The sequence below is a fragment of the Sulfitobacter sp. S190 genome, from assembly GCF_025141935.1.
In the GTDB taxonomy this organism is placed as follows: domain Bacteria; phylum Pseudomonadota; class Alphaproteobacteria; order Rhodobacterales; family Rhodobacteraceae; genus Sulfitobacter.
Window position 1 is genome coordinate 1 of sequence record NZ_CP081121.1, and the last position, 113,677, is coordinate 113,677.

At 60.0% G+C, this 113,677-nt stretch carries 109 protein-coding genes and 3 pseudogenes (1 of these 112 cut by a window edge); 38 read left to right on the forward strand and 74 right to left on the reverse strand.

Annotated elements, in window-relative coordinates:
- Window positions 1-34 precede the first annotated feature (34 nt).
- From K3756_RS17515 to K3756_RS17530, 4 genes and pseudogenes are all read right to left on the reverse strand, one after another.
- On the reverse strand, window positions 35-220 hold the full coding sequence (locus tag K3756_RS17515) for a twin-arginine translocation pathway signal protein (protein ID WP_259993688.1): 186 nt from the start codon (window positions 218-220) through the stop codon (window positions 35-37).
- A gap of 59 nt (window positions 221-279) precedes the next feature.
- Window positions 280-881 (reverse strand): annotated as a pseudogene (locus K3756_RS17520) (molecular chaperone).
- Window positions 878-1,477, reverse strand: coding sequence for a DUF3306 domain-containing protein (locus K3756_RS17525; protein ID WP_259993689.1), 600 nt, complete (start codon window positions 1,475-1,477; stop codon window positions 878-880). Before K3756_RS17525 ends, K3756_RS17520 begins: the two are co-directional and overlap by 4 nt.
- Complete coding sequence (locus tag K3756_RS17530) at window positions 1,474-1,998, reverse strand: DUF3305 domain-containing protein (protein ID WP_259994001.1); 525 nt, start codon at window positions 1,996-1,998, stop codon at window positions 1,474-1,476. The genes K3756_RS17525 and K3756_RS17530 overlap by 4 nt, the downstream gene beginning before the upstream one ends.
- Before the next feature lie 368 nt (window positions 1,999-2,366).
- Between K3756_RS17530 and K3756_RS17535 the strand changes: the two are divergent.
- A pseudogene (locus tag K3756_RS17535) lies at window positions 2,367-4,311 on the forward strand (4Fe-4S binding protein).
- On the opposite strand, the gene K3756_RS17540 reads toward K3756_RS17535, so the two are convergent.
- A complete protein-coding gene (locus K3756_RS17540) occupies window positions 4,305-5,006 on the reverse strand; it encodes a c-type cytochrome (protein ID WP_259993690.1) in 702 nt (233 codons plus the stop codon). The pseudogene K3756_RS17535 and the gene K3756_RS17540 sit on opposite strands and share 7 nt — an antisense overlap.
- A 91-nt stretch (window positions 5,007-5,097) precedes the next feature.
- Between K3756_RS17540 and K3756_RS17545 the strand changes: the two genes are divergently transcribed.
- The 5 genes and pseudogenes from K3756_RS17545 (at window position 5,098) to K3756_RS17565 (ending at window position 7,561) form a co-directional block, all read left to right on the forward strand.
- Window positions 5,098-5,289, forward strand: coding sequence for a DUF6494 family protein (locus tag K3756_RS17545; protein WP_259993691.1), 192 nt, complete (start codon window positions 5,098-5,100; stop codon window positions 5,287-5,289).
- A gap of 3 nt (window positions 5,290-5,292) precedes the next feature.
- A pseudogene (locus K3756_RS17550) lies at window positions 5,293-6,361 on the forward strand (P-loop NTPase).
- Window positions 6,358-6,789, forward strand: coding sequence for a biotin/lipoate--protein ligase family protein (locus tag K3756_RS17555; RefSeq protein ID WP_259993692.1), 432 nt, complete (start codon window positions 6,358-6,360; stop codon window positions 6,787-6,789). Before K3756_RS17550 ends, K3756_RS17555 begins: the two are co-directional and overlap by 4 nt.
- A gap of 29 nt (window positions 6,790-6,818) precedes the next feature.
- The gene (locus K3756_RS17560) at window positions 6,819-7,070 is read left to right on the forward strand and encodes a DUF4444 domain-containing protein (RefSeq protein WP_259993693.1); all 252 of its coding nucleotides are present in this window, start codon (window positions 6,819-6,821) and stop codon (window positions 7,068-7,070) included.
- Window positions 7,067-7,561 (forward strand): DUF6505 family protein, encoded by a 495-nt coding sequence (locus K3756_RS17565; protein WP_259993694.1) that lies wholly within the window; start codon window positions 7,067-7,069, stop codon window positions 7,559-7,561. The genes K3756_RS17560 and K3756_RS17565 overlap by 4 nt, the downstream gene beginning before the upstream one ends.
- An 18-nt stretch (window positions 7,562-7,579) precedes the next feature.
- Here K3756_RS17565 and K3756_RS17570 read toward each other — a convergent pair whose 3' ends face one another.
- The 6 genes from K3756_RS17570 to K3756_RS17595 all read right to left on the reverse strand — a co-directional run bounded on the left by K3756_RS17570 (window position 7,580) and on the right by K3756_RS17595 (window position 12,756).
- On the reverse strand, window positions 7,580-8,389 hold the full coding sequence (locus tag K3756_RS17570) for a substrate-binding domain-containing protein (RefSeq protein WP_259993695.1): 810 nt from the start codon (window positions 8,387-8,389) through the stop codon (window positions 7,580-7,582).
- A complete protein-coding gene (locus K3756_RS17575) occupies window positions 8,386-9,099 on the reverse strand; it encodes an ATP-binding cassette domain-containing protein (protein ID WP_259993697.1) in 714 nt (237 codons plus the stop codon). Before K3756_RS17575 ends, K3756_RS17570 begins: the two co-directional genes overlap by 4 nt.
- On the reverse strand, window positions 9,096-9,800 hold the full coding sequence (locus K3756_RS17580; RefSeq protein WP_259993704.1) for an ABC transporter permease: 705 nt from the start codon (window positions 9,798-9,800) through the stop codon (window positions 9,096-9,098). Before K3756_RS17580 ends, K3756_RS17575 begins: the two co-directional genes overlap by 4 nt.
- Window positions 9,801-9,957: 157 nt before the next feature.
- The gene (locus K3756_RS17585; protein WP_259993714.1) at window positions 9,958-10,950 is read right to left on the reverse strand and encodes an SDR family NAD(P)-dependent oxidoreductase; all 993 of its coding nucleotides are present in this window, start codon (window positions 10,948-10,950) and stop codon (window positions 9,958-9,960) included.
- A gap of 166 nt (window positions 10,951-11,116) precedes the next feature.
- Entirely contained in the window at window positions 11,117-11,950 is an 834-nt protein-coding gene (locus tag K3756_RS17590) for a tryptophan 2,3-dioxygenase (RefSeq protein WP_259993716.1), read from the reverse strand.
- Window positions 11,947-12,756: an alpha/beta hydrolase gene (locus tag K3756_RS17595; protein ID WP_259993719.1), complete on the reverse strand. Its 810-nt coding sequence runs from the start codon at window positions 12,754-12,756 to the stop codon at window positions 11,947-11,949. The genes K3756_RS17590 and K3756_RS17595 overlap by 4 nt, the downstream gene beginning before the upstream one ends.
- Before the next feature lie 189 nt (window positions 12,757-12,945).
- On the opposite strand from K3756_RS17595, the gene K3756_RS17600 reads away from it, so the two are divergent.
- A complete protein-coding gene (locus tag K3756_RS17600; RefSeq protein WP_259993722.1) occupies window positions 12,946-13,776 on the forward strand; it encodes a B12-binding domain-containing protein in 831 nt (276 codons plus the stop codon).
- A gap of 52 nt (window positions 13,777-13,828) precedes the next feature.
- Here K3756_RS17600 and K3756_RS17605 read toward each other — a convergent pair whose 3' ends face one another.
- Window positions 13,829-14,287, reverse strand: a complete 459-nt coding sequence (locus K3756_RS17605; RefSeq protein WP_259993723.1) for a cytochrome c family protein — start codon at window positions 14,285-14,287, stop codon at window positions 13,829-13,831.
- 179 nt (window positions 14,288-14,466) lie between these two features.
- On the opposite strand from K3756_RS17605, the gene chlG reads away from it, so the two are divergent.
- From chlG to idi, 4 genes are read left to right on the forward strand one after another with little or no spacing between them, the layout of a single operon-like run.
- A complete protein-coding gene (chlG, locus tag K3756_RS17610; RefSeq protein WP_259993725.1) occupies window positions 14,467-15,369 on the forward strand; it encodes a chlorophyll synthase ChlG in 903 nt (300 codons plus the stop codon).
- Window positions 15,366-16,652 (forward strand): BCD family MFS transporter, encoded by a 1,287-nt coding sequence (locus K3756_RS17615; protein WP_259993727.1) that lies wholly within the window; start codon window positions 15,366-15,368, stop codon window positions 16,650-16,652. The genes chlG and K3756_RS17615 overlap by 4 nt, the downstream gene beginning before the upstream one ends.
- Before the next feature lies 1 nt (window position 16,653).
- A complete protein-coding gene (locus K3756_RS17620) occupies window positions 16,654-17,847 on the forward strand; it encodes a geranylgeranyl diphosphate reductase (protein ID WP_259993729.1) in 1,194 nt (397 codons plus the stop codon).
- 22 nt (window positions 17,848-17,869) lie between these two features.
- Entirely contained in the window at window positions 17,870-18,400 is a 531-nt protein-coding gene (idi, locus tag K3756_RS17625) for an isopentenyl-diphosphate Delta-isomerase (protein WP_259993734.1), read from the forward strand.
- A 3-nt stretch (window positions 18,401-18,403) separates the two neighbouring features.
- Here idi and dxs read toward each other — a convergent pair whose 3' ends face one another.
- From dxs to K3756_RS17695, 14 genes are all read right to left on the reverse strand, one after another.
- Window positions 18,404-20,308, reverse strand: coding sequence for a 1-deoxy-D-xylulose-5-phosphate synthase (dxs, locus tag K3756_RS17630; RefSeq protein WP_259993744.1), 1,905 nt, complete (start codon window positions 20,306-20,308; stop codon window positions 18,404-18,406).
- 219 nt (window positions 20,309-20,527) lie between these two features.
- The gene (gene pufX / locus K3756_RS17635; RefSeq protein ID WP_259993746.1) at window positions 20,528-20,767 is read right to left on the reverse strand and encodes an RC-LH1 core complex protein PufX; all 240 of its coding nucleotides are present in this window, start codon (window positions 20,765-20,767) and stop codon (window positions 20,528-20,530) included.
- A 12-nt stretch (window positions 20,768-20,779) separates the two neighbouring features.
- Entirely contained in the window at window positions 20,780-21,706 is a 927-nt protein-coding gene (gene pufM, locus K3756_RS17640; protein ID WP_259993748.1) for a photosynthetic reaction center subunit M, read from the reverse strand.
- Between the two features lie 14 nt (window positions 21,707-21,720).
- The gene (gene pufL / locus K3756_RS17645; RefSeq protein ID WP_259993761.1) at window positions 21,721-22,551 is read right to left on the reverse strand and encodes a photosynthetic reaction center subunit L; all 831 of its coding nucleotides are present in this window, start codon (window positions 22,549-22,551) and stop codon (window positions 21,721-21,723) included.
- A 129-nt stretch (window positions 22,552-22,680) separates the two neighbouring features.
- Window positions 22,681-22,848, reverse strand: coding sequence for a light-harvesting antenna LH1, alpha subunit (gene pufA / locus K3756_RS17650; protein WP_259993763.1), 168 nt, complete (start codon window positions 22,846-22,848; stop codon window positions 22,681-22,683).
- Between the two features lie 18 nt (window positions 22,849-22,866).
- A complete protein-coding gene (gene pufB / locus K3756_RS17655; RefSeq protein ID WP_259993765.1) occupies window positions 22,867-23,022 on the reverse strand; it encodes a light-harvesting antenna LH1, beta subunit in 156 nt (51 codons plus the stop codon).
- 145 nt (window positions 23,023-23,167) lie between these two features.
- A complete protein-coding gene (pufQ, locus tag K3756_RS17660) occupies window positions 23,168-23,395 on the reverse strand; it encodes a cytochrome PufQ (RefSeq protein WP_259993770.1) in 228 nt (75 codons plus the stop codon).
- Window positions 23,392-24,855, reverse strand: a complete 1,464-nt coding sequence (gene bchZ, locus K3756_RS17665; RefSeq protein ID WP_259993780.1) for a chlorophyllide a reductase subunit Z — start codon at window positions 24,853-24,855, stop codon at window positions 23,392-23,394. The genes pufQ and bchZ overlap by 4 nt, the downstream gene beginning before the upstream one ends.
- A gap of 112 nt (window positions 24,856-24,967) precedes the next feature.
- The gene (gene bchY / locus K3756_RS17670) at window positions 24,968-26,503 is read right to left on the reverse strand and encodes a chlorophyllide a reductase subunit Y (protein ID WP_259993960.1); all 1,536 of its coding nucleotides are present in this window, start codon (window positions 26,501-26,503) and stop codon (window positions 24,968-24,970) included.
- Window positions 26,500-26,691 carry a hypothetical protein gene (locus K3756_RS17675; RefSeq protein ID WP_259993782.1) on the reverse strand — a complete coding sequence of 64 codons (192 nt, stop codon included), beginning with the start codon at window positions 26,689-26,691 and terminating at the stop codon, window positions 26,500-26,502. The genes bchY and K3756_RS17675 overlap by 4 nt, the downstream gene beginning before the upstream one ends.
- The gene (locus K3756_RS17680) at window positions 26,678-27,697 is read right to left on the reverse strand and encodes a chlorophyllide a reductase iron protein subunit X (RefSeq protein ID WP_259993792.1); all 1,020 of its coding nucleotides are present in this window, start codon (window positions 27,695-27,697) and stop codon (window positions 26,678-26,680) included. The genes K3756_RS17675 and K3756_RS17680 overlap by 14 nt, the downstream gene beginning before the upstream one ends.
- Entirely contained in the window at window positions 27,694-28,635 is a 942-nt protein-coding gene (gene bchC, locus K3756_RS17685) for a chlorophyll synthesis pathway protein BchC (protein WP_259993803.1), read from the reverse strand. The genes K3756_RS17680 and bchC overlap by 4 nt, the downstream gene beginning before the upstream one ends.
- A gap of 130 nt (window positions 28,636-28,765) precedes the next feature.
- Window positions 28,766-29,890, reverse strand: a complete 1,125-nt coding sequence (locus tag K3756_RS17690; RefSeq protein WP_259993805.1) for an acetylserotonin O-methyltransferase — start codon at window positions 29,888-29,890, stop codon at window positions 28,766-28,768.
- Window positions 29,891-30,778 (reverse strand): polyprenyl synthetase family protein, encoded by an 888-nt coding sequence (locus K3756_RS17695; protein ID WP_259993808.1) that lies wholly within the window; start codon window positions 30,776-30,778, stop codon window positions 29,891-29,893.
- A 106-nt stretch (window positions 30,779-30,884) separates the two neighbouring features.
- On the opposite strand from K3756_RS17695, the gene crtD reads away from it, so the two are divergent.
- Together crtD and crtC are read left to right on the forward strand one after the other, a co-directional pair.
- Window positions 30,885-32,441 carry a 1-hydroxycarotenoid 3,4-desaturase CrtD gene (gene crtD, locus K3756_RS17700; protein WP_311201714.1) on the forward strand — a complete coding sequence of 519 codons (1,557 nt, stop codon included), beginning with the start codon at window positions 30,885-30,887 and terminating at the stop codon, window positions 32,439-32,441.
- Window positions 32,384-33,307: a carotenoid 1,2-hydratase gene (gene crtC, locus K3756_RS17705; protein ID WP_259993810.1), complete on the forward strand. Its 924-nt coding sequence runs from the start codon at window positions 32,384-32,386 to the stop codon at window positions 33,305-33,307. Before crtD ends, crtC begins: the two co-directional genes overlap by 58 nt.
- A gap of 23 nt (window positions 33,308-33,330) precedes the next feature.
- On the opposite strand, the gene tspO is transcribed toward crtC, so the two are convergent.
- From tspO to K3756_RS17720, 3 genes are read right to left on the reverse strand one after another with little or no spacing between them, the layout of a single operon-like run.
- Window positions 33,331-33,810 (reverse strand): tryptophan-rich sensory protein TspO, encoded by a 480-nt coding sequence (gene tspO / locus K3756_RS17710; RefSeq protein ID WP_259993813.1) that lies wholly within the window; start codon window positions 33,808-33,810, stop codon window positions 33,331-33,333.
- A 21-nt stretch (window positions 33,811-33,831) separates the two neighbouring features.
- Window positions 33,832-34,857, reverse strand: a complete 1,026-nt coding sequence (gene crtB, locus K3756_RS17715; RefSeq protein WP_259993816.1) for a 15-cis-phytoene synthase — start codon at window positions 34,855-34,857, stop codon at window positions 33,832-33,834.
- On the reverse strand, window positions 34,854-36,404 hold the full coding sequence (locus tag K3756_RS17720; protein WP_259993819.1) for a phytoene desaturase: 1,551 nt from the start codon (window positions 36,402-36,404) through the stop codon (window positions 34,854-34,856). Before K3756_RS17720 ends, crtB begins: the two co-directional genes overlap by 4 nt.
- A gap of 106 nt (window positions 36,405-36,510) precedes the next feature.
- Here K3756_RS17720 and crtA point away from each other — a divergent pair, with 106 nt between their 5' ends.
- Genes crtA through bchO form a run of 4 tightly spaced genes read left to right on the forward strand, consistent with a single transcriptional unit; the run spans window position 36,511 to window position 40,698 of the window.
- A complete protein-coding gene (crtA, locus tag K3756_RS17725; RefSeq protein ID WP_259993821.1) occupies window positions 36,511-37,218 on the forward strand; it encodes a spheroidene monooxygenase in 708 nt (235 codons plus the stop codon).
- Window positions 37,215-38,225, forward strand: a complete 1,011-nt coding sequence (gene bchI, locus K3756_RS17730; RefSeq protein ID WP_259993830.1) for a magnesium chelatase ATPase subunit I — start codon at window positions 37,215-37,217, stop codon at window positions 38,223-38,225. The genes crtA and bchI overlap by 4 nt, the downstream gene beginning before the upstream one ends.
- The gene (locus K3756_RS17735) at window positions 38,222-39,841 is read left to right on the forward strand and encodes a magnesium chelatase subunit D (protein WP_259993832.1); all 1,620 of its coding nucleotides are present in this window, start codon (window positions 38,222-38,224) and stop codon (window positions 39,839-39,841) included. Before bchI ends, K3756_RS17735 begins: the two co-directional genes overlap by 4 nt.
- Window positions 39,841-40,698: an alpha/beta fold hydrolase BchO gene (gene bchO / locus K3756_RS17740; protein WP_259993834.1), complete on the forward strand. Its 858-nt coding sequence runs from the start codon at window positions 39,841-39,843 to the stop codon at window positions 40,696-40,698. Before K3756_RS17735 ends, bchO begins: the two co-directional genes overlap by 1 nt.
- Before the next feature lie 72 nt (window positions 40,699-40,770).
- Here bchO and K3756_RS17745 read toward each other — a convergent pair whose 3' ends face one another.
- Window positions 40,771-41,832 (reverse strand): ParB N-terminal domain-containing protein, encoded by a 1,062-nt coding sequence (locus K3756_RS17745; RefSeq protein WP_259993838.1) that lies wholly within the window; start codon window positions 41,830-41,832, stop codon window positions 40,771-40,773.
- Complete coding sequence (locus tag K3756_RS17750; protein WP_259993840.1) at window positions 41,829-43,139, reverse strand: AAA family ATPase; 1,311 nt, start codon at window positions 43,137-43,139, stop codon at window positions 41,829-41,831. The genes K3756_RS17745 and K3756_RS17750 overlap by 4 nt, the downstream gene beginning before the upstream one ends.
- A gap of 442 nt (window positions 43,140-43,581) precedes the next feature.
- On the opposite strand from K3756_RS17750, the gene K3756_RS17755 reads away from it, so the two are divergent.
- A complete protein-coding gene (locus K3756_RS17755) occupies window positions 43,582-44,220 on the forward strand; it encodes a hypothetical protein (protein ID WP_259993842.1) in 639 nt (212 codons plus the stop codon).
- On the opposite strand, the gene hemE is transcribed toward K3756_RS17755, so the two are convergent.
- Window positions 44,217-45,251, reverse strand: coding sequence for a uroporphyrinogen decarboxylase (gene hemE / locus K3756_RS17760; RefSeq protein ID WP_259993843.1), 1,035 nt, complete (start codon window positions 45,249-45,251; stop codon window positions 44,217-44,219). The genes K3756_RS17755 and hemE overlap by 4 nt on opposite strands.
- Before the next feature lie 100 nt (window positions 45,252-45,351).
- Between hemE and hemC the strand changes: the two genes are divergently transcribed.
- Window positions 45,352-46,299 (forward strand): hydroxymethylbilane synthase, encoded by a 948-nt coding sequence (gene hemC / locus K3756_RS17765; protein WP_259993860.1) that lies wholly within the window; start codon window positions 45,352-45,354, stop codon window positions 46,297-46,299.
- Between the two features lie 88 nt (window positions 46,300-46,387).
- Here hemC and hemA read toward each other — a convergent pair whose 3' ends face one another.
- The 14 genes from hemA to bchF all read right to left on the reverse strand — a co-directional run bounded on the left by hemA (window position 46,388) and on the right by bchF (window position 61,826).
- Complete coding sequence (hemA, locus tag K3756_RS17770) at window positions 46,388-47,602, reverse strand: 5-aminolevulinate synthase (RefSeq protein ID WP_259993871.1); 1,215 nt, start codon at window positions 47,600-47,602, stop codon at window positions 46,388-46,390.
- Window positions 47,592-48,392 (reverse strand): putative photosynthetic complex assembly protein PuhE, encoded by an 801-nt coding sequence (puhE, locus tag K3756_RS17775; RefSeq protein ID WP_259993882.1) that lies wholly within the window; start codon window positions 48,390-48,392, stop codon window positions 47,592-47,594. The genes hemA and puhE overlap by 11 nt, the downstream gene beginning before the upstream one ends.
- Window positions 48,392-49,522: a magnesium-protoporphyrin IX monomethyl ester (oxidative) cyclase gene (gene acsF / locus K3756_RS17780; protein WP_259993891.1), complete on the reverse strand. Its 1,131-nt coding sequence runs from the start codon at window positions 49,520-49,522 to the stop codon at window positions 48,392-48,394. Before acsF ends, puhE begins: the two co-directional genes overlap by 1 nt.
- The gene (locus tag K3756_RS17785) at window positions 49,519-49,815 is read right to left on the reverse strand and encodes a hypothetical protein (protein WP_259993893.1); all 297 of its coding nucleotides are present in this window, start codon (window positions 49,813-49,815) and stop codon (window positions 49,519-49,521) included. The genes acsF and K3756_RS17785 overlap by 4 nt, the downstream gene beginning before the upstream one ends.
- Before the next feature lies 1 nt (window position 49,816).
- On the reverse strand, window positions 49,817-50,302 hold the full coding sequence (puhC, locus tag K3756_RS17790; protein ID WP_259993897.1) for a photosynthetic complex assembly protein PuhC: 486 nt from the start codon (window positions 50,300-50,302) through the stop codon (window positions 49,817-49,819).
- 5 nt (window positions 50,303-50,307) lie between these two features.
- Window positions 50,308-50,952: a photosynthetic complex putative assembly protein PuhB gene (puhB, locus tag K3756_RS17795; protein WP_259993908.1), complete on the reverse strand. Its 645-nt coding sequence runs from the start codon at window positions 50,950-50,952 to the stop codon at window positions 50,308-50,310.
- 64 nt (window positions 50,953-51,016) lie between these two features.
- The gene (gene puhA / locus K3756_RS17800; RefSeq protein WP_259993910.1) at window positions 51,017-51,790 is read right to left on the reverse strand and encodes a photosynthetic reaction center subunit H; all 774 of its coding nucleotides are present in this window, start codon (window positions 51,788-51,790) and stop codon (window positions 51,017-51,019) included.
- 25 nt (window positions 51,791-51,815) lie between these two features.
- Window positions 51,816-53,243 carry a PucC family protein gene (locus K3756_RS17805; protein ID WP_259993912.1) on the reverse strand — a complete coding sequence of 476 codons (1,428 nt, stop codon included), beginning with the start codon at window positions 53,241-53,243 and terminating at the stop codon, window positions 51,816-51,818.
- Window positions 53,240-53,950, reverse strand: coding sequence for a magnesium protoporphyrin IX methyltransferase (gene bchM / locus K3756_RS17810; protein WP_259993922.1), 711 nt, complete (start codon window positions 53,948-53,950; stop codon window positions 53,240-53,242). Before bchM ends, K3756_RS17805 begins: the two co-directional genes overlap by 4 nt.
- Entirely contained in the window at window positions 53,950-54,849 is a 900-nt protein-coding gene (gene bchL / locus K3756_RS17815; protein ID WP_259993923.1) for a ferredoxin:protochlorophyllide reductase (ATP-dependent) iron-sulfur ATP-binding protein, read from the reverse strand. Before bchL ends, bchM begins: the two co-directional genes overlap by 1 nt.
- Window positions 54,850-54,868: 19 nt before the next feature.
- The gene (locus K3756_RS17820; protein WP_259993928.1) at window positions 54,869-58,393 is read right to left on the reverse strand and encodes a cobaltochelatase subunit CobN; all 3,525 of its coding nucleotides are present in this window, start codon (window positions 58,391-58,393) and stop codon (window positions 54,869-54,871) included.
- 4 nt (window positions 58,394-58,397) lie between these two features.
- Entirely contained in the window at window positions 58,398-59,966 is a 1,569-nt protein-coding gene (gene bchB / locus K3756_RS17825; protein ID WP_259993932.1) for a ferredoxin:protochlorophyllide reductase (ATP-dependent) subunit B, read from the reverse strand.
- Between the two features lie 82 nt (window positions 59,967-60,048).
- Window positions 60,049-61,329: a ferredoxin:protochlorophyllide reductase (ATP-dependent) subunit N gene (locus K3756_RS17830; RefSeq protein ID WP_259993934.1), complete on the reverse strand. Its 1,281-nt coding sequence runs from the start codon at window positions 61,327-61,329 to the stop codon at window positions 60,049-60,051.
- Window positions 61,326-61,826, reverse strand: a complete 501-nt coding sequence (gene bchF, locus K3756_RS17835) for a 2-vinyl bacteriochlorophyllide hydratase (RefSeq protein WP_259993936.1) — start codon at window positions 61,824-61,826, stop codon at window positions 61,326-61,328. The genes K3756_RS17830 and bchF overlap by 4 nt, the downstream gene beginning before the upstream one ends.
- Before the next feature lie 245 nt (window positions 61,827-62,071).
- Between bchF and K3756_RS17840 the strand changes: the two genes are divergently transcribed.
- Together K3756_RS17840 and ppsR are read left to right on the forward strand one after the other, a co-directional pair.
- Entirely contained in the window at window positions 62,072-62,830 is a 759-nt protein-coding gene (locus K3756_RS17840) for a B12-binding domain-containing protein (RefSeq protein WP_259993938.1), read from the forward strand.
- The gene (gene ppsR, locus K3756_RS17845; RefSeq protein WP_259993940.1) at window positions 62,827-64,248 is read left to right on the forward strand and encodes a transcriptional regulator PpsR; all 1,422 of its coding nucleotides are present in this window, start codon (window positions 62,827-62,829) and stop codon (window positions 64,246-64,248) included. The genes K3756_RS17840 and ppsR overlap by 4 nt, the downstream gene beginning before the upstream one ends.
- Here ppsR and K3756_RS17850 read toward each other — a convergent pair whose 3' ends face one another.
- From K3756_RS17850 to K3756_RS17870, 5 genes are all read right to left on the reverse strand, one after another.
- Window positions 64,249-64,950 carry an ABC transporter ATP-binding protein gene (locus K3756_RS17850; RefSeq protein WP_259993941.1) on the reverse strand — a complete coding sequence of 234 codons (702 nt, stop codon included), beginning with the start codon at window positions 64,948-64,950 and terminating at the stop codon, window positions 64,249-64,251. It abuts the gene before it with no gap.
- A complete protein-coding gene (locus K3756_RS17855) occupies window positions 64,943-65,716 on the reverse strand; it encodes an ABC transporter ATP-binding protein (protein ID WP_259993942.1) in 774 nt (257 codons plus the stop codon). The genes K3756_RS17850 and K3756_RS17855 overlap by 8 nt, the downstream gene beginning before the upstream one ends.
- A complete protein-coding gene (locus tag K3756_RS17860; RefSeq protein ID WP_259993943.1) occupies window positions 65,713-67,572 on the reverse strand; it encodes an ABC transporter permease in 1,860 nt (619 codons plus the stop codon). The genes K3756_RS17855 and K3756_RS17860 overlap by 4 nt, the downstream gene beginning before the upstream one ends.
- 68 nt (window positions 67,573-67,640) lie before the next feature.
- Window positions 67,641-68,846: an ABC transporter substrate-binding protein gene (locus K3756_RS17865; protein ID WP_259993944.1), complete on the reverse strand. Its 1,206-nt coding sequence runs from the start codon at window positions 68,844-68,846 to the stop codon at window positions 67,641-67,643.
- A gap of 66 nt (window positions 68,847-68,912) precedes the next feature.
- Window positions 68,913-69,983, reverse strand: coding sequence for an aromatic ring-hydroxylating dioxygenase subunit alpha (locus tag K3756_RS17870; RefSeq protein WP_259993945.1), 1,071 nt, complete (start codon window positions 69,981-69,983; stop codon window positions 68,913-68,915).
- A gap of 175 nt (window positions 69,984-70,158) precedes the next feature.
- On the opposite strand from K3756_RS17870, the gene K3756_RS17875 reads away from it, so the two are divergent.
- Window positions 70,159-71,322, forward strand: a complete 1,164-nt coding sequence (locus tag K3756_RS17875) for an amidohydrolase family protein (protein WP_259993952.1) — start codon at window positions 70,159-70,161, stop codon at window positions 71,320-71,322.
- Here the strand turns inward: K3756_RS17875 and K3756_RS17880 are convergent.
- From K3756_RS17880 to K3756_RS17915, 8 genes are all read right to left on the reverse strand, one after another.
- Window positions 71,317-71,769 carry a MarR family winged helix-turn-helix transcriptional regulator gene (locus K3756_RS17880; protein ID WP_259993954.1) on the reverse strand — a complete coding sequence of 151 codons (453 nt, stop codon included), beginning with the start codon at window positions 71,767-71,769 and terminating at the stop codon, window positions 71,317-71,319. The two genes, K3756_RS17875 and K3756_RS17880, sit on opposite strands and share 6 nt — an antisense overlap.
- Window positions 71,756-72,340, reverse strand: a complete 585-nt coding sequence (locus tag K3756_RS17885; RefSeq protein ID WP_259993955.1) for an amino acid synthesis family protein — start codon at window positions 72,338-72,340, stop codon at window positions 71,756-71,758. The genes K3756_RS17880 and K3756_RS17885 overlap by 14 nt, the downstream gene beginning before the upstream one ends.
- On the reverse strand, window positions 72,337-72,918 hold the full coding sequence (locus K3756_RS17890) for an amino acid synthesis family protein (RefSeq protein ID WP_259993956.1): 582 nt from the start codon (window positions 72,916-72,918) through the stop codon (window positions 72,337-72,339). Before K3756_RS17890 ends, K3756_RS17885 begins: the two co-directional genes overlap by 4 nt.
- Window positions 72,911-73,777 carry a UPF0280 family protein gene (locus K3756_RS17895; protein WP_311201711.1) on the reverse strand — a complete coding sequence of 289 codons (867 nt, stop codon included), beginning with the start codon at window positions 73,775-73,777 and terminating at the stop codon, window positions 72,911-72,913. Before K3756_RS17895 ends, K3756_RS17890 begins: the two co-directional genes overlap by 8 nt.
- The gene (locus K3756_RS17900) at window positions 73,774-75,264 is read right to left on the reverse strand and encodes a 6-hydroxynicotinate reductase (protein WP_259993618.1); all 1,491 of its coding nucleotides are present in this window, start codon (window positions 75,262-75,264) and stop codon (window positions 73,774-73,776) included. Before K3756_RS17900 ends, K3756_RS17895 begins: the two co-directional genes overlap by 4 nt.
- Window positions 75,261-77,999 (reverse strand): molybdopterin-dependent oxidoreductase, encoded by a 2,739-nt coding sequence (locus K3756_RS17905; protein ID WP_259993619.1) that lies wholly within the window; start codon window positions 77,997-77,999, stop codon window positions 75,261-75,263. Before K3756_RS17905 ends, K3756_RS17900 begins: the two co-directional genes overlap by 4 nt.
- Window positions 77,992-78,825 (reverse strand): xanthine dehydrogenase family protein subunit M, encoded by an 834-nt coding sequence (locus K3756_RS17910; protein ID WP_259993620.1) that lies wholly within the window; start codon window positions 78,823-78,825, stop codon window positions 77,992-77,994. Before K3756_RS17910 ends, K3756_RS17905 begins: the two co-directional genes overlap by 8 nt.
- Before the next feature lie 96 nt (window positions 78,826-78,921).
- Window positions 78,922-79,980: an alpha/beta fold hydrolase gene (locus tag K3756_RS17915; protein ID WP_259993621.1), complete on the reverse strand. Its 1,059-nt coding sequence runs from the start codon at window positions 79,978-79,980 to the stop codon at window positions 78,922-78,924.
- A gap of 144 nt (window positions 79,981-80,124) precedes the next feature.
- Between K3756_RS17915 and K3756_RS17920 the strand changes: the two genes are divergently transcribed.
- Window positions 80,125-81,120: an AraC family transcriptional regulator gene (locus tag K3756_RS17920; protein ID WP_259993622.1), complete on the forward strand. Its 996-nt coding sequence runs from the start codon at window positions 80,125-80,127 to the stop codon at window positions 81,118-81,120.
- 34 nt (window positions 81,121-81,154) lie between these two features.
- On the opposite strand, the gene K3756_RS17925 is transcribed toward K3756_RS17920, so the two are convergent.
- The 7 genes from K3756_RS17925 to K3756_RS17955 all read right to left on the reverse strand — a co-directional run bounded on the left by K3756_RS17925 (window position 81,155) and on the right by K3756_RS17955 (window position 88,841).
- On the reverse strand, window positions 81,155-81,616 hold the full coding sequence (locus K3756_RS17925; protein ID WP_259993623.1) for an adenylyltransferase/cytidyltransferase family protein: 462 nt from the start codon (window positions 81,614-81,616) through the stop codon (window positions 81,155-81,157).
- 97 nt (window positions 81,617-81,713) lie between these two features.
- On the reverse strand, window positions 81,714-83,081 hold the full coding sequence (locus K3756_RS17930) for an FAD-dependent oxidoreductase (protein WP_259993624.1): 1,368 nt from the start codon (window positions 83,079-83,081) through the stop codon (window positions 81,714-81,716).
- Complete coding sequence (locus K3756_RS17935; RefSeq protein WP_259993626.1) at window positions 83,068-83,928, reverse strand: oxaloacetate decarboxylase; 861 nt, start codon at window positions 83,926-83,928, stop codon at window positions 83,068-83,070. The genes K3756_RS17930 and K3756_RS17935 overlap by 14 nt, the downstream gene beginning before the upstream one ends.
- Window positions 83,925-84,527 (reverse strand): cysteine hydrolase family protein, encoded by a 603-nt coding sequence (locus K3756_RS17940; RefSeq protein WP_259993627.1) that lies wholly within the window; start codon window positions 84,525-84,527, stop codon window positions 83,925-83,927. Before K3756_RS17940 ends, K3756_RS17935 begins: the two co-directional genes overlap by 4 nt.
- Entirely contained in the window at window positions 84,524-86,584 is a 2,061-nt protein-coding gene (locus K3756_RS17945) for a hydantoinase/oxoprolinase family protein (RefSeq protein ID WP_259993628.1), read from the reverse strand. Before K3756_RS17945 ends, K3756_RS17940 begins: the two co-directional genes overlap by 4 nt.
- Window positions 86,581-88,278 carry a hydantoinase B/oxoprolinase family protein gene (locus tag K3756_RS17950; protein ID WP_259993629.1) on the reverse strand — a complete coding sequence of 566 codons (1,698 nt, stop codon included), beginning with the start codon at window positions 88,276-88,278 and terminating at the stop codon, window positions 86,581-86,583. Before K3756_RS17950 ends, K3756_RS17945 begins: the two co-directional genes overlap by 4 nt.
- Window positions 88,275-88,841: a tautomerase family protein gene (locus K3756_RS17955; RefSeq protein WP_259993630.1), complete on the reverse strand. Its 567-nt coding sequence runs from the start codon at window positions 88,839-88,841 to the stop codon at window positions 88,275-88,277. Before K3756_RS17955 ends, K3756_RS17950 begins: the two co-directional genes overlap by 4 nt.
- A 141-nt stretch (window positions 88,842-88,982) precedes the next feature.
- Here K3756_RS17955 and K3756_RS17960 point away from each other — a divergent pair, with 141 nt between their 5' ends.
- The 7 genes from K3756_RS17960 (at window position 88,983) to K3756_RS17990 (ending at window position 95,548) form a co-directional block, all read left to right on the forward strand.
- Window positions 88,983-89,798 (forward strand): GntR family transcriptional regulator, encoded by an 816-nt coding sequence (locus tag K3756_RS17960; RefSeq protein ID WP_409202447.1) that lies wholly within the window; start codon window positions 88,983-88,985, stop codon window positions 89,796-89,798.
- Entirely contained in the window at window positions 89,795-91,183 is a 1,389-nt protein-coding gene (gene leuC, locus K3756_RS17965; RefSeq protein ID WP_259993632.1) for a 3-isopropylmalate dehydratase large subunit, read from the forward strand. Before K3756_RS17960 ends, leuC begins: the two co-directional genes overlap by 4 nt.
- Window positions 91,180-91,797 carry a 3-isopropylmalate dehydratase small subunit gene (gene leuD, locus K3756_RS17970; RefSeq protein ID WP_259993634.1) on the forward strand — a complete coding sequence of 206 codons (618 nt, stop codon included), beginning with the start codon at window positions 91,180-91,182 and terminating at the stop codon, window positions 91,795-91,797. Before leuC ends, leuD begins: the two co-directional genes overlap by 4 nt.
- 20 nt (window positions 91,798-91,817) lie before the next feature.
- Window positions 91,818-92,816, forward strand: coding sequence for a TRAP transporter substrate-binding protein DctP (gene dctP / locus K3756_RS17975; protein WP_259993636.1), 999 nt, complete (start codon window positions 91,818-91,820; stop codon window positions 92,814-92,816).
- Window positions 92,817-92,871: 55 nt separating this feature from the next.
- On the forward strand, window positions 92,872-93,378 hold the full coding sequence (locus tag K3756_RS17980; protein WP_259993638.1) for a TRAP transporter small permease: 507 nt from the start codon (window positions 92,872-92,874) through the stop codon (window positions 93,376-93,378).
- Window positions 93,378-94,685 (forward strand): TRAP transporter large permease subunit, encoded by a 1,308-nt coding sequence (locus tag K3756_RS17985; RefSeq protein WP_259993640.1) that lies wholly within the window; start codon window positions 93,378-93,380, stop codon window positions 94,683-94,685. Before K3756_RS17980 ends, K3756_RS17985 begins: the two co-directional genes overlap by 1 nt.
- Window positions 94,686-94,780: 95 nt before the next feature.
- Window positions 94,781-95,548, forward strand: coding sequence for a MipA/OmpV family protein (locus K3756_RS17990; protein ID WP_259993641.1), 768 nt, complete (start codon window positions 94,781-94,783; stop codon window positions 95,546-95,548).
- A gap of 12 nt (window positions 95,549-95,560) precedes the next feature.
- Here the strand turns inward: K3756_RS17990 and K3756_RS17995 are convergent, their stop codons facing one another.
- From K3756_RS17995 to K3756_RS18010, 4 genes are all read right to left on the reverse strand, one after another.
- On the reverse strand, window positions 95,561-96,496 hold the full coding sequence (locus K3756_RS17995) for a spore coat U domain-containing protein (RefSeq protein ID WP_311201712.1): 936 nt from the start codon (window positions 96,494-96,496) through the stop codon (window positions 95,561-95,563).
- Window positions 96,487-98,436, reverse strand: a complete 1,950-nt coding sequence (locus K3756_RS18000; protein ID WP_259993642.1) for a fimbria/pilus outer membrane usher protein — start codon at window positions 98,434-98,436, stop codon at window positions 96,487-96,489. The genes K3756_RS17995 and K3756_RS18000 overlap by 10 nt, the downstream gene beginning before the upstream one ends.
- A 363-nt stretch (window positions 98,437-98,799) precedes the next feature.
- Window positions 98,800-99,234, reverse strand: a complete 435-nt coding sequence (locus tag K3756_RS18005) for a molecular chaperone (protein WP_259993643.1) — start codon at window positions 99,232-99,234, stop codon at window positions 98,800-98,802.
- Window positions 99,235-99,245: 11 nt separating this feature from the next.
- Complete coding sequence (locus K3756_RS18010; protein ID WP_259993644.1) at window positions 99,246-99,743, reverse strand: spore coat U domain-containing protein; 498 nt, start codon at window positions 99,741-99,743, stop codon at window positions 99,246-99,248.
- A gap of 249 nt (window positions 99,744-99,992) precedes the next feature.
- Between K3756_RS18010 and K3756_RS18015 the strand changes: the two genes are divergently transcribed.
- Window positions 99,993-103,199 (forward strand): Hint domain-containing protein, encoded by a 3,207-nt coding sequence (locus K3756_RS18015; protein ID WP_259993645.1) that lies wholly within the window; start codon window positions 99,993-99,995, stop codon window positions 103,197-103,199.
- Between the two features lie 466 nt (window positions 103,200-103,665).
- Here K3756_RS18015 and K3756_RS18020 read toward each other — a convergent pair whose 3' ends face one another.
- The 3 genes from K3756_RS18020 to K3756_RS18030 all read right to left on the reverse strand — a co-directional run bounded on the left by K3756_RS18020 (window position 103,666) and on the right by K3756_RS18030 (window position 106,853).
- Window positions 103,666-104,079, reverse strand: a complete 414-nt coding sequence (locus tag K3756_RS18020) for an aconitase X swivel domain-containing protein (protein WP_259993646.1) — start codon at window positions 104,077-104,079, stop codon at window positions 103,666-103,668.
- Window positions 104,079-105,311: an aconitase X catalytic domain-containing protein gene (locus K3756_RS18025; RefSeq protein ID WP_259993647.1), complete on the reverse strand. Its 1,233-nt coding sequence runs from the start codon at window positions 105,309-105,311 to the stop codon at window positions 104,079-104,081. Before K3756_RS18025 ends, K3756_RS18020 begins: the two co-directional genes overlap by 1 nt.
- Before the next feature lie 105 nt (window positions 105,312-105,416).
- Complete coding sequence (locus K3756_RS18030; RefSeq protein WP_259993648.1) at window positions 105,417-106,853, reverse strand: FAD-binding oxidoreductase; 1,437 nt, start codon at window positions 106,851-106,853, stop codon at window positions 105,417-105,419.
- A 185-nt stretch (window positions 106,854-107,038) separates the two neighbouring features.
- Between K3756_RS18030 and K3756_RS18035 the strand changes: the two genes are divergently transcribed.
- The 6 genes from K3756_RS18035 to K3756_RS18060 are packed head-to-tail and all read left to right on the forward strand — an operon-like array spanning window position 107,039 to window position 111,835.
- The gene (locus tag K3756_RS18035; protein ID WP_259993649.1) at window positions 107,039-107,761 is read left to right on the forward strand and encodes a succinate dehydrogenase/fumarate reductase iron-sulfur subunit; all 723 of its coding nucleotides are present in this window, start codon (window positions 107,039-107,041) and stop codon (window positions 107,759-107,761) included.
- Window positions 107,761-108,108, forward strand: a complete 348-nt coding sequence (locus tag K3756_RS18040; RefSeq protein WP_259993650.1) for a succinate dehydrogenase — start codon at window positions 107,761-107,763, stop codon at window positions 108,106-108,108. The genes K3756_RS18035 and K3756_RS18040 overlap by 1 nt, the downstream gene beginning before the upstream one ends.
- Window positions 108,105-108,458: a succinate dehydrogenase, cytochrome b556 subunit gene (sdhC, locus tag K3756_RS18045; protein ID WP_259993653.1), complete on the forward strand. Its 354-nt coding sequence runs from the start codon at window positions 108,105-108,107 to the stop codon at window positions 108,456-108,458. The genes K3756_RS18040 and sdhC overlap by 4 nt, the downstream gene beginning before the upstream one ends.
- Before the next feature lies 1 nt (window position 108,459).
- Window positions 108,460-110,217: an L-aspartate oxidase gene (locus tag K3756_RS18050; RefSeq protein ID WP_259993654.1), complete on the forward strand. Its 1,758-nt coding sequence runs from the start codon at window positions 108,460-108,462 to the stop codon at window positions 110,215-110,217.
- The gene (locus tag K3756_RS18055; protein ID WP_259993655.1) at window positions 110,214-111,170 is read left to right on the forward strand and encodes a fumarate hydratase; all 957 of its coding nucleotides are present in this window, start codon (window positions 110,214-110,216) and stop codon (window positions 111,168-111,170) included. Before K3756_RS18050 ends, K3756_RS18055 begins: the two co-directional genes overlap by 4 nt.
- Window positions 111,167-111,835, forward strand: coding sequence for a fumarate hydratase C-terminal domain-containing protein (locus K3756_RS18060; protein WP_259993656.1), 669 nt, complete (start codon window positions 111,167-111,169; stop codon window positions 111,833-111,835). Before K3756_RS18055 ends, K3756_RS18060 begins: the two co-directional genes overlap by 4 nt.
- A gap of 43 nt (window positions 111,836-111,878) precedes the next feature.
- Here the strand turns inward: K3756_RS18060 and K3756_RS18065 are convergent, their stop codons facing one another.
- Window positions 111,879-112,754, reverse strand: a complete 876-nt coding sequence (locus K3756_RS18065) for a LysR family transcriptional regulator (protein ID WP_259993657.1) — start codon at window positions 112,752-112,754, stop codon at window positions 111,879-111,881.
- A 133-nt stretch (window positions 112,755-112,887) separates the two neighbouring features.
- On the opposite strand from K3756_RS18065, the gene K3756_RS18070 reads away from it, so the two are divergent.
- On the forward strand, window positions 112,888-113,677 hold the 5' portion of the coding sequence (locus K3756_RS18070) for a tripartite tricarboxylate transporter substrate binding protein (protein ID WP_259993659.1). 185 nt of this gene lie beyond the right edge of the window; 790 of the gene's 975 nt are visible here — the first part of the coding sequence; its start codon is at window positions 112,888-112,890; the stop codon falls past the right edge of the window.

The following is a 113,677-nucleotide window of genomic DNA, read 5'->3' on the forward strand; positions in this document are numbered from 1 at the left end:
CGCGGGGGCCACGCAGATGCGCGGCCTTTGGTCCTCAGAACCGCGTGCTTTCAAGATACGCGCGCGTATGCAGGGTGTCCTGCATCTTGTCCGATGACAGGTCCGGCTCGGCGGCCTCGACTGCCGTGCCTGTGGCCACCGCCGCCGCCGCCAAGGGCGCCGATGTCGCGGCCACTTTCAGAAAGTCGCGTCGGCTGCTGCCGTGCGTCTTGTCCGTCATGCCAAAGTCCTCCTCTGGCTGTTCCGACGCCGGTGAAAGCGCCGCTCGTTGTGCAGGCCTCAGCCCGCGCTCATCCGAAACGCTTCGACTTCGATATCCATGAACGTCCGGCCGACCGTGCCGACCGACGCATAGAAAACCGAATTCTTGGCTTCGAGATCCGAATAGAAATGCGCCGCCCAAGGGGCGATATGCGCATTGAAAAATGTCTTTGCTGTTCCACGGTCGCGGGCGGCCCAAATCGACCCACAATCATCGCGGCCATCATCTCCATCAGGCTGGCGATATTGTCCTCAGGCTCGAACACGTTGTCGGCGCGGCTCAGGCCGCGGGCCGTCATGTCGTCGCGCAGACGGGCAAGTGGTTTTTCATTCAGGAAACCGGTCAGGTAATAGCTGGCGTAGGGTAGCAATTCGCCACGGCCCAACCCGATGAACAAAGCTTCATACTCTCTTTTGACGGCTTTTTCCTTCGACAGCCTGGCTACCTTTGCCAGTGTCGCGACCGCCTGCCCCAGCTGGCTGTCATCACCACCCAGACCAGCCGTCTGGCTCAGCAGCATCTCGTCCGCAGGGCGGGCCAGAAGCGCGCCCAGAAAATTGTAGAGATCCGCACGCAGGCGGTCTTCTTCGGCGATCTGTGTTTGCAAGGCGGCGGTCATCCCTGTTGGTCCTCGAATTGAAATTGCATACGGTGCAACGGCGCTGCGGCCATGACGGGGCCGTCCTCTTCATCCGCCGCAGGTCGCACATAAACGGCGGTGGCTGCGGGCGTAGTCTCGGCCACGAGGACATCTTCTTCTATCACGGGCACGTCGTCTTCCAGATCTTCATCCGGCTCGACCGCCTGCGGCTCCTGAGCGTCGGCTTCGGCTTTGCGCGCGAGCTCCTTGATATGCTCCAGCATGCCCTTGCCCACCTGATAGGTTGTCTGCAGATTTTCGACGACCGTCGCGGCATCCGTGAAATCCTCGCCGTAATCCACCAGACCGTCGACATTCGCCAGCACAGGGTTCAATCGCCACAGCTTTCGCAGCGCGCGCGTCTTGATCCGGTTCGGCACAACGTCGGACATGAACACACTGAAATCGTCGCCCGCTTCCAGCGTATCCGGGTCAGGCAGTTTGAGATCTGCCAATATCTCCGCGTCGGTCTGCTCTGCTTCCTGGCGCGCAAGCGTTTCGGCATGCGCCTCCTGGGCATCGGCCTCGGCCTCCGCGGCGACGGCCGCGCGGCGCTTGTCCCAGAACCCGCTCATTGCATCCGCTCCTTGCGGGCCGGGGCCCGATAGACATCGGCGACCTGACGAATGCGCGCATCGCCAATGCCGTCTTCGCGCAGATCGACGCGCTTTTTATCACGCCGCCGCTTGATGAATACCTCGTCCTCGTGGAACTCCTCGACAAATCCGCGGACCCACGCCACGAGACCGGGCGGCATCGGCACCTTCTCCACGATCTCTTCGCCGCTGTCTGTATAATCTTGCGCCTCATACGGCGACGCGGTCACCAAAAGCACATCGAGCGCGCGTGCGGCAGGGCGCATGATGACATAGATCGAAGGCACCTTTGCGGTGAGCCCATGCAGATACGCTTCGGTTTCCGCCCCGTGCAGTTCAAGCGTGCAGGTGGCCGCGTGGTATTCGATCGCTTCGCCCTCGCGGCGCAGCTCGCGCCAATCCGCGTCCCCCGCTCCGGGCAGAACGGCACTGGCCGTCCAGGCGTGCTGCACCCAACGGGTCACTCCCGGCGTACGCCGCAGCACCACGCCAAGCGGCATCGCCTGATACATCTTCGGGTTATGGATCAAAACTGGAACTCCCTACGTCAACTCTGCGCCAACTCGCGCCATCGACAAAGCGAAATCTTGTAGACCGTGGCATACCGTCAGATCAGGGACAAATCGGGACAGCCCGTCACAGCCGGCGCCGCGTCGCGGACAAAATGTCTAATCCGAGCATAACGGTAGGTTTTTAAGCGGCCACAGGTGTACCGAATCATCGTGGCCAAAAGCGTTCGTCGACAGCGCTGAAGCCCCGCCGCGCCAGCCACGAAACCGCTTGTGAAGCGGTTTCATTCATGTCTACCTGCGGCGCGACCAGTGGTTTTTTCGTGCGCGGAAACCATCGCCGAGGGAGGGTGGATTATTTGTCTAAGCGATTGATAACATGTAGCTGTCTCGACACTCAGCGCATTGACGCACCGCGGTTGGCTGCCAGCACCGGACTGGAGGTCGCGGCCCCCTGCAACGCCTTGTGCACCACCAGATCGAAAGCGCAGTGGAGGCTCTTACCGACGGCGACGCAATATTTTGCTGCACCCAGGAAGCGGCCCGATTCGAAGCACTCGCAGCCGAGCTTGATCTGCCGGCACCACCGACGCTGGACCTGAGAGACCGGGCAGGCTGGACCGATGACACAGGGGATATACTACCCAAAATGTCCGCACTTGCCGCGGAGGCCTTGTTGCCCGCGGCCCCGCCAAAACCCTCGATGTGATTTCGGAAGGATTGTGTTTGATCGTGGGGCCTGCCGATGTCGCACTTGCCGCGGCAGAAACGCTGCATCCCCACCTTGGCGTGACCGTCCTGCTCGATGAATTTCCGGATGGGCATACGGTGCGGAGCTACGACATCGTTGTCGGAAAACTCCGCAAGGCGCAGGGCGCACTCGGACAATTCAACGGACCATCGATCGGTTACAGCTGGTCGAACCGGGTGGTCGTGGGGCATTCACGCTCACCGACCCGCGTGATGGGGGTGTGAGCCAGTGCGATATCCTGCTTGACCTGACCGGAGGAACGCCGCTTTTTCCTGCGCCCGACAAGCGCGAGGGTTATCTGAGGGCCGATCCGTCGTATCAGCCTGCGGTCGCGGCAGCGGTGATGGCCGCGTCGCATCTGGTCGGCACGTTTGAGCAACCACTCTACATCGCCACCGAGCCATTGTTGTGCGCGCACAGCCGCGCCGAGCAAACGGGTTGTACGCGCTGTCTTGATCTGTGCCCGACAGGTGCCATCACGCCCACAGGCGATCACGTGACGATTGATCCGATGGTATGTGCCGGTTGCGGCGCGTGCTGCCGCCCTGCCCCTCGGGCGCAATCAGCTATGACGCCCCCCCCGTTGATTTGACGTTCCGCAGGGTTCAGACCCTTGCCAAGGCCTTTCTGGATGCGGGTGGCGTGGCACCCCGGCTGCTGGTGACCGACGATCACGGTTCCGAAATGATCCGTCTTGCCGCGCGGTACGGTCGCGGATTGCCTGTGGATGTGATCCCGCTGGAGATGGCGGCGCTCAACGCGTTTGGCCATGCAGAGATCGTGGCCGCGCTCGCGGCTGGCTTTGTCGGTGTAAACATCCTTCCCGGCCAGCACACGGACCGTGATGCGCTCGCGGCCCAAATGGCTTTGGCCGAGGCGATAGCAGGACCGTCCAGAGTGTCGCTAATCGATACGTCCGATCCGGACGCGATGGCCGACGCTCTTTACGCCGCGGACCCCGTGGAAGGGATAAAAAATCCGGTGCGCCCGATGGGAACACGGCGCCAGATCACCCGGCAGGCTGCCCGCGCGCTGCATCCCGGGACCGATCACCTGCCTCTGCCCGGTGGCGCGCCCTATGGTGCGGTGGTCGTCGATCAAGACAGCTGTACCCTGTGTCTGTCGTGCGTCTCGCTCTGTCCCTCCGGCGCGCTTGGGGACAATTCCGACCGGCCGCAATTGCGCTTTCAGGAGGATGCCTGCCTGCAATGCGGCATCTGCGCCACCGTATGCCCGGAAGATGCGATTACCTATGAGCCGCGTCTTGATCTGACGGATGCAGCACTGCGCCAGAATGTCGTGCACGAAGAAGAGCCCTTTGCCTGTGTCGAATGCGGATCCCTGTTCGGCGTCAAATCAACCATCGACCGGATAACCGAAAAATTGACGGGTCACACGATGTTTGCCGACGAGGCCAAGCTGCGGATGATCCAGATGTGTGACGATTGCCGCGTGAACGCACAGTTCCATTCAGACGATAATCCGTTCGCGGGCAAGGAACGGCCCGGCCCCGCACGAGCGACGATTACCTTTCAAAGCGGCGCGATCACTGATGTTGCAAAGGCGCACCCAGATCGGCAGGAGCCATCTCCGCGACAAAGGCCATCATCGCCTCCAGATCGTCCAGCGTCATCTCAACGGGCACGATCGCGGGCGGCAGATCTTCGGCGAACGGGTCGGTTACATCCGCCACTTGCGTGAAGGCTGGATGCGGATTGAGGAAATAAAAACCAGCAAATCGTTGTTCCCAATCGGAAAACGCGCGCAGGACAAAGAAGCTGGGTGTCGATCCGATGTCATTCTTGCGCCCCGCCTCGTCAACCGCGTGACAGCGCCCGCATTTGGCCTGCGCGATTGCATAACCCGCGATAGCATCACCGTCGTAGCTGACCTGCGCCGCAGCCTTGGCGATCTTCTGAGGTGCGGTAAAGAGCGGTACACCCTCGGGCGCGAACGCCAAAATCGTACGCTGACCCACTTCGCCCGTCAGCCAATCGGCAAGCCGGTCTACGTCGGTGTCACCCACCGTCCGGATGTCCATATGCCACAGCTGTGCCGGTCCTTGGAACAATGGGGTCCCTTGCGCGCCCAGAAGGATATCGGCATCCGCGGGCGGAACCAGCGCCACGCTGATCTGGGTCTTGAGGGAAAATCGCGGCAGGGCATATTTCAGAACCCCAGTGTCCTGCAACTCCTGCGGCGCGTGCAAAGCGACGCGTTTGCCCTCGGCCAAAGCCGCTTGCGGCAAAGCCCGATCATCAGAATAAGAACGAAACGCACCATGCCTTTAGCCTAGTCCGGCACGAAGGCGCACGTCAAACCCCACACAGGAGCCCCTCATGAGCGACGAATTCAACATGTCCATGCGCAAGTTTCTCAAACAGGTCGGAGTAACCTCGCAACAAGCGATTGAAGACTCGATGCGCGACGCCGACACCGCCGGGAAAACTTTTACCGCGCGTGCGACGATCACGATTGACGGGCTTGATATGACGCATGAAGTGACCGGCGAAATAAAGGGTCAGGATTAAGCGGTGGCAAGCAGGGAAGACATTCAGGCGATCCTGAAATCGATCGCGGATCCGGTCAGCGACAGCGATATCATGGCGGCAGGCGTGGTGCGGGCGTTGAACGTGGACGATTCCGGCACGGTGCGCTTGTGATGGAAATCGCGCCGTCGGCGGCAGCCGCCTATGAGGCGGTGAAGACAGAGGCTGAGGCGCGGATCGGTGCGCTTGACGGCGTGGAAAAGGTCGCAATCGTGCTTACGGGCCATTCCGCCCAACCTGCACCGCCGCAACTGACCCCGCAAAAGAAAGCGGAACCGACCGGACCGCAGAAAATTCCGGGCATAGACCACATCATTGCCATCGCATCCGGCAAGGGCGGCGTGGGCAAATCGACCGTGTCGGCCAATCTGGCTTGCGCGCTTGCCGCGCAGGGCCGCCGGGTGGGGCTGCTGGATGCAGATGTCTACGGCCCGTCGCAGCCCCGCATGCTGGGTGTTTCCGGCCGCCCCTCCAGTCCGGATGGCAAGACAATCCTGCCGATGCGAAACCACGGTGTCACAATGATGTCGATTGGCCTGATGACCAATGAGGATCAGGCTGTCGTTGGCGCGGTCCGATGCTGATGGGCGCATTGCAGCAGATGATGACACAGGTCCAATGGGGCGCCTTGGATGTCCTGTTGGTCGATCTGCCGCCCGGCACGGGCGATGTTCAGATGACGCTTTCGCAAAAGGCGCAGGTCGACGGGTGCGATTGTCGTCTCTACGCCGCAGGATGTCGCCCTGCTCGACGCCCGCAAGGGGATCGACATGTTTCAAGCAGTTGCAGGTCCCAATCCTGGGCATGATCGAGAACATGAGCACCCACATCTGTTCCAGCTGTGGCCACGAGGAACATTGTTTCGGACACGGCGGTTGTCGCCGCAGAGGCCAAGAAAATAGGTGTGCCGCTGTTGGCCGAAGTGCCGCTGCATCTTGATATCCGGCTGGCCGCTGACGGGGGCGCGCCGATTGTGGTCAGCCAACCCGACAGCGCGCAGGCACAGGCTTTCCATGAAGTGGCCAAGGCGCTCGTGACGCAGGGTGTGGCATGACTGGACCGCTGGTCTTTCCGCCCTTGTTTCATGGCGAGCCGGTCAGCGAAGATGCGATGACGCAGGCCTGCATGAGAGCGACGCAAGGATGCGACGCGGGTCTTGTGGTCTATGCCCTCGGTGCCAATACCCTCGAGGCCGCCATTGTCTTCGCACCCGAAGTGCCGCTCTCCAAAGCGATTGCGATGCTGCCGATTTGCGGGATCGGCTTTCAAAACGCGCTCGGCGCTCTGGCGCCTGCCGGGAAGTGGCCGTGCACCTGCAATGGGACGGCACCGATACGGATCAACGGCGCGCGCTGTGGCAGACTGACCGCCGCCGCGGCACAGGCGACGCCCGACGCAGTGCCCGACTGGCTGGTGATTGGGCTTTATCTGCCCCTTTGGCCGACTGACAGCCGCGATGCGGCGGCGCCACACCCGATCTGACCACGCTTTATGCTGAAGGCTGCGTCGATGTGGCGGCCCCCACCCTGACAGAAGCCTACGTCAGACACACTCTCAACTGGCTGAACCGGTGGGAGGACGAAGGCGCCAAACCCGTTCACGATGAATGGCGCGGCTTGGCCCATGGCGTCGGTGAGCAGGCGTCACAAGGCGGCAAGACAGGGACATTCATGGGCATCGACGAAGACTTTGGCATGCTGTTGCGCACGCAGGAGGGCACGACGCTCGTGCCTTTGACCACACTTCTGGAGGACCCGTCATGAAACTGGCCCGTGCAATCCATTTTGACGAGAGCGATCAGCGTATTTTCCATATACCCGCGCGCACCGGTGAATGGTGTGTGTCGGGCGGGTTCGAATTCTCCAACTGGACAGAAGGCGACCTGACCGGCAAAGCGCGACAGGCCTTTGCCAACGGCTGGTTCGGGCTCGAAACTGGCGGGCGGGTCACTTTTGTGGCCGTGACGCAGATAGAGCCCGGCGAAGTCGAAACACTGACATCGATGCTGGCCCAGCACTTTGTGACCTATTACGGCGCACCAACGGTGGAGGCGGCAACGCCCGTCGCGCAGGAAGAAGTTCAGCAGATGCTTGATCTGTGCGATGACCATGACGCCAACACGCTGCTGACCGTCGCGCGTGAGCTATCGGATGCTGGCGTGCGCGAAGCCTACCGTACAATCCAGCCGCAAGATGCAGGCATCGATCAATTCGCCGTCCACGGCTCCCTCGACGATGAGCCGCACCACCATTGATGTCGCATCGGCCCGCGCCTATTCCGGCTGCGCGTTGAAGGTGAAAAGCTGCTCGCCATCGATGGTGTAGCCGTCGATAAGGGCACCGGCACCGGGTGATGTCAGCCAGTTCTCGACCTGTCGTGCCAGATCGGCCTTTACGTGGGGATGACGCTGCGCATCTACGGGCAAATAGGCGTATTGGTTGAAGAGGATCGGATCGCCTTCGAACAGCACCGTCAACCCGCCCTTATTCCCGAAATTGAGCCAGCTTGCCCGATCGGACATGATATAAGCGTCCAGACCTGCCGCGGTATTCAGTGCAGCCCCCATTCCGGCACCAACCGCTTTGTACCAGCTTCCGAAGGTGGCAGGATCCTGCGACGCGGCTTGCCACAGGCTAAGCTCCTTTTTGTGCGTGCCACTGTCATCACCCCGGCTGACAAACGGCGCGCCCGCAGAAGCGACCGCCGTAAGCGCGGCTGCGGCACTATCGGTCTGTGCAATGCCAGCGGGATCGCCCTCAGGGCCGACCAGCACGAAATCATTGTACATGATTTCCCGGCGGTGGGGGCCATACCCTTCGGCCACGAACGCCTCTTCCGCGCTCCGGCTGTGCACGAGGATCGCATCGACATCGCCCGCACGGCCCAACCTCAGCGCCTGACCGGTACCAACGACAAGCAGATTAACGTCAATGCCCAGATTCTCGCGGATTTGAGGCACCAGCACATCGGCAAGCCCGGAATTGTGAAACGATGTTGTCACGGCCATGCGCATGACGCTTTCTGCCCACGCGCCCGTTGCCGTGATACACGCCAAGAAGAGGGCCATGATCGATTGTCTCATTCCAAGATATCTCCCTTGAGAAACGCTGCGGCCTGCGCAGGTTCAGGCCTTTCGAAAAAGTCGGACGCCGGCGCGAAAGCCTGTACGCGCCCGTGCAGGATAAACACGATTTCATCGGCCAGTCTGCGCGCCTGACCCATATCGTGCGTGGCAAAGATCAGTTTCATCCCACGTGCCTTTGCGTCCTGAAGCACTCCTTCGATGGCGCGGGTCGCGCGACCGTCAAGATTTGCACAAGGCTCATCGAGAAACAGGACCTGTGGCTCCGTGATCATTGCGCGGGCCAGCGCGAGCTTTTGCTGCTCGCCGCCTGAAAGCACCGTGGCAGAGCGCGATAGCATCGGCGTCAGATCCAGCCGGTCTGCCCAGATCTCTGCACGCGCGCGCGCGTCGGATTTCGGTGTCCCGCGAATGGTCAACGGATAGACGAGGTTTTCCAGCACGCTGCGGCGCAACATGACGGGGCGTTGAAACACAAAGGCCTGATGGTGCCGCGCCTCCTGCGTCCCGCAGGCCCAAGTGATCGAGCCGGAAGTAAGCCGCGCAGTTCCGTGCAGGAGCCGCAAAAGGGTCGTCTTGCCGGATCCGTTGGGACCGATCACAACCGTGGCCCCCGTGCCGTCCAACTGCAAATCAACCGGCCCGACCAGACGTTTGCCACGTCGGCTGGTTTCGGCGGCGGCCACGCGAAGGAGGAACAGCGCACTCACCAGCGGCCCCCCTGCTCTGTTCTGCTCAACCAATGGATCGCGAGGTTCACGGCAATCGCCAATCCGATCAATACAATGCCCAGCCCCAGTGCGAGCGCAAAGTCACCTTTTCCGGTTTCGAGCGCGATGGCCGTGGTCAGCACGCGGGTGGCGTTGTCGATATTCCCGCCGACAATCATGATGGCGCCGACTTCGCCGATCGCGCGACCGAAGCCTGCCAGTGATGCGGTTAACAAGGCGCGGCGCGCGTCCCACAGCAGGGTGCGCATTTTTTGCATCTGGGTGACATTCATGGAAATAAGCAGATCGTGATATTCGCTCCACAGGTCGCGCAGGGACTGGTGCGCGATGCTGGCGATCAGGGGCACGATAATGATCACCTGCGCAATCACCATCGCGGTCGGCGTAAACAAGAGCCCCAGCACGCCCAGCGGCCCCGAACGTGACAGCAGAATGTAGACGATCAGACCTACGACGACGGGGGGCAAACCCATCAATGCGTTGAGCACCGCAATCACCCCGCGCCGCCATCGGAACCGCCGCACGGCCAGCAGTGCCGCCAGTGGCAATGCAATGGCTGAACCGATGACAAGCGCACTGAGGGTCACCTGCAGCGACCGCAACGTGATATCGAGAAGCTGCGGATCAAGTGTCACCACCATCCAGAAGGCGCGGGTCAAACCGGCCCAAAGATCAACCACCTGCCTGCCCCCTCTTGTGACGTATCAGCGCGCCGACGCTAGCGGTTTGTGCATGCCAACAGAAGCGGGAAAGCGACACATTCCATGGTCTTTTCCCAATTTGGGGCACAGGCGTCAGTCGTCCCGATGCGCGGTGGCCAGATTGTCCCACCGGGCGTCATGCGATGGCATAGTGATCTTTGTACCAGGCGATAAAGGCGGCCACACCATCCTCAACACTGGTGCGCGGCCGGTACCCTGTCAGGTCATGCAGAAGACCGGTATCCGCCCAGGTTTCGCGAACATCGCCCGCCTGCATCGGATGAAACGTCTTTTGCGCCTCAATGCCCAATGCGTTCTCCAATGCTGCGACAAATTCCATCAGCGGGACCGGCGCCGCATTGCCGATGTTGACCAACCGGTAAGGCGCCACGGGTGATGCCCCTTCGGTCTGCGGTTCGGGCGGCTTGTCCTGCAAAAGACGGATCGCTTCAACCAGATCGTCAATATAGGTGAAGTCCCGCGCCATCTGTCCGTTGTTATAGATGTCGATCGGCCGCCCTTCGAGCATCGCACGTGTGAACTTGAACAGCGCCATATCCGGCCTGCCCCAGGGGCCGTAAACCGTGAAGAACCGGAAAACCGTCGTCGGAATATTGTAGAGATGGGCATAGGAGTGGGCCATCGCCTCTCCGGCCTTTTTCGTGGCGGCATAGAACGACATCTGCATGTCAGCCTTCGCCGTCTCGACATAGGGCATTTGGGTGTTTGCGCCAAAGACGGAACTGCTTGAGGCGAGCATCAGGTGCGCGCACGGGTTGGCCCTCACCGCTTCGAGCAGATTGAACGTACCGATCAGGTTCGAATCCACGTATGACCGCGGGTGGTCGATCGAATACCGTACGCCCGCTTGCGCCGCCAGATGCACCACCACGTCTGCCTGTGCCTCGCGCAGGGCGGTATCGAGCGCACCTTCCTCTTCGAGCCGCGCGTTCACGGCCTTGAAGGCAGGCGACTTCTGCAGAATTGATTGCCGCGCCTGTTTGAGCGACACATCATAATAATCGGTCAAACCGTCAAAACCGACAACGTCGTATCCATCCGCCAACAGGCGTCTGGAAAGATGATAGCCGACAAATCCTGCCGATCCCGTGACCAAGGCCGTGGGCATAGGTGTCTCCTTCGGTGACTGCCGCGTTATGTGTGGAAGATTGCCGACCGATGCAAGCGCTCAGGCGCGATACACGAGAAAATGAGGCAGGTGTCAGTCGATACAAGCGGTCGGCCAGATGACCGCGCAGCATAGATGAGTGACACCGGGTCTCCGCACGTACCCGTCAAAGCCCGCTGCGCAAGTGCCAGAGTTCGGGAAACAGCTCGACCTCCAGCATGCGGCGCAGGTATTTCACCCCTGACGTCCCACCCGTGCCCCGCTTAAACCCGATGATACGTTCCACTGTCGTCACATGATTAAAGCGCCAGCGGCGGAAGTAATCTTCGAGATCAACAAGTTTTTCTGCCAGTTCGTACAACTGCCAATGAGTTTCAGGCGATTTATAGACCCTCGTCCAGGCCTCGATGATTGCGTCCGAAGCGATATGCGGGCCATCCTGCACGAATGCCTGCGCCGGAAGCGTGATAGAAAGCGCGTCCTCCAAAGCGCGCAACGCCACATGATAGAGCGACGGACGATCAAGTTCCTGCACCAGCTTGGCGTGCAGTTCCGGTCGATGCTCATGCACCTTCAACATTGCCGTATTACGGTTGCCGACCAGAAATTCGATCAACCGGTACTGATGTGACTGGAACCCCGATGAAGCGCCCAGATCCTCGCGGAAGGTCGTGTAATCACTGGGCGTCATCGTGCGCAAGACATCCCAGGCATTGTTCAACTGTTCGAATATCCGCGCAACGCGCGTTATCATCTTGAAGGCTTCACCAAAGCGCGCGGCGGCGATGTGACCGCGCGCGGCATCCAGTTCGTGCAACGCCAGCCGCATCCAGAGCTCTGACGTCTGATGCTGGATAATGAACAGCATCTCATCATGCGCGTCAGAAAGCGGGCCCTGAGCACCCAAAAGATCATTCAGACCGAGGTAGTCCCCATAGCTCATCGCGTCGCGGTACGACATTTTTGCGCCCTCGCCCGCCGGATCATAGCCTTTGCTCATCTCAGTATTTCCTTCATCAAGGCGCTTTGCGGATCGGCGAGTGCATCTATGACCGAAAAATGGTTTTCACCGGTATCGTAGGTTTCGCTCACATCGACACGCTGTGCCGCCGCATATTCCGCACCCATGCGGTTCTGGCGCAGGAATTCTGGACGTTCTCCCGCACCGACCCAGAAACTGATCGGGATGTCGGAATTGAACTCTTGAAAAACGGTACTTTCGGCGCGGGCCTCTGCCTGATCGAGCATGAGCGTTTCGTTCATACGGGTGTGCAGCAGCGGCTCCAGATGGTGGACACCGCTGATCGAGGTGATGCGATGGATACGGGCCTGCACATCGGGCGTCAACACCGCCGGGTCTGCCATCCGTGCCACCAGATGCCCGCCCGCGGAATGACCGGCAAGCGCGATCGGCCCCGACTGCTTTGACGCAACCCGGGTGACTGCCTGTGCAATCGCGCCCGTGATCTCGTGAACACGGGCGTCAGGTGCGAGCGGGTAGCTGGGGATGGCGACGCTCCACCCATGGGCCAGCGCGCCCTGCGACATATTGCTCCACCACGACTTGTCGAAGAGGTGCCAGTACCCCCCGTGCACAAAGATCAGGCATCCTCGCGGGGGACCCTCGGGCCTGAAAAAATCGAAAACCTGCCGCGCCCCTTCGCCGTAAGCAAGGTCGCGTTCCGCACGACCCTCATCGTCCATGCGGTGGCGAAAATCCGCTGCCTGCTTGGCCCAAACGTCCGCAAGACGCCCTGCCCCCTCCACGTATCCGGAGTTGTCGAACGCGTCATTCCAATCAATCATGCGTAGCTCCCGGACACGCGATCACCATATGTGGTTTCCGTTGCTTTGGGCTTAAAATTTCAGCCCTAAAACATTAGTTTGCCCACCCTTTCGGGGCAACGGGAAACTGTCCGATTTGCTTGAAAAAATACAACCTTTGGCTATGCTCCTTTCAATGCCGTATTAGCCATGCGGCGTTTAGGGGGACTCATGACAGATCGTGAAGACGATCCGTCTTTGTTTCATCATGGCCTCTACGAGAGAGCCAGGGACGAGATAGGGACGCTTCGAGCGAAACTTCCCGAGGACGCGTTCGCGTCACTCGCGAGAGAAGTGATCCGACGTGTGTCGGACAACCCGGTTGCTGCGCGCCCACAGTTTGATGCGCCGCAGCGGGCCAGAATTGATGCGCTGGCGCGTGCCCTTCTCGACAAGGGTCCGCAAGCCGGAATTGAATTCATCCAATCTGTCCGGGCGCAGGGCGCATCGGTGGAAACAGTCTATCTGGGGTATCTTGCCGAAGCGGCCCGCGCGCTGGGAAACTGGTGGGAACAGGACAGGATAAGTTTTGTCGATGTGACAATCGCCACCGGTAATATCTACGCGGTCATGCGCGGGCTGAAACCGCTCTTCCGAACCGTATCCGCAACGCCTGCGACCAGGTCCGCGCTGTTTGCCAGTGTTCCGGGCGAAACACACACGCTCGGCATTGAGATGGCGGCCGACTTGTTCACTAAAAAAGGGTGGGACATCACGCTCAAGCGTCAGATGGACCACGATGAATTTATCGAGCAGGCAAGCCTTATTGGCCCGCCCCTCATCGGCTTGTCCGCTGCAGGCGAACACGCGATCGTACCCTTGGCGCGGATGATCGTGGCCCTGCGCATCAGCAATCCGAAAGCCGCGATCATGGTGGGCGGAAACGTCGTAAACGTCGCGTCCGACCTAATCGAGACAATGGGTGTGGAGGCAATGGCAGACGATTTCGATGCCGCCTATGCCGCCGCAAACCGGCTCTGGGAACAGCAACAGGCCGAATAGAGAAAAGGGCGGCCCGATGGACCGCCCGTTTTTGGTTCATTTGATGCCGTGATCAGCTGCCGCTGTCAGCTTCGGCTTCGACTTCGGGGCCGACAGACACAAGATACGCCCATACGTCGGCTGCATCTTCGTCACCGCGCAGCTTGAACGACATTTTCGAGCGCGCTTTTTTGTCGTCGAGGTATTCAGCGAGGTATTTCTTGGGGTCCGCGACATAGGCGACGAACTCTTCCTCGTTCCATTCCAGACCCGCTTCGCCGGCTTCAACCAGAGAATCGCCGTAGCGGAAATCTTCGGTACCCGCGACGCGTGTGTAGAGACCGTACAGGTTAGGGCCGTTGCGCCCACCTTTGACGATGGCTTCGCCGTCTGCGTCTACGATCGAGTGGCAGGCCTTGCACTTGTTAAAGACCTTTTCGCCTGCTTCGGCGTCACCGGTCGCATGGCCGTCCGCAAAAGCCGGTGCGCCGAGAAGCGCGAGACCCAGAGCGGTCGCTGCAAAATGTTTCATGATAGTCCTCCATTCGTTTGCCGAAGATAAACTAGAGGGCAGTCGCACAAGGTCCAGTCCTTAGTTGGGACATAACGTCTTCGTGCGACAACGGGTCCGCACGCGGGCGCCTCATGTCTTCATATGTAAACTATACATTACACTTGCCCAATGACTAGTGTCATCTTATCGTGACACTTATGAGCATAGCCACCTCAGCCCCGATCCGCCGCCTGCCTGATCCAGCCGCGGCGTTGCAACTGGTCAAACCGATTACATGGTTTCCACCGATGTGGGCCTACCTGTGCGGCGTCGTGTCCTCCGGTACCGCACCTGCGGGCAACTGGCACCTTGTCGTGCTCGGCGTCGTGCTGGCCGGTCCCATCGTGTGCGGCATGAGCCAGGCCGCCAATGACTGGTGCGACCGCCATGTCGATGCCATCAATGAACCAAACCGCCCGATCCCGTCAGGCCGCATTCCCGGCCGTTGGGGTCTGTGGATCGCGCTGTCTATGTCCGCCGTCTCGCTCGTGGTGGGCTGGCAACTCGGCCCTTGGGGGTTCGGCGCGACTGTGCTTGGCGTCGCCGCCGCATGGGCATATTCCGCCGAACCTGTCCGGCTCAAACGCTCTGGCTGGTGGGGCCCCGGACTGGTCGGGCTTTGCTACGAAGGGCTGCCCTGGTTCACGGGTGCTGCCGTTCTGAGTGCTGGCGCACCGGCGTGGCCCGTCATCATCATTGCCGCACTTTACGCGCTTGGCGCACACGGCATCATGACGCTCAATGACTTCAAGGCGCTCGAAGGCGATCGCCAGACGGGAGTGAACTCTCTGCCCGTGACGCTAGGGCCCGAAAAGGCGGCGCTGCTGGCCTGTGCCATCATGGCGGTACCACAGGCCGTTGTCGTCGCGCTTTTGATGTTCTGGAATGCACCGTGGCACGCGGTCGCGATTCTGGGCCTGCTTGCCCTGCAATTCGCCGCGATGCGGGTCCTGCTGCGCGATCCGAAGGGCCGCGCGCCGTGGTACAACGCAACCGGTGTCACATTGTACGTCGCAGGCATGATGGTCGCGGCATTTGCACTGCGAGGTGTGACCGGATGACACTTGGCTGGACACAAATCATGCGTTTGGGTCTGGTGCAGATGGCACTTGGCGCGATTGTTGTGCTGACAACATCAACGATGAACCGCTTGATGGTGGTCGAATTCGCTCTCCCCGCTGTCTTGCCCGGTCTGTTGGTCGCGCTGCACTACGGCATTCAGCTCAGCCGCCCGCGGTGGGGTTTCACATCGGACACCGGCGGCAACCGAACGGTCTGGATTATCGGGGGGATGGCGGCGCTCGCGCTGGGGGGATTCGGCGCCGCAGTCGGTGTGACGTTGTTTGAACAAAGCTACGGCCTGGCCCTCGCCGTTTCGGTCATCGCCTACGCATTGATCGGTCTTGGCGTGGGGGCATCGGGGACGTCACTCTTGGCGTTGCTGGCCACGACGACGGCTCCCCACCGGCGCGCCGCGGCTGCCACAATCACATGGTTGATGATGATTTTCGGCATCGCCCTGACCGCCGGGCTCGCAGGGCACTTTCTGGACCCCTACTCCCCAACCCGCCTGCTTGCAGTTGTCGCGGTGGTCGTCGGTGCTGCCTTTGTGCTGACCTGTCTGGCGACCGGGCGGATCGAACGCGGCCTGCAGGTCACCCGCCAGCCCGATCCGGCCCCTTTTCTGGACGGTCTGCGCGAAATCTGGGCCGAACGCCGTGCCCGTAATTTCACGCTTTTCGTCTTTCTGTCGATGAACGCCTATTTCATGCAAGAGCTGATCCTCGAGCCGTTTGCGGGTCTGGTGTTCGGCTTCACTCCGGGCCAGTCGACGAGCCTGTCGGGCGCGCAGAATGGCGGCGTCTTTATCGGCATGCTGCTCGTGGGCATCGCAGGCACCGGACTGAAGGTCGGCAGCCTCCGGTCATGGGTGGTCGCCGGTTGTATTGGTTCGGCAGGAATGCTTGGCCTCATCGCGCTTGCGGGCACGGGCGGGCTGACAGCGCCTTTGACCCCATTGGTTGCCGGGCTTGGCTTTTTCAACGGCATGTTCGCGGTCGCCGCCATCGGATCGATGATGGCTCTGGCCTCTGAAGGGCGATCGTCACGCGAAGGAACGCGCATGGGCCTTTGGGGCGCGGCACAGGCAATTGCCGCAGGCTTCGGAGGCCTGTGCGGAGCTGCCGCTGTAGACGTTATGCGCGGGTTTTCCGCAGACGGCCCGGCGTTTGCAGCCGTATTTTCAGTTGAAGCGATACTCTTTGTGGCGGCCGCGCTGATGGCGCGCCACATCCTTGATCCGGTACCCGCCTCGGCGACCGGTACGCTCGTTGCAGGAGAATGACATGACAGATCAAATCTATGACGTTGTGGTGGTCGGGGGCGGCCCGTCGGGTGCCACAGCCGCGGCTGATCTGGCCCTCTCCGGCCACCGTGTTGCGCTGCTGGACCGTGATGGCAGGATCAAACCCTGCGGTGGCGCGATCCCGCCACGCCTGATCCACGATTTCCATATACCCGACGAACAGATTGTCGCGCGCATTCAGACGGCCCGAATGATTTCCCCCACACAGCGTCAGGTCGATATCCCGATCGAGAACGGATATGTGGGCATGGTCGACCGGGAAAGCTTCGACGAATTCCTGCGTGTCCGCGCACAGGCGGCGGGTGCCGAACGGATCACGGGCACCTTCACCCGGATTACCCGGGACGCGGACGGCACAATTGTCACCTTCCGCCACAAAGGAACGGGCGAGACGCGCGAACTCAGGACAAAGCTGGTGATCGGCGCTGACGGCGCACGCTCCAACGTCGCAAAAGCCGAAGTACCCGGCGGCGATAAAATCCCATACGTCATCGCGTATCACGAAATCATCGAAGCGCCGGACACGGCAACGGAAGGGTACGATCCGAAACGCTGCGATGTGGTCTATGACGGTGCAATCAGCCCTGACTTCTATGGCTGGGTGTTCCCGCACGGGCGGCAGGCCAGTGTCGGCATGGGCACCGGCATCGACGGAGTTGACCTTAAAAAGGCAACCGCAGATTTACGGGCGGCATCCGGATTGGGAGAGTGCAAAACCATCCGCCGTGAAGGTGCCCCTATCCCGCTAAAACCGATGGACCGGTGGGACAACGGGCGCGATGTCGTTTTGGCGGGCGACGCTGCAGGTGTTGTCGCACCATCCTCGGGTGAGGGCATCTACTACGCCATGATGGGCGGGCGGGTCGCCGCAACCGCCGCATCGGCATGTCTTGTCACAGGGCGCAGCCGGGATCTGCAACTGGCACGCAAACTGTTCATGCGCGAACACAAACAGGTCTTCCGCGTGCTCGGCGCGATGCAGAATGCGTATTATCGCTCTGATGCGCGACGGGAGCGCTTCGTGTCTCTCTGCCACGACATCGACGTGCAGCGGCTGACCTTCGAGGCATACATGAACAAGAAACTGGTCAAGGCACGCCCCTTGGCGCACCTCAAGATCGGCGTTAAGAACCTCGCACATCTGACGGGTCTGATTTCCGAAACCCGCGTCTGACCCCATGCACGACGGAGCCCGCATGACCACCGACATCATGATCCCTGCCTGGATCGACGGTCAACTTCAGCCGGTCGAAAAGCTCGACGCGCATCTGCGCGGCTTGCGCCACAAGGCGGTGTCGGTTTTTTTGATGGCAGGGGAGCAAACGCTCATCCAGCGGCGGGCGATGGGAAAGTATCACACGCCCGGCCTATGGGCGAATACCTGCTGCACGCATCCTGAGTGGGACGAAAGCGATCTGGACTGTGCCAACCGCCGACTGGCGGAGGAATTGGGCATTCGCGGCGTTGCACCGCACCACCGCGGACAGGTCGAGTATCGGGCCGACGTCGGGAGCGGGCTGATCGAACACGAGCTGGTCGAGGTATTTGTGGTGCACGCCGATGTTCATCTGCCCATGCAGTTGAACCCAGACGAGGTCATGGACGCGGCATGGATCTCGATGCCTGCCCTCATGGACGAACTCGTCGCCACGCCCGAGAAATTCACACCCTGGCTGCGGATCTACATGACGCAGCATGCGGGCCTTATCTTTGGCGACGCGGCCTAGGTCCTACGGCGCGTCAACCTTTGTGACTTGCGCCGCCTGAAGCGCGACTGCCGCGATATCGGTCGCGGTCATGCCTGCATCGGCGTACATCGCATCGGGGGCTGCCTGATCAATGAAACGGTCGGGCAGGGTAACGGTTCGGACGGCCAAAGACCCGTCAAGCCACCCTTCGTTCGCGAGAAAATGCAGAACCATCGCTCCGAACCCGCCACGGGCGCCCTGTTCGACTGTCACCAGAACCTTGTGCCGGCGGGCCAGTTTTTCGATCAACGCTTGGTCAAGCGGTTTGGCAAACCGCGCGTCGGCAACGGTGACCGTCATGCCCTGCGCTTCGATCAGATCGGCAGCCTTGCTGCTTTCACCCAAATGAGCCCCGAACGACAGGATCGCGACGTCAAATCCTTGCCGGATAATCCGGCCCTTACCGATCGCAAGCGGTGTCCCGTGTTCGGTAAGGCTCACACCCTCTCCCTCTCCGCGGGGGTATCTGAACGCAATCGGGCCCGTATCATGAGCAGCGGCGGTGGCAACCATATGGACCAACTCTGCCTCATCGGCGGCTGCCATCACGGTCATATTGGGCAGCGCAGCGAGATATCCGATATCGAACGCGCCTGCATGGGTTGCCCCGTCCGCCCCCACCAGCCCGGCACGGTCGATTGCGAAACGAACCGGCAAATTCTGGAGCGCAACATCGTGCACGATCTGGTCGTATCCGCGCTGCAGGAATGTCGAATAGATCGCACAAAACGGCTTGAGCCCTCCTGCCGCCATGCCCGCGGCAAAGGTCACACCGTGCTGTTCGGCGATGCCGACATCGAAGGTGCGCTTGGGGTAATGCTTGCCGAAAATATCGAGCCCGGTACCCGACGGCATTGCTGCAGTGACCGCAACGATCTTCGGATCGCGGCTTGCTTCATCGCTCAGCGCCTCGCCGAACACCACGGTGTAGCTGGGGGCATTCGGCCTTTTCTTGGCCTGAGTTCCTGTGGAGGGGTCAAATTTTCCAACACCGTGATAACAGTCGGCGGCTTCCTCGGCCGGTGCGTATCCTTTGCCCTTTGTCGTGCAGCAATGGATCAGAACCGGGCCGGTGGCGCGTGTCCGGGCCGCCCGCAGCACCGACAAAAGCTGGGGCAGATCATGGCCGTCAATGGGGCCAACATACTGAAACCCCAATTGCTCGAACAAGGTTGCGTCATTGCCCATCGCACCGGTCACCATCTGCCGTGCGCGCCGCGCGTGATCACGCATCGGTCCTGGCAGCGCAGCCTCGAACCCTTCGGCCATCTCGCGCAGCCCGCCAAGAGGTGAGGCATACAGACCGCTGAGGTATTTGCTCATCGCGCCAACGGGCGGCGCGATCGACATTTCGTTGTCATTGAGAATGACGAACATCCGGCGTCCTTCCGCGCCCGCATTGTTGAGCGCTTCGTACGCCATGCCCGCGCTGATCGATCCGTCACCGATCACCGCAACCGCATCGCCGGTGGGCTCGCCCATGTCGCGCGCGATGGTAAACCCGAGCGCCGCCGAAATCGACGTCGACGAATGCGCGGCACCGAAGGGGTCAAACCGGCTTTCGCTGCGCTTGGTAAATCCTGATAGGCCACCTTCCTGACGCAACGTGTGCATTCTGTCGCGTCGGCCTGTCAGTACTTTGTGCGGATAGCATTGATGCCCGACATCCCAGATCAACTTGTCGCGTGGCGTGTCGAAAACCGCATGCAGGGCAACCGTCAGCTCCACCACACCAAGCGATGATCCTAGGTGTCCGCCCGTGCTCGCCACGCTTTCGATCACTTCCCCGCGCAGCTCGCCGGCCAGCTGCGCCAGTTCGGTATCGGTGAGCGCCTTGAGGTCGGAGGGCGCGGAAATACGGTCAAGCTGTGGCGTAGGGCGGGGCATGGCGGGGCCTTCCTCAAAATGCGCTCGACCGGAGGGGAGTTGGATATCCTGTTGGCCCGGTAACAGAGGGTGACACACGCGTATGCGTGGCACCCTCTGTCTCCCGTAGCCAACAGGAGGCGTCGGGGGGTCGAGGCCCCCGACAGTACCAGACAGCCCTAGGGACAGAACTGTCTGATCTCGGTAGAGGCGGGCGACTGACTGCCGCCCTGCCCCGAATTAACCCAGTCGTGACGACTGGTGCGTCACGACCGACGAAAACGGTGTCGGATCAGGTGCTTCCTTGGATTCGGGCGGCAGAAACCCACCGACCCAGATCGTGATGGCTATGAAGAACCCCACCACCAGGCAAAAGATCGCGGCATAACCTGCGCCCTTAAGCATCAGCGCCAGAACATCGGCCCGCAGACGGAACGTCTGGTTGTCGGCGGTTTTGAGATAGTCGTGATTGTCACTCATCTTGGATGCTCCTTAATCCAGCGGCGCGTAGCCGTGTTCCTGTGCCCAGACAAACCAGTTGTCGACGACTGTGCCGGTCAGCAGGATACCGATGCCCCCTGTCAGGGTCGTCAGCACCGCAAACCACCAGGCCCAGCGGTGAATCCCTTCCATCGTGGCGTTGAACCCCATGGTCCAGCGCCAGAAAAGGGCGGCGCGTTCGGATGCGGTACCGCGGTCCACGATCTGTTCGATCTCGCGCTCGCCACCGTAGCGGCTGACGGCAAGGATCGTTGCGCCGTGCATCGCGAACAACAGAGCGGACCCGTAAAGGAAGACGATGCTGAGGGCGTGGAAAGGATTATAGAACAGGTTGCCATAGGTCAGCGAAAACAGGTTCGTCCAGTCAAGGTGCGGGAAGATGCCGTAGGGTACAGCCTCGGACCACGACCCCATCAGGATGGGTCGAAACAGACCCAGAACGAGAAACAGCCAGATCGCGGAGGCAAAAGCCCAGCTGACGTGCTTGCCCATGCCAAGTTCTTCGGCCCGCAGATAGGTGCGGATCCACCAGCTGATGACACTCACCAGCAAGAAAAAGCTTGAGATGATCCACCAACCACCCTCGTTCAAGGGTGCAAAGCCCAGACCGTACTCTTCGGCCGGCGGCTCCAGCGCAAGCCAGAAAAGATCGCGGAAGAACAGGCCCGGCGAGTAGTCTACCTGCGCCCAGAACGACATCCCGACGATAAAGAACCACGCAAAACCGGTGGCGAGGGAGACCAGCCCGAAGGGGCCAAGGTATATCGGCCCGAGCTGTGCGTTGCCGATCAAGCCTGCCAACGTGTTGAAGCTGGCTCCCTTTGTGCGTTCCCGGCCGAGTTTGTCGTTCGGGTCGACGCCCATTTCAGGCGGTCCTTGGACCTGAACCTGGGTGAAGATATTTTGATATTCAACCATGTCTGAGATCCTCCTTACAGGTCCGCCCACCAGGGCAATTCAGCGTACCAGTCCCACCATGCCGACCACTGGTCGAACCAGATGGTTCCCGAAATGACGATACAGATCGCACTCCACAAACCGGCGTTCAGCGCCAGCAGCAGGCCGAGGCGGTGAATGCCCAAGGGCCCGATGGAGTATCCGATCAAATCACGGAAATACGTGTCCTCGTGATCCGGCGTGCCGATCGTCTTGCCCTTGCCGGGATTGACCGCCGACAACACCAGCGAACCGTGCAGCGCGAGCGCCAGACAGGTGGTGAAGAAGAAGGTAATCGCCACCATATGCGCGGGATTGTAGTGGAAGTTCCCGTAGGCATAGCCGACGTTGTTCACCCAATCGAGATGGCTGAAGATACCGTAGGGAAAGCCGTGGCCCCATGCGCCCATCAGCAATGGCCGGATGATGACCAGAGTGACGTAGGCGAGGATCGCCATGCCGAAGGCCCACGGCACATGGTACCCCATGCCCAGCTTGCGGCAGATCTCAACCTCGCGCAGCGCCCAGCTGATAAAGGCAAATGTCGCGCAGATCGTGACCACCTGCCAGATCCCGCCCTCGGCCAGTGGTGCGACACCAAGGCCCACATCGAGCTGCGGCGGATCGATCGAGATCAGCCAGGGGTTCCAGGTGTCGCCAAGCGCGGCACCGTAAAAAATCATGATCGTTCCGAGTGCGGCGAAGAAAAATGTCGTGACGCCGAAAAAGCCAACGTAGAAGGGGCCCACCCAGAAGTCGAACAGGTCTCCGCCTACCAATGTCCCGCCACGGACCCGGTATTTTCTTTCGAAGCTGAGCTGTGCCATCTTCTGTCTCCTTATGCGCCCCCTACCCTCGGCAAACGGGGCAGACCTGCGCGCTATTCATGTGACCAGGGTTGCCGTGGGCGGCGGCATCTTGTGACGCCGCCCACAGCGCTGTCGTTGCAACTGAGCTTATTCGCTGGCTTCCGCGCCACCGAAGGCGCGATCAAACCAGTTGGTCTCCGGGTTGCTCAGCAGGACGAGGTGAATCATCGCTGCCAGCAAAAAGAGGAACACGCCCTGCGCCACGAAAACGCGACGGGGGTCAAAGATCAGCCAGATTTTGTAAAACTGTGCCATTTGATGTGATCCTCTCGTTTACCAGGCGAACCAAGGCAGTTTGAAATACGTCAGCAAATGGGCGACGCATGCCACGATCGTGAAGATCATGAAGCCGCTCATATAGACCGAGTGCAGTTCCTGCGCTTGCTCGTCTGTCAAACCTGTGAAGGACAGGTCATTGTTATCAGCCATATTTTTTCTCCTTGCGAAAAAAGTGCCGACGCCGCGCACCCCCCGCGGCCGGGTCATGTCAGGGGCTCATCCCCTGGCTTTGGTCCACCATCCCGAAAGGGGAATGGCGAATGACGTATGCCCTGGTCCCTCAAGGCGAAGTTTCTCAGGCGGAGAAAATCCGCGGTGTGATGATCTGCGCCTGGCTCCACGCAGATTTCACGGGGCCTTGCGATGGCAAGGCCAGTTGTCGCGCCGCCGTCAGGGTCCAGGTCAGGACCGCCAAAGGCAGCGTGGCAATGAAGATGACAGCGAAATAGACGTAATATTCCCGCATCGGCGCGTGGCTTGCGCGCTTGCGGGGGATCGCCGTGTCATTGGTAAAGTCAGTCATAAAGCACCTCCCGGGCTCGGTTGCAGACTAAGAACGGTCTCCAGAACGACACGGTCGCTTCCTTGATCCAGCGCGCGCTTTTCAGCTTCGTCGCGCAGGGTCTTGGCGGCGGAAATCCGTGTCAGGATCGGATGGGTTGCCACGATCTGGTCAAGGTGACGCTGTGCGTCCTCGTCCCAGGGAAAATCGCGGCGCAAAGGCGTGGGGGTCGCAGGTGTGGCGTCCATCTCGCTGCCCAGGGGCAGGATGTGGAAAAGCGCATCGAACAACCCGTTACACACTTCTTGCAATAGATAGGTCGCGCCGGCGTACCCCATGAAGGGTGTGCCCGTGGCGCGCCGGATCGCGGCGCCCGGAAAGCTTGCCGGAATGAATGTCGGCGCCGGGCCAAAGCCCGTTTTCATCTCCGCCATGTACATCTTTTCGTTGATGGACCCCATGACGATAAGCGGCCGCTTGGTGTGGATATGGCTGCGCACTTCATCGTTGTTGGTCTTCTTGCCCGCCACGCGCGCGACGGCAAAAGCACAGGGCAACCCCAGGTCGCTCTCCAGATAATGCCGGATGCCCCGGGCGTAGGTCTCGTTCGCGACGATGCCGAATGACGCCGTGGCAAAGAAATCCTGCGTCACCGACCGCCACAGATCCCAGACCGGCTTGAGCGTGGAATGCTTTTCGCGCGCGATAAACGGTTCGGGGTCGAGATCCAGCAATTCGCCAAGCGTGCGCAGGAATTTCGTCGTGCTGTCGACACCAATCGGAGCCTGAAGATACGGTTTGCCCAAAACCTCGCAAAGACCGCGACCGAATTCACGGTACATCGTGACATTCACATCGGCATTTACCAGGCCGCGCATCTCGCTCACATGCGCGCCCAATGGCATCACCATATTGATTTCGGCACCGATCCCCTCGATCAGGCGGCGTATCTCGGCCAGGTCGGATGGCATGTTGAAGGTCCCGTACATCGGGCCAAGGATATTGACGCGCGGTTTCGCACCCTCGGGGCGCTTCGCCTCTTTGGGCATGCGGCCCTTGGTCATTCCGAATTCGGTAAAGATCCACGTCATGGCGCGGTCTGCGGCTTCCCACTGGTCCTCGTCGATTGTGCGGGGCAGGAACCTTTGGATGTTGGTGCCCATCGGGGTCACACCCCCACCAATCATTTCTGCAATTGATCCGGTGACAACAACGGCAGGCAATGCGGGGTCCAGCGTGCCCCAGGCCCGTTTCATTGCGCCCTCGGTTCCGTCACGGCCCAGCTCTTCTTCGCCCAGACCGGTCACCACGATCGGCAATTCATGCGGCGGCAACGCATCGGTATAGTGCAGCACCGAAGTCACCGGCAGGTTTTCGCACCCGACTGGCCCGTCGATGACGCATTGCAGGCCCTTCACCGCGCAGAACGCGTAAACTGCCCCCCAATATCCGCCGGCGCGATCATGATCCTGGACTAACACGTCACCGCACCCCGCCGCTTCATCTTGCGTGAAAAACTCCGGGGGAATCCTGTGACCTCACAGGATGGGGGCTGGCCCCCAATCGGTGCATATGTCGGCGTGGCGCGGCGCATCATATCATCTCCTGCGCCTTCGCAGCTTTCGCCGCGCGTTCCAGTTTCTTCGCATTCAAGGCACGGAACTGGGGCTGCAGATTGGGCGCGCCCTCCCAGACACCTGCGGTCTCTTCCGATCCGACACCCTCGAAGAACGCCTTCATGTCGGACATGCGGTCCTTGTTCGCCATGGCGGCATTGATCACTTCCGCCAGTGACCCTGCACCCGCGACGCCCATCAGGGGACGCGCCGAAATCAGGTTGGTGAAGTAGAGCGATGGAATACCAAGCTCCTTGCCCTTCTGGACCACGGGCGTTGTACCAATTGCCAGATCCGGACGTACGGCTTCCATCGCCGCGCAATCATCTTCAAGTGAGGCGCGGAATTTGACGGTCACACCCTTTTGCGCGAGCCAGTCCGCATCAGCTGCGGACCAGGCCGATTTCGCACAGGCCGTGCCGACATAGGGCACCCGCGCACCGCTTTCGATCAGCAATCGCGCAACGAGCAATTCGGACCCTTCATAGCCCGACAGGGTTATGGTCCCGTCGATCGGAGCGGCGGCCAGCGCGCCCTTGATCGCCGGAAGAAACTGGTTCTGCGCGGCTGCAACTTTTTCGCCCGACAGGCCGAATGCGTCGCCGATCCCGGCAAGCCACGCGGCGGTGCCATCGTGGCCGACCGGCGCCGACCCGACGATGGGCCGTCCGGCTGCTTCGAATTCGCGCACAGCGGCCGTATAGAAAGGGTGGATCGCCGCCACGGCCCCGCAGTCAAGTGCTGCATAAAGCTCGCGCCATTCACGGCACGGCACGACGGGTCCAGCCGCCAACCCCAACGGCGCAAGCATCTGTCCGATCATCATCGGATCGGCAGGAAACATTTCCCCCAACAAGCTGACGGTCGGGCGGTCGGAGGTGCCGGACGCGGGCATCGGCACCGGTCCGGCCTCGATCTCCTGACGGGCGTAGTTCAGCATCGCGCCGGCCAGAACATCCTTGGCTTCCGCATGTGTGGGGATACCGAAGCCCGGCACGTCAATTCCGACGATACGCACGCCGTTAATTTCGGAGGGCAGCAGCCGCAGCGGCACGCCCGACGCCGTTGGCACACAAAGGTTGGTCACGACAATCGCATCATACCGATCGGGATCCGCCATATCGTGCACCGCCTCGCGGATGTCCTCGAACAGCTTGCCGGTGACAAGCGTTTCGGAATTGAACGGGACATAACCGACCGACCGCCGCGCCCCGTAGAAGTGGGAAACAAACGTCAGCCCGTACACGCAGCAGGCCGACCCCGACAGAACAGTCGCCGTTCGTTTCATGCGCAGACCGACCCGCAAACTGCCAAAAGCAGGGCACATCGACTGCGGCTTGTCATGCGGGCCTTGCGGGTAATCCTTCGCAAACTGCGCCATAATTTCGGCATTCCCGTCCATGGCGGCAGCCTTTGCCATTTCTTCGCCGGAATGACAGCCAAGAGCCTCGACACCGTTACCGGTCTCGACTTCGGCGCCATCGGCCCCGTCGTATTTCAGCGTATCGCTCAACGGACAGACCAGTTTGTCACGGTCGTTTCGCAACTTTCACGCGTTGACGCACTTTGCGCCCGCAAGGTGACGCTTTGCTGACAGGCCCGGAAGGCCCGCTCGAGCAGTTGGGCCGAGGTCATCGATGCTTCCGCGTTCGAGCCCGTGTTCATATCTTCCACGATGCTGAGATGATCAGACTGTGTCATAGACCACCTCCAGGCTTTCGCGCGGTTCCGCATTCTTGCCACGCATATCTTCGTCGGTTGCGGGCTCGAGCACGACACCCTCTCCGGTCTCGGAGCCGTCAAAAAGCTCAAGCAACCCATCCTGGCTCAGCGCTTCGGGGCGCACAGGCGGCGCGACTGCGACGTTCTCTCCGAGGGCGGCAAAAAGAGCACCCCACTGGCTTTGTGCTGTGCCAACGATCTGGTAATTTGCCGACTTCTTGCGCAGGTCGTCATCCTGCGGAATGCTCGCCAGAACGGGGATATCGACCGCTTTTGCAAAGGCCTCTGCCTCGCCCGATCCGTCATCCTTGTTGATGACTAGACCCGCAACACCCACGTTACCGCCCAGTTTGCGGAAATATTCCACCGCAGAGCAGACATTGTTGGCAACATACAGCGATTGCAGATCGTTGGACCCGACCAGAATTACCTTTTGCGCCATGTCCCGCGCGATGGGCAGGCCAAAACCGCCGCAGACCACATCACCGAGGAAGTCGAGCAGGACATAGTCGAAGTCCCAGTCGTGGAAGCCGAGTTTTTCGAGAAGCTCGAACCCGTGGATAATCCCGCGTCCGCCGCATCCGCGACCGACCTCCGGACCACCCAGTTCCATCGCAAAGACACCACCGCGCTTGAAACAGACGTCGCCAATGGCAACCTCTTCGCCCGCGAGCTTTTTGCGGGTCGAGGTTTCGATGATCGTCGGGCAGGCCTTGCCGCCGAACAGCAGGCTGGTCGTGTCCGATTTCGGATCGCACCCGATGAGCAGAACACGCTTTCCCTGTTCGGCCATCATATGGCTGAGATTGGCCAGCGTGAACGACTTGCCGATGCCACCCTTCCCGTAGATCGCAATGATTTGCGTCTTGCTTGTGGGCTCTTCGGCAATGATATCTGCCAGGTCTTCGTGCGCCTCTTCGCGCAGGCGCTGGTCAAAGTCCGATATCGTGCCGCCGTCCTTGAGGTTGGGAATATCCAAAGTCATGCGTGACCTTTCCAGTCGAGGATCATTTTGAGGCAGGAAGCATCTGAAAACGCGGTAGCGTAGGCATCTGTCGCCTGCGCTGCGGCGGCCGTGTGTGTGATCAGCCCGGACATGTCCAACGCCCCCGCTTCGATCAGACCGCGCGTTGCCATCAGATCGTCACGTGTCCATTCGGCGGCGACGCGAATGCGCGCCTCTTTCATGAATGCGGGCGGGAAGGCAAAGCTGATTGCGGCGGGATAAAATCCGGCGAGAACGATTTCTCCACCTTTGGTGATCCGGCCCATCAACTGACCCACAATTCCGTCGCTGCCCGAAGCGTCATAGACAGACGCATAATCGGTGCGGGTATCGTCGTCGGGGTGCAGCACGCTATACCCCTGCGCACCCCCGTGGCGAGTGATATCGGTTTCCCATACGACGGGGGCCGGTGCACCTGCCGCGATGGTCAGTCGGGCCAGCAGCCGGCCCAAAACACCGTGACCGACAATCAGGTCAGGCACAGACTTGTGAGGGCCTGCCATCGCATGCCGCGCGGTCGCGGCAAGTGCCAAAAGCGCCCCTTCCGCGCCAAGGGCCCGATCAATGCGGACCGCGCGGTCCGCGTCACTCACCAGCAGTTTGGCTGCACCACCGAACAAGCCGAACGCGCCGTCGTAGCAGTTTGCGCCCGGAACAAAGACACGATCACCCGGCTTGAACCCGGTCGACGGGGCCGCTTCGACAACTTCGCCTGCGGCCTCATAGCCGGGCACAAGGGGATACCCCATGCCGGGAAAGGGAGGCATATCACCGGACCAGAACAGCTTTTCAGTGCCGGTGGAAATGCCTGAATGGCTGACGTCGACGACAATGTCATTTCGTGCAGGCGGCGTAACCCCCAACACATCCAGGCCCAAATCCTTGGGTCCCTTCAAAATGACTGCAGTTGTTTGCACGTCGCGTGTCCTTTCCGGCGCCGATTCTCGTTGCTGCGATCTGCTGCAGATTCGGACTGGCGCATCTCTCCCTTCTGTAATTCTAAAGAGACACGGTAATCTGTCAACCCAGCTAGACACATTGAGCTGACTAGATCTTGCGCGCCACCACGCAGGACGTCACGAAAGGGCGTGTGCCCTTGATCGCGCGCACATCGGAAAAACCCGCCGCATGGCACAGTGTCGAGATTTCGTAGGCCGATCGTGTGCGTCCCGTCCGCATCGCCATCGTATAAAGCGCGAAATACGCGTCACCGGGTCGGTTCGGCGTATCGCCCCCCGTCATCGGCTCCGAGATGACAAGGCGTCCCCCGTCGGGCAGCGCGGCATAGCACTGCGCCAAAAGATCACCGACCGTTTCATCGGCATGATCGTAGAGGACGCGAATTAGGCTGATGGCATCCGCCCCCTTCGGCAGTTCATCATCCCTGAAAGAGCCACTGACGATATTGCTGCGCTGTGCGAGACCGGCGGCGTTGAACCTCTGCTGCGCGAGCGGCGCGACCTGTGGAAGATCGAACAGCGTCAGCTCGATCCCCGGATACCGCTCTCCGACGGCGGCCAGAAACGCGCCGGATCCGCCACCCACGTCCATCATATGGCGCACACCGCGCAGATCGACCGCGGCGAGCGTGTCTTCGGCCACCAGCAGTTGGCTTTGCATCATAAGGTCGGAATAGGTCGCGGCCTGCTCGGGGTCCATGTTGCCCCCGAAAACATACGGCCAGAAATTTGCGAGCTCGGTCTGCACCTCACCCCGGAAAAACGCGACCGGATCGCTCAGATCGCGGTACAGCACTTCATGGTGGGCGATCATCTGGCTGAGCCCGGGAACCCCGACAAGTGCCGCACCGGTTCGGCTCAACCCATAGCGCCCGCCGCGTCTACGCCGCAGCAGCCCCAGCGCGACTCCGGCACGCAGCAGGATGTGCATGCGGTCCGTTGGCACGTCCAGTTTCTCGCCAAGGTCTTCGGCGCGGCGTGGCCCGTCCATCAGAACCTGGGGTACCTTTAGTTGCACCAAAGCGGACAAGACCTGCGAATGACAAAACCCCGCAAGCAGGTCGAACATCGCTTCGCCTTCCCGGCGCACGATACCGCGGGTCAGCGGAAAACGCGCAGCCCACTTCTGAAACCCGCGCGACGCCAACAGACGCGGCAGCCGCGCCCGTTTTTGCGACGATCTGTGGTCTGCCTCGAAAGTCGAAAAGGTCATTTAAGCACCGGCCGCACCGGACGCTTGGGCGGCACGCCATTTGATCGGGGTCAGCACTTCGGCCTGCGCGTTCACAAGCTTTGCCAGCATTGCCTCGCCCTCGCACTTCGGGATCGACGCGATCGCGCCACCCAGAATGTCGCGCATACGGCCAATCGCTCCATCGACGCCCAGTTCCGCAACCGCGTTGGGTCGGCCGTGCAAATCATCCTGACCCACCGGTTTGCCCAGCGTGTCTTCGTCGTAAAGCGCGTCGCGCAGATCATCGGCCACCTGAAACGCCTCACCGATACGGGCGCCCAGCTCGATCCAGGGCGGTCCTTCCTGACCGCTGGCAATCGCCCCCATCTGCGTGGCCGCCATGAACAGCGCGCCTGTCTTGGCCGCATGATAGGCCGACAGATCAATGTCGGTTTCGCTTTCCCACCCCTGCCCCGCACAGATGCCGCCGGGCATGCCGGTGTGTTTCGCCAGTACCTGCATCAGGGCAACCGCGCGGTGCGGATCACTTTGCGCGGCCTGCGCCAGCACGTCGAATGCCATGATGATCAGACTGTCGCCCACAAGAACCGCTAGCTCTTCACCGAATGCGCGGTGCACCGAAGGTTTGCCCCGTCTCGTATCCGCATCGTCAAAACACGGCAGATCGTCATGCACCAAAGACGCGCAGTGCAGCAGTTCCAGCGCCACCGCCGCAGCATCGGCAAGTTTGGGATTCGTGTCACCGCATGCTGTTGCCACGCTCATCAGGATCGTGGGCCGGATACGCGCGCCCCCCGGAGTGACAGCATAGTGTAGCGCGGAGGCGAGCTTTGCCGGGCTCGGTTGAACCTGTGCGGCGCGAACCGCGGTTTGAATGGCGTCATCAATACGTTTTGAAAATGACATGGACTCTCCTTAGGCGTGCGCTACTTCGGTGATCCGTCAACTATTGCTGACATTCAATCTGTAAACTAGACTGGACACTAATCCTCTTCTTGTCAACAAACCCGCGGTGCGCCCTATCTCTCAGCAGTCAAAACATATCGCGATCATCGGTGCGGGAATCGGCGGGCTGTCCGCGGCTCTTCGGTTGGCGCACACGGGGGCGCGGGTTTCTGTCTTCGAAAGACATGCGGCACCGGGCGGGAAGATGCGCACTCTCCCTTCGGTTGCGGGGCCAGTAGATGCGGGGCCAACCGTTCTGACCATGAAGCCGGTGTTTGATGCACTATTTTCCGATGTCGGTGCGCGGCTTGAAGATCATGTGACGTTGGAACGGGAGCCTTTGCTCGCCCGTCATTTCTGGCGCGATGGCACGATGCTCGATCTGATGGCGGATCACGACGCGAGTGCCCGCAATGTCGAAGCCGCGTTCGACACAAATGCCGCCCGCGCCTATGACAGGTTTTGTGACAGAACGGCCCGTCTTTTTGATGCATTCGACGCACCGATGATGAAGACGGCGGCGCCAACGCTGGGCGCGCTAACGGCAGAAGTCGCGCGCCGTCCCGCTCTGATCCGGGATATGGCACCCCATCAAAGCCTTGCGACCATGTTGCGCCAACATTTCGCAGAACCCAAGCTCGCGCAGCTTTTTGCGCGCTACGCGACGTATGTCGGTGGCCTGCCGTCACAGGTGCCCGCACTGCTTTGTCTGGTTTGGGAGGCCGAGCGCAGAGGTGTCTGGCACGTCAAAGGCGGCATGCACCAGCTCGCCCGCGCGATCGCGCGGCTTGCCACATCGCGCGGTGCGCAGTTTCATTTCGACACACATATTTCCCGCATCGAAGTGCAGGACGGTGCGCCTTGTGCGGTGGTGACATCTGCGGGACGAATCCCCGTTGATGCCGTGCTGTTCAATGGCGATCCCAAGGCGCTGGTCGACGGCCACCTCGGAACCGCCTGTCGTCATGCCGTGGCCCCCAAGGGCACCACAGCCCGCAGCCTCTCCGCCAACGTGCTCAGCTTTGCCGCGAGACCAACGCCCGATATCCCGCTTGCCGCCCACAATGTATTTTTCGCCGCGGACCCTGATCGCGAATACCTGCCTCTCATAAAGGGGCAGCCGCAAACCGACCCTACGCTCTATGTCTGCGCCCAGGACCGGTTCGGCGGGCAGACACCTCTGAAAGAGGAGCGGTTCGAGATAATTCTGAATGCGCCCCCTGTCCCGCCGGGCAACGCGCCACCCCTTTCGCCTCCAGCCAAGGAGATACCTCAATGTCAGACTTTGGTGCTCAACACCCTGCGGGATTTCGGTCTGCGCTTCAGCCCCGCGCCGGATCCCAAAACCCTCACGACCCCGGCCATGTTCAACGAGATGTTTCCGGGCTCGACCGGGTCCCTCTACGGCCGATCCCCGCAGGGCATGATGGCGGCATTCCAGCGGCCGACGGTGACGACAGCGATCCCCGGCCTTTACCTGGTGGGGGGCGGGGTGCATCCGGGAGCGGGGGTGCCGATGGCGACACTTTGCGCCGCGCACGCGGCCGCGGCGATTCAGAAGGACCTATGTTTAACCTCGACGTCCCACCGGGCGGTTATGCTTGGTGGTATGTCGACGGCGTAAGCGATTGCGGCACACGCGCGATCTCTGTCATCGGCTTTATCGGATCGGTGTTTTCGCCTTGGTACCACTGGTCAGGGCGCGGCAATCCGGCAAACAACTGCTGTATCAATGTGGCAACCTACGGACGCGGCGGCCGCTTTACGATGACCGACAGGGGGCAAGCGGCGCTGGTCCAGCGCAGCGACAGCCTGCAGGTCGGGCCCTCCATCATGCACTGGAACGGCAAGGAGCTGATTATCGAGGTCGAAGAAATCTCGTCTTTGCCGCTTGTCAGTCGGATACAAGGCCAGATCATCGTTACGCCATCGGCCATAACCGAAGTGGAGCTTCCGCTCACACAGGACGGCGCGCATGTCTGGCGGCCCTTCGCGCCTACCGCACGGATCAAGGTCAATCTCAATTCACACGGATGGCAGTTCGAAGGTCACGGCTATTTCGATGCCAACTTCGGCACACGCCCCTTGGAGGAAGACTTCAGCTATTGGACATGGGGGAGATATCCGACCGCCAAAGGCGCGTCGTGTTTTTACGACGCACAGCGGCGGGACGGAACCGTTCTGGACACAGCCATTGCGTTCGACCCCCAAGGCATCGCGACCCATCTGGACGCGCCGGGGCGGCAACCGCTGCGGCGGACGCTTTGGGCGTTGCGGCGCGAAACCCGCGCTGACCCGGGCACAAAACCGCGGCAAATCAAATCGATGCTCGACGCGCCGTTCTATTCCCGTTCGGTGGTAGAAACGACCGTTAACGGCGAAACCGTCCGCGGTGTGCACGAGGCGCTTGATCTGGATCGCTGGGCCAATCCGCTCCTGAAACCAATGGTTGCTGTGAGAGTACCGCGCCGGCGGAACTGGATTTTCTAGCAGGCCGTGACCGGCGCCGCGCATTACAATGTGTCGGGCTTGATCGGCTCCACATCAGGGTTCAGCCGCCACATCTGGACGTTGAGCGCTGCCGCGACCGTGACCCAAAGCAGATACGGCACAAAAGCGAGCCCTGCCCAGAAATCAAGCTGCATGTGCGTGACCAACGCCCCCAGCACACAAAGCCAGAGCGGCGCCATCACGGCAAGCGAGCCCCTTAGACGCCGAAGGCCGAAAAATACCGGCGTCCACAGGGTCGCAAACCCGGCCTGCGCGGCCCAGAAAGCCATTGCAAAGCCATTCCCCTCCAGAACAGCCACCCGCGCACCGGCGAATGAGATGAGCAGATAGATCGACGTCCACGCCACGGGAAAGGCCCAGTCCGGTGGGGTAAACCACGGTTTTTCCAGTTTCTTGTACCACGCACCCGGCGGAAACAGTGCGCCCGTGGCACCGGCAGCACCGCAGGCAAGCAAAAAGATCGCAAAAAGGTATATATCCATATCCGGCGATATAGCAGGCCGTTACTCGGCTGCCACTCCCTGCCCTCGTGTTTCGCGCGCTCTGAGGTCGGCCATGACCCGGATAAGCCCCTCCATCCGGCCTGTGGTGCGGCTCCCCTGCCCCTGCGCGGCCGCTCCGACCAGAAACGCAACCTCCGGCAGGGGTTTGGCATAGATGACCGGCGACGCAGGCAGAACGGTGGTTCCGGCAGCGCGCAGACCCGCCTTGCCCAACAAAGCGATTTTCTGCGCCTTTGATGTTCTTGCGCGCCGCGTGATACTGTCGTGTCTGTTGCGGCGCACCGATTGTCCGATACCGGCATAGATATAGCGTGCGGCGAAAATTCCGGCGCGCGCCGACATGGGCAACGCGCCTATGCCGGCCTCCGAGCGGATATAGAGCCTGCGCGCCTCGGCGAGCAACCGGCGCACCATCCGGCGTACTTCCGGCGTTGCATCGGGGTCCTGCAGAAACGCATCCACCGACATATCCGCTTCTTCCAGCCAATCAATGGGCAGATATATCCGGCCCGCGCGCGCGTCTTCGCCGACATCGCGGGCAATATTGGTCAGCTGCATCGCCACGCCAAGATCGCACGCACGCGCCAGCGCATTTTCATCCCGAACGCGCATCAACACGCACATCATCGCGCCCACAGCCGAGGCAACCCGCGCCGAGTAGCTCCGCACATCGGACAGCGTTTCATATCGCCGCTCGACCGCGTCCCATGCAAGCCCCTCGAGAAGGGCCTCCGGCAACGCGCGCGGCATATCGAAATCCGCGACTATGGCGGCAAAGGCACGGTCTTCGGGGGCATTGCGCGGGCGGCCCGCGTACGCCAGATCAAGCCGGTCCTGCAGATCGATCACCGCCCTGCCCTTGGCATGACCCTCGTCAACCTCATCGTCGGCGAGCCTGCAAAAAGCGTAAAGCGCCAGCGCGGGATCACGAACCGACGGGGGCAAGAGTTTGGACGCGGCGTGAAAAGACAGCGATCCGGTGCGGATCACGGCCTTGCAATGGTCGAGGTCGCAAGGGTCAATCATTCGGCTGCCAATCTTTGTTCGTCATATTGCCCGCGCACGTCCGGCACCAGCTTCGCCAGCACCTCAGCGGAGGATACCACGCCCGGCAATCCCGCCCCCGGATGCGTTCCGGCGCCCACCAGATACAGACCCCGTGCTTCTTCGCTTACGTTGTGGGGACGGAACCATGCGCTTTGCAGTATCCGCGGCTCAAGCGAGAAACCGGCACCATGAGGAGACAGATACCTGTCGCGAAAGGTTTCAGGGGTGAAAACCAGCTCGGTGCTGATCCGATCCCGGAAGCCCGGCATTACATCTTCGAGCACCGCTGCCACTTTTTCGCGGTACCGCGGCTCCTCGGCCTTCCAATCAACCGCGTCATCCCAACCGATATGCGGCACGGGCGAAAGCACATAGAACGTGTCATCCCCCTCCGGTGCCGCAGAGGGATCGGTAACCGAGGGGCGATGGATATAGAGGCTCATGTCGTCGGAAAGTTTCCCGCGCATGAAAATATCGTTCAGCAGACCGGTAAACCGCGGCCCGTTCAATATCGTATGGTGACCCAGATCGGGCCAATGGTCCTTGGTGCCTTTGGTGCCGAAATACCAGACGTAAAGCCCCATCGACCAACGTTTGCGGCGCAGCTTGGGCACCGTCCAGCGGCGCTTTGCATGGTTGCGCAACAGCCGGTCATAGGTATGGCCCGCATCCGCATTGCTTACGATCAGGGGCGCTTCGAGCGTTTCTCCGGTGGTCAGTGTGACCGCGCGCGCGGCACCGTCCCTGATGACGATTTCATCCGCTTCCGCGCCGTGGCGGATCACCCCGCTCTGGCTGCGCACGACGTCTACCATGGCGTCCGCGATTGCCTGCACCCCGCCCATGGCATAGTGGACGCCGAATTCCTTTTCCAGATGCGCAACCAGCGCATACATCGATGTCACATGGGTCGGGTCGCCACCGATGAACAACGGGTGGAACGACAACGCCATGCGGAGTTTTTCATCGCGCACCCGCGCCGCGGCATGGCCATAGATCGAACGGTCCGCCCGCAGCCACGCAAATGTCGGCAGCACCTTGATCGTTTCCCACAAGCGGTGCATCGGCTTTGCGACCATTCCTTCGAAGCCCACCACATACCGCGCTTCGCTGTCCCGCAAAAACCGGCGGTAGCCTTTCAGGTCATCGGGATTGATACGGGCGACTTCGGCTTCCATACGGGCATCATCACTGCACGCGTTGAAGCGGGTGCCGTCCGGCCATCGGATTTCGTAAAACGGATCAAGCGGGCGCAGATCGACATCCGCCCTGAAATCACGGCCACACGCCTCCCACAGACTTTCGAAAACCTGTGGTACGGTCACAATGGTCGGACCCAGATCAAACCGGTGGCCGTCTTGATCGATGGAAGACCCGCGGCCCCCCGCCCGGTCCAGCCGATCCAGAACCGTCACGGCATAGCCTTTGGCCCCCAGACGCATCGCTGCGGCCAATCCACCCAAACCGGCACCAATCACGATGGCGCGGGTGTCGGACGGCTCGAAGCTTGTGGATTCATCTTTCATATCGATGACGCTACAACTGTCTAGTTAGATTTACAATATTACTGTCGTAGCCTTCCCTGCTTAGCGAATATGTGTAAACCTAAAAGTACACTTAGGGAATCTTACCGTGTCGCAGGTTGTTAGCCTCAGCTTTTTCCGGTTCGGAACATCCCGCGCGCGCCTGTGGGCGTTCGCGATGATGGGGCTGGCGCGCCCCGCGATGAAGCGTACCCCCGGTATCGGGTTCTGGAAACTCTGCGGTTCGGGCACAGGCGAAGGGTTTACCCCCCGACCCGACCTGTCTGTCTATGCGATTCTGGCCACATGGCCCGATGAGGCCACCGCACGACACCAGATGGCCCGCGGCATATTTGCCCGCTACCGCAACAAGTCCATCGAGGACTGGACCGTCTACCTCTCCACGACTTCGGTGCGCGGTGCTTGGGCAGGTGATACGCCCTTTGTCGCCCAACCCGCAGCGCCCGACGCCGATGGTCCGATCGCCGCGCTGACCCGCGCGTCGGTTCGGCTCGGTGTTCTGGGGCGTTTCTGGCGCCGCGTTCCCAACATTTCGGACAAGATCGGCCGCGACCCTTCAGTATTGTTCAAGCAGGGTATCGGCGAACGGCCATGGGTGCATCAGGTCACGTTCTCGATCTGGCCGGATCAGGCGGCGATGAATGCATTTGCCCGAACCGGCCCGCACGCCGAAGCGATTCGCGCCGTACGCGATCACGGCTGGTTTGCCGAAGAACTTTATGCACGGTTTTCACTGGTTGCCGAAGAAGGCAGCTGGGACGGCCGCGCACCTCTTTTGACGAAGGACACCGCATGAAACAGCCCTTCCCGTTTTCCGCCATCGTTGGCCAATCGGATATGAAAAACGCGATGGTCCTGACCGCGATTGACCCGTCCATCGGCGGTGTGCTGGTTTTCGGGGATCGGGGAACGGGCAAATCGACCGCGGTGCGTGCGCTCGCGGCGCTGCTTCCCCCGATCAAGGCGCTGAAGGGATGCCCCGTAAACGCGGCCAGTGCCGAGGACAGCCCGGAGTGGGCCGGGATCAAAACCAAAGCCCAGCACAAGATCCCCACGCCTGTCATCGACTTGCCGCTTGGCGCATCAGAAGACCGAGTCACCGGCGCGCTTGATATCGAAAAGGCTCTGACCAACGGGGAAAAGGCATTTCAGCCCGGATTGCTCGCCCGCGCCAACCGCGGCTATCTGTACATCGACGAAGTCAATCTTCTCGAGGACCACATCGTCGACCTGCTGCTGGACGTGGCACAATCGGGCGAAAACGTGGTCGAACGCGAGGGGCTTTCGATCCGCCACCCTGCCCGCTTCGTGCTTGTCGGATCAGGCAATCCCGAAGAAGGCGAACTGCGACCACAGCTGCTTGACCGGTTCGGTCTGTCGGTGGACGTGGCCAGCCCCACAAACATCGACGAACGCGTTGAAGTCATCAAAAGGCGCGATGCGTATGAGACCGACCATGCGGCCTTCATGCTGCGCTGGCAGGCAGAAGACGCCGCCTTGAGAGACAGGATACTGAAGGCGCGCAAAGCGCTCAAAAGGCTCAAGACGCCCGAACAGAGCCTGCGCGACGTTGCAGAACTATGCATGAATCTCGGATCGGATGGCCTGCGCGGTGAGCTGACCTTGCTGAAGGCCGCGCGCGCGTATGCCGCCTTCCGGGACGATACCGCTCTGGGGCGGAGCCACATCCGCGACGTTGCCGGTTTGGCGCTGCGACACCGGATGCGGCGCGACCCACTGGATGATGCAGGCAGCGGCACCCGTGTTGCACGTATTGTCGAAGAGACATTGGGCGCAGGATGACCCCCTGGGCGCAAGCGACAACGGCGTTGGCCTTGCTTGCCATTGATCCGGGGCTGGGGGGTATGGTGCTGCGCTGTCGGGCATCGCCCGTCCGCGACGCGCTGGAAAAAGCGCTGCCCCGTCTCCCCTTGTCGATCGCAAAGCTGCATCCCGCGATGTCACCGGATGTGCTCGATGACGGCATAGATATTGCCGCGACACTTGCCGCCGGAACGCTGGAAAAACGGCGCGGCCTTCTCGAAAAACCGGCGACATTCGTGCTGTCGATGGCCGAACGGTCATCGGGCTACCTATCGGCGCGCCTGGCCAATACGCTTGACCAACGCGCCGGACATATCGTCATCGCGCTCGATGAAGGGACCGCCGATGAAGCGACACCTGCATCGCTTGCGGATAGGTTGGCATTTCACGTTGACCTGAACGATAGTCCTATCTCGAGCATCGGTCCCATTCCCGAATTTCGCCAATTTAGAGACGATATTGGCGCGACAGAAGATGTTATTGAGGCATTGGTCAACCTCTCGGTCCGACTAGGCATAGACAGCCTTCGCGCACCCGCACTGGCGCTGCGCGCGGCCAAGGCCCACGCCCTTTTGCACAACCGCGATACCGTCACTGACCCCGATATCAGCGCCGCTGTCGCTTTGGTGTTTGCCCACCGCGCGACACGCCTGCCGCATCCGGATGAGACGCAAACGTCCGATCCGCCCAGCGACGCCCCCCAGCAGCTGACACCGCAAGACGGTATGATACCGGAAGACATGTTGCTTGACGCGGTCAAGGCCGCGCTGCCCCCTGTCCTGCTGGATACCCTTTCGTCGGGCAAAGCCGCACCAAAGGCACAAGCGGGCGGCGCGGGCCGAAAAATTCGAGGCCGGCGCCGTGGGAGACCCCTACCCGCGCGACAGGGCGGAGACAGTTCCGGGAGACCTGATCTGATCGCCACGTTACGCGCTGCGGTCCCTTGGCAGACGCTGCGCCAAAATCCATCGAACCCCCGGCACGGGCCTGTCATTCGCAAGTCGGATTTGCGCTACGCCCGTTTCCAGCACCACTCTGACAGGCTGCTTATCTTTACGGTCGACGCGTCCGGATCCGCCGCGATGGCCCGTCTGGGCGAAGCGAAGGGTGCGATAGAACTTCTGCTCGCCCAGGCCTACGCCAGCCGGGACCAGGTTGCCCTCGTTTCATTCCGCAAAGATGCGGCGGAAGTGCTGCTTGAACCCACACGGTCTCTGGTACAGACAAAACGGAAGCTTGCGGATCTTCCCGGTGGCGGCGGCACACCCTTGGCCGCCGGACTGATCGCTGCGCAGCATCTCGCCCTTCAGTCACGAAACAAGGGGTTAGACCCCCACATCGTCCTGCTGACGGATGGTCGCAGCAACATCGCGCTGGACGGCGCGCCAGATAGAAAGCGGGCCGCGCAAGACGCGGGTCGTGCCGCCGATGCGCTTGCCACAGCCGGTCTTTCAGGGTTGGTGATCGATACCGGGCGCAGACCGGAGGCCGGACTGGCAGCGCTCGCACGGCGCTGGCGCGCTGGCTATCTGCCCCTTCCCCGCGCCGATGCTCAGCAAGTGTCGGCTGCAGTGTCTGCGTCGTTTGGCCCCTGATGAAGTGGGAGACGGAAAAATACGACTGGCCGATGTCAGCTTGTTCGAGATTTGTCCGAAGCGGCCCACATCACTGGCACGTTCAGGTATCTGGCACAGGTGAGACACTGCTTTTGCTTCACGGCGCAGGTGGCGCAACACAAAGCTGGCGCCACCTTTTCCCGATGCTTGCGAAAGATTACAAGGTCGTCGCAATCGACCTACCGGGCCAGGGCTTCACCCGCCTGGGTGCACGCCACCGCTGCGGGCTCGAGGAGATGGCGGAGGACATAGCGGGCCTTTGCCGGGATGAAAACATCCAACCCCGCGCAATAGTTGGACATTCGGCGGGTGCGGCGATCGGCTTTGACCTCGCGCCGCGGTTGCCGAAGACGCCTCATGTCATAGGCATCAACGCAGCACTTGCCCATTTCAAGGGGGTCGCAGGGCTTCTGTTTCCGCTTATGGCAAAAACGCTCGCGATGATGCCAGGCGTCGCGGGCCTTTTTACGGCACAGAACGGAAACGCAAAGTCGGTCAGGCGGCTCATCGAAGGGACAGGCTCAACACTGCCCCTTGATGATTTGGGGTATTACAGACGGCTTGTCGGGGACCGAGACCACGTCAATGCGACGCTGCAGATGATGGCACAATGGGATCTTGGCCCCTTGCTATCCCGCCTACCGCGCCTTGACGTTCAAGGCCTTTTGATCGCCGGAAGTCGTGATAAAGCAGTGCCGTCCCAAACATCTGCGCAGATCTCCAGCCAGATGAAACACGTCGGATTCAAACTGGTTGATGGCTTGGGACACCTTGCTCACGAGGAAGACCCTGCAAGCATGCGCAAAATGATCGCTGCTTATATAAGTGACTACTGAATCTGGTTATAAACCTTTATTTTCAGCAGCTTAACGTCAGGGTTACCCGCGGGTAACCCTGCTTTTCCCAGATTACTCGCCTTTCAGCACGGCCTCGAAAGCCTCTATCGCCTTGGCGAGCTGATCTTTGGGAACATTCGCGTAGTCACGCTTGCCCACAATCCGGCACTCGCCTTTTCTGGCCGTGACTTTGGTCTCGCCGATGCGGAACTCGAACTTCTCTGAGGCCTTTGCCTTCGGTGACTTCGTTGCGGCGGCAGGCTTGGGTGGCGCAGATGCGAACGACTTGAGAATGCGAAGTTGATCCGCCTCATCCGTCGCCTGCCGAAGCTCCGCACGCAGCGCGTCAGCCCCCTGCCCTGCCCTCAAAAGCCGCGACACCTCTACGCCCAGATTGCGCGCAACTGCTTTGGGCCAGCGCAAATCCTCGCCGAGAGACTGCATCAGAAAAACGAAGGCCCGAACATAGGACCGCTTGGTCTTATGTAGCGACGCATAAAGCCGAAGCACCATCGCCTCTGCGTCGCCGCCTTCGACGCTATCGTCCTGTGCCGCGGTGATCGCAACCTGTGCCATTTCCGCAAAGGTCAGGTTTTCACGAACGACGTTCTCTTCGACCATATCGACATAACGTTCGATCCGGTCCGCGCCATCCGTTTCGATCCGCGCGGTCACACTTGCGAACTGCGGATCACCGGTTTCGGCAAAAAGCTGGCTCAGTGCAGTGAAGCGGCGCCACCCTTTCTTGAGCTGCAAGGCGCCAGCTTCGTCGCGATATACTTCGATCGGTTCTTTCTGTCCCCGTTCGCGAATGGAGGACTTCAACTCTTCCATTTCGTCACTCGCCGCGACATCGTCCAGCGCAAGCCGGTCGCGGGGCAGATCGCTCGTCGATATCTCACCCAGCGGCACAGCGACCAGAACGCGGCCTTCATCCTGCGCTGCACGGAACGCTTTCGCGTCATCGGCATTCTTGCGGCGCTGCTCTACTTTCGCTTCCGTAGCCTCCGTCAGGCTTTGCGCAGTTTCCCGCACCGCGGCACCCATGGGGCCTACCGTGCGGATCCGGGGTTCGGATTTCTGCTTCGGCGCATCGTCGATGGGCCCGAAGCCGAATTTATTCTTGCCGCTCATGTGTCACCCTTTCCTGTTTGCGCGTTGTCGCGCCACGCCGCCAACACAGTGTCCTTGAACTCTCCGTAGGCACGGTCGAAGCTCTGCCGCGCCCGTTTCCAGGTTTCCCGTGTCATCTGCCGATAGTCCTGTTCGTATACGCTCATCTGGAAACGTCCCGATTGCTCCACCGCGCGAGTCATCTCGATCGGATTGCTGCACACATCCGCGCCAAAGACGTTTCGGAAGGCATCCATCATCGCGGAGTGTAAAGGATTGGTCGCCTCGAACCGGGTCATGAGCAAACGGATGTCCTTGAAGGTTTTGGGCAGCGTCAGCCCAGCGTCTTCCGCCATGCCGGAAAACCCGTCGGAGATATCGGCCATCGCGTCTCCCAATTGCCCCAGGTAAGAGGTCGTGCTGTCGTATTCCCAGTAACCGGGGCCCGACGGGATGTAGAGGATATCGCTCGCAAAAGCTGCGTTTAGAGACTGGTACCCGATGGCAGGCGGGCAATCAAAGATGATCACGTCGTATTGGTCGTCGGGCAATTCATCGAGATAGCGGGCGACGCACCCGAAGAATGACCATGCTTTGTGCAGACTGCGGTACTGCGCCGATGCGAACTCTACAAATGCCGCATTGGCACAGCTTGGTATGATGTCGATCGTGGGCCAGCACGTTGGTTGAATGAAGTCCTGAAACCTCTGGGTTCCGATGCTTTGCACATCTTCCGGCAGCTCGTCCGAGGAAGGGTAGGGGCAATCGTCAGGGTCGTCGTAGCTTTCTGCGATGCGGTCTGCCTCTCTGCACAGATCCCTGCACATGATCCCCCAAACCGTATTCCACTCCTTTACCTCGACGATCCCCATTGAATGGGTCAGTGTCGCTTGCGGGTCGAAGTCGATACACAAGACCCGGTAGCCGTCCAGCGCGGCGGCATTGGCGAGATGCTGCGCCACCACTGTCTTACCCACGCCGCCTTTGAAGTTGCTTACCGCAATCCGCATGGCACGCCCCTTGAGCCGTTCGGGCTGCAGGTTCTTTCCTCGAAATCTGAGCCTGCGGCGCAGTTCGTTGATCTCCTCCAGTGAAAACCAGCGTTGCCGTCCGTCTTCCTGTGTTTCGCCCTGGGGCAGGGACGGATCGTCGGCCAGTTTCTTGCGAAGCGTATCGGCCGGAACGTCGAACATGAATTGGCTAATTTCCCAGATGGAAAACGGACGAAGTGCCTTGATCTCCCCAGGGCTGAAAGTTGCACGCCGAACCGCCGCCTGCTGTGCGAGGCTCCGGTCGTTCATGTTCTGAAGGTCTGTATGGTCTCTCATTTTTGTCTGCTCTTGTTTTTGGACGCTATTTGCAGAATAACGGGATTTGGGAAAGACGCAAAAGAAGAAATCGGGAATTTGCGCTTTTTCGACTGCCTGCGCGAAATAACGGGACAAAGCGCACCCGGATCAAATTTGATTTGGTGACACTTATGGCCTGTTCCAGACATATAGGGTGACATCAGAGAGGCAATTGGGTGACGCCTTGCATGACACCCTTCACCTAAACTAACCTGATTTCTAAATGAGATTTGGTATGACCCCTCAATCCCGTACTTTCAAATCCATTGACAGAAAACGGGATTTCGTGCCTTCATGGACCTAATCAGAATCGGCCCCGCCAGACGGGTCGGCTGAATAAAAACAGAGGCGATGCAGTGAGATCCCAATGGAACCTAAAAGGTTAACCGGCGCCCATGCCGCGGCGCTGAAGTATGATGTTTTGACAGCGATCAGTCTCAAAGGACTGCATGGCGAAGCGCATGACGCCTTGTCAATGATGCGGCTCCTTGCAGTGGTGACCGCGCGATACAACTGGGCCCGTGACGAGTTGTCGATCGGACAGAAAGATATGGCCCGGATGTGGGGGGTCACCGAACGCACGGCGAAACGCGAAGTAAAGCGCTGGTTGGCGACAGGTGTCGTGACGTGTTCGCGGCCGGGCGTGCGGGGCAGGGTGGCGGCCTACCGTATCAACCTGCGCACCCTGTATAATGCCACAGCAGATTACTGGCATACGGTCGGGCCCGATTTTGTGGCGAGGATGGGTGCGGGACAACTCGATGCCGCGGCCAAGGTCGTTCGAGTAGACTTCAAAGCGCAGCAACCGTCATCTCCGCCACGGCCCACGGCGCCGGAATGGGCCGCGGCAAGCGCCTATATTCAGAGCGCCCAGCCACAAGTCCACGCGAGTTGGATCGCACCGCTTGAATTCGTGGGCGATGATGGCGTGACCGTACGTCTGCGCGGGCCGTCGCCCTTTACTGCCCGCTATGTCGAGACACACCACGCAAAGCTGATTGTGGATGCGGTTGAGACCTGTATTGGCCCCTTGCGCCGCGTGATTATTGAAGCGCCTTAGGCGTTGCGCACCGTGTCTATCATCAACTGTACGTTTTCCGGATCCGCGTCCGGCGTGATACCGTGGCCGAGGTTGAAGATATGCGGCCCGCCGCGCAGCGCCTCAACAATCCGCCGCGTTTCGGACACAAGCGCCTCACCGCCGGTCACCATATGCGAAGATTTCAGGTTGCCCTGTACACACCCGTCAGGCTGCACATGCTGCGCGACCCAACTCGCATCAACGCCGTCGTCGATGGCGATACAATCCGCACCGATCGCCGCATGCGCGCCTTGATACCGTTCGCCTGCACCCCGGGGGAATGCGATGATCGGGACATGTGGATGCTTTTCCTTGAGCGCGGAGGTGATCCGCTGCATTGGCTTGATCGAATACTGAGCAAAGTCAGCACCTTGGAGAGAGCCAGCCCAGCTGTCGAAAATCTTCATGACCTCGGCGCCCGCCTCAATTTGGGCGGACATATAGTGAATCGTGGCTTCAGTGATCCGATCCATCAACGCATCGAAAACCACGCGATCTGCGTCTTTCAAAGCGTGCGCTGGACCCTGGTCCGGCGTGCCACGACCGGCGATCATATAGGTGGCCACCGTCCAGGGTGCGCCGGCGAAACCGATGAGAGTGGTCTCGGAAGGCAACTCACGCGATAGAATCTTTACCGTCTCATAGATTGGCGACAAATGGTCGTGGATCGCATCGGCAGGAACCAATTTGTCCAGTTCCGCCTGCGACGTAATCGTCGAGAGCCGGGGGCCTTCTCCCGTGACGAACCAAAGATCTGCGCCCAACGCCTGCGGAACCAGCAAAATGTCGGCAAAAAGGATTGCGGCATTAAACCCGTAGCGGCGGATGGGTTGCAATGTAACTTCGGCTGCAAGTTCGGGATTGTAGCACAGCGACAGGAAATCGCCCGCTTGTGCACGCGTTGCGCGGTACTCGGGCAGATAGCGGCCAGCCTGGCGCATCATCCATATCGGTGGCGTGGGCAACACTTCACCGGCGAGTGCGCGGAGCACGGTTTTCTTGGCTGTCATGGAAGGTCTCTTTGTTGGTATGGCTTGCGGGCATCATGCACCGCGCCGATGGTAAGACACAAGAGTTGTCAGCTTTGGTTTACACCGCTAGGAATGGCCTATGACGTTGAAATTACCGACCCCCGCCCAACCCCTCAAAATCGGCACCAGAGGCTCGCCACTGGCGCTCGCGCAGGCGCATGAAACCCGCGAAAGGCTCGCGCATGCGTTTGAATTGCCGTTCGAGGCGTTCACGATTGTGGTGATCAAGACCACGGGTGACAAGATTATCGACAGGCCGCTGAAAGAAATCGGGGGCAAGGGGCTTTTCACCCGCGAGATCGAAGCCGATATGCTGGCGCATAAGATCGACATTGCGGTCCACTCGATGAAGGATATGCCGACGGTTCAGCCCGATGGCCTGCTGCTCGACACTTATCTGCCCCGCGAGGACGTGCGCGATGCGTTCATATCGCCGGGCGACACAGCACTCGAAAATCTGCCTTCGGGAACAAAGGTGGGCACATCAAGCCTGCGCCGTCGTGCTCAATTGATGGCCAAGCGTCCCGATCTGGAAGTCGTTGAATTCAGAGGCAATTTACAGACCCGCCTCATGAAACTCGATCAGGGCGTGGCTGCCGCTACTTTTCTGGCCATGGCTGGCCTGAACCGCCTGGCGATGGACGATGTCCCCAAAACACCCATCGAGACAGATGTCATGCTGCCCGCCGTGGCACAGGGCGCGATCGGTATAGAACGGCGCACCGATGACACCCGTGTGGCCGCGATGCTTGAAGCGATACATGACATTCCAACCGGCCAACGTCTCGCGGCGGAGCGGGCGTTTCTGCTGGAACTCGATGGATCCTGTGAGACGCCAATTGCAGGTCTTGCGGAACTTGACGGCACCACATTGCATCTGCGTGGCGAAGTGCTCAGGCCCGACGGGTCCGAAGCGCTCGACGATGCGATGTCCTGTCCGATAGAGGACGGCGCCGAAGCGGGCCGGCTAATGGCCCAAAAGCTTCTCGCGCAGGCGGGGCCCGGTTTCTTCGACTGGCGCGATTGAACGCCAAAGGGTGCGAAGGCCACTCCCGCCAATCTCATTTGGCCGAAAATACTCAATCCCGGACCATCAACCAGCGGGGCAGGGGTGTTCAGGCGACCGCGTGACTGATCGCGCACTGCTTCCACAGATGGCTGAGCGCATTGACGAGATGCTCGATGTCGGCATCTGTATGAAGCGGTGACGGCGTAAAGCGCAACCGCTCGGTTCCCTTGGGCACCGTCGGGTAGTTGATGGGTTGAACGTATATGCCCCATTCGTCCATGAGGTAATCCGCAAGCATCCGCGTCTTAACGGGATCCTTGATCATCACGGGCACGATATGGGAATCGTTTGCCATGTGTGGGATACCAGCCTGATCCAGACGGGCGCGCAGCTTTGCAACCTGCTTGCGCTGGCGCAGACGTTCATCGTTCGATGTCTTGAGGTGCATGATTGACGCGCGCGCGGCCGCGGCGACCGCCGGGGGCAGGGCGGTGGTAAAGATAAAGCCGGACGCAAAGCTGCGGATAAAGTCGCAAAGTGCGGCCGAGCCCGTGATATAGCCTCCGACCACGCCGTAGGCCTTTCCAAGCGTCCCTTCAATAAGCGTGATCCGGTCAGCCAGACCCTCGCGCTCGGATACGCCGCCGCCGCGTGGCCCGTACAGGCCCACGGCATGCACTTCGTCGAGATAGGTCATGGCGCCGTATTTTTCCGCCACCTCAACGATCTCGCGCATGGGGCAAATATCCCCGTCCATCGAGTACACGCTTTCGAACGCGACAATCTTCGGCACGTTTGCGGGCAGGGCGGCCAGTTTTGCTTCCAGATCGGCAACATCGTTATGTTTCCAGATCACCTTGTCGGCTTTGGAATGGCGAATGCCTTCGATCATCGACGCGTGATTGCCTGCGTCCGACAGGATGACACAGTTTTCCAGACGCGACCCGAGACAGGACAGCGCCGCCCAATTTGACACATATCCCGACGTGAACAGCAGCGCCGCCTGTTTTCCGTGCAGGTCCGCCAGTTCAGCCTCCAGCAAGAGGTGGTCGTGATTGGTCCCCGAGATGTTGCGCGTGCCGCCCGCTCCGGTGCCGGTACGCTGGACTGCTTCGCACATGGCGGCAATCGTCAGCGGGTTTTGCCCCATGCCGAGATAGTCATTCGAACACCAGACGGTGACATCGCGTTTCTCGCCCTCGACGTGATTGGCCGCACGGGGGAACTTCCCGCATTTACGCTCGAGTTCGGCAAAATACCGGTAGTTGCCTTCGGATTTCAGCTGATCGAGTTGTGAGGTGAAAAGCGCGTCAAAGTTCATGGGGATTGTCCTGTCTTGTCGTCGGAGTTGGCAGCATCCAGCGCCAAAGTTTTGCGTCTGGCAGCGGCACCACCATCAGCCAGTGTTCAAGAGCCGCGAGCGCGGCGAGGGCGGTCAGCAAGGCGAATCCGACGGTTGCGGCCGAATCTCCCTGCGCGGAAATCAGTCGTTCGGCAAAGCAGGCCGCCGTGATCGACAAAAAGGTAACGCCAATGGGAAAGGCGAGCGTAATCGGCCCCTGGCGGAAATAGGAGGTCAGATGGGCCAGCGGGCGGGGCACGAATTCCGTATTGATCCGCGGCACACCGAAGAACAGGTTCAGCTTCGCCGAGATGCGGGCTGTAAACAGGATAATGTAGCTCCAGAGCCCGACCGTGTTGGGTGCATCCACGGTGATAATGACGACCGCGAGCAAGGCGGCAGCCAAGAGCAGCTCATGGCGTGATACGGTATCCCACGCCCGCGCAAACCGGGGATATCCGGTCAGCCCGCTTGGACATGAGCGGCGTTCCGGCCCGGTGATCACACCGGACAGGAATGCAAGTTCGATCCAGCCCCAAATCAACAGGACGCTTACAAACGCGACATAGGCGTTCGCCACGGTTTGCGCTTGTGCACTGATGACCAGACCGGCAAAGCCCAAGGCACACAGCGGCACCGACAGGAATACATTTCGCCCGTGCGCCACCGCCTGCCCACCATCCGCCCGTCGCACGACGAGCAGAATGGCGCCGGTGAAAAACCACCAGGCAAAAAGGGCAAAGAGGGCTGCGAACCAGGCGGTGTGCATCAGTAGGCGGGCTCCATGACCGGGCTTTCGGGCACATCATGCCGGATTGCCGGGATCGTGTAGATGGCGATGAACGCCCTGGCCGCTTTCGCCATGCCTCCCAGTCGTTTGATCGTGCCGGCAACGCCGCCCTGTGCCTTGCCTTGCGCGACCTGCCGGCTTGCCGTTTCCATGCGGTCGAGATTGGGCCGCCAGCGCGGATGGTCGATATCGAGCGTGATCGGAAAGACCTGCTTGGAGATCTCGGACGTTTTGCGGAACACTTCCTGCCCGTACCACGTCACATCCACGCCCAAAGCGTCGTGGAACAGCGGACGCTGGTGGTCCCGAACCCACATGGTCGAATACACGGCTGTCAGGAAGAACTTGATCCAAAGCTTATTGGTGATTGTATTCGTCAATTTAGGGTCTGTTTTCATGAGCAGGGCAAAGGCCTCGCCATGCGAGAACTCATCGTTGCACCATTCACGGAACCAGCTGAAAATCGGATGAAACTGCTTGTCCGGGTTCTGCTCGAGGTGACGGTAGATCGTGATATAGCGGGCATAGCCGATCTTTTCCGACAGATAGGTGGCGTAGTAGATGAATTTGGGCCGGAAGTAGGTGTATTTCTTCTGCTGGGTCAGAAAGCCGAGGTTCACGCGAATGCCAGCCTCGCGCAGCGCATCGTTAATGAACCCGGCGTGCCGTGCTTCGTCGCGGGCCATCAGCTGAAACAGCGTGGTAATGTCCGAATTGCTGCCGCGCCGCTTCATTTCCTTATAAAGCACGCATCCCGAAAACTCCGCCGTGCAGGATGATATGAGAAAGTCGATGAATTCTGCACGCAACGCGGGGTCCATGCCCTCCCAATCGACCGTGCCCCACGCTTCGTTTTTCTTGAAATGACCCTTGTTAGGGTCTGATTTCATCTGCGCGATCAACCGGTCCCAGTCCTGACGGACCGGTGTGACATCGATCGCGTCCATTTCGGCGAAATCCGTGGTGTAGAATCGCGGCGTCAGCAGCGTGTTCTGCATCGCGACTTCGGTGGCTTTTTCCGACGTCATCTCGGGCGTGTCGAGCGCGTCTTGCGCGGCGATCGCCTCTTCGGCGGTATCGGCAAAGGCGGAATGTGTTGGCTTGTTCATGACAGCACCTCCTCGGAGAAGGAGAATTCGCACAGTTCCATGAATTCGAAATCCCCTGTCGCGCGGGTCCATAGCCGTTCGACCGCGCTGGCGCGGATGATTGTGGCCGTGCGTTCCTCGCGGATGACCTCACCGTAGGGGGCCATGATTTCCGCGCCGTGCACCTGCACGCTGTCTCCGGGGTTCACGACCGCCCCGTTGAGGAATTTCACATGTGCAGAAAGCTCTTCGAAGCGGTGCGAGATCGTGACCTCGCAGGGTGCCTGTTCTCGTGTTCTGGTCAAAAGTCCCATGTCAATTTGTCCCTTGGTTTGTGTCGATCAGCGTGGCGAAGGCTGCGACATTGTCCTGGCCGTATCCAATGAGCGCGAGGCTCCAGCCGGTTTGGTCGTCGAGGATATCAGTGCGCCCGCCGGAGCGGCGGACGAGGCGGATGGGTGCCGTTGGATCGGCGCCCTGTACCTTGCGTTCGCGCATCACAGCGACCCAGACCACATCGATAAAGCCCGACTTAGGGTCGGTTGATGCTGCGATCTGCTGGCCGTCGGTGTCGAGGATGCGAATGCCCGTGGTGCGGTCACCGTCGAAATATACCGTACGCTCGGCTTCGATGCGGGGCAGGGCGGCGACGCCCGTCAGGGGGCGATTGGTGATGCGTGCATAGCTGACGAGGATCAGCGCGGATGCCATCAGGGCGAACATCGCAATGACCAATGCGCGCGGCACCATTTCGCGGTCACGGGCTTTCATCTGATTGGCGAGTGAGGATGTGTTGGCCATGATGATTACTCTGCCGCCATCGGACCAGACACACCTTGTGCTGGATCAACTTTTACAATTTGGGGCTGGCTGACCCGTGTTTCGGCCGCATCGGCAAAGATGCGTGCCACGCGCGCCGCATCCGGAATGGCACGAAAGGCCGGTTGCGTGCGGGTGATGGTCCATGGCCGCACGTGGGGCCATGTCATGATGTGCGAAAAGCGGGTGTCACCTGTCAGCTCGAAACTGATGGTACCAAAGCCGGTTCGGCGGATTTGTGCTTCGGCATTGCGGATGCATACATATGGCAGGTTCAGCGTCATGGTCAGAGCAGCACCGATGCGCATGGCGACACGCTTGTTGGTCAACGTATAGACCGTGGCGCGGGCCTGTACCCAGGCCATTACGAACACCACCGCGCAGGCAACGGCCCCTGCCAACAGCAACGGAATGCCGTGGCCCATCGCAGTGGGCAGCGGCACGGTGGCCGACGACACCCCGACCCGCCAGATGGCCAGCAAAACGAAATACCCCATGATCCAGTTCATTTTCCATGCGTCTTTGGCCAGACGCAGTGGATTTGGTGCCCCTTGCCAGATGATGTGTTCATCCTCGGGCAATTCCTCTGGCAGTCCGCGAACGGGTTCGAATTTGAAGTCGTCGTGATGCATGGTCTTTGTCCCTTTTGGTTGGCCGGGGCGGTTGGCTGATCGCCCCGGCGTCCGTGATCGTGGATCAGAACTTCGGCTCTACCCGTTTCGGATCGGCGTACAGCGTGCCGCCGCCGAAGTAGGCCATGATCTTTTCTTCCTCGAGCAAGGTGATCGAGCTGTCGGATTTGGTGGTCGGAATGCCGTCGAAATTCGCGGCATAAAGGGACCGCACGGCAATCCGGTCGCTTTTGATGCGGGCGAAATTCGCGGGGATCAGGCGCGTTTTGCCGGAGCCTTCGGGGTTCACATCGACCGTGAGGTAGCGGACGTACTGCTCGGGGATATCGACCCACATATCGGTTACACGGCCGATGACCTCACCGTCGCCTGCAATCACGGGTTTGCCGCGCGGATCGGTGCCCGCGGCCACGGCGAAATCGTCCAGCTTGCTCAGCGGTTGGATCTTGTCATGCCCGTGTGCGTCAAGCTCGGGCCAGTCATTCCGCGGCGCCCAGGATGCCGGCCCGACACCGTCAGCCATGGGATCGCCTGTCGGCACATAGGGCGATCCGGCCGAAACGCCGGTGCGCTCGAGCGCGATATTGTCGCGGTCGCCACGCTGACCGGAGGGAACCACAACATCGCCGCGTCCGTGCGGCAGGTGGAACGTCTTGTCCTTGGGCACCGGAAACGGCCCCTGGTTCGGCGCGGTGTCGCCGTCGTCGGTCTCGAGCGGGTAACCTTCGCGCATGTTTTCCGTCTGAAGATAAAAAACCAGCCCTGCGAAGAAGAGCCAGAACAGCCAGATCGCGGCGCTTGCCAGATCGAAGTTTCCAAAAAATTCAGTGCCAACCATTAGGGGGTCCTCCGGGGTGTTGTCGTCATGTCGGGAAGTCGGCAAGACCGATAGGCCCCGCCGGTTTCGGGTTTACCGCACGGGCGCGGACCAACGGGCCAAGCGCGATAAGGGTGATGAAAAGCAGACCAATTTCGAGATGGTACACAGCCGAGTAGCCGGTTGCGTTTGATTGCAGGGCCGGTCCGAGTGTCCCTTCGAGCGCTGCGTGATTGATGATGTCGCGCAATGCACCGCCCGCAAAGATCGAAACCCCTGCCGCGGTGGCCTGTGCGGCCCCCCATGCGCCAAGTGCGAGACCCTTGCCCGCAGTGCCGGTCGTCTTGATGGTCATCGCAGAGGTGAGCGTTGCCACCGAGAACAACCCACCGCCCAGGCCGATGCAGAATGCGCCCGCGAAGAATAGCGTGCCGCTGGAGAGCGGCGCTGCGAAGATGACGGCGCAAAAGGCCATAAGGCCGATCAGGATGCCGCGTGCGGCCATTCGGTGCGGGCTGAGGCCGGTTTTGAGCCACCGGGCCGCGGCCGCAAAGCCGATTAGCGCACCGCCAGCCCACATCGCGGTGAGCAGGGTGGTCGCGGAGACCGATAGGCCAAGCACTTCGCCGCCGTAGGGTTCGAGCAGCACATCCTGCATGTTGAAGGCCAGCGTGCCGAGGAAAACGACGACCAACAGGCGTGCGGCGTCGTTGCCTTGGGTCAGATCGCGCCACGCGTCAGAAAAAGCCGGACGTGGCGCTGCGCGTTCCGCTCGGGACATCGGATTGACCTTTTCCTGTTTCCATAGGGCAATGATATTCAGCACGATGGTCACGACAGCGGCGCCCTGAACCACCTGCACCAGACGCAGCGCCGAAAAATCACGCAACAGGGTACCGATCAGAACCGCAGAGACACCCATTCCGATCAGGAACATGACGTAAAGGAGGGCAACGACCTGCGGTCGTGTTTCATCGCTCGCTCGGTCCGCGGCAAGCGCGAGACCGGCTGTCTGGGTCATGTGCATGCCCAAACCGGTAAGCAAAAAGGCAAGTGCGGCGCCGACTTCTCCGGCCCAACCGGGGCCCGCGACCTGATCACCGGACAGTACCAGCAGCCCCATAGGCATGATGGCGAGCCCGCCGAATTGCCACAAGCTGCCGAACCACAGATAGGGGATACGCTTCCAGCCGATCGCGCTGCGATATGTGTCGGAGCGAAACCCAAGGAGCGCGCGGAAGGGGGCCACCAGAACGGGGATCGCGATCATGACGGCGACGATGGTCGCGGCGACGCCCAACTCCACGATCATGACCCGGTTCAACGTGCCAAGCAGCATCACCGACGCCATGCCGACCGATATCTGGAAAAGAGACAGCCGCAACAATTGGCCAAGCGGCAGTTGTTCGCTGATCGCGTCGGCAAACGGAAGCGTGCGCAGGGTGGCGTTCTTGAGTGCGGTGTGCAGGCTCATGGCGTGAATTCCAGTGCCTGACTGATGTAGAAACCCGATGTGACACGCTGCACGTCATGCAGTTGTCCGTCGCCCAGGGAAGCTGCAATCGACGCGGAGGTATGGGGCACCATCGTGGGAGAGCGGTCCGCGCGGGGAAACAGTTTCCCGGCCCGCCACATCATCATCAGCAAAGGCGTTCTGGGGGCGACGGTAAATACCATGTTGCCCGCCAAACGCGGGGCAAGCGACCCCAGAATGGACCCGATGTCGGGTGCGGAATAATAGATCAGGCTGTCCATCGCAACGATATGGTCGAAGCTGCCAAACGCCGGATCAAGCATGTCACCGGAGGAAAAGCTGACGCGGTGCGCCAGATGTTCGGGTGTTCTTAGACGTGCGATATCAATGAGTTGCGGCGAAATATCGACACCGGTCACCACCGCGCCCCGCGCGGCGAGTTCAAACGCCAGTGCGCCTGTGCCGCATCCCGCATCGAGCACACGCCGCCCGCTCAGATCGTCGGGCAGCCGGGACAGGATCAGCGCGCGCATCTTGTCACGTCCCGCTCGGACGGTTGCGCGAATACCCGAAACCGGCGCATCGGACGTCAGCCGTTCCCAGGTGCGGGTCGCGGTTTTGTCGAAATACGTCTCAACCCGGTCGCGGGTTTTCCCGTAATCGACCGAGGCCACCGGCCTGTCAAAATGTGGCGCACCGTCGGCCATCAATCAAATCCCAGCAGTTCGAAGATTTCGCGGTCGGGCAGGGGGGCAGGCGCCAAAGGCTCTGTGCCGTTCCACAGTGTTTCCGCGAGGCGGATGTATTCTTTCTGGACCGCGGCGATATCGTCATCGAGATCCATTTCGAACAACGTCTTTTTCTTCAGACGGCTGCGGCGGATCGCATCGAGATCGGGCATATGCGCGATGCGGTTGAAGCCGACGGTCTTGCAATAGCGGTCGACCTCGTCGGTATCCTTTGACCGGTTGGCAACACAGCCGGCCAGACGCACTTTGTAGTTGGCGGATTTGGCCTGAACGGCAGCGATGATGCGGTTCATCGCATAAATGCTGTCGAAATCGTTGGCCGTGACAATCAGCGCACGGTCAGCGTGCTGCAAGGGGGCTGCAAAACCGCCGCAGACCACATCGCCCAGAACGTCGAAAATCACGACATCGGTGTCTTCCAGCAGGTGGTGCTGTTTGAGCAACTTTACGGTTTGGCCCACCACATAACCCCCGCAACCGGTGCCGGCGGGGGGGCCGCCCGCCTCAACGCATTTAACGCCGTTGAAGCCTTCGAAAACGAAATCCTCGGCGCGCAGTTCCTCGGGATGGAAATCGACTTCTTTCAGGATGTCGATCACGGTCGGCACGAGCGTCCCTGTCAAAGTGAACGTGCTGTCATGTTTGGGATCACAACCGATTTGCAGAACCCGTTTGCCGAGCTTCGAGAAGGCCGCCGAAAGATTGGACGATGTTGTCGATTTGCCGATGCCGCCCTTGCCATAGACGGAAAACACCTTGGCGCCTTCGATTTTGGCGCTTTCGTCCTGATGCACCTGCACCGATCCTTCGCCGTCCTGACCCCGAAGGGTGGGGATGCCTTTGTCGAGTGGGCTCATGCTGTTTCCTTTGCGTGTTTCATTCGGCCGAAATTCCTTCCAGCTGATCCTCGATCGCGTCTGCGGCGTCTTGCAGGGCGGCGAGCGTGTCTTCGTCGGGTGTCCAGTAGTCGCGCTCCGATGCTTCGATCAGGCGATTGGCCATCCGCATGGAGGCTTGCGGGTTCAGATCGGCGAGCCGTTTGCGCATGGCGTCATCAAGCACAAAGGTCTCCGACAGGCGTTGGTAGACCCACGGATCAACCGTGCCGGTGGTGGCGGACCAACCGACAGTATTGGTGATGTGTGCTTCGATCATGCGCACGCCTTCGTGGCCGTGATTGAGCAGCGGTTCGTAGAATTTCGGGTTCAGGCTGCGGGCACGGGTTTCGAGTGCGACCTGATCCTTGAGCGTGCGCACCTTGGTGCCGCCCATTGTCTGATCACCAATATAAACGGGTGTGTCTTCCCCGCCCTTGGCGCGTTTTACGGCAGACGCGATGCCGCCCAGCGTATCGAAATAATGGTCGACCGATGTCACGCCCAGCTCGACAGACTCGAGGTTCTGATAGGCCAGATCGACGTTTTTCAACGTGTCTTCCAGCAGGGCCGACTGCTGGGTGGCTTCCCCGTCGGTCCCGTATGCGAAGCTCTTGCGGGCCTGATAGGCATCGGCCAGGTCAGCATCGTCATCAAAGGCAGACGCATCGACCAGCTGATTTACATTTGAGCCATAAGCACCTTCGGCATTGGAAAAGACCCGCAAGGCCGCCGTGGCGATATCTGTGTCATTGGCCTTTGCGAAAGCCAACGCATGTGCGCGGATCGGGTTGAGCGCCTCCGGTTCGTCCGCCGAGGCGCATTTCAGCGCAGCATCGGCCAGCAGTTTGGTCTGCAGTGGCAGCAGATCGCGGAAAATGCCGGAAAGTGTCATGATGACATCGACCCGTGCGCGGCCCAGCTCTTCGAGCGGCACAAGATCCGCGCCACACAACCGGCCGTGGTTGTCAAAGCGTGGGGTGCATCCCATCAGTGCCAGCGCCTGTCCGATCGGCCCACCGCCGGATTTGATATTGTCGCTGCCCCACAGAACCAGCGCGACGGATTTCGGCATCGTCTCGTGGGTCTGGAGCAAAGCCTCCGCTTGCCTCGCCCCTGACTGCATTGCCTCTGCAGTAGGCATGCGGAAGGGGTCAAACGCGTGTATGTTGCGCCCCGTCGGAAGGATTTCGGGCGCATGTATGACATCGCCACCGGGCACAGGTTCAATAAACTGGCCATTCAACGCACGCATCAGAGCCGGAAGCTCCGTATCACGCGATAACGCGTCAAATGCGGCTGCACGCGCGTCATCGTTCTCGAACTGCATCTGGGCCAACGTCCGGTCGATTGCGTCCGCCTGTTGCGGTTTGCCGACTACGTGCAATCCGTCTGGGATCAGGCTCGTTTCGGTCTCGAGCACACGCTCCCACATGTTATCGACGTCAACGCCCGCCAGATCCACCGCGTCCGCCTGCGCACGGATCAAATCCTCAAGGTCATCGTGCGTCCCGTCCGGGCTTCGGTTCCGCCAGCTGTTCAGACTTTCCTTCAGCGCGCTTAGCCCTTTGTAGAGCCCCGCATTCTGCAAAGGTGGTGTCAAATGGGTCACCGTCACGGCACCGGACCGGCGCTTTGCCAGTGTTGCCTCTGACGGGTTGTTCGCGGCGTAGAGATACACGTTGGGCAGGTTGCCCATAAGCCGGTCGGGCCAGCAGCTCTCACCCATTCCGTTTTGCTTGCCCGGCATGAATTCAAGCGCACCGTGCATGCCGAAGTGCAGAACCACATCGGCTGCAAGATCGTGTCGGATGAATTGATAGAAGGCGTTGAATGCGTGCGTCGGCGCAAAGCCGCGCTCGAACAGCAGGCGCATCGGATCGCCCTCGTAGCCGAAAGTCGGTTGCACACCGACGAAAACACGACCGAACTGCGCGCCGAGAATGAACACCTCGCGGCCATTTGACTGGACCTTGCCGGGGGCGGGACCCCACGTGGCTTCTATCTCCGCAAGCCACGGCGTCCGGCTGACAATACTGTCGGCGGACACGGTAGCGGCGACATTGGCTTCCTGCCCGTATATCTCGGCATTCCCGCCAAGAACGGCCTCGCGCAGCGCTTCGACAGTGTCCGGCGGTGTCAGATCATAGCCATCCTCGGCCATTTTATGCAGCGTGTTGAACAGGCTCTCAAAGACCGAAAGATACGCGGCAGTGCCAATAGCGCCCGCATTGGGCGGAAAGCCGAACAGCACGATTGCTGCTGATTTACCGGCGTTTGGCGACCGTCTCAGATGCGCAAGGCGCAGCGTTTTTTCGACCAACGCATCGATACGCTCGGGGCATGGCGCCATCGCTTTGACCTCGCCCACCGGGCGGCAGGACCGCGCGCATCCTTGGCACCCCGTCTGGCCGTGGCGCCCTGCAAAAACGGTCGGGTTGGTCGCGCCGTCAATTTCGGGCAGGGCGATCAGCATCGTGGTCTCGACGGGGCTCAGTCCCTGATGGCCCATGGCCCACTGGTCCAGCGTCTGAAACTCGAGCGGTTGCGCGGTGATATAGGGCACATCCAGAGTGCGCAGGGCTTCCACGGCCGCGGCACTATCGTTGTAGGCAGGCCCCCCGACAAGGCTGAACCCGGTCAAGGAAACCAATGCATCGACGTCGCCCATGTAGCCGTCGATGGCCGGGCGTCCATCCAGGCCACCCGCAAACCCTGCAACGACATTGCATCCGCGTGCTTCGAACTGGCGAATGACGAAATCATAGTGGGCCGTGTCGCCAGCCAGAATGTAGCTGCGCAGCATAAGAATGCCGACAGTGGGGCCGTCCGACCGGGAGTGCAGATCATCGCGGTTCAGGGTGATCCCGTGATCCGGTAGGTCAGGATGATAAAGCCCGACTTCCGGGTATGACACCGGCAAAGGCGCCTCTAGGCCGTGCCAGTCAGGCAAACGGGCATAACGCGAAATCAGGAAGCGGATCATCGCTTCGATATTGTCGTCCGACCCGCCCAGCCAGTATTGCATGCAAAGAAACCAGGCGCGAAGGTCCTGTGCTTTGCCGGGAACAAGCCGCAGTATCTTTGGCAAGCGGCGCAGCATTTTCATCTGCCCTGCGCCGGTGTTGCCCTTTTTACTGGCGGGCTTGAGCTTTCTGAGCAGTGCCATGGCACCGGATGCGGGGCGGGACATGTCCAACTCACCCATACGTGTCAGCTGAACGATGGATTGGTCGGCAATAATGCCGACCATTGCATCGCAAGCCTCGCGCCGGGCTTCCAGGTCCGGCAGTATCGCAACCAGATGCTCTTCGAGAAACAGCACCGAACCCACAATGATGTCGGCCTGCGCGATATCGCGCTTGGCCTCGGCAAGGGCGCCGGGATCTTTCTCCCACTCTGCGGCGGCGTGTATTTTCAGGGCAAGACCCGGAAAGTCCTCTGCCAAACGCGGAGCAACACGCGCGGCAGGCCCGGCCGCATGGCGGTCGAGCGTCACCAGAACGATGGTGTAGGGCTTATGCATCACGTCATCGCGCAAAATGGGCCTTCGCTTCATAAAGGGTGTCGACTGAAATTTCGGAAAGACCTCGCTCGGAGGCGAAGCTCTCGGTGTTGCGGCGGGCCTTTCCGCGCACAAAAAAGGGTATTTTCTTCAGTTCACGTTCCGCAGTTTCAAGCCAGATGACGTCAGCACCAGAAGGGACATTATCGTGGAGCGCGGGGTCTTGCTTCATCTTGCCTTCTAAACTCATAGGCGCTTGCGCCTTCCGGGGGGATGCTGCGGGCGTGTGCCCTGCGTGATGGGACGGCCCGGCAGCGTCATTGAATTCGAAATCCTCCCGGAACATGTGGAGCAGGTGCTCCTCCAGCCCCATGACAAGCGGATGGATCCACGTGTCGAACATTACGTTCGCCCCTTCAAACCCCATCTGCGGAGAGTAGCGGGCCGGGAAATCCTGTACATGGACAGGCGCCGATATCACGGCACATGGAATGCCCAGACGCTTGCCGATATGGCGCTCCATCTGCGTGCCGAGAATCATTTCTGGCTGTAGCGCTTCGATTGCCCGTTCGACTTCGAGATAGTCGTCGGTAATCAGCGCCTCCAATCCGAAGTCTTTTGCGAGGGCGCGTACGGGTCGGGCAAATTCCCGATTGTAACACCCCAACCCGCAAACTTCGAAGCCCATCTCGTCGCGCGCCACACGTGCGGCCGCAGCAACATGTGTGCCGTCGCCGAAGATGAAGACACGTTTGCCCGTCAGATAGGTGCTGTCGACGGACCCGCTCCACCACGTCTGGCGCAAGCCTTGCGTGTCGATGGCAGCGGTACTGCCGGAAAGCGTACGCACTTCCTCAATGAAATCGCGGGTGGCACCGGTACCGATAGGAACTGTTTTTGTGAAGGGCTGGCCAAAAGTCCTTTCGCAAAGACGCGCAGTCTGCTCGCCAGTTTCTGGGTAGAGCAATACGTTGAAATGCGCGGCGCCCATGCGGGCGATGTCTGCTGGCGTCGCGCCCATTGGTGCAGTTACATTGACTTCGATACCCATTTCGAACAACAGATTGGTGATCTCAGCGACATCATCACGATGGCGAAATCCCAAAGCCGTCGGGCCGAGGACATTGCACGAGACCCGCGGCGTCTTTGCCATCGGTTTCGCGAGGTGACGCACGATTTGGAAGAAAGTCTCGTCCGCTCCGAAGTTTTCCTTGCGTTGGTAGCTGGGCAATTCAAGGGGTATGACCGGGATCGGAAGCCCCATTGTTTCAGCGAGACCTCCGGGGTCGTCCTGGATCAGCTCGGCGGTGCATGACGCACCGACGATCATTGCTTCGGGCTTGAACCGGTCGTAGGCATCTTGGCAGGCTTTTTTGAAAAGCCCTGCAGTGTCGCTGCCGAGGTCACGTGCCTGGAAGGTTGTATAGCTCACCGGCGGGCGGTGATCGCGCCGTTCGATCATCGTGAAGAGCAGATCGGCATAGGTATCGCCCTGAGGGGCATGCAAGACGTAGTGCAGCCCCTTCATACCGGTAGCGACGCGCATCGCTCCGACGTGGGGCGGGCCCTCATATGTCCAGACGGTCAGCTTCATTTGCGCCCTCGCGTGCCCCATACGGGGGCCAGCCCCCGGACCCCCGGAGTATTTTCAGCCAAGAAAGATGGGCGCCGGCACATCATCGCGCTGGCTCCAGTATGGATTTGCGGCGGAGTGGTTTTGCGAAGAGGGCGGCCAGATCGCCGGCCTGCTCGTAAAAATGCACCGGTGTGAAAACCAGTTCGATGGCCCATTTTGTTGACAGGCCCTCTGCTTCGAGGGGGTTCGCCAGGCCGAGGCCACAGACTGTCAGGTCTGGGGCTGCTGCGCGGCAACGGTCGAGTTGCAAATCCACGTCCTGACCTTCGGAAATTTGCGGTCCTGACGGCAGGAGTTCGAGGTCGGGACCATGTAGCGCGTCGTGGATGTAGGGGGATCCAACTTCGATCGGCGTCATGCCGCATTCGCGACTTAGGAAACGGGCGAGAGGAATCTCAAGCTGGCTGTCGGGAAAGAAGAAGATCGACTTTTTGTTTAGTGTTTGAGCCGCTTGCGCGATTGCCTGACGTGCCCGTCTGCGCGGCGCGGCGGTCACGGCTTCGAATGTCGCGGCCGTCACACCGAACTCTTTCGCGATTGCAGAGAGCCAAGCTGTCGTGCCCTCTTCGCCCAGGGGGAAGGGGGCGGGCAAGTGTCGTGCGCCGCGACGCTCCAGGGCGGCATGCGTGTCGCCGAGAAACGGTTGGGTCAACGCGAAGACGGTGTTTGGGCCCACACCCGTGTCGGCGTCAATATTCCGTGCGGGTAGCACCCGCACCGGACCGATCCCCATGCCATCGAGCAACTGGAGCATCTGGTCTTCGACCACATCGGGTAACGCGCCCACAACGAGCAGTTCGCGATCATTGGTGTGGGGGAGCACAGGCACCATCGAGGCAAGGCAGGCGTCTTCGCCTTGGGTGAATGTCGTCTCGATCCCCGAGCCGGAGTATTCCAGCACGCGGACCTTGGGCGCAAATTGCTGTGTTAGGCGCTCTGCGGCGCGGCTCAGGTCCAGTTTGATGACTTCGGACGGGCATGACCCAACAAGGAACAATTGCCGGATATCGGGTCTGCGCGACAGGAGCCGCTCGACCTCGCGATCGAGTTCGGCATGCGCGTCGTTCAGACCGGCAAGGTCTGATTCTTCGAGAATCGCGGTGCCGAAGCGGGGTTCGGCGAAGATCATCACGCCAGCGGCGGATTGCAGAAGGTGCGCGCAGGTCCTGCTGCCGACCACAAGAAAAAAGGCATCCTGTATCTTGCGATGCAGCCAGATGATTCCCGTCAGGCCACAGAACACTTCGCGTTGGCCGCGCTGCTTGAGCACGGGGGAGGCGCGGCAACCAAGAGCGGGAGGAGGCGGGGTTTGATCGGTCATGCCGGCACCTGCGCGGAGAGGCGGGCCATGCGTAACTTCCACAAGAACTGACCTGCGTTCACGACGTAGGCGGCGTAGGCCAGAAGTGCTACCACCATGAGGGAGAGGGGTGCCAATGTGCCGCTGATCAGGCCATAAAGATAAAGGGTATGAAGCGCGATTACGCCAAAGCTGATCACGTCTTCCCAAAAGAAGGCAGGTGCAAAAAGCCACTGACCAAAGACCACTTTTTCCCAGATCGCGCCGGTAATCATAATCAGATAAAGCGCGCCGGTTTTGATAAGGATCGACACCGTCGCGATGCCGTATCCTTCGCCTGTCCAAAGATATCGTAGCACGAGGGCGAGGGAGGCGAGAAAAATCACGAATTGCAAAGGCGCCAGGACACCCTGCACAACCGTCCACGGCGATGCGTCGCGCCGTGCGCGCTGCGCTGGCGTATAGAGCTGATGTGGGGGGGAAGGGTGGCGCATGCCGGGTCCCATCGCGTTTTCCATTCGTAATCTCCCTCCGCAAAGGCTGTCATTCTCGCCTCAATCTGTCAACTTAGATTTACACTTTGGAGGGCCGGATCAGTCATAGTTCCGCCGATAAAAATTTGATTTCCGCAATGAAACGCAAGAACACCGGCCTATATGTCAATATGATTTGACAATACTGCACGGGCTGTAGAGCATGGTTGACATATAAAATGGAAAAGCTGGGCAATTTAGGGACCTCGTCGTCCGGCTATGGAGAGTGGATGCGACCGATTGCCAAATCTCGCGCCGTTCCCGAAGACGGGGACCTGGATGGTGTGGCGCGACAGGCGCTGAATATCCTCGCGCGGGGCAGGCCGCGCGCGTCCGGTCCGATAGACCGCAGGCTTTTTGACCAGTTGATGGATGTCGTAATTGACCCAAATGACGTGCGCATGGAAGCCGTGCGGGCCATCATGCGCGCGCGCGGGGTGAACGATGCGGCAATTGCGGATCATTATATCCCCGCGCTGGCGCGTGAGCTGGGGGCGCTTTGGTCGGCGGATCAACTCTCGTTCCAGAATGTATCGCTCGGAAGTATCCATTTGACGGCACTTTTGCGCCAGCTTGACCCTAGTTGGTGCAGCCCCCAGCGCAAAACACCGCAGTTGGGCGGAACCATCTGCATCATCGTACCGCAGGGCGTGCAGCATACTTTGGGCGCAAGTATTCTGGCGGGACAGCTGCGGCGTGCGGGAGAGGTCGTGCGGTTGGGGTTTGATCTTCCGTTGCAGGATATTCCCGCTTTTGTTGGCCCACCGGATACATCTGCGGCCCTGATATCCGCTTCGTCTTTCGAAGGTCTTGATTTCCTCGGGACGGTTGTGAGAAGGATCAAGCAAGGCAATGCATGGCTGCCGATACTGATTGGCGGAAACGCACTAGACCGAGATGAAGACCTATGCGAACTGACCGGAGCGGACTTCGCCACGACCGACTGGAAGACGGCGCTAAGCCTCTGCAGTCAGAGGTTGGTGCGATGAAGGGCGAGGGGACACGAGGGTGGACCAGCGCGCTGGCCTCGCTGATCGGTTCTGATCAGGCCGCCGATATTGTGGCACGTGTCACGGACCTCGCGCTTTTGGTCGACAGTAACGGCATCATCAGCAATGTCATGACGCATCCGGGGTTCAAACCCGCAGAGCGCGTTGCCGCGTTTGACGGCGAAGCGATGCGTGATCTGTTGACCGTAGACAGTGCGACACGGTTTGATGTGCGCCTTTCGGAGTTTCTTCAGGATCCCGAGACGCCCCGGACGATCGAGGCAAACCACAAGCCCGCCGGGAATTACGGTGAACTGCCCGTCAAATACAGCTTCCACCGCATCGGAACCGGTGGCACCGTGCTATTGCTCGGGCGCGACATGCGGGCCGTTGCGGATATGCAGCAACAGCTCGTGGCCGCGCAGATCGCCTTGGAGAAAGACTACGAGGCGCAGCGCGAGAACGACACGCGTTTCCGGGTTCTCATGGCCTCCATTGACGAGGCGACGCTGTTTGTCAGCCTGCCGGACGGTGTGGTGCGCGAAAGCAATCCGGCCGCACAGGCCTTGTTTGGCAAATCCGGGAGCGATCTTTCGGGTGGGCCGCTGGACCATCATTTCGACGGTGCGGAAAGATCGGGATTGATAGATCGGCTGGTAAAGGCCGCGTCCGATGACGGGCAGGGCGTGGTGACGCTCAAAGCGCGTGCCGCAGGGCGGGCATTGGCAATCAGGCCGCGGATATTCAGGGTCGGTGCGGAGCGTTTGATGTTGTGCCGTCTGTCGACCACGACCGGTAATGCGCTGCCATCCGGCACGGTTCAGGCCAATCTGATCGGTCTTTACGATCATGGCGCCGACGCGATTGTTTTTGTCGCCCCCGGTGGCGATCTTCTGAGCGGCAACGAGGCGTTCCTGTCGCTCAGCGGCGTAACGGATGCGAAACAGCTGCGTGGCCGTTCGCTGGCTGATTTCCTCAGCCGGGGAAGTGTGGACATGAACGTGATCCTCGAGAACGCCGCGCGCAGCGGGTACCTGCGTCTTTATGCGACCAAGCTGGTGGACGAATACGGGTCTGAACGTGCCGTCGAAATTTCCACGACCCATCTTGCTGCCGGTGACATGCCGGTATTCGCGTTGGTGATCCGCGATATCACCCGTTCGGATGCGGGGCGGTCCGATGCGCCTGCACTGGGCGAAGTCGACAGCAAGTCGGTGGTTGAGTTGATCGGGAGCCAGTCGTTGCGCGATATCGTGGCAAAGACAACCGATGTGGTCGAAAAGATGTGCATCGAAACAGCCGTGGAGTTGACGTCGAACAACCGTGTCGCCGCCGCAGAGATGCTGGGCCTCAGCCGTCAGTCGCTTTACGTAAAGCTGCGGAAATACGGGTTGTTAAAATCCGGCGGCGATACCTGATCACGCAGCGAGATAGGCATCGCGAATTTCAGGGTGTGCTTTGAGCTCCGCGAGGCTGCCGTGATAGACCTGTGTGCCGCTTTCAATGATGACGACCTGATCTGCGACAGCTTGGGCGAAATGCAGGTTCTGTTCTGACAAAAGCACGGTCAGCCCTTCGGATTTCAGCTGCTGGATCACACGGGCCATCTGCTCCACGATCACGGGCGCGACACCCTCGCTGGGTTCATCCAGAAGGACGAGCGACGGATTGCCCATCAAGGTGCGTGCGATGGTCAGCATTTGCTGCTCTCCCCCTGACAGGGCCTTCCCGCGGTTGTTGCGCCGTTCGGCAAGATTTGGAAACAGATCGAACAACAGATCATGCGTCCATGTGGGCGCGCCGTCGCGGGGCGGCTGTTCACCGACGATCAGGTTTTCCGTGACGGTGAGATCGGTGAAAATGCGGCGCTCTTCGGGGACGTAGCCCATGCCCAGTTTTGCCACCTTGTGAGGCTGCAGCCCGGCGATATCCTGCCCCTGGAATGCCACCGTACCTGACGCAGGGCGCACCAGCTGCATGATCGATTTCATCGTCGTCGTCTTGCCGGCACCATTGCGCCCCAGGAGTGCGACGACCTTGCCGCGCGGCACGTCGAGACTGAGATCGCGCAGCACATGCGCCTTGCCGTAAAAGCTGTTTACGCCTTTGACCTCAAGCATGGGTATCCTCCGCGTCAAAGACCGTTCCACCGCCAAGGTATACTTCTTGCACCAGCGGGCTGTTGCGGATGTCCGTCGCGCTGCCTTCGGCAATCAGGGCACCGCGATTCAAAACCATAATGCGGTGTGCATGCGCGAAAACGACATCCATATCATGCTCCGTGAACAGGACGCTGACGCCTTGGTCGCGGACGATGTCGGCCGTCAGTTGCATCAGCGCCACCCGTTCGCGCGGTGCCATGCCCGCAGTGGGTTCATCCATCAGCAGAAGTTTCGGTTCGTGCGCGAGAGCGATCGCCAACTCCATCCGCTTGAGATCACCGTAGGCCAGCACCGCGCAGTGACGGTCTGCCTGCGCCACCATCCCGACCATATCCAACAGTTGGAGGGCGCGGTCGCGGTGCATCCGGTGGGCAAAGGGACGGAAGCGAAAGATGTCTCCGTGGTGTGACAGGAGCGCCATCTGCACATTCTCGGCCACCGTCATGGAGCTGTAGGTCGCCGTAATCTGGAATGTGCGCCCGACCCCCTTTTTCCAGATCTGGCGTGGCGCAAGCCCGGTGATGTCTTCGCCGTCCAGCAAGACGGTGCCGCGCGTCGGGGCAAGCTGGCCCATCAGCATGTTGAAGCAGGTGCTCTTGCCCGCGCCATTGGGGCCGATCAATGCCAGCAGCTCGCCCTCCGCGAGAGAAAAGCTGACATCGTCAACGGCCGTGATGGCACCGAATTCGCGGGTAAGACCGCGTGTTTCAAGGATCGCGGTCATGAGCGCTGCCTTTCGGGTGCGGGCGTCAGGCGCCGCATCAGGCGCCGCCCCGTACCGGCAATGCCCTGCGGTGCCACGATCACGACAAATATGATCAGCAGACCCATGACCAGCCGCCAGTATTCAAAGCGGGTCAGAACATCCTCGAGCCCTTTGAAGAAGGCCGCCCCCACCACGCCCCCGGCCAGTGTTTTCACACCACCCAGGAACACCACGATAAGCGCGTCAAAGCTGCGGGCGATTTCAAGCTCGTTGGGAAATACACTGCCTTTCGAGAAAACAAAAAGCGCTCCGGCAAGCCCGCCCATGAGACCGGCAAACCCGAAGGCAATCAGCTGGACACGCCGCGTATGTATTCCGGTGGCCTCGGCCTGTCGCTGGCTGTCGCGCGCGGCTCGCAGTGCATAGCCGAACGGCGAATGTGCCACATGCCGCAGCAACAAAATGCCACCGACGGTGAATATCAGGCTGAAGTAGAAGAATACGGTGGTGTCATTCAACCATGCCGCAGGCCAGATATTGACGAGCCCATCGTCGCCGCCGGTCACGTCACCCCATTGGAACACAAGGCTCCACAGCAATTGTGCAAAGGCAAGCGTGAGCATGGCGAAGTAAACACCGGTCAGACGCAGACATACCCAACCGATCGCAAGCGCCGCGATGCCGGCACAAAGTGGGGCCAGCATGAATGCCAGCTCCATGCGCGTATCGAAGTGATGCACCAGAAGTGCGGCTGCATACGCGCCGCCCCCGTAATATGCCGCGTGGCCAAAACTGACGAGCCCGCCCAATCCCAGCAGGAAATGCAGGCTCGCGGCAAAGAGGCAGAAGATCAGGATGTCCGTCGCCAGAACCTGTGCGAAACCGGATCCATAGAGCGGCAGGAGCGCAAGGATTGCTAGTCCGACCGCCACGATGATCCTCGTGCGGCCACCCGCCGGTTTGATCGGGCGTTCGGGCTCTCCTACCTGACCGTGTTCACCGGCCACTTCTTCGCGCCCGAAAAGCCCGTAGGGGCGGATCATCAGGACGATGATCATCACGATAAACATCAACACGAGTGTCGACTGGGGCAGGTAGGTCACGCCAAAGACGTTCAAAACCGAGATGATGACAGCCGCGAGATAGGCGCCGGGAAGCGAGCCCATCCCACCGATGACAACAACGACAAAGACGGGCGCGAGGATATTGAAATCCATCAGCAGATCGGCCCCGCCTTTCGGCAGTTGCAGCGCGCCCCCCAGACCGGCGAGCGCCGACCCCAGTGCGAAAACGCCTGTAAAGAGCCACGCCTGATTGACGCCCAATGCACCGACCATTTCGCGATCCTGCGTCGCTGCGCGCACGAGGACGCCAACACGGGTACGTGTGATCAGGTACCAAAGCCCCAGAGCGATAAAGGGCGTGATCAGCAGCAGGACAATATCGTATTTGGGGATCGGTTCTCCCATGATGCGGAAAACACCGCGAAGGCCCGGGGCGCGGGGGCCAAGCAGGTCCTCCGGCCCCCAGATCATCAATGTGAGATCCTGAACAACCAGAATAACGCCAAAGGTGGCAACCAGCTGGAAAAGCTCGGGCGCGCGGTAGACAGGGCGCAGCACGAGCATTTCTATGACGACCCCGATCAGCCCAACCGCCACCCCCGCGAGGACGATTGCCCCCCAAAACCCGACGGCGCCGGGAAGCACCTGCATCAGCGAATAGCCAACGTAGGCACCCAGCATATACAGGCTGCCGTGGGCAAAGTTCACGATGCGGGTGACCCCGAAAATGAGCGACAAGCCACAGGCCACCAGAAACAGCGAGCTTGCATTCGCCAAGCCGGTCAGGATTTGAGCGACGAAAAATTCCATGATCTAACTTCTGCTTGGCGGCTGAACAGTGGCACCGGCCCAATTGGGCCGGTGTGTGAACGTGTGCGTTATTCTGCGGGGCGCAGTTTGGCCACCTCTTCGGGCGACGGCAGGTAATCCCCACCGTATTTGTAGGACCAGTCGACCATTACGCCTTTGCCATCCTGCAACGCGGTGGTGCCGACATAGGCGCCCATGGTCGATTGATTGTCCGCCTCGCGGAACGTGATGTCACCCATGGGTGTTGCCACATCCAGACCCTCGAACGCCATTCGGATCGCTTCTGTTTCGGTGGAACCCGCCTTTTCGAGAGCCGCCGCAATTGTCTGGGCGGTCATATACCCCACGAGCGATCCCAAGCGGGGATAGTCGTCGTAGCGTTCCTGATAAGCCGTGACGAATTCGCCCGCGGCACCTTCATCCAGATCGTACCAAGGATACCCCGTGACGGTCCAGCCTTCGGGAGCTTCGTCGCCCAGAGGATCGATATATTCCGGTTCACCGGACAGCAGCCCGAACACCTTGCGGCCCTCGAACAAACCACGGTCGCCGCCTTCGCGCACGAATTTCGCCAGATCAGGGCCGAATGTAACGTTGTAGATGGCATCGGGTTTTGCGCGTTCCAGGGCCTGTACTTCCGCGCCTGCGTCGATCTTGAAAACGGCAGGCCACTGCTCGGCTACGAATTCTGCATCGGGGACCAGCTCAAGAAGGGCCGCCTTGAACGCAGCCACCGCGTCTTTGCCATAGGCATAGTTTGGCGCGATGGTGGCAAATTTCTTGGCACCACTTTCGGCGGCCGCTTCCGCCAGCATCGAGGCTTGCATATGGGTCGAGGACCGCAGACGGAAAGTGTATTTGTTTCCGGCCGCCCAAACGAGGCTGTCCGCGAGCGGTTCGGACGCGAGATACACATACCCTTTTTCGCCCGCAAAAGACGAAATCGCCAGACCGACGTTTGACAGGATCGACCCTGTAAGCATCACCGCGCCTTCGCGGGTCATCAGCTCTTCGGCGATCTTGATCGCTTCACCGGGTTCGCCTTGGTCGTCGCGAAAGATAAACTCCAGCGGTTTGCCCAGCACGCCACCGGCGGCGTTGATCTCTTCGACGTAAAGTTCGATCCCCTGTTTATAGGGCCCGGCAAAGGCGGCGAGGCGTTTGTAGTGGTTGATCTCACCGATCTTGATCGTGTCCTGCGCAAAACCGGCAAGCGGCGAAAGCGCCAGCGCGGCCGAGGCGGCCAGCGCCTTCAGAAATGTCTTTCGGTACATGGATATCCCTCTCTTTTCGTTGGTGGTACGGCGGCCGGAACCCCCGTGACGAAATCCGACTGTTGATCAGTCGTGGTTGATAAAGCTGCTGTCGCCCGGATCACCCAGATCATCGGTGGCCTCGGCGGCGATGCGGTCGCGGATGCGCTTGCGGTAAACCGTCGGCGCCTTGTCGATTGCGATGCGGATGGGTCGGCGCCTTTGCGGCTGCTGTTCCGCATCGTGCACGGCTTCGAGGATCTCCTTGTCTTCGGCAAATGCCACTTTGAACATCGCGTCCATCTGCGCCGATGCCGCATCGTCGTCAAGCGCGCTGTTGCGCAAGTGCATCCAGTGGTCGATTGTGTAGTCCTCGCGCACCGGCGTGACGAAATGCAGCGCAAAAATGCGTACGCCCCGGTTCCGGTCCTCCTCATCGCATTTTTCGGCGACATCGATGCTGCCGAAATCGATCACCGCGGTCGAGGGCATGTGCAGGTGATAGTAATGCCAGCGGTCCACGTGCCCCGAAAACCCGCCGAATTTCTGAAAGAACCCCACCGGCGCCGCATCCCGTATCCAGCGCCAAGCGGAGATTACGCTGCCGCTGGTGGAGACATGCACGGGAACGTTCTCGCTCGCCGCGCTGCCAAGTGTCGTGGGGTGCACGAAGCTGACATGCGCGGGGTCCACGAGGTTTTCAGCCACGTTGAGGTAATTGGACCGGATATGCAGCGCGTCGCCCTGATGGGCATGCCAGCCCGCATCGGTAAATTCGGGCATATCGAAAATCTGGTCGGTGTCTGCCAGATCGGGGTCGCCCATCCAGGCCCATACGATGCCATGCCGTTCGTGTACTTCGAACCGTTCGACAAAGGCGCTTTTGGGCGTGTTGTCCTGCCCGGGGACGCGCACACATGTGCCGCGGCCGTCGAAGGTCATTCCGTGGTACCCACACTGGATCGTATCGCCGATCCGTTTGCCTTTGCTCAGCGGCAGCAACCGGTGCGGGCACCGGTCCTCCAATGCGCGCACGGTGCCGCCCGTTTCGCGAAACATGACCAACCGTTGACCGGTGATTTCCAACGCCCGAAGGTCCGTTCCGAAGTCGCGCGACCAGCCCGCTACGTACCACGCGTTGCGGATAAAACTGGTCATCGGCGTGTGTCCATCGTCCTTATCATCCCTCGATTGAGGCGTATAATTCCGCGAGCTGTCAATTGATTTATTCATTTGCGCGCAAATGAGTTTCAACGGGCCTACAAGGCCCTTGACGCGATTGGTCCGTCTGTCCGTATACTTTGGAATTAGCTCAGGGACAGGAATGTGCGGGATGGAAAAACTGGTTATTCGCAACATCGGACAAATCCTGTCCGGCAAGCTTGAAGAGCCGATTTTCGATGGTGACTGTCTGGTCGCGATTGATGGCAGGATTGCCGACTGGGGGGCCGAGGCCGATCTGGATTGCGAAGGGGCCACCACGCAAGTGGACGCGCACGGCGTGACGCTGGCCCCCGGCCTGATCGACAGCCATATCCACCCTGTCGTGGGTGACTATACCCCGCGCCAGCAGCAACTGCACTGGATCGACAGCACGTTGCATGGGGGGGTGACAACGCTGATCTCTGCGGGCGAAGTGCACATGCCTGGCCGCCCCAAGGATATTGTCGGGCTCAAGGCGATGGCCATTGCCGCGCAGCGTTGGTACGAAAATTTCCGGCCCTCGGGTGTCAAGGTCCACGCTGGCGCGCCCGTCATCGAACACGGGATGGAAGAGCAGGATTTCAAGGACCTTGCCGACGCCGGGGTGACGTTGCTGGGCGAGGTGGGTCTGGGCACGGTCAAAGACGGGAAAACCGCGCGGCAGATGGTCGAATGGGCGCGCAAATACGGTATCCAGTCAACGATCCACACGGGCGGTCCGTCCATTCCCGGATCCGGCCTGATCGACGCCGATATGGTGATTGAAACCGGTACCGATGTCATCGGCCATATCAATGGCGGGCATTCGGCCCTGCCTGACGATCAGATCGTTTGCCTGTGCGAAAGTTGCACATCGGCGTTCGAAATTGTCCACAACGGCAACGAAAGATCAGCGGTCCTTGCGTTGAACACGGCGCGGGAGCTGGACAAACTGGATCAGGTGATCCTTGGCACGGATGGTCCTGCGGGATCGGGTGTGCAACCGTTGGGCATTCTGCGGATGATTGCGATGCTTTCCGCATTTGGCAATGTGCCTGCCGAAATCGCGTTCTGTTTTGGCAACGGCAATACCGCGCGTCAGCGTTCGCTCGATACCGGTCTGATCGAAAAAGGTATGGCTGCCGATTTCGTGCTGCTCGATCAAGCGCAGCATGCGCCGGGCAAGTCGATGCTGGACTCGGTCGCATTGGGCAATCTGCCTGGTGTGGGCATGACCATCATCGACGGGATAGTCCGCAGCGAGCGCAGCCGAAACACGCCGCCCGCACAGCGGTTGCCGGAAAAGCTCTCATGACTCCCGCGAAATTTTGGCAAGCAGCGCCACCAATGTACGCCGTTCCGGTGCAGAAAGCGGCGCGAGCGTTTCATCCGTGATCCGGGTGCCCATGTCGTGCAACTGCGCAATCATCCCGCGGCCCTTTCGGGTAAGCGATATCAGCGAACGCCGCTTGTCGTGTGTATCGGGGCCCGATTGCACCAACCCCTTTGCGCGCAGGCGGTCCACGACACCCTTGATCGTGGCCACGTCCATCGCGGCCAGTCGTCCCAGATGGTTTTGAGACACCTCGCCGGTTTCGGCGATCCGGATCAGGGTGGAGAACTGCGTTGGCGTGAGATTGTCGATCGCGTGCCGTTGAAAGATGGCGGCGTGACGTTGGCTCGCCAAGCGCAGCAGGTAACCGACCTGCACATCCAGCACGTAGTCGCGCTGGAGCGTCGCTGCCGCTTCATCTGAGCCCATCTTGGCCCTCGGCATCTTCGTGTGTCAGACCGCCCACACGGGGCAGGGGCCTGCCGCTGTCCGTGACCGCGACGGCAACCATGATTTCATTCGCGCGCGGTGCGTCGTTCAGTTGGACCTCGATCCCGTCAAAATGGCTGCGGACGTAAGCGGCATCTTTGTGGCCGATCGGTACATCGAGGACCTGTCCGGGACTGCCCATCTTTTTCGATGACGCAACGAGTGCCGCGCCCTTTTCCACCGCAGATCTGAGCGGTGCGCCCAATTTCGGATGCAGGATTGCGGCGGCATGTTCCAGTTCGCCGTTTTCACCCACCATCGCCGATTTACCGTAGCTTTGGGCCGCGGCAGGCGCGATCCCCAGCGCCTCAACGCACCGTTTGCCAAGCAACGCGCCAAGTTCGGCGCCGATGTCCATAAGCGGTGTGAGATCATCAACGTAGGCGCCCGCGAAAGGGTTATCGATGACCGCGACCGCAACGGCCTTGCGCGTGGGAGGAGCGATGGCCCGCCCGGCCTCGCGGTGGGTTTCTTCGATCGTGACGGCAATCTTGCGAATGGCGGCTGTCATCTCAGACCATCCTTTCCGGTGATATCGGCGGCGGCCAGTCCGCCTGCCCTGTTGTGGATCCGTGCACCAGTACTCATCACCAGCGCCAGCACCAATTCATCCGCGCGCGGGCAGTCATTGCCGCCCACTTCCATACTGTCAAAATGGCTACGCACGTAGGATGCGTTGATATGTGTGATGGGAATGTCCAACCGGCCCCCCACGCCGGTCACCTTCTTTGTGGACGGCACGATGGCATTTGAATCGTGTAGAAGTTCGCGCATCGCATACCCGCCCGGTGCGTGCCACAACGCGCCATGCTCCAACTCTCCGGCAGCGCCGATCAAGGCCCCTTTGCCGTAGCCTTCGATCTGGTCCGCGCCGCCCAGCAGGTCCACGAGGTTTTGCGCCATTTGCAAGCCGAGGGGCTTGAGATCGTCCATGAAGGGTTGAATGTCCTCGACATAGCGTCCAGCAAACGGATTGGTGATGACCGCCAGAGCGGATGCGCGGCGCAAGGATTTTGCAGGGACGGGCCCGCCTTCGTGAAATATCTCTTCGGTGGCGTAGATCGTCTTGCGCAGAACGACGTCAGGCATAGAGCGGTGTCCTTTCGAATTCGGGGGTTTCGGGTAATGCGACTGTCATGCACTGGCCCTGCAGGAAAAGCGCCGCTGCGTCGATCAGGCCATTATTTTGCATGCGGCGGGCAGTCTCAAGACCACGTGCCAGCGCGGTGTTCACATCCGAAGGCGGTAGTCGGGGGCAGGCGGTCGTCACGAAATGACCGGTCAGATCGGTATCGGGGTCAATGTCCTCGGCCAGTGCGCGCCCGATGCCCGGATGATCGGGCAGATCGACTGCATTCGCAATCAGGGTCGCGGCAACGTCGGCGGCGGCGGCGCTTCTGGCGGTGACCGTGACGCTATCGGCGATGCCGAGGCTTAGGCTGCGCCCGAGCCGGCCGCTGGTCGCGATGCCGCGTGCCCCGTCTCCGTGTGACAACCGCAGCTGGCCCAAACCGCTGTTGTCTGCCCCGGCCATGGCGATTTGAAACGATGCGCCGGGTTCAAGGTGGACGGCAATATCGCCGCCGTTGTTGACATAGGCCCGTGACAGGTTTCCGGTCGCCGCAGCCATGGCGGCCAGCACCGTATCGGCTACCGCCCCTGCGACTGCCGCCATCGGTGTGACAAACAGCGACCCCGCATGGGGCAATACCGCATCGAACATCAGCTGTGCGATTGAGCCGTTGAATCGAGGGGTTTCTGGGGTCATCGGGCGTCGCAATGCGGGCAGTTCGTCGACCAATTCATCCAACACGGATGCAAAGCGGGCACGGGCCGCGTCAAATGCGGCGTGTCTGTCACCCTCCGCGCCGATGATCAGGTCGATGGGCCCATGTTGCAAATGCAAACGGGTGCCACAGGACAATATCACAGACGTCGGTCCCATCATTGTTCGCGATCACGCGACCAACGGTAGTGCGTGGAATCCATGGGGTCATGTCCCAACGCGCCCGGAGCAACCCTGCGCATAGGCGCGCTCGCCACCTCGGCAAGTGACTGCACATCGCCCATGTGACCGCCCAATGTCTCGTAATCGCTGATCCGCAGGGTAAATTCGATCGGAGCGACAAGCGCGGGGGTGGGCACGTATCCGAACGATTGCGTCGGCATATCCAGCACATCGACCATCACCGTGATGCCGCCACCGGGCCACACGTAAGCCTGCGCGCCGCCGCATGACACATGGGTGAGCGCATCCTTGACCGACCGTGTCAGCCGCACCGGGTTTTCTGTCACTCCGGCACGCAGACTGCCACCGGCGCCGCCCATGAACAGGACTGAACAGATGGATGGCTCACAGTTTTCCGCAATCAGTTCGGTGGATGCGGCAAGTGCGGCGGGCATGGCAGCGGGCTGCGGATGCAAGTCATCGTCGAGCACGTAGTAGCCAAACTGTTCGCCCGTCGTCGAAACCATCAGCAGCCGCAATCCCGGCCACGCGATCTTTGGGTTGAAGGGGCCGAGAATGGTCAGCGGATCGTCGATGTCGGTTCCGCCCCAACCGGTTCCGGGTTCGGCCACCTGAAAATAACGTCCGGGTGTCGACCGGCGGCCTTTGATCTTGATCCCGGTTGCCGGCACGTCCAGTTCCTTGCCCGCCTGATGCTCTGACAGAACGCCGGTGATATGATCATCCACCACAACAACATCATCGGCGTGGCCGAGCCATTGCTTCGCAAACATGCCGATCGTCGCGGACCCGCAGCCCACACGCATGAGCTTTTCCGGTGTGCCGTTGATAATCGGTGCGGCTCCGGCCTGCACCACCACTTCGGTCCGGTGGTCATCTTCGCCGATGGTCATGGTGACGGGGTCACGATTGCACAGCCGCAAGAGCGCGTCACAGGTGACCCGCCCCTCCTTCTTGCTGCCGCCGGTCAGATGTTCGACGCCACCAAGCGAAAGCATCTTTGAACCGTATTCGGACGTCATGATGTGGCCGATCGGTTCGCCATCGGCGTAAACCACGTCTCTCTCGTGGCCGATGTGCCGGTCGGTATCGATTTTCACCTTCACACCACAGTAGGAAAAGATGCCTTCGGTAACGACTGTCACCATGTCCACTCCTGCGATGTCCTGCGCGACGATGAAGGGGGCGGGTTTATAGTCCGGATAGGTGGTACCGGCACCGACGGCCGTCACGAAGGGGCGATTTGCGTTGACGATATTTCCGTCCCAATCCTGCGGGTCGCTGTCTTTCAGAAACGGCACCAGCTTGGCGTCGCCGTGTTCGATGATTGTCAGGGGATCAAGGCGGACAAGCTCTCCGGCGTGGTTTGCGTAACGGTCGCAGGCCCCGGATTTTCCTTGCGCGATATAGCACATGACCGGACAGGCATCGCAGCGGATCTTTTCGGGATTGGCGCTTTCGGTCATGCGTCCAGACCCCGAATGGCCGCGCGGACACGTTCGGGCGTTGCGGGCACCGATGTGATGCGCGCGCCGGTGGCATCATGGATCGCGTTCAGGATGGCAGGTGCCGTCGGAATAAGGGCATGTTCGCCCAGACCCTTGGCGCCGTATGGTCCGTGCGCGTCGGGCTCTTCTATGATGACGGTTTCGATGGGTGGGATATCCCCGATTGTCGGGATCAGATAATCATGCAGGTTTTCGGTGCGGCCGGGCAGGTATTCTTCCATCAGCGCCATGCCCAGGCCCTGTGCGAAACCGCCGTGTACCTGTCCTTCGACAAGGACGGGATTGATGGCCTTTCCGACATCGTGCGCCGCCACGGCGCGGATTGCACGTGTTGTGCCCATCGCGGTATCGACTTCGACCACCACCAGATGGGCGGCGTACCCGAACTGGGCATACGGGTGGCCTTGGCCAAGCGCGTCCATCGGGCGCGTCGGGGGATCGTAACTGGCCTGCGCCTGCAGGACATATCCATCGGGATTGGTCGGCAGATCGGCCAAGTCCAGACGGTGTGTGCCTGCGGCGTCTGTTGCTGTCACGGCGCCTGAAACCAAAATCACCTTCGCATCCTGCGCTGCGTTCATGCGTTTGAGAATTTCTGTTCTGAGCTGCGTTGCCGCCCGCAAGGCGGCGTTGCCGGTGACGAATGTCTGGCGGGATGCGGAAGTTTTGCCAGCGTCCGGCGTAAGATCGGTATCTGGGCACACGCGTTCGATGCTCTCTACAGGAACGCCGAGTGCCGTCGCAAAAATCTGTGATATGACGGTGTTCGAGCCCTGACCGATGTCCACGGCACCCTGATGAAGGACGACCGTGCCATCCACGCGTAATCCGCACTTGATGGTGGAGGGATTGGGCAGGGACGTGTTGCCGCAGCCATACCAGCCCCCCGCGACCCCGACACCCCGTCTGCGATGCCGGTGCTGTGCATTGAAGGACGCGCAGTCGGCGCGTTCGGATTGCCAGGCGGTGCGCAATGCAGTCAGGCACGCCTCGATCCCGACGCCCTGTTCAAACACCTGTCCACATACCGTCGGCTGGCCATTGCGAAGCGCGTTCCGGATGCGAAATTCCAAACGGTCTATCCCCAGCTTGTCGGCCAATTCATCAAACAGGCTTTCCTGAGCGATTGCCGATTGGGGGACGCCAAACCCGCGGAATGCGCCGGATGGGGGTTGGTTTGTGTGGACACCTTTGCTGCGCGCGCGGTAGTGCGGCACGCGGTACGGACCGGAGGCGTGTACAGGCACGCGATTGGCAACCGTGGGGCCCCAGCTGGCATAGGCGCCGGTGTCGAAACTGCCATCGAACGTGGCGGCAACCACGCGGCCTTCGTGATCTGCCCCTATTTTCATGTGAATGTCCGACGGGTGCCGTTTGGTTGAGGATTGCATCGATTCAACCCGCCCGTAGGCAAGCCGCACAGGCTGCCCTGTCTTTATCGCGGCGAGGGCAAGATACGGGTGTACAGTCAGGTCGAGCTTGGCGCCAAATCCGCCGCCCACGCTTGTGGGGCGGATGCGAATATCCCTGCGCGACATGCCTGTGATGATTTCGAGGGCATCAAGGTTCATGACCGGCGCCTGTGTGCACACGTGCAACTCGAGCCGTCCGTCGACCAGCCTCGCGTATCCTGCTTCGGGCTCTATGTAGGCATGCTCGACAAAACCGCTTTTGAAATGCCCCTCCACCGTCACGTCCGCGGCGCGCATGGCGGCGTCCGCATCGCCGTGTTCGACAAGGCCGGTGCACATCACGTTCCTTTCGCGCTCCATGTGCAGGCATGGCGCGTCCTCCGCCTGCGCCTGAGCGATATCGGTCAGCGCGTCAAGCGGCTCCCACGTGACCGGAAATCGGGTGGGATCAAAGGCGGCGATGGCTTCAGGGGTGCCAACCACGGCCGCGACCGCTTCGCCCCGAAACCGTGTTTCGTCCGTGGCAAAAACCGGCTGGTCCATGAACTGCGGGATCACACCGTGCAGGTTGCGACCCGGAACGTCGCGCGCAGTCAGCACTGACGTGATGCCACGCGTTTGTGCTGCAAAGGCGTCGCAGTCCCCCAGCGTGAATTTTGCGCGGTGATGGGGGGCGCGCACCACAAAAATTTCGAGCGTGCCGGGGGGGGCGATGTCATCCCCGAAAATCTCTTTACCACCGGTTTTTGCAGCACCGTCCACGCGGGCGATGGACGCGCCCACGGCACCATCGGAATGACGGGCCTGCGCAGGCAGCCCCATCACCGCATCGATGATTTTGCGGTAGCCGGTACAGCGGCACAATACGCCGCCAAGCGCATCGCCCACCTCTGTTTCACTGGGGGCAGGGTTGCGGCGGAGCAGGGCAACGGCGGACACCATCATGCCCGGAATGCAAATGCCGCATTGCGCGGCACCGTGATCCGCGAACCGCTGGGCAAGCATGGGGGCGATTTTGTCGCTGGCATGCAGACCGCGGAGTGTTTCCACGTGGCGATCCTGTGCCTGCTGTGCGGGTGTCAGACAGGCACAAACCGGGGCACCGTCCAGCAACACGGTACAGGCGCCGCAGTCGCCCGCGTTGCAGCCGATCTTTACGTCGCGGGCATCCAGCTTTTCGCGCAGCACCTGCGACAGCCTTTCGCCAGGGGCTGCGAACACTTCCACGGGGTTGCCATCCAGCGTGAACCGGGTGGCGTCGAGGCGGGGACGTTCATTCATAACCGCAAGCCTTCTGCAGCGCGCGTTTGCACTGTTCTGCTGCCACGTCGCGGCGGTAGGCCGCGCTGCCACGTGTATCGTCAATCGGAGCGAGAGGGCCAAGATGTTGCTCGCTCACGTGCAGGTCCGAAGGATGCAGACCGACAACAGCCTGCTCAAGATCATGCAGGCGCCGCGCGGTCGGTGCCGCCGCGCCCACGCTGATTTTCGCGCTTCGGATGCAGCCTTGCGCATCTGTTTCAACCAGAGCCGCCACCATCGTTATCGAAATCACGAGGTACCGTCGGCTTCCCAATTTTTCAAATGCGGATCGTGCATCCGGTGACGGGGTGGGCACAAAAATGCCGGTGACCAGCTCGTCCGGTGCCAGATCGGTGCTGCGAACGCCTTTGAGAAACTCCTCAAGCGGTACACGTCGTTTGCCGCGTGCGGCGCTCGCCAGATCGACATGCGCGTCCAGTACCATGAGCGGTGGCACGCCGTCGGCAGCGGGCGATGCATTGCAGATGTTTCCTACAACCGTGCCGGCGTTCTGGATCTGGACACTGCCCACTTCGCGCGCGGCCTGTCTCAGCGCGTCAAAAGCGGGTGGCAGGTCTGCACGCTGGACCTCTGACCACGTGACCGCCGCGCCGATGGTATACCCGTCCGTCGCCCGTTCAATCGCCTTCAGATCGGCGATGCGCGTCACGTCCAGATAATGGTCAGGCTGCACGCCCTGTCGGGCCGATGGGTAAACATCCGTGCCGCCTGCCACCACTTTGCCACCGGCGCGCGCTGCAACCTGCAAAGCGGCATCGAGCGTTGTGGGGGCGTGATAGGTCATCGCGTGCTCCGGACAGATCATTTGTGTGCAAATGGTATGAAGACGCGCCGCGTTCTGTCAATAATTTTGGGGAACGCAACGGCCTTTCTGCGCGCATCAAAGGCGATCCCCCAGATAGGCCAGAATGATCCCGGCCAGCTCCGCATGAATCTCCTCCCGTGACCGGCCACCGGCATCGTCACACAGCGCGTCCAGTTCGCCCTCTCTTTCGAGGATCGTGGGTCCTTTCGCTTTGCACTCGGCCAGAAAGCTGAAATGCGTGGCGTCCGGCACAATTCTATATGATGCTGTTGCGATCAGGTTGGCCGCGTCACGGGCATCAACGCCTGCGGGGATCAGGTCTGCGTCACCCAGATTGAGTATAAGCATCGGTATCGCAATTTCGCTCAGGCTCTGCTCCGTCAGGGTGCTGACAATACCGGGGTCGACAACAACTGCCGCAGAAATACGGGGGTCGCGCAGGTCCGCCGCGGCCGGAGAAAGATCGATGCTGTGCAGATCAATGCCGAAATGCGCGAGGAAGGCGCAATCGGACATGCCGTGACCGGTGTCGTCGCAAAACCGTTGCAGCCGTTCAGGATCGACCCGGGCACCGGCCAATGCAAGCGAGGTATATCCCCCCGCTGAAAAGCCCAGCGTCGCAATCCGGTCGGTATCCATAAAGGGGTAGGCAGCTGCGTTGTTTATAATTTCATCCAGCACAGCGGTGATATCGGCGGGCCGTTCCCAGACACGCACCGCCGCTTCGGCGGAGGCATTGCCAGTGGTTGTGCCGGGGTGATTTGGCAGAACCACGACATAGCCCGCCTCGGCAAGACGCGATGCGATCCAACCGAATTGTCCGGCGTTGCCACCGGCCCCGTGCGACATGATGATGACCGGAAACTGCCCGTCCTTTTGCGGGGCGCCGCGTCCGGCGTCGGTTCCGTAAAATACGCCGTTGCCGCCGACGGACACCTTTTTGCCGCCCGGATGTGCCGGGTACCAGACGTGAAAGTCGACATTTTGTCCGCGTGCCGGAGCAAAGGCCTTGCCGTAAGTAATGCCCGCTTCGCCGTCAAACGGCGGGCGCATGATTTCGTAAGTACCTAACGTGGCTGCACCAATCAGCACGGCAGCGGCGGTGGTTTTGAGGAGGGTGGCAATGGGGGGCATGGAACATTTCCTGTTTTGTTGACCGGCTTTCGTTTTGCCGTATCGCCCACGCTCCTTCGTCCTCGAACGCGATCAAGGTCGCCCTGCATCGCGATAAAGGATATGTATCCTCAACGTCAACAGACCGATAGAAACATGATTTTTGTGCCCCTTTCCCTTTTTTCGGCGTGTATTCTGATCGGGATATTTGTCTGGTTCGCCCGGTCACAAGATCTGGAAAAAACGCCGCATCGACTGTTTCTGGTGCTTATTGGCCTTTACGCGCTGCAATCGTGTCTCATCACGTTGCGCTGGGGGTATGGCGTGGAAGCGGCGGGCCGGTTCGTGGCATTTGTCGCTCCTGTTCTGCCGGTTGTCGCCTACCTGGCTTATGTGGCGTTGAAGGGGCCGGTTCGCGGGCGCCGCCTTTGGCCTTTTGCGGTGCTTGGGCTGTGTTGGTGCGCGCTTTTGTTTGCGGAAGAATTCGCGGATGGTCTGATTTTGCTGGCATATCTGGGCTTTGGCGGGTTGCTCGTCGCCACCGCGCTGCGCGGGGTTGATCAGGTCGCGCTGTCACCACTGGGCCAATCGCGCCAGATCGTCGCTGCGATGGCCGTGACTGGCGCGACGCTGATCGCCTCCGGGCTGACGGATATCTATATCATTTTCGATTTCATCACGACGGGCGGTGAAACCGTCGGGTTTACTGTCGGTGTCCTGCAATCGCTCTTTGTCGTGCTCATCGGCGCCTCTGCGGCGTTCGGGCGGGTGTCAGTCGGGTCTGCTCAAGCAGAGAGTGATCCAGAAATACCGGACGCCACCGTATTGGAAGCGGACGCCGAGATTATCGCGCGCCTCGACACGCTGTTCACCCGCGAGGGACTGCACCGGAGTAAGGAACTGAGCCTGCGACGCCTGAGCCGCAAGTTGGGTCTGCCGGACCGGCAGGTTTCGAACGCGATAAATCGCAGCGCAGGTTTGAGCGTGTCCCAGTTTGTGAACGAATACCGGGTCAAGGACGCGTGTCAGCTGCTGAAATCCACCGACGATACGATCCTGACGGTCTCACTGGCTGCGGGTTTTGCAACGAAATCGAACTTCAATCGGGAATTTGCGCGGGTCTGCGGGGTTTCGCCCTCGCAGTGGCGCAAGCAACACTGATAGAGCACGCGCCGCCGGGGTCTGTCGGGCCGACCTACAGTTTTTGGACGTGATCCAAAAGGGCCGAGATCTGGTTGACCAATGCCGCTTTGCGCTCTTCATCGATCTTGGCAACGACGCTTTTGACCTGCGTCGTAGAGATATCGGGTGTCCGGGCGAGGTAGGTCACCGTGCAGCCGGTTTGCGCTTCGAGAAAGTCGAATTTCCCGATCCAGTCATCCCCCATGGCAAAGATGTCGGCCTTGTATTTGATTACGTCGTCGACCTTCTGGTCCCAGTTGTTTTCGGGAAAAACGTCATCGACATATTCACACGATTTGACGATCTCGCTCCGGTCGTCATAGCTGAAGATCGATTGTTTGCCTTTGATGTCGTTGAATTCGTCCGTTGAGCACCCGACGATCAGCCGGTCGCCCAAGGCCCGCAGTCGTCGCAGCAGGCGCACGTGGCCCACATGGAACAAATCAAAAGTGCCATAGGTGATGACGGTTTTCATGGTGATTTCCCGATTGGTGAGGCGGTGCCCGATCCTGCGCAAACTGACCCGATAACGGGCAGGAATTCAACACATTCCGTGGAGCCGCAAGCCGCTGTTAGCAGCGCCCAGCGATATACCCCAGAACGACCGCAGCAAGCAGCCCATTTCCCGAAAGATATCCGCTGTCGCCGGCACCGGACACACCGCAGGCCGCGCCGCCGGCTGCGTAGAGGTTGGCGAAGGTGTCGCCGTCCGTGTGCCGGACCTTGGCCGTTTCGGGGTCGATGACCAACCCGCCCTGAGTATGGAACAGGGCGCCGGTCACCTTCACGGCCACAAGGTCCGTACGCGATGGTGCGGTATCCCATGATCTACCAAGGGCATCTGTACCACTTGCCGGAATTTGATCGAAAGTGCGGGTGAGCGCGTCGGCCTCCAGCCCGAGCATTTTTGCAAGGGACGGAATGTCGGGGGCATGGACCAGCGCATTTTGCTTTTCGGCTTCTTTGAAGTCCGCGAATTGCCGCGCGACATCGGCGATACGCGTGTCGAAGATCGTCCATGCGACGCCTTCGGGTTGGCGCAGCACGTGGCGGGCGGCTTCGGAGTAGCCTTGGCTTTCGTTCCAGAACCGTTCGCCGTTGGTATTCACCTGAAATCCGCCCTGTGTGATGACGGCCCAAGTGATGAGAATACCGTGAGGATAGGCGACGTTCCCGTGCCCCTGATATGCGCCGAGATGCTTCAACTGCGCGCCCGCAGTCTGGCCCCAGGCGATCGCGTCACCGGTATTGCCATCGTGGCCGAACCAAAGCGCATCCGCGATATCGGGCATGTGGTCCCTGACCATCGTCCGGTTGCCGCCAAACCCGTTGCAAGCCAACACCACACGCTGCGTCCGCACGGTTTCGGCTGCGCCATCGGGTCGCGCCAGTGTTACACCATCCACGGTTTTGCCGTCCAGATGCAGGGTTACCGCCCGCCGGTTGCACACCAGCGGCACGCCAAGCGTATCAACACGCGCGCGCAATGCGTCGACCAACTCCGCGCCGGAGCGGGTGGGCAGACCGTGCATGCGTTTGTGTTGGTGCCCGGGGTAGTCAAAGTTATCGACGAGTGTGAAGGGCAGGCCGTGCGTATCGGCAAGCCATTCGATGACCCCGGCAGCACCATCAGCCAATACCCCAACCAATGCGGGGTCATTTTCGTGACTGGCCTTGTCCTGAATGTCCTGCGCGAAAATCTGTGCGGTATCTTCGATCCCGATGGCCCGCTGAAAACGGGTTCCTGCTGCCGGGATAAGACCGGCACTGAGCGCGGTAGAGCCGGTGGGAACGGCATCCGCTTCGACAATCAGAACGTCCTGTCCGGCCCCGTGGGCGCTCAGCCCGGCGACGAGGCCACAGGCGCCCGCGCCGATAATGAGTGTTTCGACCTCCAGATCATAACTGTCCAAAGGGGGGTGAATGTCAGGGCTTGCCATCAAAACGTTGCCCCAGTTTGAGCATCTGCGGGGTGCCGATGGTCTCGTTCAGCGCATCAAAATCGAACATCCTTTCCTTGAACGGCGTATTTGTGCCGTGGTTTCGCAGGCTGCTGTAATAGTCTTTTGCGGTATGGGCGAGCGCCCGCACAATACCACCGGGAAAGACAGCGATATCGAAACCCATCGCCTGCAAGTCATCTGCCGACGACATGGGCGTGGCGCCCCCTTCGACCATATTGGCGAGCAGAGGTATCTGCGCGCCGAAGGTCTGTGGAATGCGCATCAATTCATCGCGGTCACGCGGTGCTTCGATGAACAGAACGTCCGCGCCGGCGTCGATGTACCGGGCGGCGCGGTCCACGGCGGCATCGAACCCTTCAACGGCAACGGCGTCGGTGCGCGCAATGATCAGGGTGTCATGGGCGCGTGCATCGACCATCGCGGCGATTTTGCCGCACATCTCATTGGCCGGGATGAGCGATTTGTCCGACAGATGACCACATTTCTTGGGGTATGTTTGATCTTCGACCTGAAGGGCGGCAGCACCGGCACGCTCGTAAACCCGCATTGTGCGCTGCGCGTTCAAGGCGTTCCCGAAGCCGGTGTCCGCGTCCATGATGACGGGCAGCGGAGAGCGATCCGCAATAAGCGCCATGGTCTCTGCCATTTCGGACGCCGTTGTCAGCCCAATGTCCGGACGACCCAACCGGGTGTAGGCGACCGCGGCGCCGGAGAGATAGAGCGCCTCGAAACCCGCATCGGTGGCCAGCGCGGCGGTCAGCCCGTCATAGACGCCCGGCGCCAAAAGGATATCGGTCTGGGTAAGGCGTGTGCGCAAGTTCATGTGGCGTTTTCCAGCATCTGGGCCGCCTGCGTGCAGGTGGCAATTTTTGTGACGGTCCCCAGCGATGTAAGTGTCGCGTCATGCACCGCGCTGTCGAACGCGGCACAGCCGTCCGACAGCAAGACAGTGTGGATATTGCGCAGATGCGCGTCACGTACGGTGCTGGCAACGCCGCCGTTGGTGACGATGCCGCCGATGATGAGCGTATCGATCCCGACCGCACGCATGACGTAATCCAGCCGCGTCTGATAGAATGCGGAGTACGCGACCTTCTCGATTGTAAAATCTGCAGGCGCCAGTGTTTCAGTCAACGCATGTCCAAAGCTGCTAGGTGCGAAGTCACCTTTCTTCAGGAACGGTCGCAGCTTCTTGAGGTGATCCGCGATCAACGGCTCACCGTCACGACCGGCTATAAGGGTGAACTGGGCTGAGATATAGAAACCGCCTGCGTTGATCAGAGCGTCCTTCAACGGCAAAATCCGGTCTGGCAGGGCCGTGATTGCCGCAGAACCCTGATCCGCGCGGCCGTACGCGCCGTCAGGATGCAAAAAATCGTTCTGCAAGTCGATTGTCAGCAAAGCCGTTCGCTGCGGTATCATGTCTGCGCCCTTTCGATGATCGTATTGCCGTATTCATCCACGCGCCCGGTAAGGCCGGGTTCGATCAGAACTGTCGTATCGGGTTGTTCGAGTATCGCGGGGCCGGGAATTTTTGCGCCGACGGGCAGCTCAAGCCTTTTGTAGAGACGGGTATCGTGCCACTCTCCGGCGAAATAGACCGGTCGCATGCCATTGAACGCCGCCTCGACAGAGCCGCCTTCGGGCGTCAGCGTTTCGAGATCGAAACGTGGTCTTTTGCCGGTCACCGCGCTGCGTAGATTCATCACGCGCCGTGTGCCGTTCTCCAGCAGTCTTCCGTAAGTCGCGAGATAAGCCGCATCAAATGCGGCCTTTATGTCATCGACCGTGGGGGCCGCGACCTTGCCGTCCGTCACCGTTACCTCGAGCGGAACGCTGACCGTATGGGTCTGACCCAGATAGGCCATGTCCAGCGTGAAGCCGATGTCGCGACTTTCAAAACGGGTCTGCGCCGCGTCAAGCATCGCCATGCCGTCGTCGACGTGCGACTGCATATGCGTCCCGAGCATTGATGTATCCATACCATCGACCATTGCGTTCACGGTTTGCACAAAATCCTGCCGCATATCCGCAATGACGCAGCCCATCGCCGACGTCACGCCGGGATAGCGCGGCACAATCGCGCGGGCGAGACCCACATCATCGAGCATGGCGCCCGCATGCAGCGCGCCGCCTCCGCCGAAGGGCATGAACGCAAACCGCTTAGGGTCGAACCCCCGCTCGATGGAGACAAGTCGCAAGGCCCCGGCCATGCGGCTGTTCGCGACGCGCAAGATTGCTTCGGCCGCGTGCAGTGGGTCCAGATTGAGCGGCGCGCCCACATGCTCCGCGATCGCTTGACGGGCCGCTTCGACGTCCAGCTTTTCAAGTTTCCCGCCGATGGGATTGTCCGGGTCGATCCGGCCCAGAACGACATTCGCATCCGTCACTGTTGGACGGGTATTGCCCATACCGTACGCCACCGGCCCCGGCGTGGAACCCGCACTTTCGGGACCGATATTGAGCAGCCCGCCTTTGTCCACCCATGCAATCGAACCTCCGCCGGCACCGATCGTCGTGATCTCGATCATCGGGGTCCGCACGACCATACCAAAATCGATCGATGTTTGCGGGCTGAGCATGCTGTCGCCGCCGGCAATGAGCGAGACGTCGAATGACGTGCCGCCCATGTCCCCGGTGATGACATCGGGGAACCCGGCCGCCTGCGCAATATATCCTGCCGCGATGACACCTGCGGCGGGGCCGGACAATGCGGTCCGGATCGGCAACCGTGCTGCGGTGGCCACATCCATGACACCACCATTGGACTGTACGATCATGAACTCGCCCGCAAAGCCGCCTGATTTCAGCGCTTGCTCAAGCCTGCTGAGATAGCCGGACACTTCCGGTTGCAGGTAGGCATTCAATGCCGTGGTGCTGAAGCGTTCGAACTCACGGATTTCGGGCAGGATTTCGGAGGAACACGACACATGCGCGTTCGGCCACATGCCGCGCACCGTTTCGACCGCGCGTCTTTCGTTCTCGGGGTTGGCGTAAGCGTTGGCGAAGAGGACGGCTACGGCTTCGCAGCCCTCATCGCGCAACTGTTGCGCTTGTGCACGGACGGCGTCGAGGTCGACAGGTTGCCGGATCGTGCCGTCCGCCAGCGTGCGCTCTGGCACCTCCAACCTCAGGGATCGCGCAACAACCGGATCAAAATTACCGCGAAGGCCCCACGTGCGGGGGCGATCGCGACGGCGCATTTCGAGCACATCGCGCAGTCCCATCGTCGTGATGACCCCGATCCGCGCCCCCTTGCGTTCCAGCAGCGCATTCGTGCCAGCAGTCGTGCCGTGCACCACCACCGACACATTCGACAGGTCGTCCACGCTCGCGCCGATGCCTTCGAGAAATCCGGCGGATTGGTCCGGGCGGCTGGTTGGGACCTTGGCCACACGTGCGGTACCGGTTTCTTCGTCCAGAACAAAAATGTCGGTGAACGTGCCGCCGACGTCCACCCCGATCATGTTGCCTTTCATTCCGAAACCTCCTGCCACGCTTTGCCATAGGTTTCATCCGCGGTGTCGGCACTCACAAAACCATCGGACACGTCGCGCGCGATCGCGTCGGCGGCACGGTCCTGTGGCGGTCCATATCCGCCTCCGCCGGGTGTATCGAGCCGCACCGATTGCCCCTGTTCGAGCCTGATGCCGACCATTTTCGACGCCATTGGCGGTACATGCCAGCCGTCTGTCTGCTCATAGGAAAAGACGTTCAGCGCAGCCTCATGGCCGCCTGCGACCCCCTGCGGGGCATAGCGACCGCGCTCGCCGAACAAAAAGGCCTTTGCGCCATTACCTTCCAGCACTTCGATCTCGTAGCGCGCGCCCATGCCTCCGCGGTGTTTGCCTGCGCCCGCACTATCGGGGCGCAGGGCCCATTCGCGGAACATGATGGGGTATGCGGCTTCGAGTATTTCCAGCGGAGGGATTGTCGCTGTCGATATGGGCGCGTTGCCATGGTTCAGCCCGTCCCCTTCGGACGAGCCGCCGTGACCTCCGCCATAAAAGCTGAACATGACCCACGGGCTCCCGTTGGCACGTGTGCCCGAAATCGACAGCGCGTTGATCGTGCCGTAGGCGTTTGCGACGACCCGTTCGGGTGCTGCATGGGCTGCTGCGGAAAATATCACGTCGATCATGCGCAATATTGTCTCTGTATAGCCGCCAACGGGGGCGGGAAACGGCGCTGACAGCAGTGATCCTTCGGGAATTTTTACCGATACAGGCCGCATCACACCGGCGTTGGCAGGCAGCGCGGGAAAGATGTGTTTGATCGCCACATAGGCCGTGGCAACCGCGGTGGGCAACGCGATGTTGACCGGACCCGCGCACCGCGGCGCAGTTCCCTCGAAGTCGAGTGTCATCGTGTCACCGGAAATCTCGAGCGCCACTTTGATCGGCAGGGCACTGTCGGTGATGCCGTCGTTGTCGAGATAGTCCAATGCTTCCCATCGCCCGTCCGGCAGCGCCCGAAGCTCTGCCTGCATCAGCATTTCCGCGCGGTCCTGCAAAGCGTCGAGAGCATGGCGTACGGTGTCGGGGCCATATTCCCCGAGCAGCTCATCCATCCGCCTAACGCCAAGATCAAGCGCGCCAAGTTGCCCGTTCAAGTCTCCTTGGGCCGATTGTGGCAAGCGCGTGTTGCGCATCAGAATGTCGATGATGTCGGTCTGCATCTTCCCCGCCTTGGCCAAGCGGACGGGCGGCAGGACAAACGCCTCCTGAAACGCATCCGTTGCGGCAGGGTTGTAGTTGCCCGGAACCGCACCGCCGACATCGTGCCAGTGCCCGACGGAGGCAAGATAGCAAAACAACTTTCCCTTGTGAAAATAGGGCCTGACAAGGCGCATGTCGCTCAGATGGGTGCCACCGAGATGCGCATCGTTGAAGATATAGATGTCACCGTCTTCCAGATCCCCGTTCTGTGCTGCCTTGTCGATCACGGCCTTCACGGCAAACGACATGACGCCGACAAAGATAGGAAGACCCGATTTCCCCTGCACAAGCGTATCGCCGCTGTTTGCGTGGTAAAGACCGTGAGAAGCATCATGTGCCTCCGCTATGATCGGATTGAATGCGGCGCGGAAAAGCGTTGCATCCATTTCGTCGGCAATCTGCTCCATCCTTCCCGCAAGCACGGCCAGGGTAATGGGGTCGATGTCGGTGGTCATGATGTCCCTCGGGTTTCGGCGATGTCGTTCCAGACGTCCTGGCGGGTCAAAAGCCCCTGCATGACTTCAAAGCGGTCGATAAAACGGATGCCATCAAAGGCCGTGCCATCGGGCCATTCGCCGGATAATGTGCCGCGGCAATAGACGATCGCGTGTTCGTCTTGCGAGGGCAGGCATTCGAACGCGGTGTAGGATTTCGTGACAAATCGGTAGCGCGGCGCCGCCCAGGCAACCAGCGCATCCAATGACGTCATGGGGTCCGTGCCGGGAAATGTCATCGTGAAACCCGCGCCCAACATGTTGCGGGCGCTTTCAAGATCGCGCGCCTCCATCGCATCGAGGAATGCGCGTACTGTTTGTGCGGGGTCCGGAAGGGCGGGCGCCGGCGTGCGGTGCGTCCCGCCCCGCATGTAGGCACTGGCGGACACTTCGTGGAGCAATACCGTCACCGATTCGGCGGGGGCAGGCACGACGATCCTCACGGCATCCGTCAGCGCAGCGCACAGCCGCGATTTGGCCGCATCGTCGTACCCCTCGATCAGATGGCATTCGATCACTGGCATGTCGTCGCTCCCATGATGACATGTATTTCTATAGTACAGGTTTATGCGATTTTATAGATCAGAAATGCCGATATCTGTGAGATAGATTTCTTGCATTTGCATATTCAATCGCTAGGCTTTGGAGCAAGAGCGAGGATTCGAATGGTGCAAGGCCCCGATAATAAGGGACGTAGCAGCCTTCCAGAGGGAGGCAAGGCGCGTCGCGTTTATCTGCATCTGCATGAAGATATCACCCGCGGCAGCTATGCCGAAGGCGCTGTGCTGCCGGGTGAGCAGAAACTCTCGGTACAGTTTGATGTGTCGCGCGTGACCATCAGGCGCGCTTTGGATGCACTTGAGGACGAAGGCCTGATACGGCGTAGCGCGGGATCTGGCACCACGGTTTGCGCGGCGCCTGACGCACCCTCGGTGGCGGCGGATTTCACAACGCTGATGCCGCAGGTCGTTCAGATGGGGTACGACACGACCGTGCGGCTGCTTTCGTTCGGGTATGGCCCGCCCCCGGCCGCTGTTGCGCGCGAAATGCAGCAAACGTCAGATGCAGTTATGCAGCGTGCGGTGCGCCTGCGGTTGGTCGAAGAGCAGGCGTTCTCGCATCTCACGACCTATGTGCCCGAAGATATCGCGCGCAACTACAGCGAGGCAGAGCTCGCCACAGAACCTTTGTTCATCCTGCTGGAACGGTCGGGCGTTGTGGTGCAAACCGCTCACCAAAGCGTCAGTGCCACGCTGGCATCCCCGGATGTCGCGGCGCATCTGGGCCTGAGTGTCGGCGCTCCCTTGCTGTCGCTGGACCGCGTGGTTCGGGATGCGCAGGGCAGGGGGGTCGAATATTTGTCCGCTCTCTACCGTCCCGATATGTTCAGGCTTGAGATGACGCTCGGTCGTGTCGGTGCAGGAGAGGCGCGACATTGGGAGCCGATCATTCAGCCCGACCCGGCGCAGGCCGCCGAATGAAGACGCTTCTCGACAAACTGTGGGATGCCCACGAAATCACCCGCCGCGATGATGGCACGTCGCTGCTGTGGGTCGACCGGCACCTTGTGCACGAAGGATCGCACCACGCTTTCGCAAAGATCTCAGCTCGTGGTGCATCCGTCGCCCATCCCGATCTGACATTTGCGGTCGTGGACCACTATGCGCCGACACGTGCGGGCACCGTGGCCGCAGATGTCCGGCGCATGATTGACACACTGGGCGACAATGCCCGAAGGGCAGGAATACGTCTTTATGGCTTGCGTGATCCCGGACAGGGGATCGTGCACGTGATCGGACCGGAGCAAGGGATCACGCTGCCGGGTCTTTTGATAAATTGCGGTGACAGTCATACCTCCACACATGGCGCATTTGGCGCGTTGGCGTTCGGCGTTGGCGCGACCGAGGTTGCCCATATTCTTGCGACACAGACAATTTGGCAAAAGCGGCCGAAATCCATGCAGCTGTGGTTCGACGGCACTTTGACAGAAGGCGTTACAGCCAAGGATCTTGCGCTGCACTGGATTGCGAAGCTGGGAAGTGACGGTGCCCGCGGACATGCAATCGAATACGCGGGTCCGGCAATTCGCAATCTCAGCATGGAAGGGCGGCTGACCCTGTGCAACCTGTCGATCGAAGGGGGCGGGCGCTTCGGGATGATCGCGCCTGACGAGGCGACTTTCACCTATCTCAAGGGACGGCCTTTCGCGCCGGCCGGCGACGCGTGGGACAAAGCCGTTGAGGACTGGCGGCAGCTTTGTTCCGACGACACTGCCGAATTTGACAGCCAGATACGTTTCGACGCGTCCGACGTGGCCCCGACAGTGACGTGGGGTACGTCACCGGAAGAGGCGGCCCCCATCACTGACCAAGTTCCCAGACCGGATGATCTTGGCCCGAACAAAGCGGAACACGCCCGTGCTTCGCTTGCCTACATGGGTCTCGAACCGGGTGCGCGATTGGTCGATGTGCCGGTGGACGAAGTGTTCATCGGGTCCTGCACGAACGGTCGGATTGAGGACTTGCGCATGGCCGCCAAGGTGCTGGCAGGTCGGAAGGCGCGTGTTCCGGGACTGGTATCGCCGGGCTCGGCACAGGTGAAAAAGCAAGCGGAGCAAGAGGGGCTTGCGACTATCTTTTCCCAGGCAGGTCTGGAATGGGCCGATGCGGGATGCTCGATGTGTGTCGGAATGAACGGGGATATCGTGGGCGCTGGAAAACGTTGCGCATCATCGACAAATCGCAACTTCAAAGGTCGGCAGGGTCGTGGCGCCCGTACCCATCTCATGAGCGCGGCGATGGTCGCTGCCGCTGCTGTCAAAGGGCATCTCGCCGATGTGCGCCCCTTGCTGGAGGGGCGGGAATGAGCGGTTGGCGTACGCTTTCGGGAACAGCCGTGGCATTGCCACAGGCCAACATCGATACCGATCAGTTGATCCCTGCGCGTTTCATGTCGCAACCGCGTGCCAACGGCTACGGGAGCTTTTTGTTGCATGATGCGCGGCAAGACGATCCGGACCACCCCTTGAACAGACACCTCGATGCGAAGGTTCTCGTGACACGCCGGAATTTCGGCACCGGATCAAGCAGGGAGGCCGCGGTCTATGCGCTGTCGGATTTCGGGATCCGCGCTGTGCTGGCGCCGAGCTTTGGCGACATATTTGCTGCCAATGCAGTCAACAACGGTGTTCTGCCTGCGAAAGTGGACGCGCAGATCATCGAAAACACCATCAACCGAATGGGGGAAGGCGCGCACGTGGTCACCCTTTCTCTTGACGCTTGTATGGCCACAATCGGAAATGCCGACATCCCCTTCACGCTCGATCCGATGTGGCAACGCAAGCTGATGAACGGCTGGGACGACATTGATCTGACACAGCAGCACGCCCCCGAAATCGCAGAATTTCGCGCAGCCCGCTGGGCCGCGCACCCTTGGGCAATGCCCAGACAGAAGACCCCGCACAGCGCGCGGCAAGATTGAAAACCAAAGGGAGAGATCGAATGAAACATGCAATAATCGGCGGAATTTTTGCCAGTACCGCACTGGCGGGGCAAGTGATGGCCCAAGATACCGTGACTGCGGTGCACGCTTTTCCGGAATCGCTGATCTATACGAAGTCGTTTCTCGAATTCGTCAAAAGAGTGAATGCCGCAGGCGAGGGTATCGTGAAAATCGAGGTGCGCGGCGGACCCGAAGCCATCGGTATGTTCCAGCAACCGGACGCCGTTCGGAACGGTGTGGTCGACATGGTCTATACGCCCGGCAGCTTTTATGCCGGATCCCTGCCTGAAAAAGACGCGCTCGTGACATCCAACATCGTTGCGGCAGAAGCCCGCGCGAACGGCGGCATCGAGCTCATCGACCAAATCCATCAGGAAAAGATGGGTGTGAAATACCTTGGCTGGTTCGACAGCGGCGTTTGCTACAATCTCTGGACCCGCGACGAACCGACGCTCGACGATGGCGGCAATCTGGATGTATCCGGTCTGAAGCTGCGCGGTAATGCCGTCTATAACGCGTTTTTCACGGATTATCTGGGCGCTCAGGTGATCGATCTGCCAACAACCGAGGTCTATTCCGCCCTCGAGCGCGGGGTTGTCGATGCCACGGGGTGGACCCAGATCGGTCTGATCGACCTCAAGTGGAATGAGTTTCTCAATTACCGGATCGAGCCGTGCTTTTTCTCAACGGACCTCGGGGTCATCATGAACCTCGACAAATGGAACAGCCTGTCCGATGCCGCGCGCAATGTCATTCAGGACGTGGCGATTGCGCATGAGGAAGAGTCTGCAAGCAAGCTTGGTGCCAAGCGGGACGAGGATTTTGCCGCGCTCGAAGAGGCCGGGATGCAGGTCGTCACATTGGAAGGCGAAGCGGCGGAAGCCTATCTGGGTGCAGCCGTTGAAAAGACATGGGACCGGATGAAAGGTCTGATGGAAGAAAGTCCTCAGGGGGCTGACAACTACGACGAGCTGATCGAACTGTTCTACGAAAAATAAGACGATCAATGCCGCGCCGGATAAAGTCTGGCGCGGCGCACTCAAGGGGCGTGTCATGCAGGTGCTCGGGCAACTCTATCGCGGGTTTTTATACGCAATGGCAGGTATCGCAGGCGCGATGCTGGTCTGGCTTATGGTGTCTGTTGTCACATCCGTGACGATGCGCAACCTTGGTCTGCAGCCTTTCGCGTGGCTTTTCACGTCATCGGAATATGCAATCCTTTACATGACGATGCTTGGCGCGCCTTGGTTGGTCCGTGAACGGGGTCATGTCCACATCGAACTGGTAACCGCCGCCCTGCCAGCGCACGCCAGACGCATTGTCAGCCGGAGCGTCGCGGCCATTTGCGTTGCCATCTGTGCGTTGCTTGCGTGGAAAGGTGCGGAACTGATGCTAACCAATATCGCCCGCAACGATCTGGATGTGCGGGCCTATTACTTTCCCAAATGGGTTTTAACGGCGGCATTCCCCGTCTGTTTTGGTCTCATGGCGGTGGAGTTTTCACGGTATGTGTTCGGCAAAACGCTGATGCATTCGGGCGAAGCGGGAATACACGAATAATGGAATGGTTCGAGGCGCTTGGCCTGCTGATCGGGTCCATTCTGGTGCTCATGGCGATCGGGATGCCCGTCGCGCTTGCCTTTCTGGCGGCAAATATCATCGGTGCGTGGTTCTTTATGGGCGGGGCACGCGGCGTGACGCTGATGCTCAACAACGGCTTTGGCAGTCTGACCAATTTTGCGCTCGTGCCGATCCCGCTTTTCCTCCTGATGGGTGAAATCTTTTTCCATACCGGCCTCGGCAAACGCATGTTCAATGCAATTGACAAGCTGCTTGGCCGCCTGCCGGGCCGCTTGTCCTACGTAACGGTTCTTGGCGGCACGGCGTTTTCCACCTTGTCGGGGTCCTCGATGGGATCGACGGCCCTTCTGGGCAGTCTCATGGTGCCGGAAATGACGCAGCGCGGGTATAAAAAGCATATGTCGATCGGGCCGATTTTGGGGACGGGCGGGTTGGCCATCATCATTCCCCCATCGGCGCTCGCCGTGCTTCTGGCGACGCTTGCGCGTATCGATGTCGGTGCGTTGTTGATCGCGGGCATTGTGCCGGGCTTGATCCTTGCGTCTTTCTACATCGCGACAATCTATGTGCAGACGCGTATCGATCCCGACGCAGCACCCGCTTACGACGTCGAAACATTGAGCGTCAGTGCGAAATTCGGCCTGCTGTTCCGTGACATTCTGCCAATGCTGTCGGTGATGGTGCTGATCGTGATCGGTATGGTCGCGGGGCTCATAACACCGTCCGAAGCGGCGGCTTTCGGTGCCTTGGGCGTCTTGATCCTCGCGCTGGTTTTCCGGTGCCTGAGCTGGCAAGCGCTGCGAAAGTCCGTTGTCGGCGCTTTGCGGGTGACGCTCATGGCGTATCTGATTGTGTTCGGCTCTGCGACCTTCAGCCAGCTGCTCGCTTTCTCTGGCGCGTCCTCCGGGCTCATTCGCTGGGCGACGGCTTTCGATCTTGCCCCGATCGCGATGCTTCTGGTGATGTTTGGCGTTCTTTTGCTGCTCGGGATGTTCATGGAACAGATCTCCATGATGTTGCTGACGGTCCCGATCTTCTTTCCATTGGCGACGACGCTGGGTTTTGATCCCATCTGGTTTGGTCTCATCATTTTGCTGGCGCTCGAAATCAGCTTTACGACCCCTCCTTTCGGGCTACTTCTTTTTGTGATGAAGGGCGTTGCCCCCCGCGAGACGACGATGCGAGATATCTATGGGTCGGCCATTCCGTATATGGCGTGCTCCATGCTGCTGGTGGCGCTGCTCATTGCGTTTCCGCAGATCGCGCTGTGGCTTCCCGGGTTGTAAGCGCGCCGTTGGGAAAAATGCGACTGGTTTCCCGATAGCGGCGGTTGCGTCTTTCGGCTATGATTATGAATGCCAGCTTGGTTGGAGAGCTACACATGCGCCGCGCCGTTTTTCTATCGACAGTTTTCGTCTCTGCCGTCGCCGCGGCTCCCGTGCTTGCGCAGGACCGTGAAATAAGCTTCGCGTTGCGTGGCGGATTGGCCGTTGCACCTTCCTATCCCGGTGCGGATGATTACGAGGTCGGGCCGGATCTGGGATTTGCCTTTGGCGGGCTCAGCTGGGGCCGTGTCAATATCGGCCGTGGTATCGGCGCTGCACCGCAGGACGGTCTGTCGTTCCGCGGCGCGTTCAAAGTGATCGGCGATCGCGAAGCCGACGACAATTCGGAATTGCTTGGCCTGGACGATGTGAGCACCGCCGTCGAATTGGGTATCGGCGCGACCTACCGGCAGGCGAACTGGCTGGCCTTCGGCGAAGTACGCAAAGGCGTGACAGGTCACAGTGGCTGGACCGGTACGCTTGGTGCGGATGCAATTTTCAAGCCGGACGACCGGTGGACCATCACCGCCGGACCCCGTGTCAGCTTTGGCGACAGTGATTTCGCAGATACATATTTCGGCATTACCGATGACGAAGCGACGGCTTCATCGTTCGGAGCGTTCGATGCTGACGGTGGCGCACTGGGCGCAGGTTTCGAAGTGCAGGCGAGCTACTTGCTGTCCGAGCAATGGTCTGTCGAAGGGGCGCTGGGGTACGAACGTCTGCTCGGTGATGCGGCCGACAGCCCCATTACCGAGCTTGGCTCGGATGACCAGTGGCGCCTGCGCATCGGGTTGAGCCGGAAATTCTCCCTAAATTTCTAGCCGGTCAGGCAATCAGTACTCCACGGTGATCAGAACGGAATCTGTATAGACGCCGGCGCGCAAAGGTTGGCCCGCGAACAGCCGACCGTGGACTGTCATCGTTTGGTCATTGCCTGTACCGGTCGTTGCGACAGTCTGGCCGGGGGTCTGGCCCCAAGGCGTCGTAACCGAACCATTTAGATACAAACCATAGCGCAGCTGTTGGCTTGCGGGCCCGGTCATCCGTCGGTCCGTGGGTCCGCTGGCGCCAGCGCCCACTCCGTTGTCGAGCGACACGGTGTACCCCGTCCCTTGTGTGCAGCGGATGACGAAGCCGCCTGTGGCCGCGACTGTCGATGTCACGGCAGCGGCGGCCAGCGTCCCGAAATCGATGGCTCCAGCATCCACCTCGCAACTGGCGGCGACGTCTGCGGTGACGTCAAAGGCATTGATTTGTCGCACCGTGCCAGGTTGGTTGCACGAATTTGTATTAAATTCGATATGGGCCTGCGCAGTGCCGGAAAACGTGGTGCTATAGGCGCCGGTACCTGTGCCGACACCTGATGACGTAATATCGGCAAACACCGGCACATCGATCCTGCCAGTCCCTAGAACCGTAGGAACCCGCACAAATTCGCGATCCCACGTTCCGCCGGACGCGCCATTCCCGCCGGGGCGCAACTCGTAGGCGAGCGCTGCGGAATCCGCGCGGCGCATGAAACGGGGTGAAAAACCTGCACCGCTGCCGCCCGACCCGGACGCCAAAACGATGCAGACCCCGATGCTGCCAACACCGGTGCAATTGATGCTTAACGTGCCAGAAGTCTGGTTGCTTACCCCACTGCGCAGACTGACCGTGCCAAACACGATGTCACTCATGCTCGACGTACAATTAACAGACTGTGCCTGCGCCATGGGGGGCAGGGCTGTCGAAACGATCAGAAAGAGTATGAACAGCGTTATCCGCATATTGCCACCGCCGGGGTGTCGTCTGTTCGAAGCGGCGGGACGCGCGTTTTGCACCGGCCTGTTTCCATTGTCGCGCCTTCGGGAACGCCGTCGAGGAGCACCAGCCCGTCGTAACCGACCCCCAGATCATGAGATTTGCCGCCAATGATGAGCGCTGATCCGACCGGTACGGGTTTTCCTGTGCTATATTGCAGTTTCACCACGCGGGTTTGTGCAGCGTCCTTTGTATCAAGAGCTACGAAAATGCCGGACGTACGGGACGGGACGATGTCGGCTGCGGTGACTTGTGCAATCGTGCCTTGCGCCACATCATCGACATCGATCGATATACGATTGGAATTGTAAGGCTGCACACCTGTAACAACCGCGCGGCCGCTGCGGTTTGTGCGGGTCACAACGCGGTTTTGCAACCGGACAGGCACATCTGGCGCGCCTACATCCACGACCGCGAAACTGCTTTTGATCTGCGGCCCTGCGGTGATCCGGCGGTCCATCATCGCGAAGGCACCGCGAAGCCGCAGATCGAGGCTGGAGCGTCGCGATGCGTGACGCGCGGAAACGTCCAGCCGTGCGCGCCTGCCTTGCGCCCAAATGCGCCCTCCAACGCGGACTTCACCATCGTTGCGCGCCAGTTCCGCGTCATATCCCCACGACCCTGCTGTGCCATCACCTGCGCGGGACGCGAACACACTCGATCCAGTTGTGTTGGAATGCGCGATCTGCGTTGCGTGTTTGCCGAATTTCATTGTCACCACAGCGGCCAGTCGCGTGTCGCGCCGCGTCCAATCGTGACTGGCGTTTACGTTGAGAACAGCGTCCGATCGCCAGACCTTTGAGGAGAGCCCGAGGCTTGTCAGCTGGGTTTTTCGCGTATCGTTTTCGATAGAAATATGGCTCGCTCCGAACGTCATTTCTCCCGCATGACCCGGCACGCTCAGACTGACGACGTCACGCCTTCGATCAACGCCGGAAAGTGTGAACCCGTTCTGGGCATCGATCGCGGACGCCAGATCGAGATACTGACCGGAGGCGCGGAAATGGCTCGCTTCAAACCGAAGCCTTCCGTTGAGAGGGTGTGCGATAAGTGTTGTATTGTAAAATTTTCCGCGGGTGTCGTTGTGTCTGCTGTGTCCGAGGGAGAAGCTCACCTCGGCGAGATTTCCGACAACCGCATGCTGGCCAACTGCAACGTGTCGAAAATTGCGGGTGGCTGAAAGCTGCGCCTCCAATGTCAGCTTGGGTGTGATGCCCCGCCTTATGGTGCCGTTAAAGACCAAATCATCGACATAACTGCTGTCACGGTTGCCAAAGGACAGGCGGGGATATCCGATTTCGACCGACCAGTCCGCGACCCCGGGGGCCAGCAGGTTTCGCGCTCCGAAGAATGAAAGTTCGGTACGGGTGACGGTCCCGTCTTCTCCGCGCAGTGACACAATTGCTGTTCCGGCACCATTAACGACCGGAATATCCTCGATCGTGAAATCGCCGCTTTGTACTTCGGTGTCGAATACTCGATTGCCTTCAATGAAGACGTCTACGCCGCTAGGCACTGCCACGCTGCCCTCGAAGGCAGGCAGGGGTCGCCGTACCAGATCGCGGCGGAGCGCAAAGTCGCGGTGGATGCGCAGCCCGCCGAGCCGGACGGGCCTGCCCCAAGACAAAGAGGAAGTGAGCGTGTCCCCCAAGATACCGATTACCGCGGCTTTGGGATAGTCGATCTCCAACGCTGTACTAAATCGCGTCCAGCTTGCGTTTGATTGACGACCCACCGGTAGACTTAACAAGCCCGTGTTGCGCAGACGTGCGTTGTTCCAAAAAGTCCACGCCTCGATCCCGATACTGGCACCTTCGAGATCGAACGAGCCGCCTGAGGTTTTGCCACTTCGCAGGTTGAGATCGTAATTCAGCGCCATGCCAAAGCTGGGGTCAGGCGATAACATCTCGCGCCGTCGTGTCGTGATGCGCTGTGGGGCTATCCGCGTGCGGTCTGCCGTCAAATACAATCGCTGTTTTGTCATCTCATACCGCCACGCAAGGCCGGGAATTGAATCAAGATTTACCTTCTTGCGTTTGATATCGCGGGTATCGATACCAACGGCCGCAAGTTCTTCTCGGTGGGTCGTAAAGCCGTTCCCTGTCTGCTGAACTTCGATGACCAATTGGGTGTCGCGGTCATTTACGAAAACTTGGAGGAAAAGGGACGTTTCTGCGTGCGCATATCCGACAACTGCAGTGACCAGGGCAAAAATAGCGACGATTGCGCGGTAAACGAATTTGTGGAACGTACTCGGCACGGGTGCCGTCTATCCCGTAAAGCACACCGGAACGGAGTGTCGAATGCGCAGGCTGATTTCGCTTGCACGGCGTTGGTTGTCCGGCAGTCTGTCAACCAGAACCCGGTAGCATTCCCGACCGCGGATCTTGCGCGTGCTGCGCCGAACGATCCGTGCCGTTAATTCCTGCCTGCCCTTTATCTGTGCCATCGGAGGGCTAATGACGACATCGCGGGTTTCGCGTAACCTCGACGGATGCTGGCCCTCTTTCCATTTGAAAATGCGTAGTTGCACGACCGAACCACCGCGCCCCTCGCTTTTGATGGTCATCGTGGTCTGGGCATTCCCCGACGCTACTTCAACCTTCGTTGGCGTCACTGAGAGCGACGTCGCACTCGCCACACTCGCATAAAATGCCGCTGTCATCAAAGTCAGAACTTTCAGCATCGTCGCTTTCTGCAACATCTCATTCTCCCTTAGTAGATGAGTGTGATCGTCAGTACGTCATTGTAGGAGCCGGCGACGTAACTGCCTGCCGGCACCTGCCCGTAAAGTGATACGGAAAGGGTATTGGCCGCGTTTATGGAGCCAGAGTAAACGGTTCCCCCGGACGCGACGTTGTTCGCGTGCGCGGCGTCTGTGTGAATATCGTAAGGCATAAAATTTCCCGCAGATTCCATCCGCCGCTGTCCTGCGCTTTCGTTTTGGCCCCCGTCGATCGTGACGGTTGTGCTGCTTTGGGTGGCTGTACAGAGAATTTCGATTTCACCCGCGGTCGCTTCGTTCGTAAGGGAGCCGATATTCACGAGCGAAAAGTCTAACGCGGTTGTCGAGATGCTGCAGCTGTTGGCGACCGTCGCAGTGACGTTCAGGTTTCCTGTCGAGGTCGCGGCCCAAACGGGTCCTACAATACCGATGACCGCAAGCAGGGCACCGCAGCGTTGCAGCATTGAATTCAGCGGTTTGTTACCCATTTCTTGCTCCACACTTCTGTCCGGTCGCATCGAGAGTTACTGCCGATGTCTTAAGAACAAATGAAGTTTTACACAGAGAGTGGAGGGTGGCCTTGGACGGCGAAAAGGACGGAAATTCGTCGCCACCTATGGAAAAATTATCAAAAGTCTGACGTATTTTCTGACAATTTCCTCAGGCGAATTTCTATTCCCGTAACCAATTTCAGGCCAGATCAGCACAGAGAATCTTGACCGTTCGGAGTGCAGATTTTGGCGATACTTGATAACGAGCTTTTCTTCGGCACGGATGGGTTTGCCGAAAACGGCGCCACCACGATCACCGAAAACGGGAACGCAACGATCGTTCAGGGGCGGTTCACGCCCGGGGCTTGGGATGCGTCCCAAAGCGGTCGAAACGTGTCCGATTTCGGCGCATTCGGTGTGACCGAACCGGTCTCCGCTGAGTTCACTTTCTCGAACGCTGTCGAAAACCTGTCTTTCGATATCCAGCATCTGAACGACGATGGCGCGAGCACATTCGACGACAGCTGGACCATTCTCGCATACGATGACAACGGCGATCAAATTCCGGCCGCCGACATCATTGCCGGATTGACCGGGCTCGACGACGAGACAGTGTCGGTGAACCCGGATGGTTCGGTGCAGATCGAGGCCAATGGGACCAATCCCAACGATGTCACGGTCAATCTTGTCGGGCCGGTCTCGTCCTTACAGCTGACCCTGTCGCCGGGTTCGGGCGGGTCGCAAAGTGGCGGTTCGGGCATCAGCGACTTCAGTTTCGATGTTCCGGTTGCCGATATTGACGGCGACGGTATCGCTGACGCGGACGATCTCGATACCGACGGTGACGGGCTTACCGACGCGGAAGAAGGGCTCGCGACTGTTTCGCCTAGCACGATCACCATTGCCTTCAACGGCGACGAATTCGCGGCGTCTGAAGAGGACAATACACGGTGGGAGCTGCGGGACCCGGACGGAAATCTTGTTGCAAGCGACGACAATATCAGTTCCGGGACGACCGTGACGACCATCTCCGTCGGCGATCTGGGCGATTATTCATTTACGGTATTTGACGATTTTGGCGACGGGATCTCCGGTGACAATCCGGCGCGTTTCACGGTTTCTGTCGATGATACGGTGGTGATCGATTCTGGGCCCAACCCGAATTTCGGAACCACGTTCAGCGAGAGTTTTGCGGTTGAAGAACGTGAGGTGACGCGGGACACAGACGGAGACGGTGTTGCCGATCACCTTGATCTCGATAGTGATAATGACGGCATTACGGACAACGTCGAAGCCCAAAGCACGGACGGCTATGTCGCACCGAGTGGTTCGGATTCCAACGGTGACGGCATTGATGACAGTTATGCCAACGGACTGACACCGGTAGACACCGATGGCGACGGCACGGCCGATTATCTCGATAGCGATTCAGACGATGACGGTGTTTCGGACGCGGATGAAGCCGGGCATGGACAAAGCCAGCAAGCCATTGACGCATCGGGTGATGCAGATTTTGACGGTATAGCGGATGTTGTCGATGATGTAGACGGCCGCGATGTGAACGACACTGATGTCGACGGAGGCATCTTTACCCTTTCAGACAGCGACGGAGACAGAAGCGCTTCGGGCAACGGGGCAGCGCCCGGCACGGCTGACTTCGATTACCGGGATGCCACAGGGCGCGACTTCATTGTCGAGGGCTCTTCGGGTTCTGACCGGATTGACGATAATTACGCTGGCGATCCGGATAATGATCGCATCGACAACAACGATGCGGCAGACGGGTCTGATGACGACCTCGTTCTCGCGGGTGCGGGTGATGATGAGGTCGAGGGGGGCGCGGGCTCCGACACGTTGCGGGGCGAAGAGGGCGACGACACGCTGACGGGTGGGTACGCGGACGGCACTGCGGGTATTGGCGGGACATCGCAGGTCGGAAACGCGTTCACGGTCATCAGTTTGGGCAACAGGTCCGATAGTGATGCTGACGAAACGGATGGTGGACAAACAGACAACGCTGAAGCGCTTTTGGGGACTTTTGGCGGCTTTGGTGCAGAACTCTATAACAATTTCGCAAGCGCTGTCGCCAATGACACCGATGGCAACGGGCAGGTGGATGACGATGACGACGGCACCGTCAGCGAAACCATCACGATTGACGGCACCGACCTTCAGGTCGATTCCGCGACCGTCTATTCCGCAACCGCTACATTTATCGACGGCACGTCCGGCACTTTTTCGGCCGTCGTGTTTCAAACGACCACGGGCGATGTCTTTCTCGCGCCTGAGTTGTCCGACAATACGGATAATGCGCTCCTGACCAGCGCGCCGATCGAGTCGATTTCGCTCAACGGTGTCCTTGTCGATAACACGTTCCTGTCTTCGAACAGGCTTGATGCTAACTACCGCGTGCCTGCGAACGATACCTCTGCGGACAGTCTCGATGGTGGTGCAGGCAATGATGACCTGCGCGGCGCCGCCGGGGATGATACCCTCGAGGGGGGAAGCGGAAATGATACGCTTGGCGGGAGCATGGGGCGTGACAGCCTGATCGGTGGCGACGGCGATGACGTCATCAGAGTTTCGGAGGGCGATACGGCCGACGGGGGGGAAGGCGACGATCTCTTCATTCTCGAGGATCTGCGCGAAAGTGGAAATGCTTCCATCACGATTGTCGGTGGCGAAGGGGGGGAGACGGAAGGCGATACTCTCCAGCTTACGCCGGATGTGTCGTTTTCCGATATCACGTTCACGGATACCGACGACGAAAATGGCGGCCTGTCGGGTAACTTCACCACCTCCGACGGCACGTTTGTTTCGTTTTCGGAAATCGAAAATATCATCTGCTTCACGCCCGGAACCCGCATCCTTACCGAGGCGGGCGAGCGCGCTATTGATACATTGAGACCCGGCGACAGGATCATAACGCGCGATCACGGCGCGCAACCGTTGCGCTGGATGGGCCGTCGCTCCGTACCGGGTATCGGTCATTTGGCCCCGATCGAATTGAGCGCAGACAGTCTCCCCGGTTTGTCGTGCACCACGCGCGTCTCGCCGCAGCACCGGTTTTTGCTGAGCGGTTATGAGGCAGAGTTACTGTTCGGCGAAGAGGAAGTTCTGGTTGCTGCAAAGCATCTGATCGATCATCAAAGCGTAAGAAGAATTGCCTGTCCCGAAGTCACCTATTTGCACATGATGTTCGACCACCATGAGGTCGTATTCGCAAACGGTTGCGCAACCGAAAGTTTTCACGCAGCGGATACAGGTATGTCTGCCGTTTCGGCGAAAGCGCGCGAGGAAATCTTCGCGATCTTCCCGGAACTGCGATGGAACTTCGGTGGCCACGGAGCAACAGCACGTATGTGCCTAACGGCACGAGAAGCGCGTCTTCTGTCGTCGCAGGGCGATGTCGCAAATCACAATTCCCGATACCTGTCCGCGTGCGGGGATTGAGCCACACTGAGTGGATCGGCGAAATCTGCCGCTGCCGAACGAAGCAATGCATGATCACCACTGCGCTGTATTAATTCAACAGAGATATGTTCCCGGCGCCCGTCCGGAGTTTTGGCATGGCTGAGTTTGGTATTTGCGACATTGACGGCGCGGGCTGGGACACAGTTTGCCGACATTAATTCTATCAGAGAGTAAGGCATCGTCGCGACTACGCCAGCCAACCTACGCGGGATTATTTGTTGTATCTTAACCCTCGCATTCCGTCCTTCGACGGATTTGCGCTTGCGAGGTGCAAGCCGGACCGCAAGGCGTTCTGAGTCTGCTAGCGGCTACAAAAGGCAAGCAAACGCCATTTCATAATATAAATTCGTCTCCAAAGGTCGCGTCACGCCGCAAACTCACAAAAGCTCATGACAGTCACACTCAAACGCGCGGTCGATCTCTCCGGGCCTTACGAAGGTTTGCCTCAAGCCCGTTCGACCGTGACACGGCCGAGCGTCGGGTCAACTGACACGACTTCTCCGGTAGTGATAAGCGTGGTTACATCGCCGTCTTCGAACCGGTCACACATCGCCATGTCGGCAAGTGCGGCCCCCTGCGCGAGGATTGTATTCGCCGAGTTCAGCAAAATAGCTTTGGGCGCAATACCACGTGACGCCATCTCATGGAGCATCCAGGCGGTTGCGACACCACCTTTTGCCGTATTCAAAACAAGAATAACGTCCCGATAGCTCTGACCATGAAGTTTGTGCTGCGGGCGCGAAAATACGCCTTTGATGCGATCAAGGTCATAGCGGGCAGAGAAGTTATCGTCCGCGACCAGAGCCGTGCCACTGACCTTTGGGCCGATCCCGATATGACATTTCAGAACATGTTGCATTAGACAATTACGCCTTTCTCGGCCGAAGCGATGCAGTCTTCCATTGATGCAAGCGCTGGAAGATATCCGTATCCCCCCAAGATATTTACAATTTTTGTGGAATTGCTCAGCAGTCTCTTCCAGCCGTTCGCTTCGCCGATTTCGCGGGCATATTGCTGATAGAAACACGTACCTTGAAGGACTTTCCCACCAAATTTCTGTATTGCTTCGTTGTAGTGCAATCGCTGCGCATCGGCGTAGACACTCGGTGAGGTGCAGACCAACAGGGATGTGGCCTCGGATATTTTTCGCCCCTGACACAGTGACGCAACCTGCTGCATCTCGACAAGGCTCAGTTGGGGGGCTGCAAATACCACGACGTCCACCGCTTCGCCCTGTGCACCGAATGGTTGGCGCAGCGCGGCAAGGTCGTCAGATGTCACATCGCGCGGCGGCAGGTTCTGTGCGGACACATCTGCGAGGGTGCGGCACTCCGGGGTAATTCCTACGATATGGAAAAGCGGTGTAGAGCCGTAACTCGCCATAGCTGCGCCCATATGTTTGATCTCGTCTGACGTGGGGCGCGTCTCGATCCCTTCGATCACCGGCACTTCCCAATAGCTACCCGCCATCCGTCCGATGGTGGCGCCAAGCACACCCCAATCTGTCAACCCTTCGGGCTGATTGCGAACGACATATCGCTGCGTTGCCTGACGGTGCCGGTCAAGATGCAAACCGTAGCGCGGAGTACGGCCCGTGAGTCCTGCCGCCAAAGCAGAGGGGCCGCCCTCGAAGTTTGACCGCGCGCCGCAGACGGAGTTGGAATAGATGACGACACCGGTGTCGCCGTACGCGACGTGATCGCCCAGCACAGGTGGCATGATTGTCTGATAATTGATGCAGGTATCTGTCATCATGATACCCATCTTCAGACAAGCCGCGACGAACCGACGTTCCAGATCCGCCATCGCTTCTGTCTGGCCCAATGGTTCGTAATACGTCAGATCGACACCCCTTGGATCCGTGATCATCGGAATGGCGATTCTGGCTCCTTCGGCCGCGATATTTTCGACAAATTCGACACCCGCCGCGCCCAAAGACTCCGGGTCGGCCATCATATGGGACTGGCTGACCGCCACCATGTCTTCGGCATCGAACATGCGACCGACCTGCAACTGGTGTTCAATTGCCCATCGCCTTGCCGGCCCCATTTCGCCAGCAAGCATCGCTGTTTCCTGATCATCGAGTTTCAAGGTTGTGATCCCTTTCCGAGATTGAGCGTGACTGGCGTGTCAGGGCCTGACCAAATCTAAACACCTACAGCACCGCAGGTCTAAGGATTTATCCAAATACCCGAACTACCGGATAAGAGCGCCGGGGTTCATGATGTTGTTCGGATCAAGCGCAGCCTTAATCTGTTTAAGAACGCCCAAGCGCGCAGCGGTGGCGTAGTTTTCAAGGTCCGCCGTTTTCAAACGTCCGACCCCGTGTTCGGCGCTGATTGATCCGCCGTGCGCGTGGGTCACATCGTTCACGGCGGTGCGGACCTGATCAATGATTGCGGGATTGTCAGCGATAAACGTCTCTTTAGATACTCCATCCGGGGGGAATACGTTGTGATGGATATTACCGTCTCCAATGTGGCCGTAACTGTTTATCCGTAGGCCTGGGTTGATACCGGTTATTTTGGCCACGGTGTCGGCGATAAACGCGTCCATTTTGCCCAAAGGGACGGATGTATCGCTGTTGCAAAAAGCGCCGGCCATACGGTTTGCCTCGGGCGTGTTTTCTCGCAAGTCCCAAAGGCTTTTGCGTTGTGCGGCCGATTGGGCGATGACTGCGTCGACAATCAGACCCGCTTCAAAGCACGCCTGCAGCGCTTCTTCGATGCGCGCGCTCAAACCCATCGCTCCGGTGGCTTCGAGCAGCAATGCCCACGGGGGAAGCTGATCGAACGGATTGCGCAGGTCGGGGAATTTTTCGGTAACGAGGGCGATGCCCATTCCGCTCATCAATTCCAAACCGGATATACTATCGCCGAGGTAGGTTTTTAGCGTTCTGTAGACGCTCAGGCCGTCGCTTGGCGCACGGATCGCCAAGAACGCAGTCCCGGTTTCGGGATCTTGTGGCACCAGTCTCAAAGCCGCAGCGGTGATGATGCCCAAGGTCCCCTCGCTGCCGATCAGCAGGTGGCGCAGGTCATAGCCCGTGTTGTTTTTCCTCAGCGGGGCGAGCTCTTGCAGTACCGTCCCATCGGGCAAGACAGCCTCGATCCCCAGACACAGATCGCGCGCGTTCCCGTATCGGAGCACCTGAATGCCACCGGCGTTTGTCGCAAGGTTCCCGCCGATACAGCAACTGCCTTTCGAGGCCATGCTGAGTGGAAAAGCCATGTCATGCTGTGCTGCGGCGTCATGCACATTTTCGAGAATGCATCCAGCCTCGACAACCATGACGCCCTCGTCAATTTGCATGTCGCGTATGGTGTTCATCCGCTCGAGCGAGAGAATGACGACGTTGGGGTTTTCGTCGGAAAGTTGCCCTGCAACGACGCCTGTGCCGCCGCTGTAAGGTACAATGCCGATCCGCGCGTCATTGCAGAGCCTGACAATCTCGGCGACCTGTTGCGTTGTATCCGGCAAGACAATCAAACACCCCAGCCCCCTAAAACGGCCGCGCGGATCCTCGAAATACTGTGGCGCTTCGCTTGCTACTTTCCAGCCGGACAGCCCCACGGTGTTCTTAATTTCACCGAGTACTTGGGGGTCCGGTGTGTCGAAATGCGCTTGGTTCATGCGCGCCATCCTCTGCCTGAGCAAGGGTACTTAAGCTTCCTTGGTATGCGTCGCGGCCTCGTCAATGCTGTATCCATTAGAAATTATTTCTAACCATAACTGAAAGAAAATCTGGTATTTTTAAACCTGATCTATCGAGTATAAGGTGTCAACGGCTGTCGAAATGTAGAAAGAACCGCACAGATATGTCGCTGGATACGTTAAAGGTTACGATCGAACGGGGGCCGGATGCCGGTTCGGCCCAGCGTGAATTTGACGTTCCCGCCTATGACAATCAAACCGTGCTCGACGTGGTATCCTGGGTCCAGCAAAATGCCGATCCGACGCTGAGCTACCGGTTTGCCTGTCGCGTCGGCATGTGCGGCAGTTGTGCGATGATGGTGAATGGTGCTCCCCGGTGGACATGCCGGACACACATATCGAAGGTATCGGACGGGGGATCGATTGCCATCGGACCACTGCGCAACCTGCCTGTGATCAAGGATCTGGCCGTCGATATGGATCCGTTTTTTGATAAATGGGTCGCGGCCGAAGGCGTGCATCACGCAACACTGACACGCGACGATCCGATTGAGGCTTTGGGCGTAGATGTCCCCGAACAAAGCACAGCCGATTTCGGGCGCGAGTGTATCAATTGCTCTATCTGCTACGCCGCCTGTGACACGGTTGCGGGAAATACCGACTACCTTGGCCCGGCGGCGCTGCAACGCGCTTGGAACCTGCTGCATGACGCCAAAGACGATGGCCGCGCCGCGATCCTGGACGCCGTTTCCGGCTCCGGTGGATGCCACAACTGCCATTCGATGGGGTCTTGCACGACCTACTGCCCAAACGAGTTGGACCCGATGTCCGCGATTGCGGGTCTCAAGCGCGAAACCGCCAAATCGTTCTTCAAGAGGGGCCGCTGATGTTGAACCTCCGCTTGTATATGTTGCAACGGATCACCGCGCTTTTGATGGCGCCGTTGGTTTTGGGGCATTTGGCCGTGATGATCTATGCCGTTCAGGGCGGGCTTTCGGCGGCAGAAATCCTGGGCCGTACGCAGGGCTCCGTCATGTGGTTCTTGTTCTACGGTACGTTCGTCGCAGCCGTCGCGATACACGGCGCAATCGGGTTGCGGACGATCGCGTTCGAATGGGGCGGGCTGAAGGGCGTGGCACTCGACGCATTCATGTGGGTCATCGGGGTCGGTCTGTTCGGGCTTGGCGCCCGCGCTGTCTGGGCCGTGACATTCGCCAGTGGACTTTCGACATGAGCCTCGCGCACACCATAACCTCGCGCGCGCATCCCCTGTGGCTCGCGTATATTTTGCACCGTGTATCGGGGCTTTTGCTGGCCTTGTTCCTGCCGCTTCATTTCTGGGTTCTGGCACTGGCGATGACCGATCCCGCCCGGCTCGACGGGTTTCTGGCGATGACCGAAGCCGGTGTCGTGAAGGTGGCGGAATTCGGTTTGGTTTTCCTGCTTGCCATACACATGTTTGGCGGCGTGCGGTTGATGGCACTGGAATGGTTGCCGTGGTCGCCTTCGCAAAAGACGCTCGCGGCTGCGGCACTGGCCATCTCTTTCCTGATTGCCGTTCTCTTTTTCCTAAAGGCGATTTGACATGCGCATTTTCGATATTGAACGCCACGACACCGATATCCTCGTTCTGGGTACTGGCGGTGCCGGCATGTTTGCAGCCCTGCACGCCAAACAAAAAGCGCCGGAAGGGACGCGCATAACTTTGGCCGTAAAGGGCCTGATCGGGAAATGCGGCTGCACACGCATGGTTCAGGGCGGTTATAACGTCGCTCTAGGTGGCGGTGATACGGTCGAGCGGCATTTCATGGATACGATCGAGGGCGGCAAATGGCTTCCGGATCAGGACATGGCGTGGCGTCTGTGTGAACAGGCCGTCGTCCGCATCCGCGAGCTTGAAAATGAAATCGGATGTTATTTCGACCGCAATGCCGACGGCTCGCTACACCAGAAAGCATTCGCTGGGCAAACGGCAGACCGCACGGTGCACAAAGGTGATCTGACCGGCATTGAGATCATCAATCGTCTCATGGAAAAAGTGCTCGCGTCCGGTGTCGAAAAACTTCAGGAGCACCGCGCCATCGGTTTAATCCCCACAAAAGACGGCAGCGCCCTGGCGGGGGTGTTGATGATCGACATGCGGACGGGGAAGTTTCGGCTTGTACGCGCCAAATGCGTCATGATGGGCACGGGCGGCGGGCCCACGATGTACAAATACCATACGCCATCGGGTGACAAGACGATGGATGGTCTGGCAATGGCACTCCGCGCCGGCCTCAAACTGCGCGACATGGAGATGGTGCAGTTTCACCCCACGGGTCTGCTTGCGGGCGAGCACACGCGCATGACCGGTACCGTCCTCGAGGAAGGCTTGCGCGGGGCAGGGGGACAACTGATCAGCCATGCGGGCAACCGGTTCATGTTCGACTACGATGGCAAGGGAGAGCGTGCCACGCGCGATGTCGTCAGCCGCGGAATCTATGCCGAGATGCGCAAGAACAACAATCCCGAGCAGGAAGGTGTGTTTATCGCGATGTCACATCTGGGCCCAGACAGGGTCCGCGCGAAATTTCCGGGCATGGTAAAACGCTGTGCCGACAGCGGTTTCGATCTGGCCAATGATCCGGTCGAGGTTGTTCCAACGGCCCATTACTTCATGGGCGGCGTCGTCGTCGATATCGACACGCGCACTGCGATGGAGGGGCTTTACGTTGCCGGCGAGGACGCGGGCGGTGCGCATGGGTCCAACCGTCTGGGGGGCAACGGCGTTGCAAATTCCACAGTTTACGGCGGGATCGCCGGTGACACGATGGGCGCAGACGTCGCGCGGATGTCGTTGCGTGATCCGGACGAAGACGTGCTTGCCGAGGAGTTCGCCCGCGCCACACATCCGTTTGCACGCAAGCCCGACCTGGTGATGCCCTTGCGCAAGGCCCTTCAGGATCTGATGTGGGATGAGGTCGGCGTAATCCGTACCCAAGCCGGCATGACGCGGGGATTGCAGGGCATCGCGGACGTATCGGGTGCATTGATGGATGTCGGTGTCGACAGCAGCAATCTTGCGTTCAATCTCACGTGGCACGATTGGCTCAATCTGCGTTCGCTCTGCGACGTTTCCGAAGTTATCACGAAGGCCGGAATTGCACGCGAAAACTCACGCGGAGCCCATTTCCGCGAGGATTTCCCGGACGAAGGTGTGATGCAGGACAGCGAGTTCACCGTGGCCCAGATGCGGGATGGGCAGGTTCACGTGTCTCGGGAGCCCGTCAAATTCACGATCGTCAGCCCCGGAGAAACCATTTTGCCCGAAGACGCACCCGAAACGCTGGTGGCCGCACAATGATCCCGATCGAGCTCATCCAATCCACTGCCGAAACCCTTATGGACAAGGCCGCAATCGAAATCCCACAGGACTATCTGGATGGTCTGCAACAGGCCGCCAAGACCGAGGACGGCGACCTTTCGTCGTTCGTGCTCAAGGCCATGTTGGAAAACTATGAAGCCGCAAAGGAAGATCGCCGCGCGATGTGTGGCGATACCGGTGTGCCGCGCTGGTTCGTCAAGATGGGCAACAGCGCATCGGTCGAGGGCGGGATGATCGCGCTCGAGGCCGCATTGCGCCGCGCCACTGCAAACGCCACGAATGGCGTGCCATTGCGGCCGAACCGCGTGCATCCTTTGTGGCGCACGGACCACGATAACAACGTGGGAATCGGCGCGCCCGAGATCGAGTACGGGTTCGAGCCCGAAGGCGATTGGATTGATCTGATCACCGTGCACAAGGGCGGATTGTTTGGCTCCGATTACCGGATGCTTTTCCCGTCGGATGGTCTGCAGGGCATCAAACGTTTCTATCTCGATAGTCTGATGGCCTTCGGGAAACGGGGTCTTGCCTGCCAGCCGGCGATCATCGGGATCGGTCTGGGTGGATCGAAAGACGCCTGCATGACGCTTGGCAAACGCGCCTCGACCTTGCGTATCGTCGGCTCGCGCAACAGCGACCCCAAGATCGCCGAGATGGAGGACGAGTTCAAAGAGCTGGGCAATTCCATCGGTATGGGTGCGATGGGGTTCGTCGGCAAGAATATGGTGATCGATTGCAACATCGAGGTGGGGTATTGCCATACGGGCGGGATGCCCATGTCTGTCCACGCCTTCTGCCTGTCATCGCGCCGTGCGGTGGCACGACTGTTTGCAGACGGCCGCGTCGAATATCGCACCGATCCTGATTGGTTTACACCGTACCAGCGGCGCGAAACCGTCGAGTGGGAACCGGTCAAGGAGGCCGCGGAATGAGTAAATTGCGCGAGGTAGAGCTGTCCACCACGCCCACCGACGAAGCCATCGCCGATCTGCGGCTTGGCGATATCGTCTATTTGACGGGGCTCATGTACACGGCCCGCGAGGGTGTCTACATGCGCAGCTTGGAGGACATGGCAAACATACCGATGGAACTGCCCGGACAATCCGCGGCGAACTTCCATTGCTCCCCCGCCGCGCGTGTAAATGCAGATGGCACCTTTGACATGGGGGCAGTGACGGCCACCGCATCATTCCGGTTTGCAAAGTGGTTGCCGGAATGGATGGCCAAGACGGGAGCCAAGCTGATTGTCGGCAAAGGCGGCATGACGTCGAAGGACTACAGGGAATATTTCGTACCCAATGGCGCGGTCTATCTGTCGACCGTTGGCTATGGCACGGGCGCGTTGCTGGGCCGCGGCGTTGAAAGCGTCGAGGCGGTGCACTGGCACGAAGAGCTGGGCCTCGCGCAGGCGATGTGGGTTTTAAAATGCAATCGCATGGGGCCTTTTATTGTTGCGTCTGATATGAACGGCGACTGCCTGTTTGAACGGGAGAACGCAAAGATCGCAGAGAATATCGGCCGGGTGTACGAAGGTACGAAACCGGCAGTGATGAAGCGGTACGGAGAGACCGACGATCGCTCAGATGAGGTGATCTGACGCAAAGCGGCGCTCGGGTGAGCCATCAAGCAATGGTGCGTCCCTATTGTTGGTGGATGACGTGCGCCAAAGCGCCGAATACCTCGTCAAGGGCTCGCGATTTGTTCTGGTTTTCCTGATGCATCAACCCGATTGTGCGATACGGCGCATCCGGCCCCAGATCCAGATGCTTTACCGGCACACCGTGTCGTGGCTTTACCGCAAGCGCGGGCACAATCGAAACGCCCAGTTTGGCATCCACCATGCTGGTGATGGCTTCGGGGCTATCGAGCTCCATCGTTTCATTCACCCGGATCCGTTTCGACAGGATCCAGTTGTCAATCAACGCCCCCACAACGGCATGGCGATTGAACCGGATGAACGGCCGTGTTTTCAACAGGACGACCGGATCATTCTCTACCTCGTCTCTCGCTGTGATCAATTGCATTGGTTCACGCGCCAACTCACGAAATGCGAGCCCCACTGGGATGATCTGCGGTTTGGTCACGACGGCTGCATCAAGGTTTCCGCGTTCCAGCTCGGTCAGAAGTGTCGCCGTCAGACCGGGACGGATATGCAGGCCGATTTCCGGATATTTGAATTTCAATGCGGCCATCGCCTGTGGGGTAAGTCCGGTCAGTGTCGTGCGCATCACCCCAAGCGTGAAGATGCCGCTCAACCCGCCGTCGCCCAGAACCGATGGCAACAAGTTGTCGTAGTCCGACAAAAGCACACGCGCCTTTGCGACGATCTGGTGTCCGATCGGGGTCAGCTCGGGAGTTCTGGTTTTTCGGTTGAAGAGGGCGACGCCCAGATCGGCCTCCAACGCCTGCATTTGCTGGCTCACAGCTGCATGGGTCACGTTGACCACCTTCGCCGCATCGGTGAATGTTTTTTCATCTGCGATGGTGACGAGGGTCCGCAAAAGCCGAATTGTCATCTCTTTTGCCACCTTCAGAGTGCAAGCAACGCTAGCCGTAAGCGTAAGCAATTTTTGCTTTGATTAAGAAAATCTTACGCCTACTGTAAAAACAAGCCATTCAAAAATGGCAAGAAGCAACTGGGAGGAAGACATGAACAAGACGAAATTTATTTCTGCGCTTGCTGCGGTCACGGCGTTCGGTACCACAGCCGTCTGGGCCGAGTACCCCGAACGTGCGGTCAATATGGTGATCCCTTATGGTGCCGGCGGCGCTACGGATATTTCCGCGCGAACCATCGCAGAGCCGTTGGGCAACGCGGTTGGCAAGCCATTGATCATGGCAAACATCACCGGTGCCGGTGGCGCGACAGGTTCGGTCGCCGTGCAGAATGCCAAGGGCGATGGCTATACGATGATGTTCGCGCGCGTCGGGTCCCATTCCGTGAACCCCGCGATGAAGGCGACCCTGCCGTACACACTCGACGATTTCCGCTTCGTCAATGTTTATGAAATCAACCCGGCCGCCTGCGCGGTATCTGCGTCATCCGACATCAAGTCGATGGATGATCTGGTGGCCAAAACCGCGGACGGCAATGTCACGTACAGTTCATCTGGTGTCGGGTCTTTCCCGCATCTTGCCAGCGCAATGGTGATGAGCGAGTTCGGTGTGGATCCGATCAATGACGTCACCCACATTCCGCAAAAGGGCGGCGGCGCCGCAATCACGGCTGTGCTGAATGGCACGGCCACGTTCGTGTGCACCAATTCCTCGTCTCTGGCGAGCTTTGTGGGCAACAAACAACTTACACCGCTTTTGGTGACCACCGCAGAACCTGTTGTCGGATTTGATGCACCTACGGCCAACGATCTGGGCAAGGACAGCCTGAACCAGTTGGTCGGTTGGACCGGCATCGCAGGCCCTGACGATCTGCCCGACGATG

What these genes read in the sequence shown, in the direction of transcription:
- pufM (WP_259993748.1), bottom strand. Translation starts at nt 21,706, where the DNA reads ATGGTTGAATATCAAAATATCTTCACCCAGGTTCAGGTCCAAGGACCG.
- K3756_RS17890 (WP_259993956.1), bottom strand. Translation starts at nt 72,918, where the DNA reads ATGCCTGACGTCGTTCTGCGCAAGACGATCTACGCCACCGAAGAGATA.
- K3756_RS17545 (WP_259993691.1), top strand. Translation starts at nt 5,098, where the DNA reads ATGAGCGACGAATTCAACATGTCCATGCGCAAGTTTCTCAAACAGGTC.
- K3756_RS17880 (WP_259993954.1), bottom strand. Translation starts at nt 71,769, where the DNA reads ATGGGCTCAGATGAAGCGGCAGCGACGCTCCAGCGCGACTACGTGCTG.
- K3756_RS17830 (WP_259993934.1), bottom strand. Translation starts at nt 61,329, where the DNA reads ATGACCGATCAAACCCCGCCTCCTCCCGCTCTTGGTTGCCGCGCCTCC.
- K3756_RS18050 (WP_259993654.1), top strand. Translation starts at nt 108,460, where the DNA reads ATGCGCATTTTCGATATTGAACGCCACGACACCGATATCCTCGTTCTG.
- bchO (WP_259993834.1), top strand. Translation starts at nt 39,841, where the DNA reads ATGAAGTGGGAGACGGAAAAATACGACTGGCCGATGTCAGCTTGTTCG.
- pufB (WP_259993765.1), bottom strand. Translation starts at nt 23,022, where the DNA reads ATGGCTGATAACAATGACCTGTCCTTCACAGGTTTGACAGACGAGCAA.
- tspO (WP_259993813.1), bottom strand. Translation starts at nt 33,810, where the DNA reads ATGGATATATACCTTTTTGCGATCTTTTTGCTTGCCTGCGGTGCTGCC.
- K3756_RS18020 (WP_259993646.1), bottom strand. Translation starts at nt 104,079, where the DNA reads ATGCAACATGTTCTGAAATGTCATATCGGGATCGGCCCAAAGGTCAGT.
- puhC (WP_259993897.1), bottom strand. Translation starts at nt 50,302, where the DNA reads ATGGCCAACACATCCTCACTCGCCAATCAGATGAAAGCCCGTGACCGC.
- puhE (WP_259993882.1), bottom strand. Translation starts at nt 48,392, where the DNA reads ATGCACACCGCCTGGTTCGCAGCCCTCTTTGCCCTTTTTGCCTGGTGG.
- K3756_RS17945 (WP_259993628.1), bottom strand. Translation starts at nt 86,584, where the DNA reads ATGAAAGGCAACATGATCGGGGTGGACGTCGGCGGCACGTTCACCGAC.
- K3756_RS17735 (WP_259993832.1), top strand. Translation starts at nt 38,222, where the DNA reads ATGACCCCCTGGGCGCAAGCGACAACGGCGTTGGCCTTGCTTGCCATT.
- K3756_RS17750 (WP_259993840.1), bottom strand. Translation starts at nt 43,139, where the DNA reads ATGAGAGACCATACAGACCTTCAGAACATGAACGACCGGAGCCTCGCA.
- K3756_RS17895 (WP_311201711.1), bottom strand. Translation starts at nt 73,777, where the DNA reads ATGATGGGACCGACGTCTGTGATATTGTCCTGTGGCACCCGTTTGCAT.
- bchF (WP_259993936.1), bottom strand. Translation starts at nt 61,826, where the DNA reads ATGGAAAACGCGATGGGACCCGGCATGCGCCACCCTTCCCCCCCACAT.
- K3756_RS17805 (WP_259993912.1), bottom strand. Translation starts at nt 53,243, where the DNA reads ATGAGCCTGCACACCGCACTCAAGAACGCCACCCTGCGCACGCTTCCG.
- bchL (WP_259993923.1), bottom strand. Translation starts at nt 54,849, where the DNA reads ATGAGCCCACTCGACAAAGGCATCCCCACCCTTCGGGGTCAGGACGGC.
- sdhC (WP_259993653.1), top strand. Translation starts at nt 108,105, where the DNA reads ATGAGCCTCGCGCACACCATAACCTCGCGCGCGCATCCCCTGTGGCTC.
- K3756_RS17605 (WP_259993723.1), bottom strand. Translation starts at nt 14,287, where the DNA reads ATGAAACATTTTGCAGCGACCGCTCTGGGTCTCGCGCTTCTCGGCGCA.
- K3756_RS17905 (WP_259993619.1), bottom strand. Translation starts at nt 77,999, where the DNA reads ATGAATGAACGTCCCCGCCTCGACGCCACCCGGTTCACGCTGGATGGC.
- K3756_RS17860 (WP_259993943.1), bottom strand. Translation starts at nt 67,572, where the DNA reads ATGGAATTTTTCGTCGCTCAAATCCTGACCGGCTTGGCGAATGCAAGC.
- leuC (WP_259993632.1), top strand. Translation starts at nt 89,795, where the DNA reads ATGAAGACGCTTCTCGACAAACTGTGGGATGCCCACGAAATCACCCGC.
- K3756_RS17950 (WP_259993629.1), bottom strand. Translation starts at nt 88,278, where the DNA reads ATGACCACCGACATCGACCCCATTACCCTGGCCGTGCTTGCGGGAAGG.
- K3756_RS18060 (WP_259993656.1), top strand. Translation starts at nt 111,167, where the DNA reads ATGAGTAAATTGCGCGAGGTAGAGCTGTCCACCACGCCCACCGACGAA.
- K3756_RS17870 (WP_259993945.1), bottom strand. Translation starts at nt 69,983, where the DNA reads ATGACCAGTTTTATCCGCAACGCGTGGTACGTAGCGGGCTGGTCGCGC.
- K3756_RS17930 (WP_259993624.1), bottom strand. Translation starts at nt 83,081, where the DNA reads ATGGCAAGCCCTGACATTCACCCCCCTTTGGACAGTTATGATCTGGAG.
- K3756_RS17615 (WP_259993727.1), top strand. Translation starts at nt 15,366, where the DNA reads ATGACACTTGGCTGGACACAAATCATGCGTTTGGGTCTGGTGCAGATG.
- K3756_RS18065 (WP_259993657.1), bottom strand. Translation starts at nt 112,754, where the DNA reads ATGACAATTCGGCTTTTGCGGACCCTCGTCACCATCGCAGATGAAAAA.
- K3756_RS17865 (WP_259993944.1), bottom strand. Translation starts at nt 68,846, where the DNA reads ATGTACCGAAAGACATTTCTGAAGGCGCTGGCCGCCTCGGCCGCGCTG.
- K3756_RS17530 (WP_259994001.1), bottom strand. Translation starts at nt 1,998, where the DNA reads ATGCCGCTTGGCGTGGTGCTGCGGCGTACGCCGGGAGTGACCCGTTGG.
- K3756_RS17590 (WP_259993716.1), bottom strand. Translation starts at nt 11,950, where the DNA reads ATGAGCAAAGGCTATGATCCGGCGGGCGAGGGCGCAAAAATGTCGTAC.
- K3756_RS17875 (WP_259993952.1), top strand. Translation starts at nt 70,159, where the DNA reads ATGGAAAAACTGGTTATTCGCAACATCGGACAAATCCTGTCCGGCAAG.
- hemA (WP_259993871.1), bottom strand. Translation starts at nt 47,602, where the DNA reads ATGAACTTTGACGCGCTTTTCACCTCACAACTCGATCAGCTGAAATCC.
- K3756_RS17940 (WP_259993627.1), bottom strand. Translation starts at nt 84,527, where the DNA reads ATGATACCGCAGCGAACGGCTTTGCTGACAATCGACTTGCAGAACGAT.
- K3756_RS18005 (WP_259993643.1), bottom strand. Translation starts at nt 99,234, where the DNA reads ATGTTGCAGAAAGCGACGATGCTGAAAGTTCTGACTTTGATGACAGCG.
- K3756_RS17565 (WP_259993694.1), top strand. Translation starts at nt 7,067, where the DNA reads ATGAAACTGGCCCGTGCAATCCATTTTGACGAGAGCGATCAGCGTATT.
- K3756_RS18030 (WP_259993648.1), bottom strand. Translation starts at nt 106,853, where the DNA reads ATGAACCAAGCGCATTTCGACACACCGGACCCCCAAGTACTCGGTGAA.
- K3756_RS17915 (WP_259993621.1), bottom strand. Translation starts at nt 79,980, where the DNA reads ATGCCCCCCATTGCCACCCTCCTCAAAACCACCGCCGCTGCCGTGCTG.
- bchB (WP_259993932.1), bottom strand. Translation starts at nt 59,966, where the DNA reads ATGAAGCTGACCGTCTGGACATATGAGGGCCCGCCCCACGTCGGAGCG.
- bchM (WP_259993922.1), bottom strand. Translation starts at nt 53,950, where the DNA reads ATGGCCGACGGTGCGCCACATTTTGACAGGCCGGTGGCCTCGGTCGAT.
- chlG (WP_259993725.1), top strand. Translation starts at nt 14,467, where the DNA reads ATGAGCATAGCCACCTCAGCCCCGATCCGCCGCCTGCCTGATCCAGCC.
- acsF (WP_259993891.1), bottom strand. Translation starts at nt 49,522, where the DNA reads ATGAACAAGCCAACACATTCCGCCTTTGCCGATACCGCCGAAGAGGCG.
- bchI (WP_259993830.1), top strand. Translation starts at nt 37,215, where the DNA reads ATGAAACAGCCCTTCCCGTTTTCCGCCATCGTTGGCCAATCGGATATG.
- crtB (WP_259993816.1), bottom strand. Translation starts at nt 34,857, where the DNA reads ATGATTGACCCTTGCGACCTCGACCATTGCAAGGCCGTGATCCGCACC.
- pufA (WP_259993763.1), bottom strand. Translation starts at nt 22,848, where the DNA reads ATGGCACAGTTTTACAAAATCTGGCTGATCTTTGACCCCCGTCGCGTT.
- K3756_RS17785 (WP_259993893.1), bottom strand. Translation starts at nt 49,815, where the DNA reads ATGGGACTTTTGACCAGAACACGAGAACAGGCACCCTGCGAGGTCACG.
- dctP (WP_259993636.1), top strand. Translation starts at nt 91,818, where the DNA reads ATGAAACATGCAATAATCGGCGGAATTTTTGCCAGTACCGCACTGGCG.
- crtC (WP_259993810.1), top strand. Translation starts at nt 32,384, where the DNA reads ATGTTTAACCTCGACGTCCCACCGGGCGGTTATGCTTGGTGGTATGTC.
- pufL (WP_259993761.1), bottom strand. Translation starts at nt 22,551, where the DNA reads ATGGCACAGCTCAGCTTCGAAAGAAAATACCGGGTCCGTGGCGGGACA.
- K3756_RS17995 (WP_311201712.1), bottom strand. Translation starts at nt 96,496, where the DNA reads ATGCGGATAACGCTGTTCATACTCTTTCTGATCGTTTCGACAGCCCTG.
- K3756_RS17840 (WP_259993938.1), top strand. Translation starts at nt 62,072, where the DNA reads ATGCGACCGATTGCCAAATCTCGCGCCGTTCCCGAAGACGGGGACCTG.
- K3756_RS17595 (WP_259993719.1), bottom strand. Translation starts at nt 12,756, where the DNA reads ATGATTGATTGGAATGACGCGTTCGACAACTCCGGATACGTGGAGGGG.
- K3756_RS17675 (WP_259993782.1), bottom strand. Translation starts at nt 26,691, where the DNA reads ATGACACAGTCTGATCATCTCAGCATCGTGGAAGATATGAACACGGGC.
- puhA (WP_259993910.1), bottom strand. Translation starts at nt 51,790, where the DNA reads ATGGTTGGCACTGAATTTTTTGGAAACTTCGATCTGGCAAGCGCCGCG.
- K3756_RS18040 (WP_259993650.1), top strand. Translation starts at nt 107,761, where the DNA reads ATGTTGAACCTCCGCTTGTATATGTTGCAACGGATCACCGCGCTTTTG.
- hemC (WP_259993860.1), top strand. Translation starts at nt 45,352, where the DNA reads ATGACGTTGAAATTACCGACCCCCGCCCAACCCCTCAAAATCGGCACC.
- K3756_RS17680 (WP_259993792.1), bottom strand. Translation starts at nt 27,697, where the DNA reads ATGACTTTGGATATTCCCAACCTCAAGGACGGCGGCACGATATCGGAC.
- K3756_RS17955 (WP_259993630.1), bottom strand. Translation starts at nt 88,841, where the DNA reads ATGCCAGTGATCGAATGCCATCTGATCGAGGGGTACGACGATGCGGCC.
- K3756_RS17585 (WP_259993714.1), bottom strand. Translation starts at nt 10,950, where the DNA reads ATGCCCACGGCCTTGGTCACGGGATCGGCAGGATTTGTCGGCTATCAT.
- K3756_RS17515 (WP_259993688.1), bottom strand. Translation starts at nt 220, where the DNA reads ATGACGGACAAGACGCACGGCAGCAGCCGACGCGACTTTCTGAAAGTG.
- K3756_RS17990 (WP_259993641.1), top strand. Translation starts at nt 94,781, where the DNA reads ATGCGCCGCGCCGTTTTTCTATCGACAGTTTTCGTCTCTGCCGTCGCC.
- K3756_RS18000 (WP_259993642.1), bottom strand. Translation starts at nt 98,436, where the DNA reads ATGTTATCGCCTGACCCCAGCTTTGGCATGGCGCTGAATTACGATCTC.
- puhB (WP_259993908.1), bottom strand. Translation starts at nt 50,952, where the DNA reads ATGCATCACGACGACTTCAAATTCGAACCCGTTCGCGGACTGCCAGAG.
- K3756_RS17900 (WP_259993618.1), bottom strand. Translation starts at nt 75,264, where the DNA reads ATGACCGAAAGCGCCAATCCCGAAAAGATCCGCTGCGATGCCTGTCCG.
- leuD (WP_259993634.1), top strand. Translation starts at nt 91,180, where the DNA reads ATGAGCGGTTGGCGTACGCTTTCGGGAACAGCCGTGGCATTGCCACAG.
- K3756_RS17745 (WP_259993838.1), bottom strand. Translation starts at nt 41,832, where the DNA reads ATGAGCGGCAAGAATAAATTCGGCTTCGGGCCCATCGACGATGCGCCG.
- pufX (WP_259993746.1), bottom strand. Translation starts at nt 20,767, where the DNA reads ATGAGTGACAATCACGACTATCTCAAAACCGCCGACAACCAGACGTTC.
- K3756_RS17570 (WP_259993695.1), bottom strand. Translation starts at nt 8,389, where the DNA reads ATGAGACAATCGATCATGGCCCTCTTCTTGGCGTGTATCACGGCAACG.
- K3756_RS17620 (WP_259993729.1), top strand. Translation starts at nt 16,654, where the DNA reads ATGACAGATCAAATCTATGACGTTGTGGTGGTCGGGGGCGGCCCGTCG.
- K3756_RS17855 (WP_259993942.1), bottom strand. Translation starts at nt 65,716, where the DNA reads ATGACCGCGATCCTTGAAACACGCGGTCTTACCCGCGAATTCGGTGCC.
- K3756_RS17695 (WP_259993808.1), bottom strand. Translation starts at nt 30,778, where the DNA reads ATGTCATTTTCAAAACGTATTGATGACGCCATTCAAACCGCGGTTCGC.
- K3756_RS17960 (WP_409202447.1), top strand. Translation starts at nt 88,983, where the DNA reads ATGGTGCAAGGCCCCGATAATAAGGGACGTAGCAGCCTTCCAGAGGGA.
- K3756_RS17600 (WP_259993722.1), top strand. Translation starts at nt 12,946, where the DNA reads ATGACAGATCGTGAAGACGATCCGTCTTTGTTTCATCATGGCCTCTAC.
- K3756_RS17910 (WP_259993620.1), bottom strand. Translation starts at nt 78,825, where the DNA reads ATGACCTATCACGCCCCCACAACGCTCGATGCCGCTTTGCAGGTTGCA.
- pufQ (WP_259993770.1), bottom strand. Translation starts at nt 23,395, where the DNA reads ATGACTGACTTTACCAATGACACGGCGATCCCCCGCAAGCGCGCAAGC.
- K3756_RS17935 (WP_259993626.1), bottom strand. Translation starts at nt 83,928, where the DNA reads ATGAACTTGCGCACACGCCTTACCCAGACCGATATCCTTTTGGCGCCG.
- K3756_RS17885 (WP_259993955.1), bottom strand. Translation starts at nt 72,340, where the DNA reads ATGACAGCCGCCATTCGCAAGATTGCCGTCACGATCGAAGAAACCCAC.
- K3756_RS18035 (WP_259993649.1), top strand. Translation starts at nt 107,039, where the DNA reads ATGTCGCTGGATACGTTAAAGGTTACGATCGAACGGGGGCCGGATGCC.
- hemE (WP_259993843.1), bottom strand. Translation starts at nt 45,251, where the DNA reads ATGACAGCCAAGAAAACCGTGCTCCGCGCACTCGCCGGTGAAGTGTTG.
- K3756_RS17850 (WP_259993941.1), bottom strand. Translation starts at nt 64,950, where the DNA reads ATGCTTGAGGTCAAAGGCGTAAACAGCTTTTACGGCAAGGCGCATGTG.
- ppsR (WP_259993940.1), top strand. Translation starts at nt 62,827, where the DNA reads ATGAAGGGCGAGGGGACACGAGGGTGGACCAGCGCGCTGGCCTCGCTG.
- K3756_RS17980 (WP_259993638.1), top strand. Translation starts at nt 92,872, where the DNA reads ATGCAGGTGCTCGGGCAACTCTATCGCGGGTTTTTATACGCAATGGCA.
- K3756_RS17820 (WP_259993928.1), bottom strand. Translation starts at nt 58,393, where the DNA reads ATGCATAAGCCCTACACCATCGTTCTGGTGACGCTCGACCGCCATGCG.
- K3756_RS18010 (WP_259993644.1), bottom strand. Translation starts at nt 99,743, where the DNA reads ATGGGTAACAAACCGCTGAATTCAATGCTGCAACGCTGCGGTGCCCTG.
- K3756_RS17720 (WP_259993819.1), bottom strand. Translation starts at nt 36,404, where the DNA reads ATGAAAGATGAATCCACAAGCTTCGAGCCGTCCGACACCCGCGCCATC.
- K3756_RS17525 (WP_259993689.1), bottom strand. Translation starts at nt 1,477, where the DNA reads ATGAGCGGGTTCTGGGACAAGCGCCGCGCGGCCGTCGCCGCGGAGGCC.
- dxs (WP_259993744.1), bottom strand. Translation starts at nt 20,308, where the DNA reads ATGCCCCGCCCTACGCCACAGCTTGACCGTATTTCCGCGCCCTCCGAC.
- K3756_RS17925 (WP_259993623.1), bottom strand. Translation starts at nt 81,616, where the DNA reads ATGAAAACCGTCATCACCTATGGCACTTTTGATTTGTTCCATGTGGGC.
- K3756_RS17985 (WP_259993640.1), top strand. Translation starts at nt 93,378, where the DNA reads ATGGAATGGTTCGAGGCGCTTGGCCTGCTGATCGGGTCCATTCTGGTG.
- K3756_RS17555 (WP_259993692.1), top strand. Translation starts at nt 6,358, where the DNA reads ATGACTGGACCGCTGGTCTTTCCGCCCTTGTTTCATGGCGAGCCGGTC.
- K3756_RS18055 (WP_259993655.1), top strand. Translation starts at nt 110,214, where the DNA reads ATGATCCCGATCGAGCTCATCCAATCCACTGCCGAAACCCTTATGGAC.
- K3756_RS17690 (WP_259993805.1), bottom strand. Translation starts at nt 29,890, where the DNA reads ATGACCTTTTCGACTTTCGAGGCAGACCACAGATCGTCGCAAAAACGG.
- idi (WP_259993734.1), top strand. Translation starts at nt 17,870, where the DNA reads ATGACCACCGACATCATGATCCCTGCCTGGATCGACGGTCAACTTCAG.